At 59.3% G+C, this 115,343-nt stretch carries 99 protein-coding genes and 5 tRNA genes (2 of these 104 running past the window's edge); 54 read left to right on the plus strand and 50 right to left on the minus strand.

Annotated elements, in window-relative coordinates:
• Positions 1–746, plus strand: partial view of an isochorismate synthase gene (locus tag BN1724_RS04855; RefSeq protein ID WP_058234458.1) — the 3' portion only. The gene continues 511 nt to the left of window position 1, outside the view; 746 of the gene's 1,257 nt are visible here — the last part of the coding sequence; the start codon falls outside the window, past its left edge; its stop codon occupies positions 744–746.
• Between the two features lie 90 nt (positions 747–836).
• The gene (locus BN1724_RS04860; protein WP_058234459.1) at positions 837–1,481 is read left to right on the plus strand and encodes an isochorismatase family protein; all 645 of its coding nucleotides are present in this window, start codon (positions 837–839) and stop codon (positions 1,479–1,481) included.
• Here the strand turns inward: BN1724_RS04860 and BN1724_RS04865 are convergent.
• From BN1724_RS04865 to BN1724_RS04875, 3 genes are all read right to left on the minus strand, one after another.
• A complete protein-coding gene (locus BN1724_RS04865) occupies positions 1,478–1,804 on the minus strand; it encodes a hypothetical protein (protein ID WP_157085764.1) in 327 nt (108 codons plus the stop codon). The two genes, BN1724_RS04860 and BN1724_RS04865, sit on opposite strands and share 4 nt — an antisense overlap.
• 384 nt (positions 1,805–2,188) lie before the next feature.
• Positions 2,189–2,701 (minus strand): GNAT family N-acetyltransferase, encoded by a 513-nt coding sequence (locus BN1724_RS04870; RefSeq protein WP_058234461.1) that lies wholly within the window; start codon positions 2,699–2,701, stop codon positions 2,189–2,191.
• A 103-nt stretch (positions 2,702–2,804) separates the two neighbouring features.
• On the minus strand, positions 2,805–3,743 hold the full coding sequence (locus BN1724_RS04875) for a ketopantoate reductase family protein (RefSeq protein ID WP_058234462.1): 939 nt from the start codon (positions 3,741–3,743) through the stop codon (positions 2,805–2,807).
• Positions 3,744–4,123: 380 nt separating this feature from the next.
• On the opposite strand from BN1724_RS04875, the gene BN1724_RS04885 reads away from it, so the two are divergent.
• Together BN1724_RS04885 and BN1724_RS04890 are read left to right on the plus strand one after the other, a co-directional pair.
• Positions 4,124–4,711 carry a GNAT family N-acetyltransferase gene (locus BN1724_RS04885; RefSeq protein WP_084252763.1) on the plus strand — a complete coding sequence of 196 codons (588 nt, stop codon included), beginning with the start codon at positions 4,124–4,126 and terminating at the stop codon, positions 4,709–4,711.
• Positions 4,712–5,062: 351 nt separating this feature from the next.
• Positions 5,063–6,088 carry a superantigen-like protein SSL4 gene (locus tag BN1724_RS04890; protein ID WP_058234464.1) on the plus strand — a complete coding sequence of 342 codons (1,026 nt, stop codon included), beginning with the start codon at positions 5,063–5,065 and terminating at the stop codon, positions 6,086–6,088.
• Positions 6,089–6,146: 58 nt separating this feature from the next.
• Here BN1724_RS04890 and BN1724_RS04895 read toward each other — a convergent pair whose 3' ends face one another.
• On the minus strand, positions 6,147–7,955 hold the full coding sequence (locus BN1724_RS04895) for a S9 family peptidase (protein ID WP_197671758.1): 1,809 nt from the start codon (positions 7,953–7,955) through the stop codon (positions 6,147–6,149).
• A 213-nt stretch (positions 7,956–8,168) separates the two neighbouring features.
• Between BN1724_RS04895 and BN1724_RS04900 the strand changes: the two genes are divergently transcribed.
• The 3 genes from BN1724_RS04900 (at position 8,169) to BN1724_RS04910 (ending at position 11,277) form a co-directional block, all read left to right on the plus strand.
• Entirely contained in the window at positions 8,169–8,981 is an 813-nt protein-coding gene (locus BN1724_RS04900; RefSeq protein ID WP_058234465.1) for a DUF4184 family protein, read from the plus strand.
• An 80-nt stretch (positions 8,982–9,061) separates the two neighbouring features.
• Entirely contained in the window at positions 9,062–10,396 is a 1,335-nt protein-coding gene (locus BN1724_RS04905) for a glycosyltransferase (RefSeq protein ID WP_058234466.1), read from the plus strand.
• A complete protein-coding gene (locus tag BN1724_RS04910) occupies positions 10,393–11,277 on the plus strand; it encodes a PIG-L family deacetylase (protein ID WP_058234467.1) in 885 nt (294 codons plus the stop codon). Before BN1724_RS04905 ends, BN1724_RS04910 begins: the two co-directional genes overlap by 4 nt.
• On the opposite strand, the gene BN1724_RS04915 is transcribed toward BN1724_RS04910, so the two are convergent.
• The 4 genes from BN1724_RS04915 to BN1724_RS04930 form a co-directional block, all read right to left on the minus strand.
• Positions 11,274–12,893: a hypothetical protein gene (locus tag BN1724_RS04915; protein ID WP_058234468.1), complete on the minus strand. Its 1,620-nt coding sequence runs from the start codon at positions 12,891–12,893 to the stop codon at positions 11,274–11,276. The two genes, BN1724_RS04910 and BN1724_RS04915, sit on opposite strands and share 4 nt — an antisense overlap.
• Entirely contained in the window at positions 12,890–13,570 is a 681-nt protein-coding gene (locus BN1724_RS04920; protein ID WP_058234469.1) for an ABC transporter ATP-binding protein, read from the minus strand. The genes BN1724_RS04915 and BN1724_RS04920 overlap by 4 nt, the downstream gene beginning before the upstream one ends.
• Positions 13,571–13,667: 97 nt before the next feature.
• Positions 13,668–14,885: a PTS sugar transporter subunit IIC gene (locus BN1724_RS04925; RefSeq protein WP_084252764.1), complete on the minus strand. Its 1,218-nt coding sequence runs from the start codon at positions 14,883–14,885 to the stop codon at positions 13,668–13,670.
• A 252-nt stretch (positions 14,886–15,137) separates the two neighbouring features.
• The gene (locus BN1724_RS04930; protein WP_172797076.1) at positions 15,138–16,682 is read right to left on the minus strand and encodes an MFS transporter; all 1,545 of its coding nucleotides are present in this window, start codon (positions 16,680–16,682) and stop codon (positions 15,138–15,140) included.
• 294 nt (positions 16,683–16,976) lie between these two features.
• On the opposite strand from BN1724_RS04930, the gene BN1724_RS04935 reads away from it, so the two are divergent.
• The 3 genes from BN1724_RS04935 (at position 16,977) to BN1724_RS04945 (ending at position 19,012) form a co-directional block, all read left to right on the plus strand.
• A complete protein-coding gene (locus BN1724_RS04935; RefSeq protein WP_058234471.1) occupies positions 16,977–17,648 on the plus strand; it encodes a DedA family protein in 672 nt (223 codons plus the stop codon).
• 96 nt (positions 17,649–17,744) lie between these two features.
• Positions 17,745–18,407 carry a ClpP family protease gene (locus tag BN1724_RS04940; protein WP_058234472.1) on the plus strand — a complete coding sequence of 221 codons (663 nt, stop codon included), beginning with the start codon at positions 17,745–17,747 and terminating at the stop codon, positions 18,405–18,407.
• Complete coding sequence (locus BN1724_RS04945; protein ID WP_058234473.1) at positions 18,404–19,012, plus strand: ClpP family protease; 609 nt, start codon at positions 18,404–18,406, stop codon at positions 19,010–19,012. Before BN1724_RS04940 ends, BN1724_RS04945 begins: the two co-directional genes overlap by 4 nt.
• A 5-nt stretch (positions 19,013–19,017) precedes the next feature.
• On the opposite strand, the gene BN1724_RS12535 is transcribed toward BN1724_RS04945, so the two are convergent.
• Complete coding sequence (locus tag BN1724_RS12535; protein WP_084252766.1) at positions 19,018–19,440, minus strand: helix-turn-helix domain-containing protein; 423 nt, start codon at positions 19,438–19,440, stop codon at positions 19,018–19,020.
• Positions 19,441–19,700: 260 nt separating this feature from the next.
• On the opposite strand from BN1724_RS12535, the gene BN1724_RS04955 reads away from it, so the two are divergent.
• The 6 genes from BN1724_RS04955 (at position 19,701) to def (ending at position 27,074) form a co-directional block, all read left to right on the plus strand.
• Positions 19,701–20,513, plus strand: coding sequence for an HAD family hydrolase (locus tag BN1724_RS04955; protein WP_084253104.1), 813 nt, complete (start codon positions 19,701–19,703; stop codon positions 20,511–20,513).
• Complete coding sequence (locus tag BN1724_RS04960; protein WP_058234474.1) at positions 20,510–23,062, plus strand: glycoside hydrolase family 65 protein; 2,553 nt, start codon at positions 20,510–20,512, stop codon at positions 23,060–23,062. Before BN1724_RS04955 ends, BN1724_RS04960 begins: the two co-directional genes overlap by 4 nt.
• Positions 23,063–23,222: 160 nt before the next feature.
• Positions 23,223–24,536, plus strand: coding sequence for a YihY/virulence factor BrkB family protein (locus tag BN1724_RS04965; RefSeq protein ID WP_084252767.1), 1,314 nt, complete (start codon positions 23,223–23,225; stop codon positions 24,534–24,536).
• Positions 24,529–25,494: an alpha/beta fold hydrolase gene (locus tag BN1724_RS04970; protein ID WP_172797077.1), complete on the plus strand. Its 966-nt coding sequence runs from the start codon at positions 24,529–24,531 to the stop codon at positions 25,492–25,494. The genes BN1724_RS04965 and BN1724_RS04970 overlap by 8 nt, the downstream gene beginning before the upstream one ends.
• The gene (locus BN1724_RS04975) at positions 25,491–26,333 is read left to right on the plus strand and encodes a sulfite exporter TauE/SafE family protein (protein ID WP_058234476.1); all 843 of its coding nucleotides are present in this window, start codon (positions 25,491–25,493) and stop codon (positions 26,331–26,333) included. The genes BN1724_RS04970 and BN1724_RS04975 overlap by 4 nt, the downstream gene beginning before the upstream one ends.
• Before the next feature lie 174 nt (positions 26,334–26,507).
• Positions 26,508–27,074, plus strand: coding sequence for a peptide deformylase (def, locus tag BN1724_RS04980; RefSeq protein WP_058234477.1), 567 nt, complete (start codon positions 26,508–26,510; stop codon positions 27,072–27,074).
• 140 nt (positions 27,075–27,214) lie between these two features.
• Here def and BN1724_RS12865 read toward each other — a convergent pair whose 3' ends face one another.
• Positions 27,215–27,391 (minus strand): hypothetical protein, encoded by a 177-nt coding sequence (locus tag BN1724_RS12865; protein WP_157085766.1) that lies wholly within the window; start codon positions 27,389–27,391, stop codon positions 27,215–27,217.
• A gap of 853 nt (positions 27,392–28,244) precedes the next feature.
• Entirely contained in the window at positions 28,245–28,727 is a 483-nt protein-coding gene (locus BN1724_RS04985; RefSeq protein WP_058234478.1) for a hypothetical protein, read from the minus strand.
• Between the two features lie 1,771 nt (positions 28,728–30,498).
• On the opposite strand from BN1724_RS04985, the gene BN1724_RS04990 reads away from it, so the two are divergent.
• The 4 genes from BN1724_RS04990 to BN1724_RS05005 all read left to right on the plus strand — a co-directional run bounded on the left by BN1724_RS04990 (position 30,499) and on the right by BN1724_RS05005 (position 33,304).
• Positions 30,499–30,951, plus strand: coding sequence for a Rieske (2Fe-2S) protein (locus BN1724_RS04990; protein ID WP_084252769.1), 453 nt, complete (start codon positions 30,499–30,501; stop codon positions 30,949–30,951).
• Positions 30,944–31,747: a tRNA (guanosine(46)-N7)-methyltransferase TrmB gene (trmB, locus tag BN1724_RS04995; RefSeq protein ID WP_231928159.1), complete on the plus strand. Its 804-nt coding sequence runs from the start codon at positions 30,944–30,946 to the stop codon at positions 31,745–31,747. The genes BN1724_RS04990 and trmB overlap by 8 nt, the downstream gene beginning before the upstream one ends.
• Positions 31,748–31,786: 39 nt before the next feature.
• Complete coding sequence (locus BN1724_RS05000; RefSeq protein WP_058234480.1) at positions 31,787–32,821, plus strand: LCP family protein; 1,035 nt, start codon at positions 31,787–31,789, stop codon at positions 32,819–32,821.
• A gap of 129 nt (positions 32,822–32,950) precedes the next feature.
• Positions 32,951–33,304 carry a DUF4235 domain-containing protein gene (locus BN1724_RS05005; RefSeq protein ID WP_058234481.1) on the plus strand — a complete coding sequence of 118 codons (354 nt, stop codon included), beginning with the start codon at positions 32,951–32,953 and terminating at the stop codon, positions 33,302–33,304.
• A gap of 77 nt (positions 33,305–33,381) precedes the next feature.
• Here the strand turns inward: BN1724_RS05005 and phoU are convergent, their stop codons facing one another.
• The gene (gene phoU, locus BN1724_RS05010; RefSeq protein ID WP_058234482.1) at positions 33,382–34,059 is read right to left on the minus strand and encodes a phosphate signaling complex protein PhoU; all 678 of its coding nucleotides are present in this window, start codon (positions 34,057–34,059) and stop codon (positions 33,382–33,384) included.
• Positions 34,060–34,236: 177 nt separating this feature from the next.
• Between phoU and BN1724_RS05015 the strand changes: the two genes are divergently transcribed.
• Together BN1724_RS05015 and BN1724_RS05020 are read left to right on the plus strand one after the other, a co-directional pair.
• The gene (locus tag BN1724_RS05015; protein ID WP_331709449.1) at positions 34,237–35,466 is read left to right on the plus strand and encodes a sensor histidine kinase; all 1,230 of its coding nucleotides are present in this window, start codon (positions 34,237–34,239) and stop codon (positions 35,464–35,466) included.
• Entirely contained in the window at positions 35,463–36,170 is a 708-nt protein-coding gene (locus BN1724_RS05020; RefSeq protein ID WP_058234483.1) for a response regulator transcription factor, read from the plus strand. The genes BN1724_RS05015 and BN1724_RS05020 overlap by 4 nt, the downstream gene beginning before the upstream one ends.
• A gap of 118 nt (positions 36,171–36,288) precedes the next feature.
• On the opposite strand, the gene BN1724_RS05025 is transcribed toward BN1724_RS05020, so the two are convergent.
• Complete coding sequence (locus BN1724_RS05025; protein ID WP_058234484.1) at positions 36,289–36,849, minus strand: hypothetical protein; 561 nt, start codon at positions 36,847–36,849, stop codon at positions 36,289–36,291.
• Between the two features lie 249 nt (positions 36,850–37,098).
• Here BN1724_RS05025 and BN1724_RS05030 point away from each other — a divergent pair, with 249 nt between their 5' ends.
• Together BN1724_RS05030 and BN1724_RS05035 are read left to right on the plus strand one after the other, a co-directional pair.
• Positions 37,099–37,581, plus strand: coding sequence for a CarD family transcriptional regulator (locus BN1724_RS05030; protein WP_058234485.1), 483 nt, complete (start codon positions 37,099–37,101; stop codon positions 37,579–37,581).
• Positions 37,582–37,602: 21 nt separating this feature from the next.
• Positions 37,603–38,472: an IspD/TarI family cytidylyltransferase gene (locus BN1724_RS05035; protein ID WP_084252770.1), complete on the plus strand. Its 870-nt coding sequence runs from the start codon at positions 37,603–37,605 to the stop codon at positions 38,470–38,472.
• A gap of 29 nt (positions 38,473–38,501) precedes the next feature.
• Here BN1724_RS05035 and BN1724_RS05040 read toward each other — a convergent pair whose 3' ends face one another.
• The 4 genes from BN1724_RS05040 to BN1724_RS05055 are packed head-to-tail and all read right to left on the minus strand — an operon-like array spanning position 38,502 to position 43,901.
• The gene (locus tag BN1724_RS05040; RefSeq protein ID WP_058234487.1) at positions 38,502–40,760 is read right to left on the minus strand and encodes a beta-galactosidase; all 2,259 of its coding nucleotides are present in this window, start codon (positions 40,758–40,760) and stop codon (positions 38,502–38,504) included.
• Positions 40,761–40,803: 43 nt separating this feature from the next.
• Complete coding sequence (locus BN1724_RS05045; protein WP_058234488.1) at positions 40,804–41,670, minus strand: carbohydrate ABC transporter permease; 867 nt, start codon at positions 41,668–41,670, stop codon at positions 40,804–40,806.
• Complete coding sequence (locus BN1724_RS05050) at positions 41,663–42,595, minus strand: carbohydrate ABC transporter permease (RefSeq protein ID WP_058234489.1); 933 nt, start codon at positions 42,593–42,595, stop codon at positions 41,663–41,665. The genes BN1724_RS05045 and BN1724_RS05050 overlap by 8 nt, the downstream gene beginning before the upstream one ends.
• The gene (locus BN1724_RS05055; RefSeq protein ID WP_058234490.1) at positions 42,582–43,901 is read right to left on the minus strand and encodes an ABC transporter substrate-binding protein; all 1,320 of its coding nucleotides are present in this window, start codon (positions 43,899–43,901) and stop codon (positions 42,582–42,584) included. Before BN1724_RS05055 ends, BN1724_RS05050 begins: the two co-directional genes overlap by 14 nt.
• A 248-nt stretch (positions 43,902–44,149) precedes the next feature.
• Here BN1724_RS05055 and BN1724_RS05060 point away from each other — a divergent pair, with 248 nt between their 5' ends.
• Positions 44,150–45,880 (plus strand): hypothetical protein, encoded by a 1,731-nt coding sequence (locus BN1724_RS05060; RefSeq protein WP_058234491.1) that lies wholly within the window; start codon positions 44,150–44,152, stop codon positions 45,878–45,880.
• A 40-nt stretch (positions 45,881–45,920) separates the two neighbouring features.
• Here the strand turns inward: BN1724_RS05060 and BN1724_RS05065 are convergent, their stop codons facing one another.
• On the minus strand, positions 45,921–46,232 hold the full coding sequence (locus BN1724_RS05065; RefSeq protein ID WP_058234492.1) for a hypothetical protein: 312 nt from the start codon (positions 46,230–46,232) through the stop codon (positions 45,921–45,923).
• Between the two features lie 20 nt (positions 46,233–46,252).
• Positions 46,253–47,020: an IspD/TarI family cytidylyltransferase gene (locus tag BN1724_RS05070; RefSeq protein WP_058234493.1), complete on the minus strand. Its 768-nt coding sequence runs from the start codon at positions 47,018–47,020 to the stop codon at positions 46,253–46,255.
• 110 nt (positions 47,021–47,130) lie between these two features.
• Between BN1724_RS05070 and BN1724_RS05075 the strand changes: the two genes are divergently transcribed.
• From BN1724_RS05075 to ilvA, 3 genes are read left to right on the plus strand one after another with little or no spacing between them, the layout of a single operon-like run.
• Positions 47,131–47,421: a PTS sugar transporter subunit IIB gene (locus BN1724_RS05075; RefSeq protein ID WP_058234494.1), complete on the plus strand. Its 291-nt coding sequence runs from the start codon at positions 47,131–47,133 to the stop codon at positions 47,419–47,421.
• Complete coding sequence (gene ispF, locus BN1724_RS05080) at positions 47,418–48,002, plus strand: 2-C-methyl-D-erythritol 2,4-cyclodiphosphate synthase (protein WP_058234495.1); 585 nt, start codon at positions 47,418–47,420, stop codon at positions 48,000–48,002. Before BN1724_RS05075 ends, ispF begins: the two co-directional genes overlap by 4 nt.
• A 12-nt stretch (positions 48,003–48,014) precedes the next feature.
• Positions 48,015–49,307, plus strand: a complete 1,293-nt coding sequence (ilvA, locus tag BN1724_RS05085; protein WP_058234496.1) for a threonine ammonia-lyase IlvA — start codon at positions 48,015–48,017, stop codon at positions 49,305–49,307.
• A gap of 41 nt (positions 49,308–49,348) precedes the next feature.
• Here the strand turns inward: ilvA and galE are convergent, their stop codons facing one another.
• On the minus strand, positions 49,349–50,329 hold the full coding sequence (galE, locus tag BN1724_RS05090; protein ID WP_058234497.1) for a UDP-glucose 4-epimerase GalE: 981 nt from the start codon (positions 50,327–50,329) through the stop codon (positions 49,349–49,351).
• 98 nt (positions 50,330–50,427) lie between these two features.
• The gene (locus BN1724_RS05095; RefSeq protein ID WP_058234498.1) at positions 50,428–51,951 is read right to left on the minus strand and encodes a GuaB1 family IMP dehydrogenase-related protein; all 1,524 of its coding nucleotides are present in this window, start codon (positions 51,949–51,951) and stop codon (positions 50,428–50,430) included.
• A gap of 402 nt (positions 51,952–52,353) precedes the next feature.
• Here BN1724_RS05095 and BN1724_RS05100 point away from each other — a divergent pair, with 402 nt between their 5' ends.
• Positions 52,354–54,033, plus strand: coding sequence for an LCP family protein (locus BN1724_RS05100; protein WP_172797078.1), 1,680 nt, complete (start codon positions 52,354–52,356; stop codon positions 54,031–54,033).
• A 160-nt stretch (positions 54,034–54,193) separates the two neighbouring features.
• On the opposite strand, the gene BN1724_RS05105 is transcribed toward BN1724_RS05100, so the two are convergent.
• Genes BN1724_RS05105 through BN1724_RS05115 form a run of 3 tightly spaced genes read right to left on the minus strand, consistent with a single transcriptional unit; the run spans position 54,194 to position 59,407 of the window.
• Positions 54,194–55,609: a mycothione reductase gene (locus BN1724_RS05105; RefSeq protein ID WP_058234500.1), complete on the minus strand. Its 1,416-nt coding sequence runs from the start codon at positions 55,607–55,609 to the stop codon at positions 54,194–54,196.
• Between the two features lie 52 nt (positions 55,610–55,661).
• Entirely contained in the window at positions 55,662–57,557 is a 1,896-nt protein-coding gene (locus tag BN1724_RS05110; RefSeq protein WP_058234501.1) for an amino acid ABC transporter ATP-binding/permease protein, read from the minus strand.
• Positions 57,554–59,407: an ATP-binding cassette domain-containing protein gene (locus tag BN1724_RS05115; protein WP_058234502.1), complete on the minus strand. Its 1,854-nt coding sequence runs from the start codon at positions 59,405–59,407 to the stop codon at positions 57,554–57,556. The genes BN1724_RS05110 and BN1724_RS05115 overlap by 4 nt, the downstream gene beginning before the upstream one ends.
• A 148-nt stretch (positions 59,408–59,555) precedes the next feature.
• On the opposite strand from BN1724_RS05115, the gene BN1724_RS05120 reads away from it, so the two are divergent.
• The 4 genes from BN1724_RS05120 (at position 59,556) to BN1724_RS05135 (ending at position 63,873) form a co-directional block, all read left to right on the plus strand.
• Entirely contained in the window at positions 59,556–60,875 is a 1,320-nt protein-coding gene (locus BN1724_RS05120) for a sensor histidine kinase (RefSeq protein ID WP_157085767.1), read from the plus strand.
• Complete coding sequence (locus BN1724_RS05125) at positions 60,872–61,738, plus strand: response regulator transcription factor (RefSeq protein WP_058234504.1); 867 nt, start codon at positions 60,872–60,874, stop codon at positions 61,736–61,738. Before BN1724_RS05120 ends, BN1724_RS05125 begins: the two co-directional genes overlap by 4 nt.
• A gap of 105 nt (positions 61,739–61,843) precedes the next feature.
• Positions 61,844–62,725 (plus strand): ABC transporter ATP-binding protein, encoded by an 882-nt coding sequence (locus tag BN1724_RS05130; protein ID WP_058235775.1) that lies wholly within the window; start codon positions 61,844–61,846, stop codon positions 62,723–62,725.
• A complete protein-coding gene (locus tag BN1724_RS05135; RefSeq protein WP_084252775.1) occupies positions 62,722–63,873 on the plus strand; it encodes an ABC transporter permease in 1,152 nt (383 codons plus the stop codon). The genes BN1724_RS05130 and BN1724_RS05135 overlap by 4 nt, the downstream gene beginning before the upstream one ends.
• A 240-nt stretch (positions 63,874–64,113) precedes the next feature.
• Here the strand turns inward: BN1724_RS05135 and BN1724_RS05140 are convergent.
• Both BN1724_RS05140 and BN1724_RS05145 read right to left on the minus strand, forming a co-directional pair.
• A tRNA-Lys gene (locus BN1724_RS05140) sits at positions 64,114–64,186 on the minus strand.
• Positions 64,187–64,472: 286 nt separating this feature from the next.
• Positions 64,473–64,751 (minus strand): GlsB/YeaQ/YmgE family stress response membrane protein, encoded by a 279-nt coding sequence (locus BN1724_RS05145; RefSeq protein ID WP_058234505.1) that lies wholly within the window; start codon positions 64,749–64,751, stop codon positions 64,473–64,475.
• Positions 64,752–65,081: 330 nt separating this feature from the next.
• Between BN1724_RS05145 and BN1724_RS05150 the strand changes: the two genes are divergently transcribed.
• Positions 65,082–66,791, plus strand: coding sequence for an ABC-ATPase domain-containing protein (locus BN1724_RS05150; RefSeq protein WP_172797079.1), 1,710 nt, complete (start codon positions 65,082–65,084; stop codon positions 66,789–66,791).
• Between the two features lie 229 nt (positions 66,792–67,020).
• On the opposite strand, the gene nrdF is transcribed toward BN1724_RS05150, so the two are convergent.
• From nrdF to BN1724_RS05165, 3 genes are all read right to left on the minus strand, one after another.
• A complete protein-coding gene (gene nrdF / locus BN1724_RS05155; protein ID WP_058234507.1) occupies positions 67,021–67,989 on the minus strand; it encodes a class 1b ribonucleoside-diphosphate reductase subunit beta in 969 nt (322 codons plus the stop codon).
• Positions 67,990–68,248: 259 nt separating this feature from the next.
• The gene (locus BN1724_RS05160; RefSeq protein WP_058234508.1) at positions 68,249–69,010 is read right to left on the minus strand and encodes an anaerobic ribonucleoside-triphosphate reductase activating protein; all 762 of its coding nucleotides are present in this window, start codon (positions 69,008–69,010) and stop codon (positions 68,249–68,251) included.
• Positions 69,007–70,824: a ribonucleoside triphosphate reductase gene (locus tag BN1724_RS05165; RefSeq protein WP_058234509.1), complete on the minus strand. Its 1,818-nt coding sequence runs from the start codon at positions 70,822–70,824 to the stop codon at positions 69,007–69,009. The genes BN1724_RS05160 and BN1724_RS05165 overlap by 4 nt, the downstream gene beginning before the upstream one ends.
• 499 nt (positions 70,825–71,323) lie before the next feature.
• Between BN1724_RS05165 and BN1724_RS05170 the strand changes: the two genes are divergently transcribed.
• On the plus strand, positions 71,324–72,640 hold the full coding sequence (locus tag BN1724_RS05170; protein WP_058234510.1) for a sensor histidine kinase: 1,317 nt from the start codon (positions 71,324–71,326) through the stop codon (positions 72,638–72,640).
• 12 nt (positions 72,641–72,652) lie between these two features.
• Complete coding sequence (locus BN1724_RS05175) at positions 72,653–73,294, plus strand: response regulator (protein ID WP_058234511.1); 642 nt, start codon at positions 72,653–72,655, stop codon at positions 73,292–73,294.
• 171 nt (positions 73,295–73,465) lie between these two features.
• Here BN1724_RS05175 and nrdE read toward each other — a convergent pair whose 3' ends face one another.
• The 5 genes from nrdE to BN1724_RS05200 form a co-directional block, all read right to left on the minus strand.
• The gene (gene nrdE, locus BN1724_RS05180; protein ID WP_058235777.1) at positions 73,466–75,598 is read right to left on the minus strand and encodes a class 1b ribonucleoside-diphosphate reductase subunit alpha; all 2,133 of its coding nucleotides are present in this window, start codon (positions 75,596–75,598) and stop codon (positions 73,466–73,468) included.
• Positions 75,599–75,603: 5 nt separating this feature from the next.
• The gene (nrdI, locus tag BN1724_RS05185) at positions 75,604–76,002 is read right to left on the minus strand and encodes a class Ib ribonucleoside-diphosphate reductase assembly flavoprotein NrdI (RefSeq protein ID WP_058234512.1); all 399 of its coding nucleotides are present in this window, start codon (positions 76,000–76,002) and stop codon (positions 75,604–75,606) included.
• Between the two features lie 21 nt (positions 76,003–76,023).
• Positions 76,024–76,287, minus strand: coding sequence for a glutaredoxin-like protein NrdH (gene nrdH / locus BN1724_RS05190; RefSeq protein ID WP_058234513.1), 264 nt, complete (start codon positions 76,285–76,287; stop codon positions 76,024–76,026).
• Between the two features lie 428 nt (positions 76,288–76,715).
• Positions 76,716–78,152, minus strand: coding sequence for a Gfo/Idh/MocA family oxidoreductase (locus BN1724_RS05195; RefSeq protein ID WP_058234514.1), 1,437 nt, complete (start codon positions 78,150–78,152; stop codon positions 76,716–76,718).
• 25 nt (positions 78,153–78,177) lie between these two features.
• Positions 78,178–80,340: a hypothetical protein gene (locus tag BN1724_RS05200; protein ID WP_058234515.1), complete on the minus strand. Its 2,163-nt coding sequence runs from the start codon at positions 80,338–80,340 to the stop codon at positions 78,178–78,180.
• A gap of 110 nt (positions 80,341–80,450) precedes the next feature.
• Between BN1724_RS05200 and BN1724_RS05205 the strand changes: the two genes are divergently transcribed.
• The 3 genes from BN1724_RS05205 to BN1724_RS05215 are packed head-to-tail and all read left to right on the plus strand — an operon-like array spanning position 80,451 to position 82,773.
• Positions 80,451–81,215 carry a lysophospholipid acyltransferase family protein gene (locus BN1724_RS05205; RefSeq protein ID WP_231928160.1) on the plus strand — a complete coding sequence of 255 codons (765 nt, stop codon included), beginning with the start codon at positions 80,451–80,453 and terminating at the stop codon, positions 81,213–81,215.
• A gap of 54 nt (positions 81,216–81,269) precedes the next feature.
• Positions 81,270–81,653 carry a universal stress protein gene (locus BN1724_RS05210; RefSeq protein ID WP_058234516.1) on the plus strand — a complete coding sequence of 128 codons (384 nt, stop codon included), beginning with the start codon at positions 81,270–81,272 and terminating at the stop codon, positions 81,651–81,653.
• Positions 81,654–81,666: 13 nt separating this feature from the next.
• Entirely contained in the window at positions 81,667–82,773 is a 1,107-nt protein-coding gene (locus BN1724_RS05215) for an ROK family glucokinase (RefSeq protein WP_067635249.1), read from the plus strand.
• Here the strand turns inward: BN1724_RS05215 and BN1724_RS05220 are convergent.
• Positions 82,745–83,752: an LLM class flavin-dependent oxidoreductase gene (locus BN1724_RS05220; protein ID WP_058234517.1), complete on the minus strand. Its 1,008-nt coding sequence runs from the start codon at positions 83,750–83,752 to the stop codon at positions 82,745–82,747. The two genes, BN1724_RS05215 and BN1724_RS05220, sit on opposite strands and share 29 nt — an antisense overlap.
• A 364-nt stretch (positions 83,753–84,116) precedes the next feature.
• Between BN1724_RS05220 and BN1724_RS12540 the strand changes: the two genes are divergently transcribed.
• Entirely contained in the window at positions 84,117–84,659 is a 543-nt protein-coding gene (locus BN1724_RS12540; RefSeq protein WP_084252776.1) for a Fur family transcriptional regulator, read from the plus strand.
• Between the two features lie 65 nt (positions 84,660–84,724).
• The gene (locus BN1724_RS05225; protein ID WP_058235780.1) at positions 84,725–86,224 is read left to right on the plus strand and encodes a catalase; all 1,500 of its coding nucleotides are present in this window, start codon (positions 84,725–84,727) and stop codon (positions 86,222–86,224) included.
• Between the two features lie 378 nt (positions 86,225–86,602).
• On the opposite strand, the gene BN1724_RS13055 is transcribed toward BN1724_RS05225, so the two are convergent.
• Positions 86,603–86,842 carry a hypothetical protein gene (locus BN1724_RS13055; RefSeq protein WP_058234518.1) on the minus strand — a complete coding sequence of 80 codons (240 nt, stop codon included), beginning with the start codon at positions 86,840–86,842 and terminating at the stop codon, positions 86,603–86,605.
• A 245-nt stretch (positions 86,843–87,087) separates the two neighbouring features.
• Positions 87,088–87,312 (minus strand): hypothetical protein, encoded by a 225-nt coding sequence (locus tag BN1724_RS13060; RefSeq protein WP_058234519.1) that lies wholly within the window; start codon positions 87,310–87,312, stop codon positions 87,088–87,090.
• A gap of 52 nt (positions 87,313–87,364) precedes the next feature.
• Between BN1724_RS13060 and BN1724_RS13065 the strand changes: the two genes are divergently transcribed.
• The 4 genes from BN1724_RS13065 to BN1724_RS05255 all read left to right on the plus strand — a co-directional run bounded on the left by BN1724_RS13065 (position 87,365) and on the right by BN1724_RS05255 (position 91,878).
• Positions 87,365–88,117, plus strand: coding sequence for a sensor histidine kinase (locus tag BN1724_RS13065; RefSeq protein ID WP_172797080.1), 753 nt, complete (start codon positions 87,365–87,367; stop codon positions 88,115–88,117).
• 98 nt (positions 88,118–88,215) lie between these two features.
• A complete protein-coding gene (locus BN1724_RS05245; RefSeq protein WP_172797081.1) occupies positions 88,216–88,884 on the plus strand; it encodes a response regulator transcription factor in 669 nt (222 codons plus the stop codon).
• A 452-nt stretch (positions 88,885–89,336) separates the two neighbouring features.
• Entirely contained in the window at positions 89,337–90,584 is a 1,248-nt protein-coding gene (locus BN1724_RS05250; protein ID WP_058234522.1) for a S1 family peptidase, read from the plus strand.
• Between the two features lie 766 nt (positions 90,585–91,350).
• Entirely contained in the window at positions 91,351–91,878 is a 528-nt protein-coding gene (locus BN1724_RS05255; protein WP_058234523.1) for a hypothetical protein, read from the plus strand.
• A gap of 2,586 nt (positions 91,879–94,464) precedes the next feature.
• On the opposite strand, the gene BN1724_RS05265 is transcribed toward BN1724_RS05255, so the two are convergent.
• From BN1724_RS05265 to BN1724_RS05280, 4 genes are all read right to left on the minus strand, one after another.
• Positions 94,465–94,540, minus strand: a tRNA-Thr gene (locus BN1724_RS05265).
• A gap of 259 nt (positions 94,541–94,799) precedes the next feature.
• Positions 94,800–96,473: an alpha/beta hydrolase gene (locus tag BN1724_RS05270; RefSeq protein WP_231928161.1), complete on the minus strand. Its 1,674-nt coding sequence runs from the start codon at positions 96,471–96,473 to the stop codon at positions 94,800–94,802.
• 239 nt (positions 96,474–96,712) lie between these two features.
• Positions 96,713–97,555, minus strand: coding sequence for a hypothetical protein (locus BN1724_RS05275; RefSeq protein WP_157085769.1), 843 nt, complete (start codon positions 97,553–97,555; stop codon positions 96,713–96,715).
• 10 nt (positions 97,556–97,565) lie between these two features.
• Positions 97,566–98,495 (minus strand): ABC transporter ATP-binding protein, encoded by a 930-nt coding sequence (locus BN1724_RS05280; protein WP_058234526.1) that lies wholly within the window; start codon positions 98,493–98,495, stop codon positions 97,566–97,568.
• 372 nt (positions 98,496–98,867) lie between these two features.
• On the opposite strand from BN1724_RS05280, the gene BN1724_RS05285 reads away from it, so the two are divergent.
• A complete protein-coding gene (locus BN1724_RS05285) occupies positions 98,868–100,085 on the plus strand; it encodes a sensor histidine kinase (protein ID WP_231928162.1) in 1,218 nt (405 codons plus the stop codon).
• 35 nt (positions 100,086–100,120) lie between these two features.
• A complete protein-coding gene (locus BN1724_RS05290) occupies positions 100,121–100,735 on the plus strand; it encodes a response regulator (RefSeq protein ID WP_084253106.1) in 615 nt (204 codons plus the stop codon).
• On the opposite strand, the gene BN1724_RS12870 is transcribed toward BN1724_RS05290, so the two are convergent.
• Positions 100,732–100,869, minus strand: a complete 138-nt coding sequence (locus BN1724_RS12870) for a hypothetical protein (protein WP_172797082.1) — start codon at positions 100,867–100,869, stop codon at positions 100,732–100,734. The two genes, BN1724_RS05290 and BN1724_RS12870, sit on opposite strands and share 4 nt — an antisense overlap.
• Positions 100,870–100,991: 122 nt before the next feature.
• On the opposite strand from BN1724_RS12870, the gene BN1724_RS05295 reads away from it, so the two are divergent.
• Together BN1724_RS05295 and BN1724_RS05300 are read left to right on the plus strand one after the other, a co-directional pair.
• Positions 100,992–101,067: transfer RNA gene (locus BN1724_RS05295), tRNA-Glu, on the plus strand.
• A gap of 142 nt (positions 101,068–101,209) precedes the next feature.
• Positions 101,210–102,121, plus strand: coding sequence for a TrmH family RNA methyltransferase (locus BN1724_RS05300; RefSeq protein ID WP_058234527.1), 912 nt, complete (start codon positions 101,210–101,212; stop codon positions 102,119–102,121).
• 176 nt (positions 102,122–102,297) lie between these two features.
• Here the strand turns inward: BN1724_RS05300 and BN1724_RS05305 are convergent, their stop codons facing one another.
• Positions 102,298–103,218: an endo-beta-N-acetylglucosaminidase H gene (locus BN1724_RS05305; protein WP_231928163.1), complete on the minus strand. Its 921-nt coding sequence runs from the start codon at positions 103,216–103,218 to the stop codon at positions 102,298–102,300.
• A gap of 83 nt (positions 103,219–103,301) precedes the next feature.
• Positions 103,302–103,508 carry a hypothetical protein gene (locus tag BN1724_RS05310; protein WP_058234528.1) on the minus strand — a complete coding sequence of 69 codons (207 nt, stop codon included), beginning with the start codon at positions 103,506–103,508 and terminating at the stop codon, positions 103,302–103,304.
• Positions 103,509–103,774: 266 nt separating this feature from the next.
• On the opposite strand from BN1724_RS05310, the gene BN1724_RS05315 reads away from it, so the two are divergent.
• From BN1724_RS05315 to BN1724_RS05330, 4 genes are all read left to right on the plus strand, one after another.
• Positions 103,775–103,848: transfer RNA gene (locus tag BN1724_RS05315), tRNA-Asp, on the plus strand.
• A gap of 237 nt (positions 103,849–104,085) precedes the next feature.
• Positions 104,086–104,158, plus strand: a tRNA-Phe gene (locus BN1724_RS05320).
• Positions 104,159–104,377: 219 nt separating this feature from the next.
• Positions 104,378–105,463 (plus strand): acyltransferase family protein, encoded by a 1,086-nt coding sequence (locus BN1724_RS05325; RefSeq protein ID WP_058234529.1) that lies wholly within the window; start codon positions 104,378–104,380, stop codon positions 105,461–105,463.
• 224 nt (positions 105,464–105,687) lie between these two features.
• Positions 105,688–107,415, plus strand: a complete 1,728-nt coding sequence (locus BN1724_RS05330) for a formate--tetrahydrofolate ligase (RefSeq protein WP_058234530.1) — start codon at positions 105,688–105,690, stop codon at positions 107,413–107,415.
• Positions 107,416–107,457: 42 nt separating this feature from the next.
• Here BN1724_RS05330 and mnhG read toward each other — a convergent pair whose 3' ends face one another.
• Genes mnhG through BN1724_RS05360 form a run of 6 tightly spaced genes read right to left on the minus strand, consistent with a single transcriptional unit; the run spans position 107,458 to position 114,376 of the window.
• Positions 107,458–107,826, minus strand: a complete 369-nt coding sequence (gene mnhG / locus BN1724_RS05335; RefSeq protein WP_084252779.1) for a monovalent cation/H(+) antiporter subunit G — start codon at positions 107,824–107,826, stop codon at positions 107,458–107,460.
• On the minus strand, positions 107,823–108,209 hold the full coding sequence (locus BN1724_RS05340) for a monovalent cation/H+ antiporter complex subunit F (RefSeq protein WP_058234531.1): 387 nt from the start codon (positions 108,207–108,209) through the stop codon (positions 107,823–107,825). The genes mnhG and BN1724_RS05340 overlap by 4 nt, the downstream gene beginning before the upstream one ends.
• A complete protein-coding gene (locus BN1724_RS05345) occupies positions 108,206–108,778 on the minus strand; it encodes a Na+/H+ antiporter subunit E (protein ID WP_231928164.1) in 573 nt (190 codons plus the stop codon). The genes BN1724_RS05340 and BN1724_RS05345 overlap by 4 nt, the downstream gene beginning before the upstream one ends.
• Complete coding sequence (locus BN1724_RS05350) at positions 108,775–110,334, minus strand: Na+/H+ antiporter subunit D (RefSeq protein ID WP_058234532.1); 1,560 nt, start codon at positions 110,332–110,334, stop codon at positions 108,775–108,777. Before BN1724_RS05350 ends, BN1724_RS05345 begins: the two co-directional genes overlap by 4 nt.
• Entirely contained in the window at positions 110,331–111,227 is an 897-nt protein-coding gene (locus BN1724_RS12550) for a Na(+)/H(+) antiporter subunit C (RefSeq protein ID WP_084252780.1), read from the minus strand. Before BN1724_RS12550 ends, BN1724_RS05350 begins: the two co-directional genes overlap by 4 nt.
• The gene (locus tag BN1724_RS05360) at positions 111,224–114,376 is read right to left on the minus strand and encodes a Na+/H+ antiporter subunit A (protein ID WP_084252781.1); all 3,153 of its coding nucleotides are present in this window, start codon (positions 114,374–114,376) and stop codon (positions 111,224–111,226) included. Before BN1724_RS05360 ends, BN1724_RS12550 begins: the two co-directional genes overlap by 4 nt.
• A 270-nt stretch (positions 114,377–114,646) precedes the next feature.
• Between BN1724_RS05360 and BN1724_RS05365 the strand changes: the two genes are divergently transcribed.
• Positions 114,647–115,343, plus strand: partial view of an MFS transporter gene (locus BN1724_RS05365; protein WP_231928165.1) — the 5' portion only. 692 nt of this gene lie beyond the right edge of the window; 697 of the gene's 1,389 nt are visible here — the first part of the coding sequence; the start codon lies at positions 114,647–114,649; its stop codon lies off the right edge, out of view.

Genomic DNA, 115,343 nt, shown 5'->3' on the forward strand with positions numbered 1-115,343 from the left:
CCCGCTTAGATATGTCTGCGCAGCAAGAACTCGCCGACCGTATCGTCGATGACCTCATCTCCCTAGGGACCCAGGGCTTTCCCGTGCTCATGCCGCTACCGGGCGAGCGCACACTAGTTGGCCTGAGTCCCGAACTCCTGATTCGACGGCACGGTTTCAACGTCGAAGCTTTTCCACTGGCAGGATCTGCCCCACGCAGCGGACATGAGGACATTGATGCACCCCGGCGCCACGCGCTGATGAACTCTGCGAAAGATCGTAGCGAACACGCATTTGTGGTCGCCGATATCGTGCGGTCTTTAACCCCACTGTGCTCACACATTGATGCTCCCGAGGTGCCCGAAGTAGTCGAAGCCGCCACCATGTTGCACCTTGGCACTCATATTCGCGGCACGCTGCGCCCGCGAGAAGACGGCAGCATCCCCACTCTCATCGAGGTCGCGGAAGCACTTCACCCGACCCCGGCAGTGTGCGGCTCTCCCACCCCGGTAGCACAACGCATCATCGAGGACCTCGAAGAGCCACGGGGTCTGTTCACCGGGTACATCGCTGCACAGGATACCCACGGCGATGGTCAGGCAGTGATCGCCATCCGAATGGCATTGCTCGACCGCGACGGCATCACGCTGTATGCAGGGGCTGGCATCGTCGCTGATTCCGATCCCGACGCCGAAGCCGATGAAACCCACGGCAAGCTGCGCACCGTCCTAAACGCCATCGCTCACACCACCGGCTCAGGCGTCTAATGACCGCGGCGCGGTCCCCGGCGCTGACACATCTCTAGTGAGCCATCTCCCCCCTCCCTTTTGCGTCGGATACCCGGATAGGAGCATGTCGTGACCGACTGGACCTCGCACCGCCCCAACCACACCTATGCCATTCCCTCTCAGCTGCCGACTTCTCGTCTCACCTGGCCCGCAGCCCCCTCTCGGTCCATGCTCCTGGTTCACGATATGCAGGAGCATTTTGTGGCAAAGTATGCACACGATGCCGAACCGATCCGATCTGTCATCGACCGAATTTCTCAGCTTGTAGATTGCGCCCGACGAGTTGGGGTGCCGGTCGTCTTTAGCGCCCAGCCTGGTGATCAGGATCCAGATTCACGCGGCTTACTGACCGATCTGTGGGGCGCAGGGCCGTCCTCGTCGGCTATCGACATTATCGACGCTTTCACTCCGCAGCCAGGCGAACTTATGACGAAGCATCGATACAGCGCCTTCCAACGCACTGACCTGGATGAACGCATAGCCCAGGCAGGATGCGACACCCTCGTCTTAACGGGGATTTATGCAAACATCGGGGTGAAGGCCACGGCATTGGACGCATTCATGCGCGATATTCGTCCGATTGTAATCGGTGATGCCGTCGCGGATTTCGATCTAGACGAACACCGTGCGGCCCTGTCGTGGGTCGCCGGACGCTGCGGACGCATCGCCTCTACCCGCAGTGTGCTCGATCAGTGGGACGGCACCCGGGTCTAGCGCAGCGTGCCAACCCCGATCCCTAGGAGGAGCAGTGATAGCAGCACGCAGGCGACAGGGACGGTCCAGCACCATCGTGACGGCGGGCATTTGCGGAGGCTGTAAATACAGGTCACTAGCGCGAAGATGGTCACGAACACCATCCCGATAGCTAAGGCCAACATGCCGCCGTTCCAGGTCCCCGAGTCTGGATGTGCGCACACCACGTCGTCCACAGAGGTCACGCAGGGAAACCGAGCCTCCATAAAGAGCCCGAATGTTGCCATCCCGCTGACGACCAGAGCCACCAGGCATAGCGCCCGACGTATCCAATTGCTGACCATATCGACCTAACTTCAGCTTTTCCCCGCCGCCGCAGATCGGTGCGCGGTGGCAGCGTCCTTAAACCGCTAAGGGTAACGGGCAGATCTCGAAGTCGTCGGGGTTTTCGACGGGATCCAGAAAAGACAGACCAGAATCTATGGCAGCACTACGGTGCCGCCAGCACACTACCCGCCGATAACCTGCACACATACCATGGCGTCCGAGCAGCAGAGGATTAGCCATCCCTCGTGTTGACCTGCTCACGATCAGCCGCACCACTGCGGCCTACCGGCGCAACCCACCTGCTCTCAGTCCGCGTCACAGGAACACACAAGCCCCTTGCCATCACCATGAGACTCGCCCCCACCCCCGAGGTCCCTCGGACGTGGCCTGCGCAAGGCACATCACAGATCCTTAATCATGGCGATTCGCGGCGCCAGGTCGAGGCCATGAGCAATTTCCTGCTCTCTCACAGCTTTCAGGTGCGGACCCCATTGGGCTTCCGGGAACAGCCGATACCCCAGACGCTCATACCAGGGCCCGTTCCATGGAATATCACGGTAGGTAGTGAGAGTAATCCAATGCGATCCTTGTGCTCGCGCCCAGCTTTCAACAGCACTTACCAGCCGCCTGCCCAAACCCTTCCCCGCAGCGTCGGGATGCACGGAGACCTGTTCCACATGACCATGCCCATCGATATCCTCACCGCAGGCCCAACCGTCGATTCGGAACCCATTGCAGGATTGAGCGACCCACAGCTGGCCATGCGCAATGAGACAGGCAAGCACCTCAACTTCTGGGGGATCGTCATCGGCCACCCGTTCTAGCCCAACCTGCCGAAACCGTTGACCGGCTGCAACTTCGAGCGCCCGAATATCAGGGATATCTTCAGCCACAGCGGGTCTAATCTGCGCCATAGAATCATCCAATCGTTGAGATACATCAGCTTACTGATCGGCATTTCAGGTGTCGCACACATTGCGCCTCAGGCAGCTGCTTCGCAGACTTGCCAAGAACCCGTCACAACCGACACCGTCGAAGCACTTCCTCATAGTGGTCGAGCATGGGTGTCTTAAGCCGATGCGCTTTAGCCGACGAATGGATACTTCGGAAACCCGAGACCCACTCGGAGAGCCCGTGTTCTGCATGGGCCAAAATCATCGTTTTCACAACAGGATCAGCAAACATGCGCCGCATCACGAACGTTACGGTTCTGGCGGGAAGCTGAAACAACGGTGCAGGCCAGACCCACCTCGGATCTTCTCCGACAGCTTGACACACCTTAAGCCCCTCACGGAATGCGAGAACCATACTCTGCATCAGTAGCCGGTTGGCAATAAGCGCATCCAAACTCCCCGCCTCGATAAGCGGTGCAGCCGTTAAAGACTGTTGCAAACAATGCACCTTCAACCAGGTATGCATTGCGCTCTGCCTGGATACGTTGAGTCCCGCACGGGCGAAGGCGGTACGGATCGACTCAAGCAGTGGTCGGCGCTGCTGGTCACCTTTTTCGAGAATTGTTCCGGTTTTGAAAACAGTGGCCCTGAGCTCGTGGTCGTGCCGCGTTCCGCCAACTTGAGAGGGGAATCCGAGAAAGAATCGTTCTTGCGACAAATAGTTCTCGACGTCCTCGATTAGGGTCCACCGGTTCAGCATGAAGAGAATGGGAAGATCAGGGGGAAGGCTTACGAGACTGGGCAGCACCTCACAGAGGTGATCACCATCGACCATCACAAGGACGACATCGGCTTCGAGATCCTCGAGAGAGGAACAGACACGTGGGGTAAACCTTGCGCTCACCCGCCGGCGGACACGAAGATCAAGAAGGTGTAACCAAAATTCATCACGATAGAAAGGCATCCGAGACGGTCGGACGACAAAAGTCACCTGATAAAACTGGGATAAAAGGTATCCATAAGTCATCCCAATAGTGCCAGCCCCAATAATCGCAAATCTCATAGAGCACCTTTACCTAAAACTACCTGGCGCACAGTAGTTGCCATACGATCCGATGTTTCATGCCTCGAGTTCGACTGATCACCGGTGAGCGAATTCGCACCTGGGCATATTCGCTGAATGACTTTCGCAACCCACTTGGCAGTAGTGGCCGCCGCGACTGCTCCCATCAAAACCACACCGTCACCAAGCAGGACAGGGACCAACGCGGCGCACGCCAGAGGCCGGACCTCCCCTGGAACTGCCGCCGCCATGCGGCCCACCGCCTTCTCCTTTGTAGGTGCAACATCCTTGGTGCGGCGCATCTCCCCAGAAACTTGGGCTCAGGTGTCTGCACCGAAAACACTTTACGCCGATACCGTCCATCTCAATACACTCGATGTATGCATTGCGTCGTCACTGATCGACTAGTTTTGCGCCCCTTTAACTCTAAGGATGTGGAGTTCATCTATGAGCTCCATCAAAATCCTGACCTCATCCGCTTTATTCCCTCCGCCCTCACGCCCGACTTGGAGACGGCAGCGCGCACCCTCAACAGATTTCGGAAGTGTCACGGGGACAGCGGGCAGGGCTTTTGGTGCGTCACCCTCGCCGCGCAGTCGGGCTCGTCCAGCACGCCGCAAGCGGGTCAGCCGATTGGCCTCATCATGCTCAAACACATTCCCCCATCAGCAACCCACCAGGATCCAAACCGTCCCACCGAGTTTGAAATTGGCTGGCGGCAGCACGCCGACCACACCGGGAACGGCTATATCACCGAAGCTGCCCGCGCCGTTCTTCGGGAGGCGTTTGATACGGGGCTGACACACGTCGTGGCGGTCACAGATCCTGAGAACATCGCCTCGCAGGCAGTCTGCCGACGATTGGGTATGACCGATCTGGGATACACCGACGCCTACTATGACCATCCGAACGTACGGCTATTCCGCATCAATCGAGAGCCGGATCACACCCCAAATTATTGCGTCTGACCTGCATAAACACACACCTTCACGGGACCTCCTCAGTCCCTGCTGAGGTTCTTCTCGCCCGGCACCGCACACTGGAGACATGCAGTTTTTCTCGGACTACCCGGCATGCCACCGTCACAGGCAATGTTCGATCGCCAGACGCAGTCCAATACAGCACGCCGAAAACCGCCCGCTCGATCCAGCCTCCTGAATCACTTCCGCATGCGACATACTCCCTCACGCAATCAGCGCACCCGACGATCCGATACTTCTCATCACTCCACCTCAGCGGAGCCTTCCTACGGTCCAACCGATGGCAACGAGTTGAGACGGCCCGAGTCCCGAGTTCGAGGACTAACGGTCGGTGGTCTCGTGGCAGGTGGGGCCGCGGCCGCAACGGCATCCGTGATCGGCGGATCACTCGGCGTTGCAGGAACCGTGGTCGGATCGTTTTTAATGTCGGTGGTTTCGGCGCTTGCTCTCGCCTTGTTCTCCGATTCGGTGACCCATGGCCGACGCTTGCTGAAGCAGAAAGTTTTACCGGCGCGGCTAGCTGGCGACGGCGGCAGCGAGGACGACGCTTTGCCATTGCCGGGTGCCGACACGTCGGCGGGTACTGGCGGCTCGGCGAGCGTGAACACGGTGGCAGGTACGAGCGCACCGGCAGCCTCGTCCACCCGAATCGTGCGTACCAGCAGCGGCGTGGTGCCACTGTCATCCTCACCCGCACCGGGCAGGGAAGCGTCGCACGGCACCGCGTCGTCTCGCGACGGTTCCTCCTTGCGACGCTCCTCAGGGCGCACCACGTTCACCGCGAGCGCAGTAACCCGCCGACGCAAAATTGCGAGCGTTTGCGCGCTAGCCGCCACCATGGCTGTGGTGGGGCTGCTCGCAGTTTTCGGTGTTCAAGGAATTCTTGGTACGGAGTTGTCTCAGGGCACCGGCAGCATTCAACGTGCGGTAACCGGGTCACATATTCAGCAGCGCACGCCCTCGCCGCAGGAGCCCGACACCAAGACGCAGCGCCCGGACACCAAGGGCAAGCAGCCAACCACACAGGATCCGACGCCGACGGAAAAGAAGCCTGTCGTCCCGAACCGTGACGGCTCCCAGACGGGTAAAGACGACCCGCGGGAGGACACTCCGGCGTCACCGACCCCGAGCAGCGGCACGGGAGGAGAAAGCTCGCCTAAACCCTCACCGGGCGGTACTTCTGGCGACGGATCAAACTCTGGTGGAACGTCCTCGGATGGCTCGTCCTTTGGAGGATCCTCGTCCGGAGGAGCATCCAGCGGGAAAGCACCGTCTCACGCGAAAGCCTCCACGGTTTCGGGCACGAGTAATTCGGCGAGCGCTAACACCTCTCGCGAAACCGTGACCCGCACTGTCGGCGGGTAGCTACCCCATCGTCAGCAGCGTTCCGCACTGGGTTTACTCCATGGGCGCTCTGTCCTCTTCACTGCGAATCCAAGCCCAAACGTGTACGAAGGAATTCAATGGCGGCGGGGTACGCATCCAAACGGTTAGAGCGCTTAGCCAGGCCATGTCCCTCATCGTGATACACCCGCAATTCACACGGAATGCCTTTTGCACTCAACGCCGCGTGGATCTGCTCGGCCTCACTCAGAGGAACTCTGGGGTCATTGGCGCCGTGAATCACGAACAGCGGCGCCACGATGTCATCCAGATAGGTAATCGGAGATGCCTTTTCGAGCATGGCGCGATCAGTCGCGAGGTAACCGTACTCGCGCTCGCGATAGACCCGTCGGTAGTCCGAGGTGTTCTCCAAGAACGTCACCAGCGAACTCATCCCGACAATATCCACACCGGCTGCCCACAGCTCAGGCTGCATTGATACCCCGGCCAACACCATGTAGCCGCCATACGATCCGCCCCATAGGGCTGCGCGGTCGACCTGGAGTCCCTGGGAGGGCAGCCACCGGTGAATCGCACGCAGATCCCCCACTGAATCCAACCGAAGCGGGCCGTCGTCCAAACTGACCCAACGCTTGCCATACGTAGCTGACCCCCGAACATTTGGGACGACGACGGTGAATCCGCTGAGGACCAAGGCCTGGATCGTCGGGTTAAAAATCCGTGTGGCTGCGCTTTCCGGGCCGCCGTGAATGTGGATCACGCTCGCGCCGCTAGGTTCGGTAGGTTCATAAATGAAGGTGGGGATATGTTCGCCGTCATCGGTCGGAATCAGGTCAACCTGGCAGGAGCGCAGAGCATCTTCCAGTACCCCGAGTTCTGGAGCTATTACCAGCGTGGAGTGGCCGGTATGGACATCCACCCGGTAGATCGATGCTGGCCGGTTCGGTGTGGACCACGATATGACCAGGTCACGACCGTCAGGTGACCAGATTGGACTGCCGTTCCCCTCGGGCATATCTACGTCGGCGCGCCAGGTGCCGTCGGGCTCATGCAAACTCAGATGCAGCGCCCCATCCACCATTGTTCCCACAAGCAGGGTGGAACCGTCCGGCGACACATATCCACTGAGGTCGTGTTTGTCGTCGGATACAAGGGTGGTCCAAGTGCCTGTCGCGAGGTCAATCTCAACCAGGCAGCTCATGTCCCGGTCCCGGTTCGAGGAGATCACAAGGCGACGATCATCCGGACTGAAGCCGATGATCTGATGGTAGGAGTGTTCCTCGGGGTCGGTGAGGTCATACCCGGCGTGGTGGGCTACGCCACCATCACTACCGGTCATGGCGATGACGGTGCTGGCGGGTTGCTGCGACAAGCGAGAAAATGCAAGGGCAGTACCGGAGTGGTTCAGCAGACTGTGGTCGATATAGCCGCCGCCGTCATACATCACCCGTTCACTGCCGTCGTCGTGGCGGCGGACCACTAGGTCCATGTCAACGCCGTTGCGTCGCGTGGTCTGGTACACCAGCTCGGTGTCGGTAACATCCGTGAGCACATTGATCGCCGACGGATTGTGTATAAGCGGGCGTAGAGCTGGGATCTCCTGAGAGTCGTCGAGGTCGAGAATCGACAGCTGCATTTTTTCGTTCCCGCCTGCATCGTGTTGGACAATGACTTGGCGACGCCCCGGCACATACCGTCCAGTGCAGCGGGAGGGCAGATCGGTGATCCGTCGCTGGGTTCCGTCCGGGGCAATCTCCACCAATTGCAGACTCCCCGTCGCGTCGTTACCCGCGAGGATCCGACCCTCGGTATCGACATCGACAACCGTCCATGATTCAAGGTGGAACAGCTGGCTCACAAGCTCCGCGGTCATGGTCGTGGCGGACATACGCACTCCTTCGCAGACTAAAACGCAGTGCTATTCACTGTACGGTCACCATTGGTCCAGACCTCTCTAAACATGTAAAACCCCTGCATACAGCGCATGGCGCGATGAGTGCCCAGACCGCTCTCGCGAAGATCATGTGAAGTATTCGCGTCGGATGGGGAAAAATTGGGTTCCAGGAGGTGTAGAGACCTTCTTGACCCCTACTCTTCCCGTATGCCCTTGACGTTCGCCCACCCGCTCGCGGTTATTCCCCTGCGCCGCACCGCATTTCCGCTGTCCGCGCTCGTGATCGGGGCCATGATCCCGGACATCGCCTTATTCGTGCCGGGTCTGGTTCGTTATCCGTACACGCATTCGCTGCCGGGGTTAGTCACCGCGGACCTTCTGCTCGGCACCATCCTGTGGGTGCTGTGGGAAGCCGTGGTGCGCACGCCGGTGACAGATGCGAGCCCGCTCATTCTGCGTGAGCGCCTTCCTCAGCAGCGGCCAGGCCTGGTGGGGTGGCTTCTAGCGCCACTCGCGGTGCTTATCGGAGCGGCCACGCACATCGCATGGGATCAAATCACGCATGCCAACAGCTGGTTAGCGTCTCAGGTGCACGTGCTCAAACATATGCTCGGGCCGCTGTCTCTCGCTCAGTGGCTGCAAAACCTCAGCACTTTTACAGGTTTAGTCGGACTCGGATTGATCATCACGGTGGCGCTGCATCGAGCGCAGGCCGTTCCATCCCCTCGGCTCAAACCCGGTCTCGCTCCTATGATGTGGGTGCTACCGATCCTGTGTGCTCTGATCGCGGTGATTGCCGTGTTCCTGGGTACTGCGCCCGCCCGCGGTATGCGCGTCCTCGGCCTGTATCTGGTGACCCGTCCCACCTCACTTTTTGCTGTTGGTCTCGGTGTCGCAGCTGTGATTTGGTGGATTGTTCCTGCAGGTTGGGCAGGAAAAACGTCCGAAAATCATCCTGAGGATCGGTCTGCGGAACTCGCCCCGCAGCCACCGTTACAGTCCGTGGTCAGTGGGAGCTAAGCGAGCTCGGCCTACGATAGGGCCATGCGAGAGCCGTCCCCATCCCGGGCCCCCTCCCCGACCACACCACCACGGACGCGGTGAGCGGCGCCCCGTCGAACTCGCCCACCCCGCATGAGCATGGCGAATTCTCCGCGTGCCCGTTGCGACTGGCCTACATCTCTTTGCATACCTCACCCTTAGCTGCTCCCGGTCGAGCCGACGCGGGTGGCATGAATGTGGTCGAGCTTCAGCAGGCGCTGGCTCTCGCCCGCCGCGGCCACCAGGTTGACTTGATCACGAGGCGTTCGGATCAAGACTCCCCCGATGTCACCGATGTGGCGCCTGGGGTCCGGTTGATCCAGATCGAGGCGGGACCACCGGCACCGCTGGCTAAAAGTGACATGGAGCAGTGCATCCAGCCGTTCCGTGAGCGCCTCGCGAGCCTGATTGAGTCGGGTCCGCATCGCTACGACCTCGTGCACTCGCATCATTGGTTCAGCGGGGTCGCGGCGTTACCGGTCACTCGTGCAACCGGTATTGCCCATGTGCAGTCTTTCCATTCGGTCGCAGCTCCGGAACGTGCGGTCAGTTTGGCCGCGGGTGAACCGTCTGAGTCTCCTGGCCGAATCCCCGGGGAACGCGAAGCGGCCACGGCATCCGATCTGGTGGTGGCGGTCTCCGACGCAGAAGCCGCCACCATACGCGCCCGCTACGGGGTGTCGGCACGTCGCCTTGCCGTGGTCCGTCCGGGGGTTGATACGGACATGTTTCACCCCTCACCGTCCACATCAGGATGCGCCGCAGCGATTGCGGATCCGGGCACGTCGGCCGCATCAACCGACGGTGCCATCACCGAGGATGCTCCCGTTGATGCTCCGTCTCGCCGCCCATATGTGCTGTTCGCAGCGCGTTTGCAACCGCTTAAAGCCCCCGACCTAGCCCTTGACCTGTTATCCCGGCTCGATCCCGCCACGAGACCTAAGCTGGTCTTGGCCGGGGCTGCTTCCGACGATTTCGCCGACTACGATCATGAACTTCACCGTATGGTGCGAGAGCGGGGCCTAGAGGCAGACGTCGAGTTCGTCGGCGCGTGTTCTCGGGAACGGCTCGCCGAGTTGATGCGGGGCGCCTGCCTGTTCTTGTTGACCTCGTGGTCGGAGACGTTCGGCCTCGTCGCACTGGAAGCACAGGCCAGCGGAGTCCCGGTCATCGCCTGGCAAGGCGCGGGCGGGGTTGTGGAAGCCGTGGAGGCGGGCGGACTGGTCATGGCCTGCCGCGACGCGGATGTGTGGGCCGAAGCTATCGAGTCGTTGTTGGGCGACAGACCGCGCTGGCTGTCCCTGTCACGGCGGGCACGCGAGTTCGCCCTGGGCCGTACCTGGGGACACGTTGCGCACCAGCTGGAAGCGCTGTACACCGAGGTGGTCAGGTGAATATCTCTCCGAGCACATCCGCAGACATGTCTGATCCGTTGCACATACTCCGTAGTGCCAGACGCGTCATGTTCGCCCACGCCCACCCCGACGACGAAACTCTCGCGACTGGCGCTCTCATACGCGAGCTCACCAGCCTCGGTGTTCAATGCACGGTTCTTACCGCCACCAGGGGAGAACAGGGTGAAGTTGTCCCCGGCGCTATCGCTGAGAGTGACCAGCGCACCCTAGAAGAGGTGCGGGCAGGGGAAATCTCCTGTGCTCTTCATGCATTGGGGGTGGATGATCACCTCATGTTGGGAACGCCACCGGCGTGGGCAACAGACCATTCCCGACCTGACACCGCCCCTGAACAGGCGTTCCATAAGCAGAGGGGACGCCGTTACCGGGATTCGGGAATGCGCTGGATCCGTCCAGGAGTGGCGGGACCATCTGCATCAGCACCGGCTGATGCCTTCACCGTTCTACCGCTGGAGCAGGCGATCTGTGATCTCGTAGCGGCCCTTCACGATCGGTGTCCAGATGCCCTGGTGTCCTACGACGACGCTGGCACCTATGGTCATCCCGACCATGTGCGGATGCACCAGGTCGCGCGGGCCGCAGCAGACCGGGCCAGGATACCGTTTATCGAGGTCGCTTCGGAGGAAAACGTTGTGACCGGGTTAGATGCCGCCCCGGTCGCACCACCGCAAGAGGCCAGCTTTGACTGGTACGACTTCCCCGCCACTCTCGATGCGGTGGCTGCGGCGCTATCGTGCTATCGGACCCAGCTCACGGTGCGCGACACCTTCCTGATCAGCCCAGGAGTTGTCCGCGTGCAACATGTTGGCCAGCAGGTACAGGACGTGTGGTGCCGGGCGGGACTTCGGATCGCGCGTTAGCGGTCGCGTAGCCCCGCGAGACGGCGCCAAAGCATCAGCGAGGCCACTAATAGCGTCGCAGCGGTGCCGATCAGAAAACCGGTGACTCCGTATCCGGTGGCAACCACCATTATGAGACCGGTCAGAGCGCTCATAATGAGAGCGTCCGCCTGCCACATCATCACGCCGACGCCTTGCATATCGATACCTCCGGCGCTGGGAGCCGGAAGCAGGAGCTTTGCCGGAAGCGGACCTTTGGCTGTGCTTCCCATTCGGACCAGCATCAACACCACGGTTGTGGCCCCGATCAGCAGGAACGCCATGGGATGGTGAAGCCCGTTGCCGAGAAGCCCACCGACCCCAGCCGATATCAGCAAAACCACAGTCGGGAAAATCGAGTGCAGCGCGAGCCTGCTCGAGGTGGAGGTTCCATACAGAGGGGGTGCGCCGAGCGCTTCAACACTGTTTCGGATGCCATCAACTAGAGCGCCGAGCGCAACATAGCCCAGGGCACCGGCGACCAGCGCGGTCACCAGGTGCAACCGACCCGACATCGTGAGGGATTCGGTGAGAACAAAGCCGACTAAAATCCCGGTCAACAGGGCGAGTATGAATCGGCCTGGCGTGCGCACCGCACCGACAAGATCCCGCACGGGATGACGGACTATAGCTAGCTTCGTGAGCGCTCCGCCGGGCATTGCGCGCAGTTTTCTGCCCACGGTCGGGGTGGGCCTAAAGGTGCTGGCCGCCAGCGCAAGGTCACCCGACCCTGCAGCTTGGCTAGCAGCATCCCAACGCCGAGCCTGGTAAACCAGGTCAGGTCCTGCGAGGTTATCGAGTCGACGTGGCGCGATGATGAGCCCACCGAGCGCGGCGAGCGCGATCGCGACCGTGGTCACCACATGGCCTATCCCTCGCGGCAAAAACCACACAATGACAGCTAAGCCGAGTCCTGCCAGCACAGTGAGGCAGGCGGCGCTCCGGGCACGATGATCGCTCATACTTTGCCCTGCGAGCCACGCGGTTGCCATGAGAACGCCTGCGACCGTGCTGATGCCCACGATCCACACACCTGAAGCTGTTGGGCCGAGGCCTGTGGCGATGGCCCACGCCGGGGGAACAGAAAGAATCGCAACCGCAAGCGTCAGTAGGGCACCGGTCAACAAAACCGGCCGGTTGAAGGTACGGCGCCTGGGGAGCGGCGAGTCAGCCCACAGACTCGTCAGGAAGGGCGGGTGCATGGCGGGGCCGCGGGAGCGACCAAGCAGCACCATACCCGCGACCACAGCGGCGACTATTAGTGGTAGCAGCGCGCTGCTGAGGGGCTGGCGGAACACCTCAAGGGTTGAGGGGCCGCGAAGCGTGTGGGCCACCGAGATCAGAAGCGGAGTTCCCAGCACCACGAACGTTAAAACGACGGCATAGATGATGTACACGACGTCACCGGCACTGCGTCCATCGGCTCGGTAGCGCATGACGATTCTGGCTGCGGCAAGGCCTCGCGGCAGAGTCGAATTATCGGGGATGGACGGCGATGGCGGCGCAGTCGGTTGCTCCGGCGCAGAGGTTTTCTCCTGCTCGGACGTTTTCTTTGGAAGTGCCGCGGGGATCTTCCGAGTGTTGCGCGATCGGCTCATTGGGCATTCCGGCTTAAGTCGTGCACGCTGTTGGCCACGGCGTCGCGCAAGGACACCGAGTGGGTTGCAATCAGCAGTGCGGTTCCAGCCTCCACGCGAGCCCGCAGAACCTGCCCTACGGTCTCAAGGCGTCCTGGATCCAGTCGCTGCTCGGGCTCATCCAAAACCAGCAGATCGGAGGGCCGCGACAGCACCAAAGCGAGAGTCGTCAGCTGGGATTGTCCTGACGATAGTTCATGGGGGAAGCGGTGTTCGAGGTCTCTGATCTCAAGCAGGTCCAGCACCTCTCGCGCAGCTTCACGGGCCTCTGGGATGGTGTGTCCCCAGGTAGTTCCGATCATGATGAGGTGTTCGAGGATGGTCAGATCCCGTGCGATCGGAGGAGGGCCGACCAGACCCGCAACTGTTTTACGAAACTCCGGGTCGCGATCATTAGGTGCCCGTCCACCAATCTGAATCGTGCCGCTGGAAGGTTTAGTTAACCCTGTGATGACCCGTAACAGGGTGGTTTTTCCGGAACCGTTGACGCCGGTCAGCGCTAGGGAATCGCCCGCCTTGAGAGTGAGATCGGTGGGTGGCAGCAATACCGTCTTGTCTCGGGTGACCTCGACGCCGTCGGCCTGGACGAGAGGGGCGGTCTGAGGGCGCCCTGATGGACGAGACGATGCGGATTTCATAGGCACATCTCATCATGCTTAGCTCAGGAATCCCTCAGACCCCGTCAACATCACTCCGTAGGTGGGGCATGTTCTCCGGTAGAACGCGCCTTAAGCACTACTCGCGCGCGGATTGAGAGCTAGTCTTCGCTCCGCACTCGCAGGTACCCGCTGAGGCCAGCACCAGATCTGATTCAAGGGTGTGGGCGATGTTCGTACCCGCAGCATCTGCGCCGCCTACCCCTTCGGTACCAGAGGCACCTGCGACAGCCACACCCGCGACCCCGTGATCAGATGGAACACGCGCTGAGATCCGCTCGGCCCGAGCCATAAGTTGTTCTTTCGTGATGATCGGGAAGCGCCGGAACACGATGGACCCTGCGAGACCCGTGAGGCTGGAAAGTAAAATGCACAGGCCCGCAGTGATCAGCACCTTAGAGGCGTCGTTATAGGCAAACATCACCGCAAAACCGGCGATTGGGGTTGCGGTTCCCGAGGCGTCGTTGACCAGCCCCATGAGGGCAATCGCCACCCCGGATAGCGCCCCGCCGAGGAAGTTCGTGGCATAGACCGGGATCGGGTTCGCCGAGATGAGATCGGCTTGGGTGAGCGGCTCCACGGCCACCGAAATGGTTTCGCGCCGTCCACCAAACTTCATGCGCAGGAACAGAATAAAGTTCATAAATGAGGATCCGAACACAGAGAGAGCGCCGATTGCCATGGGGGCTCCCTGAAGACCCATCATGGCGGTCAGCGCCATGGAGGACAGCGGGGCCGTTGCCACGACGGTGATGACCCCACCCAGCACGATCCCCATCAGAACCGGGTTGCTGTTGGCCGCTTCTACCAGAATCTTTCCGATCTGCCCGAGCGTGGCTTCCACGACCGGACGCATCAAACTACCAACAGCGTGGGTGAGCGGCGGAATGGTCAGCAAAATAACAATTAAATCAACACCAGGTGGAATTTTTCGCTCCATCCATTTCACCACGAATGCCAGGCTGTAACCGGCGACAAATCCGGGAAGAATGCCGATCCCCGTACACGCCAAACCCATCATGACCGCATAAATAGGCGATACTCCCAGCGCAAGAGCCACTAAAGCTGCCGCCGCAACTCCGCCGCCATTGCCGTGAAAAAGCCCAATCTCCCCAAGACTGCTAATACCGAGCACCTTCCCGAAAAATGAGGAGTGAAAGGCTTCAACCAGAAAACTTGCACAGGCGGCTGCGGCAAGCGCACCCATGGCTTTCGTCCCATAAGGCGCCTTGTAATTAAATAGGGTGAACAGTGCGAGCACTACGAGCAGCAGAGCAGTGCCGAGAAGAATTGTCATAGCGGAGGGTCTCCGAAATCAGGTCGGGGGCGGTCCAATCATGAGATCGGCGTCCGCATCCCCTCGGTAAACGCCGCGGCGATGGGGCGAAGGGTGCCGCAACAGTGGGGCGAGGTCGCATCCGGAATCTAACGTGTTACTGCCCGGTGATCTCGGTCCCCATGTTCTCAGGAGCGCGGAGGGACCATGAAATCGCTGGTGCTAAATCACACTGCGGCGACAACCGTGGGCTCGCAAGGTTACGGAGTCGTTCTACTCCCGTTCGTCTCGTCGTCGAAATGGTCCAGCCTTCGGCGACGGGGTGACCTTCGGGATCACTTTCCACAGCCACACGCAACCACCCAGACACAAAATACCTGTGGCAAACGCAGAAAACGTAATGGTCAGCACGGCGGTCACACCACTAACTAAGGCAGGTCCTGCCAGCCGCCCTACCCCGAGAATCGTATTCCACCGCGCAAGGTGCATGGTGCGATGTCGCTCAGGCGAAACATCCACGCCGAGCGTCATCAAAACTCCCGCGCCGAAACCGTTACCAAAGGCAATTAACACCGCGGAGACCATGAGCGCGATAAATGCACCATGGTCAGACGAATGCCCTGGCCCCCAAGCGAGAATAGCCATCAGAATGTAGCCAGCCCCCATAAAAGCCAAACAGGGAACCACCACCGCTGTGCGCCCGTACCTGTCCATAAGCTTGCCCGCCGGTATAAACATGAGAATTTCTAGCGCGGCAGCGACCCCAAAAATTAAAGAGATGGCGGAAGGGAATAGCCCTAATGAAGCCCCAAGCAAAGGGAGAATGACCGGTCGGTTTTGTCGCCCCATGACCAGGGGTGTAATTCCGACACCGACAAGAAACATTGTATGTAAGGCGGGTTTTCCGGGCGCATGGGGAGAACTATCACTGAGTTCCGAACGATTAGCCGACAAACGCCCCGGATTATTTTTCGCACCTGGAGCCGACAGCACAGCCGAAGGATTATCTTGTTCACAAGCAAGTTCCTTAGACTGTGGCGCAGGTAAAGCAGCTTCAGGCTGCGCCGTAGTTTCCGCCTGCGTTTTTGCTAATCGCGCAGCAGCCCGTTCCCCACCGGGCACCATGCAGAAAGCAACCATCACCGTCGCAATTCCCATGGCCACAATATCTAATGCAAATATCCATGTCAGGTGGCCTGCATGCAGCACTAACGCGCCTAAGAGCGGGCCGATAATCTGCCCTATGCGCATCATGCCGCCGAACATCGACATCCCCTGAGCTCGCAGTTCAGCGGGCAACGCGGTACCGAGATAGGCTTGGCGGCCGAGCATCCAGACCTGTCCCCCGGCGCCCACCACAATCAGCACTGCAATAAATCCCAGCCGGCTCTTTATATCCGCGTTATTTGGATCAGCTCCCGAGACCAAAATCCATCCGAAAATGTTGGCCGCAATAATGAAAAGACCCGCGAGCACTAAACTGCGTCGTTCCCCAAATGCCGTCATAGCGCGACCGACCGGAATCGGCCCGAGAATGCAGATAATCCCTGCGATCAAACCGAGCGCAGCAGCCTCCGGGATTGAGAATCCAAGTTGGAGTGCCATCAATGGAATCACCGGGGTAATGGCTGTCATCCCCACCGAATCAATTAATGCGGGAATATAGACCGGCAATGCAAGGGAACCGAGAACCCTGCGCGCTTCAGCTTTTCCGGCCGTGGCACTCGGTACAGAGGAGTCACCGCGAGCGGAGGAATGGTGACGTCGTAGCACTGTGCCACCGTAACACCAGCGACGAATCCGATTCTTAAAACTCATCGTTATTGAGATGATGGCTGGCATTAGCGGCGCAGCGGCGCATGACGGTAACGCGTTGTACGGACTGTCCAGCGCGACTGTGCCCCCGCAGCAACCCGCAGCTTGGCCCCACCGTTTGAGGCGCGCTTCTTCTCAGGGACTATCCAGCCCGAGCGAGTTTCATGGGCAAGTTAGGAAGCGTTCATATCTCTGACCATGCCTCTCTCTGACCATGCCTCTAGTGGCCTGGCGCGTATTTGGCTTGGCATCTCTTTGACCTAGTCCGTCTTGACCTGGACCCTTGGAAGGAACAGCGTGAATTTACTTCACCTCCTCACTGACACTGGCCCCATCCTGTCCTCTCTCGGTGTGATCGGGCTGGTCGCCTTCGTGTTCGCGGAGTCAGGTCTTTTGATTGGATTTTTCCTGCCAGGCGATTCACTCCTGTTCATGGCTGGGATGATGACCACCTTTGAGCATCCGTTCGCGCCGCTGTGGCTGGTGTGCGTGGCGGCCCCCATCGCGGCGATCCTCGGGGACCAAGTCGGATACCAGATTGGGCGGAGTACAGGTCCGATGATTTTGCGTCGCCGCAGTGTGAAGTGGATGGGCCCAGGGGCAGTAGACCGTGCGGAAAAATTCTTCGCGACGTATGGCAATCGGACGGTCGTACTGGCTCGTTTTGTCCCGGTGGTGAGAACGCTGACGCCTGTGATCGCGGGGATCAGCCGCATGAATCGCCGCTCTTTCACCCTGTACAACATTGTCGGCGGTTTGCTGTGGGGCGTAGGGGTTGTGCTGCTGGGGTATTTCCTGGGAGGCGTCACCATTATCCGAGAACACATCGATCTGATCGCCGTTCTGATCGTGGTTGTCTCCGTGCTCCCCATCGTTCGACACGTTGTGAAAGTGCGCCGCGAGGCAAAGCGCGAAGCTGCCAAGGGTGATGTCGTGCTCGCTTCACACGCACCGGCTGACAAGCTGTAGGCGCGCTCTCGCTGCCTGGTTGCCGTGCTGCTAGGAGCAGATCCGCCGTAGGCAGCATTCGCATCGGAGCTGTCGCGGTCGGCGTTCTATGGATATATGACCAACGACGAACAACCGGCAGCGGCAACCCAGAGCCCCTTTGGCGCCCAGCTCAGTTCCCTCCTTTTCCACCGGCGCATCCTTCTGCTAGACCGAGAGCTTGATGAAAGCAACGGCGCCCAACTGTCAACCTCGCTCATACTGCTCGCAGCGGATGATCCTCGCACCGAGATCACGCTGCTGATCAATTCCCCGGGCGGTCAGGTACCGGCAATGCTCGGCATTGGCGACCTCATGTCGCTGATTCCCTGTGACGTGCGCACCGTCGCCCTCGGAATGGCTGCCAGCGCCGGTCAATATCTTCTGAGTGCGGGCACCAAAGGTAAACGCTATGCACTGCCGCATTCGCGGATTCTCATGCACCAGGGCTCAGCTGGTTTCGGAGGAACCGCTGTCGATATCGAAATTCAAGCTGAGGATTTGCGTCAGGGACGCGACACGATGATCGCGTTAACCGCCGCCGCAACCGGTCAACCCATTGCGAAGATCGCTCACGATTCGGAGCGAGACCGCTGGTGGGACGCCGAGGCGGCCCGGGACTACGGCTTTATCGACCACGTGGTGGCGTCTTTGGATGAGATTCTCCCCGGCGGTTTTTCTCATCCCACTGGCATGACCTCCCTCGGCCCAGCCTCAATCCATTCGGAGGATCAGCGATGAACAGTAGCTACACCATTCCCAGTGTCACCGAGCGACTGCCCTCGGGTTCCGAACGGGTGTCCGACGTGTTTTCGCGTTTGCTCAGTGATCGCATCGTGTACCTCGGTACCGGCATCGATGATGGGGTTGCCAATACAGTGATCGCTCAGTTACTGCACCTAGAAAATGCGTCTCCTGACAGCGTCATTGACATTATTTTGAATTCGGAAGGTGGTCATGCGGGTGCGGTACTCGCAATCGTGGACACCATGCGATACGTGAGATGTCCGGTGGCGGTCACCTGCGTGGGCCAAGCAGTTGCGGCCTCAGCATTGGTTCTTGCTGCCGGTGCGCGCGGGCGACGAGCTCTGCTGCCGCATGCCCAGGTGGTTCTTTCTCCGGTGTCGGCGCAGAGTCGCGGAGCCATCCCCGATCTGATTTTGCAGGCTGAAGAGGTTGAACGCATTCGGCACGACACTGAGTCCTTGCTCGCTGCATGTTCGGGCCGAACCTTACATGAGGTGCGAGCCGAGATTCAGCGTGACCGGGTGCTGACGGCGCAAGGTGCCGTCGAGTACGGTCTTGCCGATAGCGTGCTAGCGCCCAGGGATACCTGGTCGGGCTGATCGGGCTATGCCGCCATGAGCATGACGCCAGGTGATACCTGCCTGCTACTTTGCGCGAGTGTGTGGACACCGGATGATGTTTGAGGGTGTTCAGATGCCCTCGTCTCGTGAACGATCTGTTCCACGAGAGACAACACGGAGTATCCCAGCGCTCCGGCTACGGCTTCTATCAGCTCCGATGACGGGTCCTTCAGGCCTCGTTCGAGTTCGGAGAGATATTGGGGGCTCACGCCCGCATCCTCAGCGACGTCGATTAAGCGACGCCCTTGGCGACGGCGTTGCGCCCTCAGGGTGTGGCCTAGATGTTCTCTCCATAGCGTGGCGGGCCTCAGCTCAATGATTTTCTCGCTGTGGCGCGGGGTGTGGTCGGTATTTCCCGACCGGCGCTCACCGGGGTGCAGAAGCCTCGGAAAATTATGGGCATCCATGAATGGAGGCTACTGCTCCCCCGGTGCCAGCTCAGGTATCTCTGCTCTCAGCAGAACGACGCCCCCATAGCCTGGCGATGCCTCGGATCAAGAATCCAGGACACTGGCACAGCTCAGCTCCATAGCCGGACGTCTCCACTGATGTTTCGACCCGTTTTCAGCAACACCCATGCAGGTCTAGGTTTCTCAACGGTTCGGCTACTAGGCTCGTGATCGTGGATAACCCAACTCAGCATCCAGCGTCTTCGCATTCGGCCAGCATTCCTGCTGTCTCTGCGGGGTTTGATCCCGCAACCTTCAAGGCAGCCCTGTTCGATCTCGACGGGGTTCTCACGCCCACGGCTGAGGTGCACATGCGGGCATGGGCTGCCATGTTCTCGGCCGAATTGGCTAAGCGCAATAACTCTCGCGGGTACACGGATCAGGACTATTTTGACTATGTCGATGGCAAGCCACGCTATGACGGGGTTCGCGCGTTCCTAGCCTCGCGGGGCATCACGCTGCCTGAGGGGGACCCCTCCGATGCTCCTGACCAAGAAACAGTGTGTGGTCTCGGAAATCGAAAGAACGACCTGGTCCACCATCTCTTGCGCACCGAGGGCGTGCAGCCGTATCCCGGTTCGGTTGCATACCTGGATTTCCTGGGCGAAAACTATCCGGTTGCGGTGGTCTCATCGTCTCGCAATGCGCGAGACGTGCTGGAATCGGCCGGCCTCATCGACCGTTTTGAGATCATCGTGGATGGAACGCTCGCCCACGGCGAAGGGCTCCCTGGCAAACCAGCACCGGATACGTACCTATACGCAGCGAAACTGTTGGGTATCGCTCCCGAATACGCGGTGGTGTATGAGGATGCGGTCTCCGGTGTCCGCGCCGGAGCAGCGGGATCGTTTGGGGCCGTCGTGGGGGTCAATCGCGGGGTCGGTGCTGATTCACTGCTGGCCCAGGGCGCGAGCATTGTCGTCGATGATCTCGGCGATTTAGTTCCAGGAGCTGGTTCTGCTGGCGATGTGCATTCTGGGAACCACTTCGGGCCTGCCACCCATTCATCCTCATCGGAGGCCCAGTCATGAGGCGTATTACCACGGCCGATCCCATTGATCGCACCCACCTGCCCATCGATGAGTGGGGGCTGGCTGAATCTCGCCACGATGGTGGGGACCTCGGGGTTTTGGAGACGCTGTTTGCGCTAGGTAACGGTTACCTGGGGATGCGGGGAAACCCTGAAGAGGGCCGGGATAGCGCCGAACACGGCACCTATATCAATGGTTTGCACGAAACCTGGCCTATTAAGCACGCTGAAGAAGCCTACGGTTTTGCGCGCACCGGGCAGACGATCATTAATGCTCCCGATGCGAAGCTGATGAAAATCTATGTTGATGACGAGCCGCTGCTGCTGCAATTGGCTGATCTTCCTTCGTACAGGCGCAGCATCGACTTTCGCGAGGGGATCCTGCGTCGGGAGTTGATTTGGCGCACCCCCGCCGGCAAACGACTTAAAGTCACCAGTTCACGCATGGTCTCATTCACTGACCGTCATCTGACTCTGATGGAGTTAGAGATCGAACTGCTGCAAGGTGATGCCCCGATTGTGGTGTCGTCCCAGATCATCAACCGGCAGGACATCCGCGACGAATTCGCTGACCGCAATTCCCCCGGCGCCGGGTTTGATCCGCGCAAGGCCTCGAAATTTACCGGACGGGTTTTGCAGCCGCTTGCTGACTGGCACTCACAATCTCGCATGCTCCTGGGCTATCGCGCATCCCATTCGGGCATGACCCTGGCTGTTGGGGCCGACCACACGATTGAAACCGAGTGTGAATACCAGGAGCTGATTGATACCCAGCCCGATCAGGGGCGCAAAGTATTTCGTATTAAGGGCAGGGAAGGGGTGCCGATCCGCATCACTAAAGCGGTTGCTTATCACGCCTCCCGCGGGATTCCTCATCGCGAGTTATTTGATCGGTGCCGGCGCACCTTGGACCGGGTACGCGAAGAGGGCTTTGCACCATTCCATCAATCGCAGCGGGACTATCTCGCAGCGTTTTGGGACCGCTCGGATGTGCAGATCACGGGCCGTCCGGCGGAGCAGCAGGCGACCCGGTGGTGCCTGTTCCAACTAGCACAGGCCACGGCACGAGCCGACACTCAGGGCATCCCAGCCAAGGGCCTCACCGGCTCCGGGTACGAAGGGCATTATTTCTGGGACACCGATATTTACGTGGTCCCATTCCTGATTTTTACGTCGCCGGAATGGGCGCGCAACGCTCTGCGTTTCCGGGTGGGTTTACTGGATGCCGCCCGTGAGCGGGCACATGAGCTGGCTCAACGGGGCGCTTTATTCCCATGGCGCACTATTAATGGCGAAGAGGCATCCGCGTACTATGCGGCGGGAACTGCGCAGTACCACATTGATGCCGATATCGCGTTCGCGTTCGCAAAGTACCGCGATCTAACGGGAGACACCGAGTTCATTCACCGGGATTGCGCGGCGGTGCTGGTAGAGACCGCGCGTCTATGGGCGGACATGGGATTTTGGCGCTATAACGCCGGTAAAACATTCCATATTCACGGGGTGACAGGGCCCGACGAATACACGACGGTGGTCAATAACAACCTATTTACCAATGTCATGGCCCGACATAATCTTCGCCGGGCTGCCGCGCTCATGCGCGACCTCAAAGAGAACGAACCGGATACGTATGCGAAGGTTGCACACGATCTGAGCTTGCATGACGGTGAAATTGACGAGTGGGAAGACTGTGCGGATGGCATGGTGATTCCCTTCGACGAAACCTTCGGCATCCACCCGCAGGACGAGCATTTCTTGGACCGGGAAGTGTGGGATCTGGCTCGAACTCCGGACGATAAGCTACCGCTTTTGCTGCACTATCACCCGCTGGTGATTTACCGGTTCCAGGTGCTGAAGCAGGCAGATGTTGTGCTCGCACTGTTCTTGCGCAGCGAAGAGTTCACCGCTGAAGAAAAGCGCGCGGACTTTGAATACTACGACCCGATTACCACCGGCGATTCGACGCTGTCTGCGGTTGTGCAGTCGATTATTGCCGCGGAGGTGGGATACCGAAATCTCGCCAAACAGTATTTCCTATCGGGTCTGTATGTCGATCTTGCCGATTTGCACCGCAATACATCAGACGGGGTGCACATCGCCTCTGCGGGCGGGGTGTGGAACTGTTTGGTTTACGGGTTTGGCGGTATGCGCGATATTGATGGGGACCTGACGTTTGATCCTCGCCTGCCCGATGACTGGCCTGAACTGATTTTCCCGTTGACGGTGCGCGGATCTCGGATCCGGGTGACCGTGCGCCAGCACGAGTTCCGTGCGGTGCTCGAATCCGGTGATCCGCTAGAGATTTCCGTGCGGGGCGAGCGCGTACTGGTCACATCTGACGGGGTGCAGGTTGCCCTCGACGGCCAAGGCCCTGATCTGGGTGAGCTGAACGAGGATGTGCCGAGCGTCGGCGATCATCGCGCTGACGGCAGTCTGGTCACGTCCGATGTGCCTGACCCCGAATCCCCCTGGTCCTATACGGGCGAGTTTCCTATCCTCGACGAAAGCTGTCATTGCACCCACGAGGAGAATGACGACACCGATTATTGAGCGCACGGAGCTTGAACGCCAAGTGCGCTGAACGTTGCGCCGCGAGTACTGAGGGTCTGGAGTCCGTGAGCGCGGCAAGCTCGGTCAGATCGTTGACGAAGGCTGCTTACAAGGGCTGGGTTCTCACGCTGTGACCAGCGCATCGTGCGAGAATACGGAGGTGTCTTCACGTCGGCCCTGCCCGCAGGTCGTTCTGCTGCAACCCCGGTTGTCGATCTTTCAGGTGATCGGTCGCAGTGTGCGACGGCTTATCGACATCCAGGTGTGGGATGTGGCCGGGACCATGACGTTTTATTTCTTGCTGTCGCTGTTCCCGCTGGGCGTGGCCTTGGTGTCCACCGTCAGTGTGATCGGATTTGAAGACGAAATTGTGCGCACGATTGTGGGGCTGGCACGCGATATTTTCCCGACGCTGCACACCGACCCCTTAGTTGAGGGGATGTTGGCACTGTCGAGAAAAGGCGGCGGGGTGCCGGGCCTGGTGATCGGTACGATCGCCGCATTTATTTCGGCATCCAATGGTCTGGCCGCGTTCCACCGGGCGATGCACAGGGTCTACGACACCCGGGAAGGCCGGCCTTTTATCTGGTTCCGGGTCGTGGTGTTTGTTGAGACTGTTCTACTGATTGCAAGTACCGCCACCATGACCGCGCTGCTCGCCCTGAGCAGCCAGGTTGCTCGTCGCCTGGGTGAAGCGGTGGGGATTCCACGGACAGCTTTTGACGTGTGGGATATTGCGAAGTGGCCAGTGCTTCTGGTGATGCTGATTCTTGCGGTGTCGCTGGCCTACCACTGGTTCCCGAATGTGCGGATGCCGCGCTACCGGGTGATGAGTGTTGGTTCCATTGCGGCGGTGCTGGTGCTTTTCCTCGGCGCTTTAGTGTTCGGCCGTGCGCTGACGATGATGTCTGCTTTCAGCACGGTGCTCCCCACTTTGAATGTGACGATTGTGCTTTTGGTCATGGTGTGGGTTGCGAATATTGTTCTAGTGGCGGGCGCGGCTTTTGACGCTGAAATTTTACGAGCCCGGCAGCTTGCCCTTGGCCTGCCCGCTTGGCACTATATTCAGCTTCCGCCTCGACACTCCTATAGTTTGCGCCGTCTAGCCCGCGATGCACGTCATGCTGAGGAGCTGTCCCGGGTGGTGCATGATGCCGCGGCCAGCGGTATGCCGGCTACTTTCCGGAGCACATATGCCCTGGTCGAGGCTCGAAGCAAACTGGCGGTCAATCCGTCACCGGCGGTTCGTGCCCGCCTCGATGATGCCCGTGCACATGGCCGAAATCTGGAAGAGGAGATCATTCCCCCCGATTCAGTTGAGCTTCCGTCACCGCAACCTAGCACCATGCATCATGAACGCTTGGCCCATTTCCTGTCTCACTACGGGGTCCGTATCGGGCATGAACCGGCTCCCACAGACACCCCGGATTCTGCCGCCCGAGGTCAGCGGGATGTCCATGATGCCGATGACTGATCTCTTGTCCCATCCCACGACGTCTTTGCATCCTCTGTCCGATGGCCGCGTCCTGGAATGGACCGCGGTGGGTTCACCGCACGGCCTTCCCGTCGTGTACTGGCATGGGTGTCCCGGCAGCGCACTCGAGGTTCTTGTCTTCGCTGATGCAGCGCAGCGTCATGGACTACACATGATCTGTCTGTCGAGGCCCGGCTTCGGCCTTTCCTCTCCGATTCCAGGCCTCACAACCTCTCCTTTTACCCGGGCCGTCCCGGATGCGTTGGAGTTATTGGACCGGCTTGGGATGCGGCGCGCCGCCATGGTCGGATATTCCGGGGGCGCCCCCTATGCGCTGGCATGCGCTGCGCTCGCACCTGAACGGGTAGCGGGGTTAGCGTTAATCGCACCGGCAGAACGCGTACAGGTTCCGATGCGCCAGGCACCTCGAGGGCTTTCGCGGTTCGCATTGCGCATGCTGGCTAGGTTGAGCGCGGCCCCGGGCGCGGGCCTTGTCATGTCTATACGGTCCCACCTGCGCCAACGGAGTGTTCCGCTACCGATGCGCCGGGTATTGATTGCATCGCTGCGTCACGGCTGTGCACAGGGCGGCGCTGCCCTGCTGCGGGAGCTGGACTGGATCGACCGTGACGAGTGGGGCGTTCATGTGAACGAGGTTGCTGTGCCTTCTATTCGCTTGTGGCAGGGCGAACGGGATCAGACGGTTGACCCGCGCGCCACCTGTTGGCTTCATGACGCCTTGCCGCACAGTCAGCTCTCCCTTGATCTAGCCTCTGACCACATCACCATTGTGTCGCGTCATCTCGACGAGATCGCCAGCTATCTCGCCTCGCTGGAGCCGTCAAAGTCACAAGATCAACCACCTGATCGAATGCCGAGGCCTGCGCCCCGGCAGCCAGATACGTATCCGCAACCACAGTCGCAACCGACCGCACATCACCGACGGAGGACCCCATGATCGAAACGCTGTGGCCATATCTGGCGGCCGCCTTGGCGGGTGTGGGAGCAGGTGTGGTCAATGCCGTGGTCGGTTCCGGAACTCTCATCACATTTCCGGTGTTGCTGATGCTCGGGGTGCCTCCGGTGTCAGCAAATATGACCAGTTCGCTAGGGCTGCTCGCAGGAAATATTTCGGCTATACCGGGGTATCGCAGCGCGATTTCACAGTCTCGCCAACTCCTCCCCCTGCTCGCCCCCGCCTCTCTGATTGGAGGTGCCGTAGGCGCGGTCGCGCTCCTATTCCTTCCCTCATCGGTCTTCGACGCAATCGTGCCGATCCTGGTGATTGCAGCCCTGGTACTGGTCGCGCTCGGACCTCAGATTCAAAGGGCAATCCGGAAGCGAGTCGAGCGCCGCACTGGTCAACCAGGCCCCACCGGCCACACAAACTGCACCAGCCACACAGACGCTACGCCTGGTACCACGACCTCAATCGTGCTGGTCCCTGCGGCTGTGCTCGCCATACTGGTTGGGCTCACCGGTGTCTACGGCGGTTATTTTGGGGCGGCACAGGGTGTGTTGCTGCTCGGGCTACTCGGTATTGCCACTGCGGTGCCGCTCAGCACCGTCAACGGGCTCAAAGTCGTGCTGGTGATGCTAGTCAACCTGGTGTGCGCCTTGGTCTTTGTCCTGACGGCGAGCGACCGCATCGACTGGTGGTTCACACTAGCAATCGCCTGCGGCGCGATCATCGGTGGTGTCCTTGGGGCCCAGATCGGCCGGAATCTACCCAGCTCCGTGCTGCGAGCCGTGGTGATTGTTGTCGGTGTCATCGCGCTCGTAGTGCTCCTGACCTAGATCCGCGATTACCGCCATGCACCACCTACAACCAGCAAGCGACCGCTGTGTACCGTGTGATAAGCATTTACTGTTCAACCGCCTCAAACAATCGCGTCTCCGTGTGGCCGCTACGCTCGCGCTAAAAGCCACTACCAACCGCGCCCTACTCCCATCACCGACGAAAGGTTCCCGATGACCGTTCGCCCGATCACGATGATCGGCCACAAGGCCCTGCACCAGCGGACCAAAAAGATCCGCGAGATCACCCCAGAGCTGCGGACCCTCGTCGAGGACATGATCGAGACCAATGCGGCAGCCCAAGGCGCCGGACTTGCAGCCACCCAGGTGGGATCGCGGTGGCGACTGTTTGTGTACGCGTGCACCGACGGCAACGGCGTTCTCCAAGAAGGATATGTGCTCAACCCGGTACTGGAAAAAGGCCCGACCGTGCCGCTCGAGGAGGACATGTGGGAGGGCTGCCTCTCGGTCCCTGGGGAAGGATTCCCCACCGCACGCTCGGAATGGGCCCGCGTCACCGGAATCGACTTGGAGGGGCAACCGGTAACGGTGGAAGACACCGGCGGGGTGCTGGCCCGCTGTCTTCAGCATGAAGTCGATCATCTGGATGGCAAGCTATACCTAGACCGGTTGACTTCTGATTACCGTCGCCAAGCTCATGACGCGATCCGTCATCGCGGGTGGCGCGAGCGCGGCATTCTGTCCTGGGACCCTACCGCTACCGACGCCGAGAAAGTCTAAAACCTGCGGTTGTGCGCGTTTAAGACGGCGAGGAAATAGCAGCGGACCCCTGTGTTTCATGTCAATACCTCCGGCGTGGCTATGACGTTACCTTTTTGGGAATCTCCTCTGGTTGCGGTTGTCTCAGGCGTGGGTTACAGCTAGTTTCGTGTTGGGTACTTCTTGGCCTGACCCAGGACCTCTAGCCCGCTGGTCACGGCAAGAATCTGCCGGACGAGGGTGGCGGGCTTGGGTCGTTTGAACTTCGCGTTCATGGCGATCTTCGGCCGAGCCGGTACCTTCTCGCGGGCGATGACGCGCTGGTGCGGGGTCTGCACCTTGTCGTGTCACTTGGCGCAATATCGCTATGCCGCTATGCCGCTATGCCGCTATGCCGCTATGCCGAGGTTCTCAGCTGAGGCAACGTATCGAGTTACGCAGAGGGTTGCTGCACGTCAACGTAGGGCCTTGCCACGAAACTATCTTTCGAGTACGCTCACCACAAAGCGTGGTTGATATCACACCCACCCCGACCTAGAGTCCGATGTAAGCCCGACGTTAGGGCTTGCCAAAAATATAGTTTCTTTCAACGGGATACTAAGTATCTCTGGGTCGATTTGTTCAACTAAAAGGAAAACATCATGCTAAAGAAATTTCTTACGACAGGGATTATGACATTGGCTTTAACGTCCACATCTTTATCCCCAGCACTCGCATCTGGTACCGCAGTTAACAATGAAAGTAATTTTTCATATTCGTCCGAAGTGCTTCATCACGCTGAGACGGCTAGCAATTTCGCATCCTATCCTGCAGGAAGAGAAAAGAAATTTTCGCCGAGGGCCTCTTTTCAAGTCACCTCTGTCCAACCAAATACAAGGATGCCCCAGGTTCTTGTGTCTTGCAGGAATCCTGGGGGTACGTGCACTTTGTCGAAGACCGTGACCCAGGCAGCGACGATTAGTGGCGGCGGAGGTATTAGTTTTAGTGTATTAAATGCAAATCTTGGAGGCGGATTCTCCGCGTCGGTTGAATTGGGCGTCTCATGCGAATCACCCAAACTGGGTTATGGACAGGTTTTTAACGCTTACCCGATGGGAACATTTGTCATTTTCAAATATAATGGGCAGAGTGGAACTGCTTTCTTGCCCACCGGTGTTGCATGTCAGGTAGATGCAGGATGACCTAATGCACTCATCCATGCCGGGATGTGCTGGCACTAATGGCCCAAATGGCCTGCGTTGGCGCATCCTCGACTGTAATGAGGAGTCGAATCCCTTTTAACTCTAACGAGTCGGTGAGTTTTTGGGGCTCCCCATGCTCTGTGCAGATGATCGTAAATTTCTCTTTGTTGTCTAGGCGTACATCAGCCTTTCCTCGGGCATGTGTACATGAGCCAAAAATGCTGACTCCATCTCGTTGTAAAGGGAGTTCAATCTGCACGCTTCGTTCTTGCCCGCCTTTGCCGGCAGCGCTGCCGTAGACCGTGTGACCGTCATGCTCTAGCGATTTTTTTAATTCTCGCTGCGCTGAGACGAGCCGATTAGCATCAGATTCATGAGTATCAACTTCAGTCGTGCAGCCAGTAAAGCTGAGCGTACTCACAGCAATCACGATTGCACTCATCTTTATTTTCTTAAACAACCTCAAGGTTGAAGCATTTGGCATCTTACGCACCCTTTAGCCTTTCCTTGGAAGTGAACCGAGTGTGGCGACTCGAGATTTCTGTAAGCTTCGTCCACCCTCCAATAAATGTAACACAAGTCATGACTCCCGAGGTGCTGCTTGCCTGAAATTCTACCTGGATCAGCAGAGGTGGATCAGGGATTAATTTGAAATAGTTTCCCCTTGCTCGGATACATGTTCCTCGCGGCACCCGTGCCCAGATATAAAGATACGTAACTGCGACCGAAGTGGGAGGTGGCTGGGATCGAATCGGCGACATCTAAAGTCAGATAAATGTTACTCACCCCAAAATTAGCATACATGGCGCAGCGACAGCTGCCATGTCAATGTCGTCATCAACAGGATGCTTGCGTTATTCAGGCATAGGATTACTTGATCAATATATTTGACCTAAACACAGGAGATCTGTTTCAGGGGTAGCTAGAGACGGTAGAGTGGGATTGATTAAGAATATTTCATCAGTAAAGCACGGTCTAGCCCGGGAACGGATCGGCGCGAACAGCAACCGAATGCAATTCAGTGGGCGAACCATTTATTAATCATTTCTTCGCCGGCGCAGCGACTTACCTTAAAAGCCGAGAGATCTTTGTTATCGCCCCCACTCAGAGGCCACAGTTAGTGCAGCGTGTCGCATCGGTGACGATAACCAATTCGAGCAACAAAACCCGGGCCCCGAATATATATTCGGCGATCGGACACATCGCCGTGCCTCCAGACGCATATATAAAATATATATCTAAATCTTCATTTTCAACTGTCGGGAATAACACGATAGCACAAAGTGTGATTCCTGATCATGGATACCTGTTCACGCTCAATCACCGAGGTCATTAGTTCCGGGATTTTGGGCATCTTTGTTATCCCTTTTGTTTCCACTCATATGTAGTGGACGTACATAGGACGCTTTTCCGATGCCTGGCCAGTTCCTACAATAAGCGATTGATTTCAAAATTAATACTTTGGGGCTCACTGATCACAGTCGCGACCATCAGCGTCAAGATCCATACTGCAACGAGACCTCAAAGTTATTTCCTTGGACTGCGTCTCTCGCGGCGGTCATGCGCAACTCTCGAACGGCCACATCACCAATGCATCATGAAGACCAGGACGGAAAAACTATGCTCGCGAAGTGGCGAGACCCCAATTATCGGTATAGTCCCGCGGGATGACAGTTTGAGTCGCTGTAGGGGACAGTTAATCCTAATTCTTCGTGAACTTCACACACTCACCTTTAACGCTTTCATCGGCTTACTAGTGCGCTCCTACGGAGGTGTCCGCACAATCGGACGGGTTGAAGTTTTAACGGCCTGGGGCCTTCTTTTGCAGCAGCACCCGGCGGGTGGAGGGAATGATTGAACGCGCTGAGACCGACCAAGTCGATTTCGACGAACCCGCGCACCATCTCGTCCCAGTCAGCCAAGATCCTTAACGAGATCTACGATGTCAGCCGCAATCCGGATTTAGCCCGCAAGTGGCCTTGCGGTATCAGGTCAGCCCTCTCGCCAGCGAGTCTGCCTCTAGTACTTCTTTCTACTTCTTCGCACGATTAACGCGCGCGTCCGCGGTCGCTACTCGTCACGGCTTTGTGCCGGTTCATCGTCAAACCCATCTCGCAACCAGCGTCCGAACCAGCGTCCGAGCAGCAACTCCACACCGCCTTGTGAAGTTTCTCGGCAGAGGCAACGTATTGACCACACGGAAGTTTTTCAAGAGCCAACACGGGTCATGCACACCGACCTCAGATCCCGCCTATCCTTGAGGAATGGACGAACAGAACGTTTTCTCAACCGCTGATGACTCCTGTCCTCGTCGCCGCAGCGTTTTACGAGCGCTCGGCGTTGGCACCGTTGGGGTTAGTGGCCTCGGCGCTCTTGCCGCCTGCGGTCCCGACGACCAAGGATTTCCTCAGGCGAAAGCAGTGGCGACTGACGGCGGGATTCCCCTGTCGGAAATCCCCGAGAATTCAACTGTGATCGCTGACTTCGGTTCTGCGTTCGTCGCAATTATCCGAGGTCAAGGGCAAGATATCCGGGGAATGAGCGGGTACTGCACCCACCAGGGCTGCAAGCTGGCGCTGGACGATCAGCAGCTGCAATGCCCCTGCCACGGTTCCCGGTTCGACGAAAACACCGGCGCCCCCCTCGGCGGGCCCGCGAAAGAACCCTTAGCGAAGATCCCGCTTCAGATCCGCGATGGAAAGGTTTTCCGTGCCTGAACTTAAACAGTGCACGGGGTCGGACGAGACACGCCGGGAGGTGGTGTCATTTGTGCGTCGCGGCAGCAGGTTGTCACCCTCTCGACAAAAGGCGTGGGATGACCTCGCCGATAGCTACGTTCTCACGGTTCCGCGCGGCCATCGGGACACCCTGCCCGAGCCAGGCTTTCGGTTCGACCTTTCTCAAATTTTTGGCCGCACAGCGCCGCTCATCGTCGAAATCGGCAGCGGACTCGGTGACAACATTGCACTGGCCGCCTCTAAAAATCCTGACCGCGACCACCTTGCGTTCGAGGTATATCGCCCAGGAATAGCGCAGACGCTCAGCCGGATCGAGCGCGAGGGTAGCCCCCGGAATATCCGCATGGTGGAACTGGACGCCCAGCATTCCGTACGATCCCTGCTTCCAGCGCACAGCGTGAGCGAGTTCTGGGTGTTTTTCCCCGACCCGTGGCACAAAACTCGGCATCATAAGCGCAGGATTATTCAGGCATCGTTCCTCAATGATGTCGCTGAGCTCCTTAAGCCGGGTGGCGTGCTGCGATTAGCCACCGACTGGGCTGACTACGCAGCACATATGCGCTCAGCTCTCGACCGACATCCTCACTTTGAGCCCGTTGACCCGACCGGACCAGCCCCAAGCCCCATTCCCGAGGATGCTCCTGAGGATTTCCCACACGTGGGATGGTCACCGCGGTTTACCGAACGCACTTTGACGAGTTTTGAACGCAAGGCGATCACCGCGGGCCGCTTAGTATGGGATCTGACATACCGTTGTGCCCCTCGCACACCGTGACCGCCCTTTTTCGTTCCACGCGCTTCCAGAGGTGACGCAATGCCCAGCAATGACACCCCCCTCCCCGAGACGCCGGAATCTGCCCCACCCCGCGGACGGCGTCGCCGTCGCCGGGGCCTACGCATCGCAATCTGGACGATCTGCTCACTGCTCGTGGTTGCCGGCATCGCAGCGGGCATTTACGTCATCGGATTTTCGCGCTCTTTAAGTGAGATAAAGCGGGTGGACATTGCCGGCCAGAGTCAGTCTGATCGCCCCGCTAAGGATGCAGGTAAAGGCACCAACTTTTTAATCCTCGGATCGGACCGGCGCGACCCAGAAGAGGCTAAGGCCTCGCATGTGACCGGTCAGCGCTCGGACACGATCATGCTCGTTCACGTCAGCGCCGATAAAAAGAGCGCCTACGTTATCTCTTTCCCCCGTGACCTGTGGATCGATATTCCAGGCCGTAACAAAGAACGCATTAACGCGGCGCTCGCTTTTGGTGGGGTTCCGCTGGCAGTGCAGACCGTTGAGAATTATGCTGGGGTCCCCATCGATCACGTCGCCATGATCGATTTCAACGGGGTCAAGGGCCTGGTCGATAAGCTCGGTGGGGTGGATGTGAACTCCTCAAAGGCGTTCACCATCAACGGAGATTCATTCCACCAGGGCATCAACCATCTCAACGGTGAACAGGCATTGAGTTTCGTGCGCGCCCGCAAGCAGTTTGCCGAAGGCGACTTCCAGCGCAATACGAATCAGCGTGAGTTACTTAAAGCGGTCCTGAACAAGGTGATTTCCGCTGACACGCTCACGGACCCGATGAAGATTCAGGGTGTCGTCGCAACCATCGCTCCGTATCTGACCGTGGATTCCGACCTTACCAACACCGCCATGGTGCAGCTGGGATATTCTCTGCGAGATCTTCGCACCAGCAATATCTACTATTTATCCGCCCCCCACGGGGAACCCTTTATGACCAGCGGTGGCGCCAGTGTGGTTGCCGAAAATCCGGCCGCAATGGATCAGCTACGCAAGGCTCTCAAGGACGACGACATGGCAGCCTACTATTCGTCTACCACGAAACAATAACTAATCATGCCAAACAATAACTGCTAATGCCATTTAATAACTTCCCATGCCATTCAATGGCTTCCCAATACTAGGCGCCACCTACACAAAGCCAGCCGCTAACCGCTCCATTAATCAGGGAGGAATAAGATGCCCAACCCCGCTGTGAAGCTCGCCATGACCGGAGCCGCTGCCGGTGCATCGCTGCTCGCTAAAAAAGCTCTGCACACTGGCTGGGGCGCCGCGTTTGGCGAAGACGCGCCCACCGCTAAAACCCAGAAGCAGGCCAAGAAAGACACCAAAGCTCTGCGCAAGCAGGCTAAGAAAAACGGCGCCTCCAAGGAAGATATAGCTGCCATCCGCAATCCAGCCGACCAAGTCCCGGTATGGAAAACACTGCTGTGGACAGCTCTGTCAGGCATCGCTATTCAGGGTGTGCGCCACCTCGCGCGACGCGGTACCCAACGCGTGCTCTCCCGTCGGCCTCGCGCTAATCGCGGCTGATACCTGGCGGCACATTATTGTCGTTCCGACTGGAAGGTATCAGCCGCGCAGCGAGTAGCGCCGTCGTTGACCTGAGGTTAAAAAGGTGTGACGTCGATGGCGCTGGCATGCGGGTCCAGCGACACACCGGTCACTAGGAACCCGACTCGACGTACCAATGACACCGCGTGGTCGCCTAGGCGCTCATAAAAGCGCGCGACCAGCGTCATATCCACCGCGTGAGTCACGCCCGAGGTGTACTCCTTGGCGTAGGTGGCGCGAAAGACCTCCTGCTGTAGCGCATCAATCTCCTGGTCGTTCTTCTCGACCTTCGCAGCCAGCGCAAGATTGCGCGTTTCAATCACCGTCGCCGCATCCAAAATTGCAGCGATCGTGAGGTCAGCCATCCGACGGAAGGTCTCCTCCGCCCCCTCGGGCAACGCCTTTTCGGGGTATCGACGGCGCGCAGTGAGTGCGATGTGCTCCCCCAGGTCACCCATCCTCTCCAGGGTTGAACTCATCCGCAGGGCCGCCACCACAGACCGTAAATCCGTAGCCACGGGTTGCTGCCGAGCCAACATGTCGATAGCTCGTTCATCAATGGCCACCTGCATTTCGTCGATCGCATGATCTGCCGCGATGACCCGCTCGGCCCGTTCCAAATCCGCCGCGAAAAGCGCTTCGGAGGCATCCTTCACCTGATCCGACACGCGACGGCACATCTGGACGAGGTTCTCACGCATGTCAGACAGCTCAGACTGGAAAACCTGGCGCATAGAACTATGTCTCTTTCTGCTGTACCACAAGATGGACCGGAAAGGGCCGGCCCGGCGGCGATCATCCCAAGACTTGGTGAACTTCGGAAGGATGCCGTATGAACTCCTGCTGACCATACCAGCGCATTTGGTCTCAGTGGTCCTCACCATCCCAGGTGAGGACCTAGGCTCTTACCTGTGCTGCCTACGGTTTATCTGATCCTGGCCCTGCTCGCGGGCCTCGTCGTCGGCGCGGTCTCCGTGGCATCGTTTGTGTGGTCCGAGCATCGTCGCCGTCCTCAAGAGTCCGAGCATCTTCCCGCGGTTCCGGAGCCAGCGGCGGAAGTCCTCCAGGTCCTGCGCAGTGCCTATGTGGTGCTCGATGCGTCCGGTGACGTGGTGCGGGCTTCTCCGCTGTCGTACTCATACGGGTTGGTGCGGGCGCGCAGCGGTGAGTATCCGCGGCTGGCAACCCCTGAGCTGATGACCCTTGTCTCTCAAGTGGGTCGCGACGGCGGTTTTCGCGATCAGCGGATGCACCTGCGCCGTTCTAACCATGAAGATGGCGAAGCCGTGATGGACGTCCGGGTGGGAGCCCTGGGGGCAGACCAGGTGCTCATGCTTGCCGACGATGTCACGCGCGCGGTCCGGGTGGAAAAAACCCGTCGTGACTTCGTTGCCAATGTGTCGCACGAGCTGAAAACACCGGTGGGGGCGCTCACCCTGCTGGCAGAGACAATGGAAGATGCCGCAGAGGACCCACAGGCTGTTCGCCGGTTCGCGGAACGGATGCAAACGGAATCTCGGCGTCTATCAAAACTCGTCCAGGAAATCATTGAGCTGTCCCGGGTCCAGGGTGCGTCGGCACTTCCGGACGCGTCACCGGTAGAGATCGATGAGGTGGTCGACGCTGCGGTAGGGGCCAACCGCACAATAGCTAGTGCCTCCGATATCGAGATGACGGTTGGTGGCACCCCGGGGCTATGCGGTTTCGGATCCCACGACATGCTTGTGACGGCGCTGTCGAATCTCGTGTCCAATGCCGTCGCGTATTCCCCGCCGCATACCCACATCGGGGTCTCGACGCGGTCCGTTTCCGGAATGATCGAGATCGTCGTGAAAGACGAAGGCATCGGTATTTCCCCGGAGAATTTGAACCGAGTCTTTGAGCGTTTCTTCCGCGTAGATAAAGCTCGTTCCCGACAAACCGGTGGCACGGGCCTCGGTTTGGCTATCGTCAAGCACATTGCCTCCGATCACGGTGGCGAAGTCGTAGCGTGGAGCCAAGAAGGTAACGGTTCCACATTTACGTTGAGGCTTCCGGAAATGGGGCAGACCGATAGCATGTCCCCGACAAGCAGTTCCGAGACTTCTGCCCACCTAGATTCCCCCGAAAATCCCCCGGCATCTGGAAGAGTAAGAGCATGACGCGCATCTTGATCGTCGAAGACGAGGAATCGTTTTCGGACCCGCTGTCCTACACCTTGCGTAAGGAAGGGTTTGACGTGGCGGTCGCCGATAACGGCACTGATGGTCTGCGCATGTTTTCCGCTCACGGAGCGGACCTGGTGCTGCTCGATTTAATGCTGCCGGGAATGAGCGGAACCGATGTTTGTCGGGAGATCCGACGCCTGTCCAGCACACCGGTCATTATGCTCACGGCAAAGGATGATGAAATCGATAAGGTGCTCGGGCTTGAACTCGGAGCCGACGACTATGTCACCAAACCGTATTCGTCGCGGGAACTTCTCGCGCGTATTAAAGCCGTTTTGCGGCGGGCACAGGACACTGGTGGGCATCCAGATGAACCAGAGCTCACCGTCGGCGATATCTCTATGGATGTTGAACGCCATGTGGTGACTGTGCGGGGGCAGGCCGTTGCGCTGCCGCTCAAAGAGTTTGAGCTGCTAGAAATTCTGCTGCGCAATGCGGACCGGGTCCTCACCCGAGGACAGTTAATTGACCGGGTGTGGGGGTCGAACTATGTTGGCGACACCAAAACGCTCGACGTGCACGTTAAACGTCTGCGCGCAAAGATCGAACACAATCCAAAACACCCGGTCTACTTGGTGACCGTACGGGGCCTGGGCTACAAATTCGAGTCGCCCCGTCCCGCAACAGAAGTCCGCTGAGGACTCTCGGGATTCTCGTCCGGCATCCGAGTTGACGCAGTCTTCCGTAAGCCTGAACCGACCGACCGTTGACGCTTTACAACGTCCGAGAGCGGCACGAGTTGAAGCGATCAGCCTTTTACGGGGTGGGCGCTGTGGTCGGTGCCGTAGTCGGCGCTATGGTCGGCGCCACAGACGGTGTCGCCGATGGTGACGGCGAGGGCTCTAGATCCTTGAAGTAGGCCAGCGACCCGTCCATCACCGGCATGCTGAGGCTCTGCTCCACATCGTTGGCTTTGACGACCAGCTTCATCATGGCTCCGGGCGCGGCCGGAGTTTCGGTGAGGCTCACCACTTCACCGTCTTTTCCGCCAATCTTCACCAGTTGGCCTGGAGCCACCTGCACGCTACTGGTAAACGCCACAGAACCGTCAACTTTGCCCTGCAGCGTCACCGAGGTTGGCTGCTGCCCCTTGTTATATACAGCACCGATGAGCGCACCGGGCTTGCCCTGGTCAGAGGTCAGAACCAGCATGTTTCGCACATCCACGGTCCCCACGGTGGCATTGCTGCCTTCAGCCTGCTGATAAACCGCTTCGGTCTGGACTGGATTCAGATAACCGCAGGCACTGGTGGCGGCAACGGCCACGCCCAGCGACGCGACGGCCATGAGACGACGGATACGGGGGGCGGCGTTCACGTTCTCTCCGTTTCGGCGTGTAACCAGCCGGATCGCATCAGACGCACGACCGCGGGCGGTTATGAGGGGTTCAGGATGCGACCAGCATAACCGAGCAGACCCGGCAAGCGCCCTGGAATCACTAAAACCAAGCTGATGCGCACGAGCGAGGTACTCACGCGCACGCTGGCGGTGTCCATTTATCGAAGCGGCGAACTGTACCACATCTCATCAATGCTAGAATGCACTGGACGAAAGGGGACCATCCACATGTCATTTTCCGTCGGAGAGACCGTCGTCTACCCGCACCACGGCGCTGCCCTTATCGAGGAGGTCAAGGTCCGCAAGATTAAAGGAGAGGACCGCACCTATCTCAAACTCAAAGTGGCACAGGGTGACCTGACCATCGAGGTCCCGGCGGACAACGTCGATATGGTCGGCGTTCGCGATGTCGTCGATGAAGAAGGCCTATCCAAGGTCTTCGATGTATTGCGCCAGCCGTACACCGAAGAGCCCACGAACTGGTCGCGCCGCTACAAAGCAAACGTTGAAAAGCTCGCGTCAGGCGATGTCATTAAGGTCGCTGAAGTTGTTCGCGATCTGTGGCGCCGAGATCAGGATCGCGGATTGTCCGCCGGTGAGAAGCGGATGCTCTCTAAAGCGCGTCAGATTCTCGTATCTGAGCTTGCGTTGGCTGAGCAGACAGACGAAACCAAAGCCGAGACAATCCTCGACGACGTTCTCGCGTCCTAAAACCGCCTCAACCATCTCGCGGTGTCCCGCTCCACCTGTAACCCGCCACGCCTCGTGGTCCTCGCGCACACTCGTGCGCAGGACCTCGGGGATGAGCACCCTCTGGCGATGCTTGTCCTCGGCGGAGCGTGCCTGCTGACCCGGCTCTTTGATGCGCTTCCTTTCACCTGTGCGGCAACCGACGCGGTTGTGGTGTGCCGTGAGGACGACGCGCCGCCCATCGCTCAGCTGGTGAGGGGCCGTGCGCTGGTAGTCACCATTGCCTCCGACGCGGGACGGCTCACCGCCCTGCGCACGGGCCTGCGCGCCTTGCCGCAGGATCATCGCCCGGTTTTACTCCATGCAGTTGAGCGCGCCCTCGCCCCCTCGGAGCTCATATCCTCTGTGCTCACCGCCGGAGCTCATACATCCGATACAGGCGACACTCCCTACGACGCCGTGGTCCCGGTTCTCGATGTCACCGACTCGGTCAAAGCAACCGGGGGACCCATCTGCGTTGAAGGCGCCACCGGCACAGCACCCTCGCATCGTTTTTCGCCCTCGCAGCAGACGGCAGAAACTCTCCGCGGGTCGGATCGAACCGTTCAGCTCGTGAATGTTGATCGAGCAGGCCTTGCCGTCCCCCAAGGTCCGCGACTGCTGTCAGCGCAGGCAGCCGAGCGGATTGCTAACCGTTCCGCTGATGATACTGACGGTCTTCGCGGGGAAAGCTTCGACGAGATCCGGGAGATCCTGCGAACCGGTGGCCGCGTCGTTCGAGTTCCTGGCAGTTACCGCGCTTTTGCCGTGCGGGACCAGCTCACTTTATGGCAGGCGCAAATCTCATTGGGGCTCGCCCGCGACACCTCCGGCCGACCCGGTCTTCTGCGCAGGCTCCGCCCCCACGGTTAGCAGACGAGCTCATGCCGAAGCAGGCTAGCTCATGCCGACAGCACCAGCACTGCCGAGTCCACGGCGGGCTGATCAGCCTGAGCATCCTGCCCATGTGCCGGGGCGATCTCCACATCCAAGACAAACTCTGCCGGGGAATCCCCCTCCCGATGCTGCGCCGAACACGCCTCCCGCAGCGCCGCGAGCGAGATGGCGATCGTGCCGCGAGCATCGTGAAACTGATCAGCCACCAGTTCATCCAGGCCAATGGGGCGGTGGGGAGCGTCGGCGGGACGCACTGCGCAGCGCAGCACGTCACCCTTCCACCCCAGCACAATTCGAGACGGTACCGGGGCCAATAGCTGCTCCCGCGTCAGTGGACCGACCCTGACGCGATAGGCAGGCTCCAATGTGCGCGGTGCACTCGCCCTGCCACCCCGGTAGGAAGCCACCGATGCCACCGGAATTTCGGCACTCTGATGCTGATCCAAATGGCCTGGGTCAAGGTGAACCTCACGGAGGCCAAGGGGAAGGTCGTGTTCTCCCGGTTCGAGGCAGTGCTCTGCCAGACCGAGCTCTGCGTCAGCACCGGGACGGGGCCATACCTCGAAGCCATGTCCGCACAGCTGAACTCGCGTGCCGCCGGGCTCAATGTTGATACGATGCACCGTGCGCCCATCCTTACCGCGCAGGGCCATCACCGCTTGGGTTTGGTGGCTGGACAGAGCCATCAGCACCAGTGTTCCATCCTCGCGGCGTTCAATTGGTTGAGCATCGATGCTCTCGATTACTAGACCCTCGGTCAGCGGCATCATGATCGGCATCGCGCCACATGCACCGGGATGAATCGTCACGGGTTCTGCGGGAACCATGATCTCTTCGCCGCCGATTATCACAGGCAACTGAACCCGATCATGTCGCGGCATCTTGGCATGAGGCTGATGGTTTTGGATAAAGACCGCGCCGCAGGCTCGCGCACCGTCATACACCCGGGCGCTCCACCGCAACGTGGTGGTGTCGTCGAGAGAAGTGGGGCCGTCCTCAGGGAACACGGTGCGAGAAAGTGGCAGCCAATCTTCCCAAAGCTTCCAGGTTGCATGCTGGTAGGCCAGCAGCCTTCCGTGAAGACGAATCTGGCCCGCAGAGCCAATGGGGGCTTGGAAGTCATAGTCGCGCAACGGCATGTCGTTGGGATACCCGGTGCGATGCGACTCCTGTCCGCCCACCAGATGCTCTGTGTCCCGGTCATCGCCTGCGGGTATGTGCAGCGGACGGGTCAAGCCGCCGTGGGCCATGTAATACCCCTGCATGACACTCCCGCTACCCACCTTAGACAGGGCTAGCGCCGCCACATCCTCGGGGTTAACTACCGGGCGGCGGTGATAGGCGGTTGCGATCCCTCCACCCAATTCGCAGGTCAGGTATGGAGTGCCGTCATCACAGGTGAGGTCGGGGCTACGTAATGCATCGTCTAATTCGTTCTGAGTATCTGAGTGCTCTTGCCTCAGCGTCTCCCTCAGGTCCGTGCCCAGACAGGTGTCGTCACGCACCGACGTGAATACAAAATGCTTAGCGCAGTCGGTATCCCAGCCCGCGGTACGATCAATCCAAAACGTGTCTGCATATCCCCCGTAGACCGGCAAGAAGCGGGCCCGATCAAAACGTGCCTGCATCCACGCGGTCGCGGTCCACAGGGGTGCTCGCATCCCCACTTCCCGTGCAATATCTTGTAACGCGGCGAGATGATCGGGCCCATCAACTAGCTCATTATCGACCTGCACGCCGATGACCGGTTCCTCCCAGAGCCCGCTCAACGCAGTGGCTATCGCCTGATACCAGGTCCGCACATGCCGCAGATACTCCGGGTCGTTGCTTCGGACCTGCCAGGGCCCGGTGGCAATCCAGTCGGGCAGACCGCCAAACCGAGCTTCACCGTGGACCCATGGCCCCACCCGCAGGATCACTGACAGCCCTTCACGATCAGCGAGCTCCACAAAGTGGCGGATGTCTAGGTGGGCAGCGCCTCCCGTCAAATCTATGGGCCCTGGCACGGGTTGGTGATGCTGCCAGAACAGATAGGTAGAGACCGTGTCCATACCTAATCTGCGCAATGTGCGTAGACCGTGTTCCCACTGCTCCACCGGAATGCGTGCATGGTGCATCTCCCCCACGATGGGGAACCATGCTCGTCCATCGCGCCGCAGATGGGTGCCTGTCACGTCTATCGTGCCCCGCCGGGTGGGCGGTGGCGTAGGCAGAGCAAGCCGCGACGACACAGCCTTGGGCGAGGACGGGGCCAACGGTGACATGGGTATCAAACCTCCGAAATATCCGCCGACAACGGAACCTGCCCTACCCCTTCACACCGCCCGCGGTCATACCGCGGATGATGTAACGCTGCGCGAAGAGATACAGCACGAGCACAGGGATCAAAGAAATCACTAGATTGGCCGCCACCAGGTTGTATTCATACGTGAACTTCCCCTGGAACTGGAAGAACGACATCGGCACCGTCGCCTTCATCTGATCCGGCAACAGATACAAGATCGTGGCGAACTCATTCCACCCGGCGGTAAACAACAGCACCACATTCGTGGCAACCACCGGGCGCAACAGCGGCAAGATCACGGTGAAGAAGGTACGCACCGGGCCGGCGCCATCCATCTCTGCGGCTTCATCGAGCTCCCGAGGAATCCCCTGAATAAACCCGGCAAACAGCAACGTCGTGAATGGGACCTGAATTGCGGCATTGACCAGGATCACCGACAGGTAGGAGTCGTAGATTCCGATAAAACGCAGCAACGCAATGGCTGGCACAAACGCGTACGGCACGATCAATCCGAGCAGAAGGTAGGTGTAGGCCACCCGTGGCGCTGGATCAGTCCGCCGGGCGATCACGTAGCCAGCCATGGACGCCACCAAAATGGTCAACACCGTAATTCCCGTGGCAATCAACAAACCGTTGATCATGCCCCGCAGAACAGCTTTTTCCGACAGCACAGTTAAGTAATTCGACCACTGCGCGACGCTGGGCAGAGCAAAACCGAAACTTTTGGCCTCGGCTTCGCTTTTCAGTGAGGTGATTAAGACCAGTATTGATGGCACGGCGTACACCGTAACCAAAACAGCGATTAAGAGAAGTCGAACCGAGGCCTCAAGTGGCCTGCCCAGACCTTTGCGTTCACCGCTCGCATAGCGAACCCGACGTCCTTTAGCCACGCAGTTTCGCCTCCCTCCGACGCAAGACAAGGTTCACCAGCAGAGCAACCACGGTAATGATGACGACCTGCGTCATCTGAGTTGCCAAGGCATACCCGATGTTTCCGGTGCCCAGCGCTTTCACGACGAAGGTTGACATCACCTCGGTGGCACCGCCTGGTCCGCCACCGGTCATCGCATAAATCAGGTCAAAGACTTTCAACCCCGAGATCAGCGTCAGCAACAGGGCGATATTGACCGCCGGGAGAATATGGGGCAGACGGACCACCGTGAAAACTCTCCAGCGACCGGCACCGTCAACCTGAGCCGCCTCCACTAGCTCAGAGGGCACGCTCTGAAGCGCCGCCAGTACAATCACCACGGTCCACCCGATGTATAGCCAGGTGTCGGAGGCTGCCACCGCTGCAAGGGCGGTATGCGGATTGGCCAGCCAGTCGCGGGTGAGGGCATCCAAGCCCACCAGGCGCAGAGCACCGTTGATGGGGCCGTCTTCACGCAGTAAGAACTGGAATACTTTCGCCATCACGATGCCCGAGAACATCATGGGTAAAAACACCATTGCGCGCAGCACGTCCCGCCCGCGAAATGCCCTGTCCAGCAGCAGCGCAATACCGACCCCGATCGCCGTTTTCGCGATGGTCACGATGATGGCGTACACGAACTGATGGACAATCGCGCGGGCAAAATCCACGCCGTACACAGTCCACAGCAGGTGATAGTTATCCAGTCCCTTCCAGTGGATGCTGGTGCTGGTCGTGGAATAGTCCGTAAGAGACAATGCCAAACCCACCGCGGCAGGGCCGACGAAAAAGACGGTAAACAGGAGCAGGGCGGGCAGCAGGAACCACAGCGGGTAACGACGAGCGGCGCGGGAGGACCGGCGGCGTTTGACCACCGGTGCCCCCGCGGGGTTAGAAGCCGCCAAGGCCTTTAACCTTTGCAGACTTCACGTAGGCATCCTGCCATCCCTTAATGAACTGCGCTGCGTTGCGACGACCGGCCAGAAGGTCCTGGTAGAGGCCTTTCAGATCGGATTCGGGAGCGGGCACAGCGTAGGCGTTCTCGCCCTTGTCGGTCGTGGGTGAGCTTCCGATCAGCGCGGTAATGTCTTTCAGCACTGCCGGTGCACTGTCAGGCAAAGTCACATCGGTGAAGGCGGGGATGGCCGGGGTAGCCTCCAGCGCCTTGCGTACCTGATCGGGCTGGATCATGAACTGCAAGAGGTCTTCGGCAGCGTCGCCCACTTTCGAGGACTTTGCAATGTGCACACCGCCGTCCCCAGCGGAAATACCGAGGGTGGCAGGCCCGTGGGTGGTGGGCAGGGGGAAGAATCCGAGCTCTGCCTTCGGGTCGAGCTTCAGCACTTCACCGACGATCCAGTCGCCCTGGATCACCATGCCGGCGGTTCCGGTGGCGAGGGCTTTTTGAGCGTCGGAATAGTTAGCCGTTCCAGCGTTCTTATTGATGAACGAGGCACCAACCCACTGGGCGAGGGCCTGGATCTGCGAGGTGAACAGGGGAACGTCAGCCCATGAGGTGCGGTTGCTGCTCAGCTCAGCCCAGGTGTTGGGCGCATTACCGCCGATGTCGAAGTAGACGGCGTTGCGATGCTGCAAAAGAGTCCAGGCATCGTCGCCAGCCCCCGAGAAGAACAGCGGGGTCACACCGGCATCGGCTAGTTTCTTGCACACGGCCCCCATCTCGTCGAGGGTTTTGGGGGCAGCCTCAACGCCTGCTTTGGCAAACGCTGCCTTGGAGTAGAACACACCCATCGTGTTCACACCGGTGGGTACCGGCACGCCGTACACGGTGCCGTCGTGGGCCATGGAATCTGCTAGCGGCTTCAGGGTGCGCTGCAAGAACGCCGTGTCCTTGATCGGACGCATTTGGTTCTTCACGTCAAACGTCTCGTATTTGCCGCGGAACAGGTCGATGCCGGTGCCGGACTGTAGGCGGGTATTGACCACGGACTCGTACTGTTCGCCGACGCCCTGAACATCAACCCGGTGCCCGGTTTTGTCCTGCCAGGCTTTGACGATCTCTTCAAACTTCCCGAGGGCGATCTGACTTTGAGGAATCACATAGGTGATCTGCGTGCCGTCACCGCCACCACCATCGTCGTAGAGCCCGCACCCGGTGAGCAGAGCGCCTGCTCCCACTCCGAGAGCTGCGATCAGAGTTCTGCGGCTGAGGGGGGATAGCCCGGTAGCTGGGTTGTGGGCAATGTTCATGTCACACCTGCTTCACTGCTCGTGCGGCACGGGAACTCCGTGCGTTGAGGACCGCCGATGGCCCTGTATCTCCTGGTCAGGGACAGTCTAGAAACACTAAATAATGCGTGTCGATGCCGAACGTCCCGGAACAGACCCGTAATGAAAACGCGTTTTCATCAGATGCTGGCTCTCTCTTCCCAACGCGCTTATGATGCGGCCACGCGACGGAGTCGTCGCACCCAGAGGACCCAGAGAAGGACCCATCGATGAAGCGCCGCAGCTTTCTCACCGCTACCGCCACTGCTCCCCTCGCGACCCCCGCGCTCGCGCACGCCGCCGAGCCCCCGTCACAGCCCACGACAACGAATCCTGGTATCGACATCGACTTCACCTCCGTCACCCACCCCATCTCTCCGCACCTCTTCGGGGTCGTTCACTACCCAAGCTGCGATCCCCATGACCCCGACATTGGCGAACACCTCGAGGTGTGGGACCAGATGGTCAAAACCCTCGGGGTCCGGTTCCTACGAGCCGACGCCCGACTCCACGAAATCCTGCCCCTGACTGTAAAACGGCCGGGAACAGGATGGAACAATCAGCGTGACCCCTACGTCGTGACCGGTCCCGACGGAGTTAAACGCCCCTTCACCCTCGCGGGCTACCGGGAGGATATGGAGCACCACGCCCGCACCGGACGCTATCTCACCGGTCTGAGCAACCCCGCCAACTGGAATACCGACCGGCTTTTACGCTGGATCCGTACCGCCCGCGACCACGGTTTCGACGTGATGGTGATGACCTTCCAGGTACCCGAATGGCTCGGGGCTGACGTCGATGGTATCGATGCCTGGGGTAAACCCCGCACGTCAGCGAACTCTGCGCCGCGGGACTGGAAGATCTTCCGTGACATCATGGGCAAGCTCTACACGCTGGTGCGGCCCTACGCCTTCGCCTATGAGCTGCTGAATGAACCCCACGGTTTCGTCTTCCCCGGAAATGGCGAACGCCCGGGAGGCGGACGCTACTCCTCCATTGACCAGTTCGCAGCCGACTATTTCTACCAGGCTATCGACGCCATGTATGCGGCGGAGCGAGCTTTGACCGGACGCCCCGATGCGCGGCCTGCGATGCTGCTCGGTGGCGGTGGCGACGACCAGTGGTCACCCACGTACGGCGTCCTCGGGGAAATCCTGTCTCCGGAACGAGCCGAGCAGGCCCGGCGGATCGACTTCCTGTCCATTCACAACTACAGCTGGCGCCCGGTCAACCCGGCCGAAGCCGATGGTCGCGTCGACGGGGAACCATCCGGGACCATGCGGGCTCTGCGCCGATTCGTCACCCAGCGCGCTGGACGAGACATCCCGCTGTATCTCAACGAATGGAACCTCAGCCCGGGCAACCCCGTCCCAGCACTCCCCCAGGTTCGCGCCCGAGAGGGCGTGCCTTACCACGCCCGAACCTTCCTCGATGCCTTACACGAACGGGTCAATGGCATGGCCTACTACACGTTCTACCCCGGAGACGTTCCCATGGACGACTATCAGGCGTCCATGGGCTGGATCGAGAAGGGCCACGGCGGCTACCTGTGGAACAACGGGTCTCCGCAGCTGCGGCCTTTCGCCCAGGTATGGAATCTGCTCTCTCACCGTCTGGCGATGGGAAGTGGAACCGGACATGCCGTTGCGACGCAGATTAGCGGTCTACCCGCCGGAATCGACAGTGCCCAAGGCGTGCTGGCACCGGACGGCACGCCCGAGGCGATCGTGCTGAACTGGTCCTCAGCTAAGGCCTCAATTCCCGTGCGGTTGAGCGGGCTGAAACTTAAGGACGGCGAGGCCATCCTGGAAGTTTCGATCATTGATGGGACCGTGCACGGCGCAGTGGGCGACATTCCCGCTCCGACCCGTCACCGCGTAGCCATCGCAGATGGGAAGATCCAGTCCGAGCTCACCATTCCCGCCGCAGCGGTGGCGGGGGTACGGATTTTGAAGCCGTAGCACGCCCGGGCATCCTGGAGCGGGCGGCGTGCAGCCGATATTACCGGCGGCGTCGCCCGCGCCAGACCGCCCAGAACTCCCCCACCATGCGCCAAGGTTTAGACAGGGTTCGGCGCGGAAGAGACGTTGCCAGCTCCCCGGGGTCCCGACGCAATCTGCGCCATAGCCTGCGCGGCTTGGTACGGATCCGGTCGCCGAGATCCGGCAGATATTCCTCGCTAACATCCAGCCTGGTGATCGCACCGCACCCCGTGCACTTGATCTCCGTGACCAGCCGGCCTGCATAAATCACGACGTGGTCAGCGACGCGGTCGCACACCGTGCACCGCAGAAAGCTCTCTTCGATGGACATCGCCGACCTCCTCGCCGCCCCTAGTCCCTAACCCTCAACTTTAGCGAGGTGACCACGTCTTGGGCGAGTAAAAGATCCTGGGCGTAGGTGATCTTGAAGTTCGTTTCCTCGCCTCGGACCCACACCACATCCAAATCCGTGTATTCCTCGGCGCAGGAGGCTGTATCAGTTCCGACAAACCCGTCCCGGGCTGCGGCCTCATAGGCATCCAGGATGGTCGGGGCGTCAAACCCCTGTGGCGTTTGCACCCGCACCAAACCCTCGTGCTGGAGTAAACCCAGACCATCATGACCGAGATGAGCGAGCAATTCAGGGGCGGGAAGCGCAGGTACGGCTCCCCCGTGCTCCATCGCCGCATGTAACACGGCGCCGACCAGACCGCGGGAAACCAAAGGCCGGGCAGCATCATGGATCAGCACATGGGTAACGTCCCCCGCGTCAATGCGATCAGCCAGATGCCTAAGCGCGAGCAGTTCACTTTCCTGGCGGGTTTTACCGCCGTGAATGATTTCGACGTCGCGGCCCAGCACCTCGCGCTCAGCCACGAATTCCGCGTGCGCACGATCTTCTGGACGCACCACAAAAACCAGCGGGTCAATAGCGCGAATAGAAGCCATCGTCGACAGCCCCCAGCTCGCAATAGTGCGGCCAGACAGCGGCAAAAACGCTTTATTGAGCGCCGCACCCACCCGAGATCCCGTGCCACCAGCCAGGACAATTCCCGCGGCAGTCGGTCCCTGAGGAGACCGACGTCCACGATGCCAAGGGGGTCGACGCCTGCTATTCACGATGTCATCCTAAAGCGGGCATGGACGGTAGCTGACACCAGCTACCGTCATGGGACAATGAGACATCGCACCGGTCCTGTTCGAGGCGGTGCAGGGTGCCTGGAGGTGTGATGAAAACGGTGTTTGTCGTGTGTGGCGCAGGGATGGCAACGTCCGCTGTGCTCGCGGGTCGGTTGCGGGAGAATCTTCGCCGGTGCGGTCTCAATGCGGCGGTGCGTCACGGGAACGTCATGGATATTCTCTCGGCTGATTTTAAGGCCGACCTCATCGTCTCCACCGTTCCGCTGCCCCAAGACTTCGATATCCCGGTTGTGCCCGGGCTCCCCATGCTGAGCGGCAAAAATCCAGCCGAAACTCTCGAGGCCGTGCGATGGCATCTGACCGGGGGAGGCTCCGCATGACCTCCCCTGGCTCTTCGCCTTGCGGCTATCCTCTGCCCCGGGTCGGCATCGGCACTGATGTGCATGCGAACGCACCGGAGGATGACCAGCGCACCCTGTGCGTAGCGGGCCTCACCTGGCCGGGAGAACACGGACTAGCGGGCTTTTCCGACGCCGACGTTGCCTGCCACGCGGCCTGCGACGCATTATTCTCCGCCGCCGGCATCGGTGATCTCGGAACCCATTTCGGCACCTCAAGGCCAGAGTATGCCGGTGCCAGCGGGGCGAGTTTGCTCGCTGAGGCAGCTCATCTGGTGCGGGGAGCCGGTTTTGAGATCGGAAACATTGGGGTGCAAGTAATTGGCAACCGCCCCAAGATGGCTCCGCGCCGATCCGAAGCTGAAGCGGCGATGTCCCGGGCTGCCGGTGCGCCGGTGTCGGTGTCGGCGACCACCACCGATGGTTTAGGGCTCACAGGCAGGGGCGAAGGAATCGCCGCCATCGCCACCGCTATGGTTTTTCCCTCGGCTACGGACACACCTGATGCCCAGGCCGTTTCCACCGCTGCGGATATGCCTGTCAGCGCCGATTCACCGTCGTAGGAGCGCACCGTCATGAACGCGTCCACCTCGTTCCCTGCGCCGGATGAGCTCGTCAATGCCACTGATGTTGAGGCTGCTGCGCGCAAGCTCCAAGGGATCGTCACGCATACCCCGCTACAGCTGTGTCCGCGCTTATCCGAGCTCACCGGGGCGCGGATCTGGCTCAAACGTGAAGATCTACAACCCGTCAGGTCCTATAAGTTGCGAGGGGCATACCATTTTCTGTCCGCGTTAGACGAGAGCGCTCGGCAACGCGCGGTCGTAGCGGCGAGCGCGGGTAACCACGCCCAAGGCGTCGCTTACGCATGCCGTCTTCTCGGTTTAACCGGACGAATCTACGTTCCATCCACCACACCCCGGCAAAAACGTGATCGAATCCGGACCCTGGGATCAGACCGCATCGAGCTTGTCGTGGTTGGGGAAACCTTTGATGATGCGGCTGAAGCGGCTCATGCCGACGCGCAACAGACCGCGGCGGTGCTGGTACCGCCCTTCGACCACGATTTGGTGATCGCCGGACAGGGCACGGTCGCGATGGAGGCGGTGGAGGATCTGCGCCGTGAGCACGGCCGGGAAGCGCACACTTTCGTCGTTCCAGTGGGCGGAGGTGGACTCCTCGCCGGGTGCGGGGCATGGCTTAGAGAACGCATGCCGTCGGCCCGGATCGTCGCAGTTGAACCGAGCGGCGCGGTCTCCATGGCAGCGGCCTTGCGCGCTGATCGACCCGTCACGCTGCACGATATTGATCGTTTCGTCGATGGAGCTGCGGTGCGGCGGGTAGGCGAGCGCACTTTCGCCTCGGCCAAAGCCATCACCCCGGACATGGTGTCGGTCGACGAGGGGGCGGTGTGCACGCAGATGCTGCAGCTGTATCAGGTGGAAGGGGTTATTGCGGAACCGGCGGGGGCATTGGCGGCAGCAGCGGTTGCCACCGGGGCCGCTCGCATCGAACCGGACACCGACGTGATTGTCGTGGTGACCGGTGGGAATAACGATGTCTCGCGATATTCCGAGGTGCTAGAACGGTCCCTGGTACACGAAGGGTTAAAACATTATTTTTTGGTGACCTTCCCGCAAGAACCCGGCGCGCTGCGTAGGTTCCTGGATCAGGTTCTCGGCCCGGACGATGACATAGTCCTGTTCGACTACATCAAGCGCAACAACCGGGAAACGGGTCCGGCCTTAGTCGGGTTGGAGATTTCCCGGAAAGAAGACCTGGACCCGTTACTGACCCGGATGCTCGCTGTCAATATGGATATCGAACGGATCGACCCTACAGACCCGATCTACCGTTACCTCACCTAGTGAACCCCGTGAGGTTCGTGAGTTCGGTGCGGTCCGTCAGCTCATCGAGCCTGACTGGCAAGCGCTTCGCGGGCGCTCACCGCTGACTGCACAATATCGTCTAGGGTTTTCTCGCTCTGCCACCCCAGGGCGGTGCGAATCCGCTCAGTAGAGCACACCAGCCGCGCCGGGTCGCCCGCTCGCCGCTCACCGATCTCAGGGGTGATCTCGATGCCCTTTGCCCGCGCTACCGCCTCGATCACTTCGAGCACGCTGGATCCCGTTCCGGTTCCCACGTTAAAGACACGGTGTTCGCGCTCGTCCCGGTCGAGATATCCCAGGGCCGCCAAATGGGCTTCTGCCAGGTCTAGAACATGGACGTAGTCGCGGATGCAAGTGCCGTCCGGGGTGTTGTAGTCGTTGCCGAAAACGAGCGGGGCTTTCCCCTGGTCCAGAGCGTTCAAAATAATCGGGACCAGGTTCATCACCAGCGTGTCTGACAGCTCAGGCCAACCAGCGCCCGCCACGTTGAAATACCGCAGGGCTACGGTGCGCATGTCGTGCGCGCGTTCAGCATCCGCCAGCATCCATTCGCCGACGTATTTAGTGGCCCCATACGGGTTGATTGGTTGCGGTCGCAGATTCTCATCGACCAGGTCGACATCAGGCATTCCATAGACCGCAGCCGAGGACGAGAACACAACCTTTTTCACCCCGGATCGTGCGCACGCTGAGATCACGTTCGCCAGGCCCGCAATGTTGTCGTGCCAATACAGCATCGGCTTAGCTACGCTTTCGCCGACCTGCTTGTGCGCAGCGAAGTGGATCACCGCATCGGCGCCGGACTTGGTCATGGCGAACGCCATTTTGTCGGCCGCATCAGGAGAGGTGACGTCGAGTTTCAAAAGTTCCGCGCCCTCAACCCGATGAGCAAAACCAGTGGATAGGTCATCGACCACGATGACTTCTTCACCGCGTTCGAGCAGGAGCCTCACCACGTGCGATCCGATATATCCGGCGCCGCCGATCACAAGAGTCGTCATGGGGCTAGCGTACCGTCCGCGCATGGGAAGGGCAGACCTGCCCTATGACTGCCTCGGAATCCATGCGCCGACCGCAATACCCATCCGCGATCCAAGTGTTAGGTCCAGGACCGATCCACCGGGCGGCCTTCGGCGTACCCCGACGCACTCTGCAAACCAATCACCGCCCGATCGCGGAATTGGGCCAGGGTCCGGGCTCCGGCGTAGGTGAAGGAGGAACGCACTCCCGCTGTGATCGCATCGATCAGGTCTTCCACCCCACCGTTGCCCGTTAGGTACATGCGGGAGGTCGAAATACCCTCTTCAAACAGGGCCTTACGGGCCCGAGCGAACGCGTCTTCGCCCGCGGTACGGTGGCTAACCGCCCGTTTCGAGGCCATCCCGAAACTTTCCTTGTAAGCGCGGCCATGCTCGTCGATGTATAGGTCCCCCGGGGATTCATAGGTTCCGGCGAACCAGGAACCGACCATCACATTGGATGCTCCGGCGGCGAGCGCCAACGCCACATCGCGCGGGTGACGCACTCCGCCGTCAGCCCAAACATGCGCGCCCAGTTCCCGGGCGGCACTTGCACATTCCAGCACCGCGGAGAACTGGGGGCGCCCGACTCCGGTCATCATGCGGGTGGTGCACATCGCGCCCGGGCCCACCCCAACTTTGACAATATCCGCGCCCGCTTCCACCAGGTCGCGCACCCCGTCGGCGGTGACAACATTGCCTGCAACCAGACGAATCGGCGAGTCCGCACCAAGCACTGCACGCGCGGTGCGCAGCGCCTCGATCATTTTCTCCTGATGCCCGTGCGCCGTATCGAGCACCAGCACATCGACCCCAGCCGCCTGCATTTCCTCGGTTCTCGCGGCCACATCGGCATTGATACCGATCGCCGCCCCGATCCGTAACCGTCCCTGGCCATCCAGTGCTGGACGATAAATTGTCGAGCGCACTACCCCGGTGGCGCTCAGGATGCCGAGCAGTTCACCCTGTCCCTCGTCCGTTTTCTTGCCCTGGCCACGCTCCCCGGTCGTTTCTGCGCAGGGGCGGGTCACCACGGCTAGTCCGTGATGAGTTGCTGCTATCCGGGCGTGGAGGTCTGCCTGTCCTTCACCGCCGTGCTGTGACGCCGCCTCAACATCCGCGCAGCCCACCACCAGCATGTCCGTGGTCATCACGTCGGCAACGTCGGTGAAGGCGTCCCGTCCGCTGAGGTGTTCATCCGCAACCAGCCCCAGAGGGCGGTTATGCGCATCGATCACCACGACGACGCCGTGCGGACGCTTGCCCAGCAGCGAGCGCGTCTGCCCGATGGTCCCGCCGGGGCGGATCGTGAGCGCCCGGTCCACCACCAGATCCCGTTCTTTCACTGAGGCGATGACCGACAGCACGCGCTCTCGCGGTAAATCCTGGGGCAGCACGGCCAAACCTCCGCGCCGCGCCATCACCTCGGCCATGCGGCGACCGGTCACCGCAGTCATGTTCGCGGCCACTAGAGGAATGGTGGTGCCGCTGCCGTCATCGCTGGCGAGATCGACATCGAATCGCGAGGTGATATCTGAACGCGACGGCACGAAGAAACAGTCGTCGTAGGTGAGGTCAAGGGACGGTGTCGAAAGGAAGCGCATGCCCCCACCCTACGGAATAAACGGAAGACAGTTGAGCGCGGCCGCTGCTTGGTGCTGTGACCTTTGGATGTTGCGGCCCGGTGCCGTGGTGGTGCGATACCAACATCTGGGTCAGCGACGCGGAGTTGCGATACCAAGTCCGGGCCACCCAACGTATCGAGGTATCGAGCCGCACAACGTAACGGGCCGCTCAACAAATCGACTACACAACGAACCGGCCATCCGAAGAACCGGCCACCCAACGACTACACCGCTTAAACACGACGCGCACACGGCACACACACCGCGTGCACACCAATCCCACACAGGTTGAAGGTGCTGGCCGAAGCTGTTTCGGTTATCACGCCGATCTAAGACCTTCACCTACTGACCTGAATGGACTCACTCCGTAGGATGGCGGTTATGACCGAACCGAGGCCTCGCCGTCCCCGCCATGAGTCACGGGGACGCCATGTGGCGCCGACGCGCCGTTCCGCCCCAGCTCGCCAGTCCAGCACGGGTCCTCAACCAGCCCGCCATTCATCGACGGCATCCAATACTTCAGCCTCGCATGGGCGTCGTGCCCACTGCCCCCAGGAGGAGGGGTCGCTCCCCCGGGCCGCCGGCTGGACAGTGCTCGGCTGGTTAATTCCGGGCCTCGGGCTGTTACCAACCAAGCTGCGCGCCCTAGGTTGGGTACTGATCGGCCTGGAAGTGCTCGCCGTGCTTGCGGTCAGCGGCTTAATCCTGTTTGGAGATCCGGCCCAGTTCGCACTGGCCTACGGCACTCGGCGCAGCGTTTTGCTCGCCGGATTCGCCTTGGTGATCGTGCTCGGTCTGGTGTGGATTGTTCAGCTTTTACTGACCAACCGGATCCACAATGTCCGCCAGCATTTGCGCGGTTCGCGAATGGCACTGTCGGTCGCCTTAGCGCTGGTGTTGGTGGCCGCTTCCCTGTTCCCCATCGGCAAATCCGCCCAGTACCTATGGGCGGCACAGCATTTGGTCTCCAGCAGCAAGATCTGGCAGTCCAACACGAATAACAGTGCTATTGGCAACGGCGCTGATCCGTGGAAAAACATCCCTCGTCTCAATATTTTGATGCTCGGGCAGGATGCGGGCGCCGACCGAACCGGTACCAGACCTGACACCATCATGGTCGCCTCAATCGATACCAAGTCCGGTCGCACAGCGCTGTTCTCTATTCCGCGTAACCTCGAACATGTCCGTTTCCCTCCCGGTACAGCCGCAGCGAAGCGTTTCCCCAACGGTTTTAGGTATTACGGCCCCCAGCAGGACCTCATCAATGCGGTGTGGTCGTGGGCAGAGGACCAAAAGGAGCTCTTTCCCGGCGATCCCAACCCTGGGCTCACAGCGACCCGTTGGGCGGTTGAACAGACCTTGGGGCTGAAACTCGACTACTACGCGATGGTGAACCTCAAGGGCTTTGAAGACTTGGTCAATGCCATTGGGGGCGTCGATATTCAAGTGGAACGACGTATTCCAATCGGCGGTGGCAAGGATCCCGGGGCGACTCGCAGGCACCCGATTACCGGGTGGATCGAGCCCGGTTGGCAGCACCTAGATGGATATCACGCATTGTGGTACGCCCGGTCCCGTGAAGGCTCTGATGACTTCAACCGGATTTGCCGTCAGCAGCGCATGATCCGGATTGTGACCGAAGAAGCCGATCCGCTCACCCTGGCTGCGGCATTCCCGAAGCTCGTTACGGCAACGGAAAACAATATCGTCACCGATATTCCACCGGATCGTTTGGAAGCCTTCGCAAATCTCGCTCTGAAGGTCAAAAAGGCTGGTTTCCTGAGTTTGCCGCTGAACCAATCTGTGACCCCGTCGAACAAGGCCAACTGGTCGAAGATTCGCACCTGGGCCAATGAAGGTATCGAGGCTTCGCTTAAGGTCCCCGAAAACACCTCGGCCAAGGGTGGCAGTTCGTCCCCGACCCCCGGCTCGCAACCGTCTGGTTCTCCGTCGGGCTCGCCCTCGAAGAAACCGTCTGAGCCCACGTCGTCCTCTGGCACCGGTTCCTCGGCAACCCCGCAGATTGACCCCGATCCTTTGCAGTCCTGCATGCCTCAGTAAAACGGTAGAACGGGGCCTACGACGCGGCCACGGCTGACCTTGGGCTCATCTCACGTTGAGCTCATCACGAAGCGGGAGGGCTGGGATCGTCACGATCCCAGCCCTCCCGCTTAATCTTGGTGAAGCGTCGAGTTACTTTTGTTAGCCGACGATTTTTTCGTTAGTCCACTAATTGCAACAGGGCGTTCTCAATGAGCTCGGGCATTGCCGGGTGAATCCAATACTGGGTGCGCACAATATCCTGCACTCGCTGCCCGGTGCTCATGGCCTGAATCAGGATTTGAATCAGTGTCGGCGCCTCGGGGCCGATAATGTGGGCGCCGACAATGCGTCCTGTGCCGCGCTCAGCGATGATTTTCGCAAAGCCAGTGGTGTCTTCCAGCGCCCAGCCGTACGCCACCGACGAATAATCCTGATGCGCGACGACGATATCAATCCGCTGGTCACGGGCTTGTTTTTCGGTGAGGCCGACTGCCCCGATGGGCGGGTGACCGAACACAGCATGCGGCACAAACCGATGATCCGAGGTCTTGAGCGCTTCTGGATGCACCAGGTTGTGTTTGACGGTACGCAGCTCGTGGTTGGCAACATGCTTGAGCTGATAGTCACTAGAAATATCACCTAGGGCCCACACTCCTGCCACCGGTTGTCCATTCTTGAGCACCCGCTGGTATTCATCGACCGCGATCCGGCCATCTGCGTGCTGATCAAAACCAGCCTGTGGCACATCGAGAAGGTCGCTGTTGGGAATACGTCCTGTCGCCACTAGCAGCTCGTCCACGGTCACGGTGCGGGAGCCCTCTTTGGTGCTGCCCACAATCTCTATTCCCTCATCAGTGCGGCGCACAGACTGGGTCGCGAAGCCAAATTCCACCGTGTACCGGTCGACGGCGAGTTCGCTGTACCGCGCGGAAATATCGGCGTCCTCAGCGCGCAAAAGTGCCTGAGACCGAGCAATCAGCGTGACATCGACCCCGAGTGAGGCGAAGACATGGGCGAATTCAGCGGCGATGAACCCCGAGCCCAAAATCGCCATGGATCGCGGTAGGGATTCAAGGCGCATCACGGAATCGGACGTGTGCGGTTCGACCTCTGCCAGGCCCTCAACCGGCGGCATCGCTGGCCGGGATCCCGCGGCAATCACGATGGTGTCGGCACTGATCTCGTGGGAGCCTTCCTCACTCTCCACCACGAGGGTCTTTTCACCGGTGAACCGGGCGAGCCCGTGGATGAGCGTGAGGTTGTCGTTGTCGGCGTTGTGATCGCGGTATTCCTGCCCTCCCTCGGAGATTGGGTCGATGCGTCCGAAAACGCGGTCGCGGATAGCGGGCCAGTCCACTTCGTTGAGAGTTTCGCTGAGACCGAACCGGGAGGATTCCTCGGGGACCCGGGCCAGATCAGCAGTATGTACGAACATTTTGGTGGGTATACACCCGACGTTTAAGCAGGTGCCGCCGAAGGAGTCCTCCGATCCCACCCCCTTGTCGATAAAGACGATGGATTTATCTGCGAACTCCGGACCAGGCAGCGAATTCCCTGAACCGCTGCCAATCACGGCGATGTCGTAATGCGTCATGCTCCTAGCGTAGACGGATGCACCTGAACCCACGCCGACGGTCCGAGGTGGCCTATTCGGCTGAGGATGACCTGGCAGAGGTCGGTGAATACAGCGATGCAAAGGAGCCACCAGCCGAGACCAAGTCGTCCCAGGTTCCGGATTCCACCACTCGCCCGCGTTCAATCACCAGGATGTTATCGGCGTTGCGCAGTGTCTCCAAGCGGTGCGCGACCAACACAATAGTGGCCCCGACCTCTTTGAGTTTTTCCACCATCCGTGCCTGAGTCATCGGGTCTTGGTGGCTGGTGGCTTCGTCCAAAACTAGAACCGACGCGGCGATCCCAGCTGGATTCGAGGCGGCCCTCACCAGAGTGCGTGCCAACGCAAGCCGCTGCCGCTGGCCTCCACTCAGCAAACAACCACGCCGCCCAACGGGCGCATCGAGGTCTAGGTCGAGATCGGCAATACGAAGCGCTTCGCGCATTCCGACAGGCTGGATATGCGGATCCCCCAGCTTGAGGTTATCGGCGACCGTTCCGTCGAGCAGAAATGGGTCCTGGTCTGCGACGGCGACGATCTGATGCACCCGCTGAGACCCCATGACCCGCAGCGATGAACCGTTGACCTGTACGTTTCCGTGCTTGGGGTCCCAGTGGCGCTGTAGGAGCCGAGCAATAGTGGACTTCCCCGATCCGGTGGCGCCCACCACCCCGATAACGCTGCCTGTCAGAGCTGTCAAAGACAGGTGGTCCAACGCTGGTTGTTCGCGCCCCGGATAAGCAAAACTGACCGCCGAGAACTCTGCTGCCGGCGGCGCGACTGAGGGCGGGGTGGCTGAGGGTAGTGTGGGCGAGAGCGGTTGAGATCCGCCCACAGCCGGCTGAGATGAATCAGTTGGCGCGAGAGACACAACTGCGGTCGGTTCCTCGATCTGCGATTCAGGGGCCGGACCGTGCGCAACCCGGCCACCAGATGGTTCATAAGTAACCGGTTCATCGACGGCTGGGGCGCGTGCAGCCAATTCCCGGATGCGTCGGGTTGCATCCAGCCCTGCGGGAAGCGACCCGGCCAAGCGTTCAATCGTGTCCAAGCACGAAGCGGTACCGGCCACTAATGCCGCCGCCGCAAGCAGTCCCGGAAGCGAGTCCGCGCTGTGAGAAAGCGTGACTACCCCCGACAGCAGCACGGCGAGGGTCCCCACCCACAGTCGGGCAGCGTTGGCAGCGTGACGACGCCCGGCCCTGCGCCCTCGCCGCTCCAGTTCCGTTGCTAACCGTGTATCCAGGTCCCCCATGTGCCGAACCCGCAGCGGCACCGCTTCCGCCGATAAAATGTCATCGCGCAACCGAACCGAGTCAGCCAGATGATGCGCAATATCCAGCCGGGCCGCCGCCACAGTGCGCGCACCTTCGCGTCCCCCTTTAGCCCCGACCAGGGGGATGATCACCCCGATAGCCAGCACCAACGCTAAAACTACGGCTGGGGCCCATCCGGCGAGCACCCAGGCAGCGCACACACTCGCACCTGGAATCAACACCGCGGAAATGGCGGGTGCAATGGTGTGGGCAAAGAACACCTCTACCCGATCAACGTCTTGCACGGCAGTTGTGTGTAAACGCGCGGCGCTTTCACCATCGGTCAATGCGGGAGCCTGCGGGATGAGTCGGTCGATCATCCACACTCGAATTTCGCCCATGAGCCCGAACGCTGCCAGGTGCCCGAGCAATTGTTCAGCGTAGCGGCAGGCTGCCTTCACCACCGCCAACACGACGACAACTGCCGTCACCTTGACAGCGAACCCTGTTCCATGGGCCTGCCCGGTAGCCAGCATTCCAATGGCCCAGGCTGGAAGCGCAAGCATCGCCGCCCCGATTGCATGCCCGAGCAACCGGGCGAGGACCGAACCGAGCAACCGCCTCGTGGCCGGTTTCGCCACGCCGAGCAGCCATCTCACGTGGGATGTCATGACCCCTCCCCTCGTCCGGGGTGTTTGGCAGGTTGCGGTGTGAAATCGTCGCGATTCTCGGACTCGGCCAACAATGCCTGCGCGTAATATCCCGGGCGGCTGGCGAGCTCGGCTGGGGTCCCCCACGCCGTGAGGTGACCGTCCTCAATCACCGCAATGAGATCGGCATCGCGCGTCGTGCTCAAACGATGTGCAACCGTGATAACGGTGCGTCCACGCGAGACATCCCCAAGGCTTTCGCGTACCCGATGCTCCGTGGCCCGGTCTAGGTCCGCAGTTGGCTCGTCCAGCAACAGAACTGGTCGATCACGTAAAAACGCTCGTGCGATAGCGAGTCTGCGCCGCTGACCGCCGGATAGATATGATCCCTGCTGTCCAACCGGGGAGTTGAGCCCCTCCGGCATTGCCAAGATTTCATCCCACAGGTGGGCCTTGGACAGAGCAGCACGCAGCTCATCATCGGTGGCCTGCGGCGCCACCAACCGCAGATTGTCGGCGACGGTGGTGCCTAGAATCCCCGGATGCTGATCGACCCGACTGTCCAGTGAACGAAGCGCTGTGGGGTGAACAGGTTGTCCGTTCGCGAGGATCTCGCCCGAGACGGTGTGCAGACCTGCGAGCGCGCGCAACAGCGTGGTTTTACCTGCACCGCTCGGCCCGACGATCACCAGGCGGCTTCCAGCGGGAATGCGCAGGTTAATCTCTCGCAGAATCTCCCTGCCACCGCGTTGGACACTCAGGTTGCGCAGTTCGAGGTCAGGCGCATCAGTGTCTACGTCTCCGGCCATCGCAACGGGCTTCGGTGACGACAGGTCCTCTGACGCGCTGGGGTGTACGAGGTGATCGAGCTGGTCACGGCGAGCTCTCCCCGCAAGGCCCACATAAAAGGTGCGCCCCACCCGGTCAATCGGCTCTGCCAGCAGAACAGTCATGAGGAGGCCAGCTATAGCTCCCCCCGGGCTCATTGCACCGTCCGCAAGGCGCAGCAAAATCAGCAGGCACGCGACCCCGCTCATCAGCAAACCGAAAACCGCATCGTTGACGATAATCATGCGCTGATTGCGCGCGAGCAGAGTGCCCAGTTCCTGCATGGCAGAGCGAGCTGATTCAGCAAACGCTTCCCGCATCCTGCCCACGGCTCCCAGCACTTTCATGGTGCCGAGCCCCTCAAGCATTTCCATATACCGACTGGCCGCCGACGCCTCGCGCCGACGATACTCATGGTTGGGGCGCCTCAGTCTTTTACCAGCGACGACGATCACTATCGGCACCAGCGCCACGAATCCGGTGAGCACCGCGGCACTCACGATATCGATGCCGATTGCCCACATCACGAGGACAATTAGTGGCGCGGTGAACGCAGCGAGGGTCGGTCCGAGAAAACCTGCGCGGTAGGCCGCAGTTTTTTCGACACCGACGGTGGCCGCGTCGATGATCTGGCCCTCGCCACTTTGGTCTCCATGACGTCCTTGCCCAGCATGATGGCCTTGCGCTGCATGACCACCTTGCCCAGCATGGTGGCCTTGCCCAGCGCCGTGCCGCGCGGGAGTGGATTGGATTCCCTGTTCGGATAGGGCAGCTTCGAGCACGCGTCGCCGCCACTGCTGTTCTTGATGTCCTTGAATACGCAGTGGCACCGCTTCCGCGACGCCCCCGCACAGAGCACCCAATATGGCCGCAACGAGTGTGAGAAGCGCAGGTGCAAGCAGAGAGCGTCCAGCCAGGGCAGCATCGACGGTGGCACCCACCCCGAGTCCAGCCAGGGCGAGCAGGCCGGTACGCAACCAGCCCAGTGCTACGCCCAGCCGCGCACCTGGGGGCGGGTCGAGAAGAGCCTCACGAATCCACATCGTCCCGAGCCTAACGCCCTGCCCGGTTTCACACGAGTAGCGCTATGACTGCGCGAGGATGACATGGAATACAGCGTCAGGACCGCCCGCGCCTAAGCATCTGCGAGAAGTGGACAGACGCGATCAACGCAACCGATAGAGTCACAGAGTGCACGAGAACCGCGAACTGCCGGCGAACTGGTTTCGCAAGGACCTAAGGATCATGCTGCTCATACTGGCATGTTCCCTCGTCTTCCAGGTCCTCATGGCTTATGCCCAACCGGGGGCTATTAAGCTCCCCGTGTGGTCCACGGTGCTGGTGGTGGCCATGATGGTTCCACTTCTTGTCCGTCGCCGCTGGCCAGAAGCGTGTTCTCTTATTCAAACCTGCGTATATTTTGTGCTCGGTACCGTCACCGGAGTAGAAATCTTCGCGACCCAGGTGGCGCTTTTCCTCGGCTTCTATTCCGTTGGTGCGTGGTCAGCTCATCGACGCCGGGCTTTTTTCACCCGATTTTTCATCGTCATCGCCATGGCTGTTTGGCTTTGGGTCACCTTCCTGATTGAGTTTCAAAACGTCCTTGCACAGCATCTCAGTATCAGCAAATATATTTCCGTTGTCGCCATCTTTACGCTCACAAATGTCGCGTATTTTGGCACTGCCTGGTATTTCGGAAACCGTTCCTGGGTGGTCTATCTTCAGGCACGAAAAATTCGTCTCGCACATGAAAAAATCGAAGCTCAGCAAGAGGAGTTGGCAGCACACGCGGTGGCGCTGGAAAGAATGCGTATCGCGCGTGAACTGCACGATGTGGTTGCCCATCACGTCACAGCTATGGGCGTGCAAGCGGGTGCGGCACGCCGGATCCTCATGAGAGATCCTCAGACCGCAGAAAAAGCTTTGCAAGCCGTCGAACAATCGTCCCGCAGCGCCATTTCCGAGCTGCACACCATGCTGCGGACTTTACGTGAAGACAACACTGATACTCAGCCACTTCCGACTCTCGCACAGATCGATGATCTGATTGATTTCACTCGACAGCTGGGCCACGACGTCACCTTGAATATCGTGGACACACTACCTGCGCTTTCGCCCGGGGTTGAACTCACCCTGTATCGCGTCGCTCAAGAAGCGTTGACCAACTCCCGTAAACATGCGGGTCTACGCACCAGCATGACGGTACGTTTGCGTCCCGTTGAGCAGGGAGTAGAACTCGAAGTGAGCGATAGCGGCGGTCGGTCAACCGCCCACGCCGCAGGAACCGGAACCGGCGTGCTAGGTATGCGTGAACGGGTACTCGCTGTCGGCGGCACATTGCAGGTCGGACCTAAACGACACGGAGGCTGGATGGTGCGGGCCTTCGTCCCGGTTGACAACACACCCACCGAGCCAACCCAGGCAACTTCGACCTCACAGGTCACCCAGGACACGAAGGAAACGCAGGACCCGCAATTCACGAAAGTAACGCAGCTGGAGACGACACCGTGACCCGAGTACTCCTGGTGGATGATCAACCGGTAATCCGGGTCGGGTTCCGCACGATTTTGGAGTCAGAGCCGGGAATTGACGTGATCGGTGAAGCATCTAATGGTCAGGATGCCGTCGATTTCGTAGCGAACCATCACGTGGATGTGGTCTGCATGGACGTGCAGATGCCGGGCATGGACGGCATCGAGGCAACCCGTCTCATTACCGCCGCCGGAGGCAGAGAAGCCGTCCTGATCCTCACCACATTCGATAATGATGACTTTCTCTTTTCTGCCCTCAACGCGGGTGCCAGCGGATTTCTGTTAAAAACTGCGGGGGCCGATGAACTCATTCATGCAGTTCTCACGCTGGCAAACGGCGAGGCCCTGCTCTCCCCGCAGGTCACCCGGCGCGTCATTGAGCGGTCGATGAGTAGCGGCGCACATGGTGCATGCGCCCTGGGCCGTGACGATACACGTGGGGCACGCGCTCTAGACGATGGTGGGAGGGCGCCCGTCCGGATTACGGATCATCTCGCGCCATCACGAGCTGACCAGCCCAGCATCGCTCAGCCAGTCTTCTCGCCGCATCAGTTTTCATCCCTTCCCGCGACAGCATCAACGCAAGTCAACTCTGGCGGTGATCCAGGATCCCGCCCCGCCATCGGCTCGGCTCAGGATCTCCTGGCGCAGCTCACGACCCGCGAGCGTGAAACTCTGCTGGGGATCGCGCGTGGCCTCAGCAATTCAGAAATCGCGGCGGAAATGTTCGTGGGTGAAGCGACCGTCAAAACACATGTCTCGAATGTGCTGATGAAACTGGGGACTCGAGACCGTATCCACACTGTCATCTGGGCCTACGAACACGGAGTGGTGGGGGATTAAATAGCTGCCACGGGGAGATAAAGCCGCTTCTCCCCCGTGCGGCGGAGCTACGCAATCCCCCGTATGCCGGATGTTATCGCGGCGCATTATTTCTACGCTGGGGTCATGTTGACCGTACATAATCTGAACCGCAGTTTCGGTTCGGCACACGTCCTCAAAGACGTCGGATTCTCCATTCGCCCCGGTCTCATGACGGGGTTCGTCGGAGGAAATGGCGCAGGGAAAACCACCACCATGCGTATCATTCTCGGGGTTTTAAGCGCTGACTCCGGCACCGTCGAGGTCGACGGCGCGCCCATCACAGCAGACTACCGGGCTGGTATCGGCTACATGCCGGAAGAGCGGGGTCTATACCCCAAAATGAAAATTATTGATCAGCTGATATACCTGGCCCAGTTACATGGGATGGACGCACCCACCGCGAAGGCACGTGGGGTCGACATTCTGGAGCGCCTTGGGCTCGGCGAACGCATGAAAGACAATTTGGAGACGTTGTCCCTAGGTAATCAGCAACGCGCCCAGATCGCGGCAGCCCTGGTGCATGATCCGGTCGCGCTCATTCTCGATGAACCGTTTTCCGGCCTCGATCCCATCGCGGTTGATACCACGATCGAGGTTTTGCGCGATGTCGCCGCTACCGGGGCACCTGTGCTGTTCTCTTCCCATCAGCTCGACCTGGTGGAGCGACTTTGCGACGAACTGGTGATTATTGCCAACGGCGAAATCCGAGCGCATGGCACCCGTGAATCCATTCTTAATGCCGCGACTATCCCCGAGTGGGAACTGCACACTAACTCGGATACCGGATGGATACGAGGGATGAACGTACAGGTCACGGAGTTTGACGGCGGCTATGCGCGGTTTTCCGCTGAGTCCCCCGAAAAAGCCGAGACGGTACTTCGCGAAGCCCTTAACCGAGGCACCGTGACAAAGTTTTCCCCTGTCACACGCTCCCTGCACGAAATCTTCCAGGAAGTTGTCCGATGAACAAGTCAGCCGTATCGTTCCCGTCACCAACGTCAGTGCCGGCTCAGCGCGTTCCTCATGCGAAGGTATCGTTTTGGAGTGCGGCCGGGATCGTCGCCAAGCGCGAGATCATTATCAAACTGACCTCAAAGTCCTACATCATCAGCACCGCGATTATGTTCCTCATTCTGCTCGCGGTGGTCGTGGTGGGTCCCTCGTTAATTTCAGCTATGAGTTCCGATAACACGGTGGCAGTGACCAGCCAGACGCAAGCGGCTGCGAAGTCACTCGGCGACGAGGTCACAGTGTTGGATGTTCCGGACGACGCCGCCGCTCGAGCCGCGGTTAAAGATGGGCGTGCTGATGCCGCAATCCTGCCCTCGAGCACTTCTCCCACTAAAGTAAAGCTGGTCGGCGAGCGGGATGTGCCATCGTCGCTTGTGCAAGGTTTCTCCGTTGCGCCGGAAGTTCAGCTTCTCGATCCCGATGCACCCGATCCTTCCGCGACCTTAATCGTCGGATTTGGTTTCGCGATCGTGTTTTATATGGCTGCTCTGGTATTCGGAATCGCTATTGCAAATTCTGTGGTGGAGGAAAAGCAGACCCGCATTGTTGAAATCCTGCTCGCGACGGTCTCAGCCCGCGCCATTTTGACGGGCAAAGTCATCGGTAACTCAGTGATGGCGATGGCACAGATTCTGTTGTACGTGGTGATCTCGTGCGCGGGGATGTTCCAAAGCGGAGGCTTTATCAGCTTTGATCGTCTGGGGGTTCCCATCGCATGGTTCGTGGTGCTATTCGCCATCGGTTTCGTAATGCTGGCGTCCCTCTACGCAGCCGCAGCGTCACTAGTTTCGCGTACTGAAGATCTATCGACTGCGATAAGCCCAATTTTATACCTTATCATGATACCGTACTTTGGCGTTATCTTCTTTAGCGGAAACCCCACCGTTATGCAAGTACTGTCATATATTCCATTCGCCGCACCCGTCGCCGTTCCGGTGCGCATATTCCAGCAACAAACGTCATGGTGGGAAAGCGGCCTCTCCGTGGCCATCCTCATTGCCTCGACTGTGGGAGTGATCTGGTTTGCGGCCCGGGTTTACGAACGTTCCATCTTGCGCATGGGTAAGCGCCTGCGTTGGCGAGACGCGTTGAAAAGCAGCTGAGGGTCGTAGGGGTCATAAACAGACAACGACGCAGGAGCGTGCACTGTAACCGCAACCCCTACCCGAGAGTCTGATTCACTGGGCGGCGCCGGATAGACGGCGTCGCCCAGTGCTGTGTTTCATCAAAACGATCCTGCAAGGGACGGGGCCGCGGCCTGCGCCAAGTCTGAGGCATGGATAGTGGGGTGACATACGTCTGCATTCAGCAGAGACGATGGCAGCGGCGCGAATACGTGACGGTGGGCCCCGTGGGGATCGAACCCACGACCTGCGGATTAAAAGTCCGATGCTCTACCGACTGAGCTAGAGGCCCTCACTGCCACATGGCAGCTACACCAGTGTACGGCCCCAACGGGCCTCTCGGCGACCTGAGCAGGTTGTGCTCGCTCACAGTATTGCGAACTTGGCTTCGCCGCGCTGCCTTCCTGAGGCCTTGACCCCTGATCATCATAGATCCCCGCCGTGAGCTCAGTTCGACTGGCCTCATTGAGGTGAACACCCCGCGATACGTCCCCAAAACAAAGCGGCACCCGCCGAGATGGCGGGTGCCGCTTAGATCAGGCTGAGAGCCTAAGGGAACTCAGCTGAAATAACGCATGTCAGGAGCCAGACCTCTTCGTGAGGAAGCCATACACGACCAGGAACACCAAGGCGCCAATAACAGACGTAAACAGCGTGCCAAGGCTCCACGGATTCGCGAAGATCTTGCCGATGCCACCGTCCGTGAACAGTCCACCGAGGAAGCCTCCGACGAGAGCGCCAACCACACCAAGAATGATGGTGGCAATGATGCCCCCACCCTGCTTACCGGGCATAATCGCCTTGGCAATAGCCCCTGCGATCAGGCCGACGATGATCCAGGAAATAAAGCTCCACATGGGGATGTTCCTTTCTCTAGGGATGCGGGATTTACGATGACGCTGCTGTCGTAGCCAACATCCGCGTACTGCCATTATGCGCCCTAGCCGATCAAATCAGCTCATCCACCATCGGAATTACCCTAATCGCGATCAGAAAATAGCCTTATGTGCGGTGCTGTCACACCTCAAGCAGCACCACGATTCAAAGAAACGGCCTTTATCTCCCCGCCTTACTTGACTGCTCTCGCCCGACGCGTCTGCTCGAGGTAATAGTCTGATAACAATTCGGCACCGCCTCCCCGGCCCGACTGCCACAGCACCACGACAGCACCGATCATGAGGATGACTATGCGTGACCACACAAGCCTTGAACGCATCCTCAGCCAGATTGATGGCCGAGGATACGCCTCGTATAAACAACTCGTCGGCACCTACGACTTGGGCCCCTTCCAGCTGGCCATCGACCACGTTCAGGTAGACCCTTTCGCGCCGCCATCTCGTATGCGGATTATCGTTCATCCCGATGATGCACAGTTGCCCGCTGATCTGACCACCGACAGGCTCGGGCAGCGCGCTGTAGCAGATGTCCTCACCCGTCGTTTCGTTGACGCCACCCACCGTTTCACGCCGAAACCATCTGGCACGGGCAATAGCGGGCTGGTCAGTATTGGACAGGTGGGCCAGCAGATCCTTGAGCGTACTAGCGTCATCGTCGCTCGCGATCGCATCGAAGCACGAGTTGATGTGGGGCTACCCGCCGCTGGACGTAGAGTCCGAGGGCGCGAGGCATATAAACTCCTGGTCAGCGTCCTACCAAGGATTGCTGACGCCTCGCTCGTATACGCAAATCTTGACCTTCAAGCCCTATCCGATCACGTGACCCTACTCCGCGATCAGGAGTGGCTGCGCAGCCAACTACGCGGTCGAGGCCTCATTGCATTTGTGGGCGATGGCGCGATTCTCCCGCGACGGTCAGGGAACTCGGATCTCCCTTTGGCACGCGATGCGGCAGTTGAGTGGCACAGCCCGGATACTTTGCGGGTAGATTTTCAACTGCCTAGTGGGCGTTCGATATCGGGCATGGGCATTCCCGAGGGGGTTACCGTCATTGTCGGCGGTGGTTATCACGGCAAATCAACTCTTCTGCGGGCTATTGAACGCGGGGTGTATCCACATATCGGCGGTGACGGTCGAGAGTGGGTTATTACTCGCGCGGACGCAGTGTCCATTAGGGCGGAAGATGGTCGTGCAGTCACCGGTGTCGACATCTCAGCTTTGATTACGAATCTCCCATCGGGTACCGACACTCGGTCATTCAGCACTACGAATGCCAGCGGATCAACCTCACAGGCCGCAAACTTGGTGGAGGCTATTGAGGCTGGCGCGTCTGCGTTACTCATTGACGAAGACACCTCCGCGACGAATTTCATGATCCGCGATGAGCGTATGCGCGCGCTGGTCCCTTCTAGTAAGGAGCCCATTACACCGTTCGTAGATCGCGTTCGCCCGCTTTTTACGGAGCGCAGCGTCTCCACCATTTTGGTGGCGGGAGGATCAGGGGCCTTCTTCGATGTTGCTGACCGGGTGATTGCGCTCGACCACTACGCCCCGCACGATGTCACGCAGCAGGCCCGTCTGCTATCGGCGCCGCGTGACAATAACACCTCGATGACGTCTGCGGTCTTTACTGATCAGCGCACGTCGCGAATTCCAAAGCCAAACTCGTTCTCGGGATCAGCGAACCGGAAACCCTCAAAAGCCGGCGAGGCCACAATCCAGTGTGCCAGTGAGACGATCGATCTGAATGCGGTTGGGCAACTGATTGATCCAGCGCAGACCCAAGCCATTGCGCATTCACTAGATCGGATTGCTGAGATCATCGACGGCGAGTTATCTATCACCGAGCTCGTGCGTGCGGTTCAGGATCGCATTGACCGCGAGGGACTGGACTGGCTATCACCTTTCCAGGGCCATCCTGGACATCTGGCTAGGCCTCGAACGCACGAGCTTCATGCCGCGATCAACCGTTATCGGGGGCTGACGCTTAAGGGGACGTGACTTGCAACCGTACTCGTCGTTGTTTTGTGCTGACATCGTAAGATCGCGCGGACCGAGCGTGCCATCGACCGGAAAGCAGCTTGAGACCAGCAGAACTCCGGGTATCTCCGACGTTCACCTCCGACCTCCTCTATCCACCTGAAGACGGCATGAAAAGAGGCCCGGACCTGCTGAAAATCTGCAAATCCGAGCCTCCCCAGCCCTCGCCAGACCAGGCTAAGTTAGCGACTCAGAAGTCCCAGTCCTCGTCTTCAGTCTCAACGGCTTTACCCATCACATAGGACGAGCCGGAGCCGGAGAAGAAGTCATGGTTCTCGTCGGCGTTGGGTGACAGCGACGCGAGGATCGCGGGGTTCACCTCGCATGCCTCAGCCGGGAACAGCCCTTCGTAGCCGAGGTTCATCAGCGCTTTGTTGGCGTTATAGCGCAGGAACATCTTGACGTCTTCAGTCCACCCCACCGGATCGTAGAGGTCTTCGGTGTATTCCTCTTCGTTGTCGTAAAGCTCAAGAAGCAGAGACATGGTGTAGTCCTTGAGCTCTTGCTGGCGCTGCGGATCGGATTTTTCGACAGCTTTTTGGTACTTGTATCCGATGTAGTAACCGTGAACGGCTTCGTCGCGGATAATTAGGCGAATCACGTCAGCGGTATTGGTCAGTTCACCGTGACTGGACCAGTACATCGGCAAGTAGAAACCGGAGTAAAACAGGAAGGACTCCAGCAGCGTAGAGGCCACCTTGCGCTTTTCCGGATCGTCACCCTCGTAGTACGACATCACGATTTTAGCCTTTTTCTGCAAAGGCTCATTATGCTCAGACCAACGGAACGCTTCGTCGATCTGTTTGGTGGAGCAAAGGGTGGAGAAGATCGAGCTGTAGGATTTCGCGTGCACGCTCTCCATGAATGCGATGTTGGTGTACACGGCCTCTTCATGCGGGGTGATCGCGTCGGGGATGAGGGACACAGCCCCGACGGTTCCCTGCACCGTATCCAGCAAGGTGAGGCCCGTAAAGACTCGCATTGTCAGGGTCTGTTCCAGTTCGGTGAGACGTCCCCATGACGGGATGTCGTTGGATACCGGGACTTTTTCGGGAAGCCAGAAGTTACCGGTGAGCCGGTCCCAGACTTCGTCATCCTTCGGGTCAATGAGACGGTTCCAGTTAATGGCCTGGACGCTGTGCTTGAGGTGGTCGTTCACCGTATCCTCGCGTTCCTTCCGAAAGTCGTGTGGGGCTCCTCAGTCTAGAACGGCCCCATGGTCAGGTTGAGAAATGGTCGTCTGTGAAACGTATCGGCGTCGGCATAAGTCAGTGGTCTCGCCGGGGCCAACATCACGTCGCGCGCCATAAGGCCAACATCACGTCGCGCGCATGCGAGCAGCATCCAATCGTGCAGTAAGGCCAGCATCAACCGCGTGTCCGTGGGCTGTCATTAGGCCAGGCGACATACAACCAGCCTCAGGCAGCACGGCACTCGATCCGCACCCCGAGCTCAGATCCCACCTCCTTGGCCGCGTTGACGGTCTCCTCAAAGGCTGCATTCCACCGCGCATAGCTCGCTAGTTGGGCCGCGAACTCAGCAGGCGCACCGTCAGATCGCGCTTGCTGCAAGACCAGCTGGTGCACACCTGCGTCAGCGGCACATCGCAGCACGTCGTGCACCTGACCCGTGAGGGCCGGGGTGACGGTCATCCGCGCCTCATAGTCAATTCCTGACGTAACGAGGTATCCCAACGATTCCCGTACCCGTTGCCATGCACCGGGCCGCCCCACGGTCGAGGTGTAGCCGGATGGGCTGGCCTTGAGGTCAAAGCCCACCCAGTCCACGACGACAGGCATATCCTCGCGTCCGCATCCTACGAGGTCAGCGAGTCGAGCCGGATAGGCTCCACCGGTGTGCAACCCCACCGCGAATCCCATCTGTTTCACCGCGGCGGCTGCACCGTACACGGCGTGCTGCATAGTTGCTTCTCCACCGCTAAAAACCATGCCATCCAGCAGACCTCGCCGACTGTTCATAAAGCTCAGCACCTGGTCCCAGGGCAGTACGCCAGCGGTCTTAGGATCGAGAATCGAGGTATTGTGGCAGTAGCCGCACCGCCAAGGGCATCCCTGGCAAAAAACGGTCGCAACCAGCTGTCCCGGCCAATCCACGGTGGACAAAGCGGTGATCCCCGCGATCCGCAGGGTGCGGGGATCACTACTCGCCGCACGATTCACACCCTGGCTCCCGCTGCCGCTTCGCTGAAGAACGTCCGCTGCGCGAACTCGGCCTTCTTCCCGATGTTGAAGCTTTTGACGGGACGGTGGTAGCCCATGACACGAGTCCACACTTCACACTGCACCGGTTCGGCACTCGGACGTTCGGTGGCACAGCGGGTGCACACGGGCTGTTCTCCGGCGAGGTAACCGTGATTCGGACAGATTGAGAACGTCGGGGTGATGGTGAGGTACGGCAAGCGGAAGCGGCTGAGCGCCCGACGCACGAGGGTTCGGCAGGCATCCGCAGAGCTCATCTTCTCCCCCATGTACAAGTGCAAAACGGTGCCACCGGTGTACCGGGTTTGCAGATCATCTTGCTGCTCAAGGGCGGCAAAGGGATCCTCGGTGGCATCGACCGGAAGCTGAGAAGAATTCGTGTAGTACGGGCTTTCCGTGGTGCCCGCTTGCAGAATGTCGGTAAAGCGGGCTCGGTCTTCTTTGGCGAACCGATACGTCGCTCCTTCGGCGGGGGTGGCTTCTAGGTTGTATAGGTTGCCGGTCTCTTCTTGGAACTCGACCATGCGTGTGCGCACATGGTCCAAAATCCGCACACACATGGCGTGCCCGTCAGGATGGGTGAGGTCATGCTGCTCGCGGGTGAAGTTGCGAACCATTTCGTTCATGCCGTTCACACCGAGGGTTGAAAAATGGTTGGCGAGCGTACCCATGTAGCGCTTGGTGTACGGGTATAGGCCCTGGTCAATTAGTTGCTGCACTACCGCGCGGCGCCGTTCCAAAGTGTCTTTGCCGACCTCAAGCAGACGATCAAGCTCCCTCACCAGGGCCTTTTCATCCCCCGCGTAGAGGTAGCCGAGCCGGGCCATATTCACGGTCACGACGCCGACCGACCCGGTGAGTTCAGCGGATCCGAATAGTCCGTTACCTCGTTTGAGGAGCTCACGCAGGTCCAGTTGCAGTCGGCAGCACATGGAGCGGATCATTCCCGGGTCCAGGTCAGAGTTGATGAAGTTCTGGAAGTAGGGGAGCCCGTATTTCGCGGTCATGGCGAACAGACGGGTCGCGTTGTCGCTGTCCCAGTCGAAGTCGGCCGTGATGTTGTAGGTGGGAATGGGGAAGGTGAATACTCGGCCGTCGGCATCGCCCGCGGTCATCACCTCGATATAGGCCCGATTGATCATGTCCATTTCGACCTGCAGGTCGCCGTAGCTGAAATCGCATACTTCGCCGCCGACCAGCGGATATTGATCCTTCAGATCATCCGGGCACACCCAGTCGAAGGTGAGATTAGTAAACGGGCACTGACTTCCCCAGCGGGAGGGCACATTGAGGTTGTAGATCAGCTCCTGCATGCACTGCAACACCTGGGAGTAGTCCATGTCATCCAGGCGCACAAACGGCGCCATATAGGTGTCGAAGGAGCTGAAGGCTTGCGCCCCCGCCCATTCGTTTTGCAGCGTTCCGAGGAAGTTTACGATCTGGCCGCAGGCAGAAGAAAAGTGTTTGGGCGCACCAGCCGCAATGGCGCCGCTCACGCCGTTAAATCCTTCCTCCAGCAGGCGGCGCAGCGACCAGCCCGCGCAATAGCCGGTGAGCATATCGAGATCGTGGATGTGTAGATCTCCGTCCCGGTGTGCGCGCGCCGCCTCCGAGCTGAACACCTCATCCAGCCAGTAGGTGGCGATAGCTTTGCCAGCCGCGTTCAGCACCAGTCCGCCGACAGAGTAGTCCTGGTTCGCATTCGCGTTGACTCTCCAGTCGGAGCGATCCAAATATTCGCGCACGGTGGCCACTGCGTCGTAGGGAGTTGGCATTGCCTCAGTCCTTCACTGGTTTTATGGCGCGACAAATAGACCTGCGCAGGGACGTCGCCTCACCGGCCTTGGGCCGCGGCATCGGTCACCCGCGCGAGGTCATATCGCGATCATCGGGTTGAGATGGTCCTACCAAAAGTCACGCGGCTCTCGTGGGCGCAGGCCATAAATAACACTCCGCTTCTCGTCGAGCCGCATCACCTACTGTACGGAGGCGACCACAACATATTGCGTCTGCGACACGCCGATGACACAACACATAGTGGTTGACCGCGTTCTTCCGCGGGGTTTGAGGACGTAAGTCCCCCGGGAGTTAAGTGCCCGTCTCGGCCACCACCTACCACCCATGTCTGGCCACCTACCCACGTGCACAGACACCACCCGCCACTCATACAGATGCCGCCTGCCACCTCCACGGGCCTCACCCACCACTCACCGGGGCATCACCGCGGCACACGCAAAGTACCGATCCACTCTCGCGGTCAGCGACACTAGAGATATGGCATCCGTATCCGCACCCGACACCGTGCGCCCAGCTAAGCCACCCTCGGCTCTGCGGCGATGGTTGCGCGAAGTCGGACGCGGACTCGGCTACCAGCTCGCGAATTTTCCCTTAGCTCTGATCGGCTTCACCCTCACGATCATCCTGTTTTCTCTAGGCTTTGCCACCACCTTGATCTGGATAGGGTTTCCGCTCCTGATTGCTGGCGCCTACACAGCCCGAGGTTTCGCAGGTGTTGAACGCGCTCTGCTGCGCGGCCTCCTACGGCGCGAGGCACCCACCCCCCTATACCGTCAACTTGACCGCAGGTCCACCAGGTTCCGGCGCGCCCTCACCCCGCTTGCCGACCCTCAAACCTGGATGGACGCGCTGTGGACCCTCATCCACTTCCTGCTCATGATGATCACCTTGCCCGTTGCGCTGCTGTGGGCGTTGGGCGCGGCGATCACGGTGCTCGGCCCCGTCTCAATCATGCTGACCCGTCGAGTAATTCCCCCAACTGACTACCACAGTCTGGGTCTGCTTCTGGGCTATAAGGGAACCGCCGCGTTCATCACAGATATTGCCGTGCCCGGTCTGATAGGGCTGTTCTTCCTGCTCACCATCGCTCCTATGATGCGCCTGCTGAGCCTGGTGCATTCAGCTGTCAGCTATGGCTTGCTGTGTTCTCGCCATGACGAGCAGCAACGACTGGCCCAAACACAGCGGTCCCGTGATGCCGGTCGCGCAGCCGAAGCCGAATCGCTGCGCCGACTGGAACGAGATCTGCACGACGGCCCCCAGCAGGGCCTGGTGCGCGCCACTATGGACCTCGCCCGGGCTGAACGGCTCGCTGCCATCGACCCGGAACGATCCCTGAGTATTGTGCGAGATACCCGGGCCAGACTGAGTGAAACTCTCGCGGAACTGCGACGGCTCTCCCGCGGCATTGCCCCGCCGATCCTCATTGATCGCGGTCTGCTGGCGGCGCTCACGGAGCTCACGGCCCGCTCTTCTATCCCGACTACCGTCACGTGCCCTCATGACCGTCTCCCCGCCCATATCGAAACGGGCATTTACTACGTTGCATCCGAGGCGCTCGCCAATGCGAATAAGCACTCCCAGGCTCGTACGGTGACCGTATGCGTGCAGATTGATAGTGAACGAGCTCAGGTGCGTATCGAGGATGATGGGGTGGGCGGCGCTGCTTTTTCTAAAGGACACGGATTGGTTGGGCTCACCGAACGCGTTGCCGCATTAGAGGGCACACTTCGTTTGGAATCTCCGCGGGGCGGACCAACTGCGCTCGAAGCTGTTATTCCTATCGGCTCATGAAAGGTTGACCCGGTGCGTATCGTGATTGCCGACGATTCGGCTCTGCTTCGCGAAGGACTCCGCTTGCTGTTGGAAGAAGCGGGTCATGACGTTGTCGATGTTGCCGACGACGGACCCGGTTTAGTTAACGCCGCGCTGCACCATCGACCCGATCTCGTGGTGACCGACATCCGCATGCCTCCGACGCACACCGATGAAGGTCTGCGCAGCGCTCAGGCGATCCGTGCCGCCTGGCCTGAAGCCCCGATTATTCTACTCAGCCAGTACGTGATTATCTCCTACGCTGCCGACCTCTTGGCCTCTGGGCACGGCGCAACGGGCTACCTGCTGAAAGACCGCGTCAGCGATATTGGATCGTTCCTGGATGCTGTGGAACGCGTCGCCGAGGGCGGGTTCGTCATGGACCCGGAAATTGTCGGCCAGGTCATCGCATCTAAACGGCATTCCCCGCTGGATGACCTCACTCCCCGGGAGCGTGAAGTTCTCGAGCTCATGGCTGAGGGCCTGACCAACGCTCGGATCGCCGAACGGCTTGTGATTACCGAAGGCACGGTGGAGAAATACTCGCAGAGGCTGTTCGCGAAGCTCGGCCTCTCAGACGAAACCACCGTTCACCGTCGGGTCAAAGCCGTGCTCACACTGTTGCAGGGTTAGCACAGCGCCCACCTATAGGGCACTGCCGCCGGACTAGGGCGCCGCCTGAAGGGTGAGGCACCGACCAGGGCAAGACATCAACCATGGGTAAGACATCGACCACGGGTAAGGCCCCGCCATACAGTATCCACTGTCAGCGATCGCTCCCTGCACCAGCGTGAGCTCTCGACGTTACAGCATGCAGCTAACGCAGCCCTCAACCTCCGTGCCTTCAATGGCCATCTGCCTCAAGCGAATGTAGTAGATGGTTTTAATACCTTTGCGCCAGGCGTAGATCTGTGCCTTATTGACATCGCGCGTCGTCGCGGTATCAGGGAAGAACAGCGTCAGGCTGAGACCCTGATCCACGTGCTGAGTGGCTTCCGCGTAGGTGTCGATGATCTTTTCGGGACCGATTTCGTAGGCGTCACGGTAGTACTCCAGATTGTCGTTCGTCATGAACGGCGCCGGGTAATACACGCGACCAATCTTGCCTTCCTTACGGATCTCAATTTTCGACACAATCGGGTGGATTGATGAGGTCGAGTTATTGATGTAAGAAATTGACCCGGTGGGAGGAACGGCCTGCAAATACGCGTTGTACATGCCGTGTTCCATGACGTCTGCCCGCAACTTTTTCCAGTCGTCCTGGGTGGGTAGATGGGCACTGGATGCGGCGAAGAGATCACGAACCTTTTGCGTCTTCGGCTCCCACACCCGATCGATGTATTTGTCGAAGTATTCGCCGGTTCCGTACTGGGAGTCGGCAAAGTCGTGGAAGGTTTCGCCGCGCTCACGAGCAATTTTGTTCGACGCCTTGATGCACTGATACACCACGGCGTAGAAGTACATGTTGGTGAAGTCCAGACCCTCTTCGGACCCGTAATGGATCTCCTCACGCGCGAGGAAGCCGTGCAGGTTCATCTGTCCGAGTCCAATAGCGTGCGACTTGCTGTTGCCGTGGGCAATCGTAGGCACACTCTGAATGTCCGAGTGATCAGACACACTGGTCAGAGCCCGAATCGCAGTCTCAATGGTGCTCTCAAAATCAGGGGAATCCATCGCCGTGGCAATGTTGAGGGACCCCAGGTTGCACGAGATATCCCGACCTAGATGCTTATAGGAGAGATCAACATTCAGGTCGCTCGGCGTGGAGATCTGCAGGATCTCCGAGCAGAGATTTGAATGGGTCACCTTACCTGGAATCGGGTTCGACCGATTGACCGTATCCTCAAACATGATGTACGGGTACCCGGATTCAAACTGAATCTCCGCAAGCACCTGGAAAAAGTCGCGGGCCCGGATCTTTTTCTTTGAGATGCGGGCATCGTCAACCATCTCCCGATAATGCTCGGAGATATTCACATCCGCGAAGGGCTTACCGTATACCCGCTCGACGTCATACGGCGAGAACAGGTACATCGGCTCATTATTACGGGCTAGCTCAAAGGTAATATCGGGAACGACCACTCCCAGAGAGAGGGTTTTGATCCGGATCTTCTCGTCCGCGTTCTCACGCTTCGTATCCAGGAACCGCAAGATATCCGGGTGATGGGCGTGCAGATACACCGCACCGGCCCCCTGCCGAGCACCCAGCTGGTTCGCGTACGAAAATGAGTCCTCCAAAAGCTTCATCACCGGGATGACGCCGCTGGATTGGTTTTCGATCTGCTTAATCGGCGCACCGTATTCGCGCAGGTTAGACAGCAGCAGGGCGACCCCACCGCCGCGCTTGGACAGCTGCAGCGCCGAGGTAATCCCCCTCCCAATGGACTCCATATTGTCTTCTAGCCGCAGCAGGAAGCATGACACGAGTTCACCGCGCTGTTTCTTGCCAGCGTTGAGGAAGGTGGGAGTGGCCGGCTGGAAGCGACCGGTCATAATCTCGGTCATGAGATTTTCGGCGAGCGCAGTGTCACCGTCACCGAGCGCCAGAGCCACCATGCAGACTCGATCCTCAAAGCGCTCAAGGTACCTCTTACCGTCGAACGTCTTAAGCGTGTACGAGGTGTAGTACTTAAAGGCGCCGAGGAAGGTGGGGAACCGGAACTTGAAAGCGTAGGCGCGCTTGTACAGCTGCTTCACGAACGCGAAGTCGTATTTGTCGAGGATCTCAGCCTCGTAGTAGTCGTTTTCCACGAGGTAGTCGAGCTTTTCCTGCAACGAGTGGAAGAACACCGTGTTCTGGTTGACGTGCTGCAGGAAATACTCGCGCGCTGCGAGGCGATCCTTGTCGAACTGGATTTTGCCGTCTGCGCCGTACAGGTTCAGCATCGCATTCAGTGCGTGGTAATCCAGCGCCCTGTGATGCTCGTGAGCTGGCATCTCCGTCACTGTCGCCAAAATCGTTCCAATCCATCCTGGACCTTCTCAACATCCTGCCTGGAGCCGAGAAGCTCGAATTTGTAGAGATGAGGGACTTTGCACTTAGCGGAAATAATGTCGCCCGCTATGCAGTACGCCGTCCCGAAGTTGGTGTTCCCTCCAGAGATCACACCCCGGATAAGGGATCGGTTGTGCTCGTCATTTAAAAATCGGATGACCTGTTTGGGGACCGCGCCCCGATCGTTACCGCCCCCGTAGGTCGGCACGATCAGAACGTACTCCTCGTCGATGCGCAGCGGTTCATCGCGCGGATATAGCGGGATCCTGTGCGCTGGCAGGCCGAGCTTCTCAACAAACCGGTGGGTATTGCCGGAGACGGAGGAGAAGTAGACGATGGTGCCCATGGCGACGCCTCCGCCTCCGGTTCAGATCGCGATGGCGTGACGCTGGCCCTGCTGGGCAGCGGCGGCGGTCATGGCCTTGATCTTGTCCGGGCGGAATCCGGACCAGTGGTCAGTGGAGGTGATGACAACGGGAGCCTGCATGTAGCCCATGCCCTTGATCTTGGCGAGAGCTTCGGCGTCCTCGGTGACATCCACGACGACGTAGTCGAGCCCAGCCTTATTCAGCGCACGCTTGGTGGCATCGCACTGAACGCACATGGGCTTGGAGTACACGGTGATTTCCATGGGAGGCGAAGCCTTTCTCGCATCAGTCTTCAATCGGGGCAGTCAGTCTGTATGGGGGACTTCAGGGATCCTGGGCACTTAGACGCACGTTGGCATAGGTCAACGTGCGCACTTCAGGTGCTGTTTCCCTTGCCTTCCCTGCTTCTGGCGGGCCAGGTCCTGACCCACTTCCCAGGGTTTATCGCCCCGTTCGGAGCGACAGCGATAACACTACACCTAGTGGCCCCTGCGATGGGACACCACAAGATGTACTGAATTACACGCGTGTATGTTGATGAATTGTGGAGACGGTTGTGGATGGATGGGGACGTCGAAGCCTAGGCGCCCACCTCCTGCGCAAACGACTGTGGACAGTCAACACACAAGGGCCCCACACCCGGTGGATGACGGGATGTGGGGCCCTCAAAAAAGTTGTGGGGTGGGTCAGCTCACGGCGTGTCGCGTCGGTGTGTCTCCGCCGCAGGGTGCGCATCGGCTTGACCGTGCGCACTGGTGTCAGCGAGCTCCCCAGCGCCAGGATGTGACTCGTTCTCTGGGCTGGATCCGACCTCGAAGCGGTGTGCATCCTCGGAGCTGGATCTCGCCCCCGCGCCAGTTTCAAAGTCAGCCTGAGACACCTCGTCGGACTGGGCTTGCAAATCGGCCTCCGACACCGACCCGGATTCAGGTTCGGACTCAGACCCGGACTCACTAGACCCCTCGGCAGCAGCCTCAGGTACCGGCTCAGGCTCCGGTTCCAATGTGCGCCCCTCAGCCGTGACGATCTCGGCCAAGATCTGCCGTGCAAGCTCGATATCGGCCAATGCCTCTGCGGACCCGGTGTGCGGAGCTTTCCCATGGGTGACCATGTCGTGGAAGGCATCCCACATCATGTCTGCGCACGGGGTGGGGAACTCTCGGACGATTTCTTGCACCCCGGCAGTACCATCTTTCTCGCGGGAAATCAGCCGCGATGGACGGTCCCCAAGAGATGGCGCACGCAGATCAGCTCGCACCCGTCGGCGGGTGGACAAAACAGAGATGGTGTCGGAGTGCTCGGGGGCGAACGGGAGGTAGTGCCATACCGCCCGGAGCGGCGTGTCAGCGCGCAGTGTCGCCAGAATCTCGATGGACCCAGGAATCACCCCGTCGGGCCATTGACGAACCCAGCGGACCTCTTCAAGCGGACCGTATGCGGTACGCAACGCCGCCAGCTGATGCATGAGACCGGTGAGCAAACCCTTGACGAAGATATCGCGGTCGCGAGCGGTGGTGGCCCGCCCAGCCCCTTTCTCCACGGCATCATCCAGTGCCTCCCGTCGCTGGTTGCGCACCTCCAGCGGAAGGTCATACGCCGACGGAGTGACATTGTGCTGCCTAAACAACGGGGTCGAGGCGGGCATGATCGTCTCAGCTTCCACCATGCGGGCATCGGTTACCGGCAGGGCGTCGGCGAGTGCTGCGAGCGCCTCGTCGTACTGGTTCGGATACGCGAGCATCAGGAGCGGACGACCGCACATCCGTTCAAAGTTCCGCACCCGTTCGATGTCCTCGCGGGCGTATCCCAGCGGCGGCTCAACCAGCATCGGGATTCCGCGCCGCATGGCGCTAAGCACGTCCTCGCTGTGCAGACCGTCCGAGGCGAGCACGATAGCGTCAATGCTCAGCTCCCGGGCTCGCACCGCATCGAGTATCCCCGCGAGGTCTTCGTAGCGCCGGTCCTGCGGGATCCCAAAGACATCGCCGGCCTCACGTCGACGGCGCTCTGATATATCCGCGAGTGCAGCAATCTCATAAAGATCCCATCGCCTGCGCAAAACGGGCAGGTGGACGGATTGCGCCATGGTGCCGGCGCCGACCACCGCGATCCGGATGCGTTCAGTCATGTGCGTTCCTACTTTCCCGGGCCGGTCACATTTCGCCGGACGCCTCAACGTCCGGCCTGGTCACATCAGTGACACCGCTGTTGTACCACACAGGCTCGTGCTTTCCTTCACCGTGGACGAGTAACACCACTCCGTCGGGCACCTCGATCCGACCATTTCTGCCGTCCCAATTCACCACGATGCTCCCCCGGCGATGCGGTAATCGCAGGTGCACATGAGTCACTGCCAGGGTGGGGGTCTGTAGGTGCAGACGGTCGCCCACCACGGTCAATCCCGTAACGGCTCGCACTGAAGCGTCAAGAAGCTCCGGCGGCACGTCTTGGATAGAGCGCACCTGTTCTAGGGAGTCATGGCCGGCTCCGCAGCGCAGCATAGCGGCAGCGATCAGTCCCTGTTCATGCTCGGTCAGCGTTTCGTGGGCGGCTGCGGTGCGCATCCTGATCGCGGTGTGGGCACGCATATCGTCTTCAACTAATCCAGCTAGCACCGCTTCTGCCGTGGTCACCGTATCGGGCCCGGCCCCGCCGTGATCCGACAGCCAGGTGCCGCGGGCGCCATGCACTCGATGCGCGCGCAGATCGCGCCGCGCCACCTGCACCAGTTGCTCACGCATGGCCGTGGTGCCGACCGGGTCCAGGCAGTTTTCTCCGAGCAGCTTGCCCATCCGCGCGATGGCCCCGAGAGCGCTGGTCGCAGCGAACGTCACAGCGGTGGAGTCTGCCGGAAGCTGGGTACCCTCAGCGCTGCGATGTCGAATCGCGTTTAACTGTCCGGTCAGCACGGACAGGCTGCGCAGGGCTAGGTCGAATTCTCCGCTGGTCTCCACGTGGGTGAGCAGCCAGGTGGGCAGTGACCACGAATGCTCTTCTAAGACCACGTCCGACAAAACCCCGGGCGCGAGGGCGCTCACGGTTCCTTTGCCGGGTGGAAATCTTTTGGCACTTGCGAGAAAACGTCCCAGCGCGATGCGTGAGCGATGAATGTCTCCGCCGAGCCATAGCGCTGTGCGTGCCGTCCTGGCAGCCCGCGCCAGCAGCTGGGTGTCGCCCTCCCCCAGATAGTTTTCCTGGCACAGGCGTTTCAACGTCAGCCAGCCCGCCCATATAAGGCGGGCAACGTGATCGTCAGATACCTCAATGTCCAGCTCATGGGGGAAGATCGCAACGCGTTCCATCCCGCCGACCTGTGCCGTTGGCAGATCGGCCGCACCGTGAACGTGCACGTAGCGTCCATCGATTCCACCGTGAGCCAGCACTACCCCCGGATCCTGGCCCGGATCAATGACTAAGGCGCCGCCGTCGGGAGGAGCACCCAGGCGATCACCGCTCCATACCGTGATTTTGCGGTGTCGCTCACCAGGCACTGTTAACCGGGGACGCAACCGCATGGGTCGATCAAAATCAAATACCTGCACTCCGCCGCGAAGCAGGTGGCGCGTGACACTCCACACCGGCTGTTCAGTCACCAGTGGACCGACCGGCTGAATCGGTGGCACCTCGAGGGTGGGGTGCCGGCCAACGACGTCCACCGGAATAAATGACGCTCCGTCACGGTGCGGCGCACCCCATTGCGCGTAGCGATCCCATGCCGGGGGGATTGTGCCTTCAGGAAGTTTTGTGAGGGGGCGCTGCAGTTCGCGGGGACGCTGCCAGGCGTCGCTGCCTGTTTCCAGCTCGAACGGAGCCACCGCCGCATACCAGGATCTGCCGCTGCCAATGACAACCGGCTGGTCCTGTCCCTGAAGGGTCAGGACCAGGGCGATGAGGGCGACCGGTGGCACGGGGTCACGGTCACTACCCTCTCCCCAGAAGACATGTAGGGCGTTCATACTCAGGTGGTCTCGCCGGACGGGGCTTTCCTGAATGAGGTCGGTAATGTCGGCTTGGGTCGCCAGTGTGACATCGTCGCCACCTGCTGAGCGCATATCGAGCACTTCGTCGTGATCAATAAAAACGGTGAGGTCGTGATGCCCTGCGACGATTATCTGCGCGCTGAGGATGGTTGCCGTGGCTGGGATCCCGGCGGTTCCTAGGTCAATGTCTGTATGCAGCCACCATGCTCCAACTCCTTTGGCATCGGGGTGGCGAATCCATGCCGCACGGTTATTCACATGGGTCAGCAGATCCGCGCTCGGCATCCGGGCGCGATCAAAGGCGCGACGTCGAGAGTGGTGAGCGGAGTGTGTCATGAGGTCTCTACTGTCTCATGCGAGCCGGTATTGCGACTGGCAAGCGTATTGGGAGACTTTTAGGTCTCAGGTACCTATCTGGCACCTGGGATTGCGTCCTGTGAGTTATCGTGGTCAAGCCCGTCGGAGACGATGGGTACGTCACCTGTTCATCGTGCCGCTGCCCCGAGGTTCCCGTGCCACTGCCCCCGTTTTACGAGACCACTCACAAAATCGTTGCACCCTTGATCAAGGTGATATGGCGGCCGCGCGTTGAGGGTATCGAGAACATTCCCCGCACCGGACGTTTCATCGTGGCGTCCAACCACCTCGCGTTCTTAGATAGTTTCGTTATTCCGGTGACGGCCCCGCGCAAGGTCCGTTTCTTGGTCAAGTCGGATTACTGGAAGAGAAAAGGTCTGATTGGCCTGCTCCAACGTTCTTTCTTCGTTCTGGTGGGATCTGTTCCGGTCGACCGCGGCACGTTGAAATCGGCCCAAGGGTCGTTGGATGTGATGCTGAAAATCCTCGAGCAAGAAGACGGGATTGGCATCTACCCCGAAGGTACGCGCTCGCGCGATGGCCGGCTCTACAGGGGGCGCAGCGGGGCCGCTTGGCTTGCCATGGCCTCTGGAGCTCCGGTGATTCCGGTGGGGCTCCACGGGACCGAGAAGATTATGCCGAAGGGTGCATGGCTGCCTCGGCTGGTGAAGGTCACGGTCCGTTTCGGCTCACCCGTCACCTTTGAGGACATTGATCCTTCGCTTCCGGTGTCGGCCCGACGGCAACTGATGACCACGCGCATTATGGATGCTATTGCCGAGCTCAGCGGTCAAGAGCGTGCAGACTCGTTAAATAAGCCACTGCCCAGCCCAACCTCCGAGCCGGAGAACTAGAATTATCCGAGGTGTCCTGGCCTTCCCTGGGCATTTGGAGAGTGAGGGGGAGAGATGACTGTCCTCGTAGGTTTCATTCCGACGCAAGTCGGTTATGCCGCGCTGGACGCCGCGATTGCGGAAGCTGACCGCCGCACCACGTCCCTGCTCATTTTGAATGTGGTGCACGAGGGGCACGAAGGGGATCCGCGCCATGCTCGGCCTCAGGACCTCACCTACGCGGAGGAGAAGGCGCGCGAGGCCCGGGTACGGTACGAAATTCGTCAAGTGACCTCGTCAGATAATTTTGCGCAGGTCCTTATTGACACTGCTGAGCGCGACGATATCGAGTTAGTGGTGATCGGTTTGCGCCGTGACCGGGAGGTCGCGCGGCATCTGTTGGGAGCTACCGCGCAGCGTGTGCTGCTATCCGCTCCATGTGATGTCCTCGCCGTCTGATTCGGGGAGTGCCATGTCGACGCATCGCACCAGCGCTCGACGGTTGCGCTATGGCCGACAACGGTCCCAGACGCATGCGGGCTGGCGGGATCGATTGGATTACAAGCTTGCCGGACGCGCCCTGTCTGTGGGTGTGGACATCGGCGGAACGCATGTTAAAGCGGGCGTGGTGGATCACACCGGGCATGTGGTCGAACGGCTCACCGAACCGACTCCCACCCGCTCCCCTCAGGCGACGGAAGAGGCCATCTGTCGGATCGTCTCTGTGCTGACTTCGCGCCACGATGTGCGATCGCTGGGGGTGGGTGCGGCCGGTTTCGTCGATGAACATCGCGCCACTGTTTTATTTTCACCGCATTTGGCGTGGCGGCGTGAGCCGTTGCGAGACCGCTTACAGGAGCGGCTCGGTTTGCGCGTGGTGGTGGAAAATGATGCCAATGCCGCAGCCTGGGCTGAAACCCAATTTGGTGCCGCCCAAGGTGAGGACAGCGTAGTGCTGGTGACCCTTGGAACCGGGATTGGCGGCGGGATTGTCACCCACGGCCAGCTGGAGCGGGGGCGCTTCGGTATGGCGGGCGAGTTCGGACATATGGTTCTGGTTCCCCAGGGCACCCGCTGCGAGTGCGGTAACCGCGGCTGTTGGGAGCAGTATGCCGGCGGGAGCGCGCTGATCCGTGAGGGGCGCGAGCTAGCGGCATCGGCATCGCCTCGGGCGCAAGCGCTGGTGGATGCTGTCGGCGGGGATCTCAATGCGATAACCGGGCAGGTGATTGCCTCGTGTGCCCAGGATGGGGATCCGGCTTGCACCGATCTTTTACGTGAGACTGGCAATTGGCTCGGCATCGGCCTGGCTAATCTAGCGGCTGCTCTAGATCCCGGGGTGATCGTTGTAGGGGGAGGTGTTGCAGCGGCGGGACGTCTGCTTCTGGGGCCTGCCCAGGACGCGTTTAACCACACGCTGACCGGGCGGGGATTTCGCCCTTCGCCCAGGATCGTCGCTGCCAGGTTAGGCAACGATGCGGGATTTATCGGGGCCGCTGATCTCTCGCGGTATCAGCGTGCCCGTTTTCCGCGCCGGGAGGCGCGTTTGCTTACGACCAGGCAGCGGCGATCAAGCTGAGCGTTCTAACCTGGACCTGGGGATCGTGCACCGTTGCGGTGAGCATAATTTCGTCGGCTTCCGTCTGATCACGCAGCTGCTTAATTCCCTGAACGACCTCATCGGCGGTTCCCCGCAGCTGAGCGCCGGCTGAGTGCCGGTACAGATCCGCAACCTGCGCGGGAAGATCAGCCTCGATAATGTCCTGCGGAGCGCGCAGCGGTTCCAGGCGTCCGGTGCGCAAGGCGACAAACTGCAGCCTCCCGGTTCGGTTTAGCACCTCGGCTTCTTCCCGGGTTGGTGCGGCAATCGCCGAGGCCGTCACCATCACGTATGGCTGGGCAAGGTAGGGCGAGGCCCGGAAATGGGATCGATAGGCGTGCACCGCATCGGTTACGTCTGTTCCCGCACGGAAATGGTGGGCGAACACGTAGGGTAATCCGAGCTCAGCCGCCAGATGAGCACCGTAAAGGCTGGATCCCAGGATCCACACCTGGGCGACACTGCGTGGCGCTGGGGTGGCGCGTAAGCCCGGTTCCCCGGTCGCTGTCTGCTCTTGATCGCGGCGTAAAAACGCGAGAATCTCGCGGACATGGTCGGGGAATGCTTCGAGCGGGCCGTAGACATCGGTTCCGCGCAGACTTCTGGCCGTGGTGGGATCGGTGCCGGGTGCACGGCCTAACCCGAGGTCAATCCGGTGCGGGGCTAGTGCTTCGAGCAGTGAGAATTGTTCTGCTACCACGAAGGGGGCGTGGTTTGGCAGCATGACCCCGCCGGAGCCAAGCCGAATCCGCCGGGTGTGGGCGGCGAGGTGAGCGATCATGACGGCTGGAGAGGTTGCAGCGACCATTGGCATGTTGTGGTGTTCGGCCGTCCATAGACGCTTATAGCCGAGCTCATCTGCTGCGCGAGCGACCTCGATCGTGCCGTGTACGGCATCTTCGCTGCTGCACCCGCGGGTCACGGTGGATAAGTCCAAGACAGATAGAGGAAGCTCCATCTCGCCACTGTAAAGGAGTCCGCCTTGGAAGGTGCGGGTTCAGCTCCTTGAGCTTCTCGAGTAGCTTCTTGAGGTTTTTACTCTCTGGTTTTTCTCTTTGCGATTACAGATCCGCACTGGTTGTGCTTGCCCAGGTAGGGGTCAACCTGAAGGAGTAGCCTCTTGGACACTAGCGGTACCAGCGTTAATAGCCAGGTTTCGATCTGGATCCTCAGGGTCTGGCCACGAAAGCTCCGAGGCTCGCACACCAGTCGCCTCACTGGAGCAATCAAGGCTTTCTGGGAGCTGCCTAAACCCCACCTGACACTAAATCTGTATCAACTCTAATTCTTGACTTTATCCAATCTACTGTTATGCTGACATCATGTCCGAAAAACTCAGAGCCCTGCCAGCCGCGGAGGTCCACGACCTGCCGCCAGCTGATGCTCTGCGCGCCGTCGGACTTCGCGTGACCGCGCCTCGTACGGCCACCTTGGAGGCCCTCGCCACTCAGCCCCACAGCGACGCCGACGACCTCGCAGCAACCGTGCGAAATCGGCTGGGTTCGGTATCCAGACAAGCCGTTTATGACGTCTTGCACGCCCTAGAGGATGCCCACCTGGTGCGATCGATCCGCTTGGAGGGTCGCAGTGCCCGCTACGAACTCAACCGGCACGATAATCACCACCACCTGGTGTGCAAACGGTGCGATGCGATTGTCGATATCCCCTGCGCCGTCGGCCATGCCCCCTGCCTGGTTCCCCCGGACCACCTCGGCTACGACATTGAAATAGCGGAGGTTCTCTTCCGCGGCCTGTGCCCGTCATGCCAGGGCGTTTCTGGCCCCCCAACCTGCCCGCTCAGCGATCACAGCGTTGGCTCACCGAGCACAACTCAATCGTCCCGGACCAGCGCACCGCCTGCCTGAGCCCGGGTATCCCATCCCCCCAAACCACGACCGATCACCACCCACACAATGAACAGGAGATCACCGTGACTGTTTCGCAGCACCAAAACCTGCCGAACGGCTCCACCACCCTCACTGGGGCGCCCGCCCAGTCTGACCGCAACTCTCTCACTGCGGGTCCAGACGGGCCGATTATGCTGCACGACGTCCACTTCGTGGAGCAGATGGCACACTTCGACCGGGAACGAGTTCCGGAACGTGTTGTGCACGCGAAAGGCTCCGGCGCCTTTGGCACGTTTGAATGCACCGAAGATGTCTCGCAGTACACCAAGGCTGCGGTATTCCAAAAGGGCACCAGCACCGAGATGCTAGCCCGTTTCTCGACCGTGGCCGGCGAGATGGGCTCCCCCGACACCTGGCGCGACCCGCGCGGATTTGCTTTGAAGTTCTACACCACTGAAGGCAACTACGACCTGGTGGGTAATAACACCCCCATCTTCTTTGTCCGCGACGCCATCAAGTTCCCCCACTTCATCCGGTCCCAGAAGCGTCGCGGCGCTTCCGGTCTGCGCGATGGCAATATGCAGTGGGACTTCTGGACCCTCAATCACGAGTCTGTCCACCAGGTGACCTATCTGATGGGTGACCGTGGCATCCCGAAGAGCTTCCGTCATATGAACGGCTATGGTTCACACACTTACATGTGGATTAATGAGGCCGGCGAGAAATTCTGGGTGAAGTACCACTTCATTTCCCAGCAGGGCGTGGAGGGCCTCAGCAACGATGAGGCTGAGCGTCTGGCTGGGGTCGATGCTGACGCCCATCGTCGCGACCTGTTCGAGTCCATCGAGCGTGGCGACTTCCCCAAGTGGGACCTATACGTTCAGGTCATCCCGTTTGAGGAGGGCTTCACGTACCGCTACAACATCTTCGATGTCACCAAGACGGTCTCGCAGAAGGATTACCCGCGGATCAAGGTCGGCACGATGACCTTGAACCGCAATCCAATCAATCACTTCGCCGAGATCGAGCAGGCCGCCTTTGACCCCAGCGCCCTAGTCCCGGGCATTGGCCTGTCCCCCGACAAGATGCTGCTCGGCCGCGTATTTTCCTACGCCGACACCCATCGCCACCGCATCGGTGCGAACTACCTGCAGCTGCCGGTAAACCGTCCGAAGAATGTCGCTCAGCCGAACTCCTACGTCGCTGATGGCCCCATGGCGTACGACCACAACGGAGACCTTCCCCCGTATGCGCCGAACAGCCGTGGCCGTTCCTACGCCGACGAGCTCGGCCCGGTGGAAGACGGCTGGAATGTTTCGGGCGATCTGGTTCGCCAGGTAGCCACCGTCCGTTCCGCGGAAGACGATGACTACTCGCAGGCCCGCGATCTGATGTTGAATGTCTGGGACGATGAACAGCGCGAACAGTTCGCTCAGACCATTGCCGGCACGCTGGACAGCGTGGACGCCGATATCGTCGAACGCGTGTGGCAGTACTGGGGCGCGGTCGATGAGAACGTCACCAAGCGCATTCAGGAGATCTACCGTTCCAACAACGGTGACGACGTCCCCGGTCTGAACTGAGGCAATCTCGGCTGAGGCCGCTAGTCTGACAGCCTCGCCTTAGCAGCGACAGTGGGGCGCACCCTTAACGGGTGCGCCCCACGTATGTTGTGCCATGTCGGCCATGTTGTGCCGTGTCGGCTAGGCCGAATCAATGATCACTCAAGACCGAATCACTAGTCGCCGTTCTCCGTCAGGGCTGTTCTCCGTCGGTGTCGGGCAGATTAATAGGTCTGGGCATCGGGCAGCTTGCTGGCCGGACGATCGGCCGCCGCGCAAGATCTACTCACAAACAGCGGCAACCTCAAAGCGGCGGAGGCAAACTCTCTTATTGCCGTCAGCCGAAACCGCTTTCCCAGACATTTACACGCGAGGCCCAACCCCACCCAAGGGCAGGAGTTACTTACGGGTGCCAGGCTTGCAGATTCCCCAGGCATAGGCCTGACGGCAGAATACACCGACGTAACTGACTTTATTCTCGACCGTAGACCCGAGGTCTACCACAGAGCTGTGCGCATCACCCACAGTCCCCACGATTACTCTCTCTGGCTCAGACGCGGCACTAGCGGGGGCTATGCCCGCCGCAAGAGCTCCAGCCACGGCAACGACGCCCACCAAAGCCTTGAAAAGATTCTTCATAATAGCTCCTATTTGCTAGAAGAAATTTTATTTATTCTCATTCTTGAGGCAGATTATATGGCTCCGTCGAGATTCATGCCACCCCTAGCACCTCTCGGTTCGGCCTCAAAATTCAGCACAGGCCACCAAACCCCGTACGCTATGAAGGTGAGCTCGCGTTTGAAAAGTTACCGCATAGTCGCATCTATCCTGTTAGCGGCTGTTTTCGTCGTCGTCACAGGGTTGACAGCCGAGGACCCATTCGGTCACCCCATGACACTGGCCGTCTCCTTAGGCCTTGCCCTGAGCGTAGGGCTAACCATCATCTCCCCAATTGTCGCTGCAATTGCGATATCTTTACTTTTATGCATGTTCCCATTCATTAATCCAGGAACAGTTGGCTTAGCGGTTACAGCTCCCATCATATCTATTTTTAGCATAGCTTTCACTAGAAGCCGACGAGACACCATTATTTTTTCGAGCCTGTTCATCGGAGAAACAACACTATTTACAGTATTAGAGACTCAAAACATAATTGAGGTAGTGTCAAGTTTCACTTTCTGGGCTTTCCTTATTTGCTCACCCGCAATCAGTGGAAGAATAGTTCGACACCTATCCAATCAAGCAATTGAAGCCCAATTAGCTAAAGCGGAAGCCCTAGCCCGGCAACGACGCATGGTCGCCCGGGAACTGCACGACACCGCGGTTCACGCCACCACCACCATCGCCATGCGTGCCGAGAACGCTCGACATCGCCCAGGCTTAGATGAGCAGACTCGTCAGGACCTGATGATGATGGCCTCCGCTGCACGGTCGGCCACCCAGGACCTTCGCGCTATCCTTAACGTTTTGCGCAAAGATGCAGATATCTCCACAATCGCACCCACACCCTCGCTTTCCGCGGTCCTGCAGCAGCAAGTGCGAAGGCTCCAGGACAACAACTTCGCGGTTCGATGCAATGTCATTGGAACCGAAGATCACATACCAGCTCCCATCACGAATGCCATCGGGCGCTCTCTCGGCGAAGCCACATCTAATATCCTTCGCCATGGAGACCCCGAACGTGAGGTCAAACTCCTCCTAAATATCGACGAGCATCTCGTCGAAGCCGTTCAAATAAACGCGATTCACCCGAGTCCATCACCCGTAGTCGGCGGATTCGGACTTATCGGTATCCAAGAACGGCTCGAGGCCCACGGCGGGACCCTGGAGGTCGTCGAGGACTCCGACACCTGGATAACTAGGATGAGTGTCCCCCTCGCACGGGAGCATCACGTATCAGAAAGCGGTGAGTGAGAAGCATGAAGAGTTCGGAAACGTGGCATGACCACACGAGCGGTTATGGAAACGGAAGCGTTCACGACCACAGAAACAGTGACAGCGACATAATCCGCGTGGCCGTGGTGGACGACGACTCCATCGTCCGCGATGCTTTGACATCCTTCTTGGCTCCCGCCGACGACATTGAAGTTGTTGGCACCTGCGAAAACGGTAGAGAAGCCGTTGACCTATCAGCCTCAGGTGCCGTTGATCTTGTCCTGATGGATGTCCAGATGCCTGTTATGGACGGCATCGAAGCCACATCGCGAATTAAAGATATTGCTCCGCAAGTCACCGTTGTCATCCTGACCACCTTTGACACTGACGCAGGTATGCTCACGGCACTCGAGGCGGGGGCTTCCGGCTTTTTACTCAAAGACACCCGGCCTGAGGCGCTTATCGACGTGCTGCGCACCGCCCATTGTGGGGCTGCCACCGTTGTAACACCCCGCATGGCAAAGAGGCTGGTGCGGCATTCACACCCCGAGCCAGTAGCTGAGGCGTGCGCGACCCCAGAGGAGGTTGCGAAGAGTCTCGGTCTAACGACGCGCGAATGTCAGATTATCCATGAGTTATGTGATGCGGCCAGCAACTCTGAGATTGGCACTCGCCTATGCCTGTCGGAATCGACAGTGAAGAGTTATGTCTCGTCCATCATGATGAAACTCGGCTGCACGTCACGACTGAAGGTTGTGATTCGCGCGTTTGAGCTTGGCCTCGCCCGACCTCCGCATCAGCGCTAACTTCTGCCACCGATGCCACCCGCCTACCATGCGCTATTATCACTCACCGCATCAAATGGGCCGAACAGGGTGCCGGTCAGGGTGAAAATGAAAATGCGCGCGATGGGGTCAAACTATCCAGTCCCTCGTGAAGCGAGATCCGAGCTGACTGCGGGCGGGAGCGCCACAACCTGAGCGGATGTGCCAAAGTCAGTGAGATATGCCAACCCACCATCGGAAGGTAGGTTCGGCACATCTTTCGCTCATCACGCCGCCCTGTCAACCGTCTATCTGCCGGCACCAAAGTGCCCACTTTTCCGAACCTAAGAGGGTTTATTGGGGTCATTACGAACCGTAGGCTCGAGACACGTCTCTCGTATGGATCATGCATTTTCAGGTGGTCCGTGTCCCCCGGCGAGACTGCGACCCGGTCCCCCTCAATCGCGTCGCCACTGTTTAACAGGAGGTTTTCCATGAAGATGATGAAGTCCATGGCGGTTGTAGCTGGTGCTGCAGCGTTATCAATGTTCGCGGCTCCCGCAATGGCGTCACCCGGCGATGACGCCCCCTCACCGACCCCTTCCTCTTCTGCCCCTGAGGCAAAAGTGGTAGATTCCGCGTTCTCCCCAGCTGAAATTCAAGTGATGGCCCAGAGCTCTGGCCGTAGCGTGGAACAGCAGACCGAGCATGTGCAGTCACAAACCCAGCAGAACAACACCTATGTCCGTCTAGCTTCGTCCGGGCACAAGTTCGATGGTGCGTTCTTCAACGATCAGAATCAGCTGGTCGTGCAAGCAGCGCCAGGCTCCTCCGATGCTACAGCCGCCAAGGATGCAGGCCTGTCTGTTCGCCATGCCGCCTACGGCGAGGCCAAGCTAGATCAGATCGCGAACACGCTATCGGCCGTGCCTTCTGACCGTTCCGGTGTCGCCTCGATCGCTCCAGACATCGTGAAGGATCGCGTTGTCGTGACCGTCTTTACCGATGATGCCGACCCTGTTTTGCTGAAGAAGGCGGCAGAGTACGGCGATGCCGTTGAGGTCGTCAAAGGCCAGGCAAATGAGTCTCGAGCGTCTGTTAGGGGCGGCGATAAGCTCCTCACCTCGGAAGGCAAGAGCTACTGCTCGGCAGGCTTCCCGGCAACCACCCGCGACGGACAGGCAGCGATGGTGTGGGTTGGACACTGCCTTGAAGGCCAAGAATCGATCTACGATGCACGCGGATCATTTGTCGGACAGTTCGGAGCTACCGGTTTCCACTCCTACGATGGTAGGACCGACCGTGACTACGGCTACATGCTGATGGCCGATGGGACCACGATGTCTAGCGAGCTCAATTCCTGGGGCTCGCGAGGCGAGCGTGCGACTAATGCCTCACGCGGCGCTTGGAAGGCTCCCGTTGGCACCGAAATGTGCAAGTCTGGCGCTACCACGGGAATCACCTGTGGTCAGGTGAAGGGATACAACGCATCAGTCACCTACAGCGACAAACATGGCCGTCCAGTAGCCCAGGTAACCGGTCTCGGCACGTCAGATGTGTGCTCCGAGCCCGGTGATTCTGGTGGCGCATTCACCTCGAACGGTTACGCGGTAGGCATGACCTCCGGAGGCCCGTCGAATGGGCCAAGCTGCGGTTTCAATGCCGGTTATACGGAAGGTTTCAGCTACTTCCAGCCGGTCACCGATGCGTTAAACGCGTACGGCCTCACCTATGCCGGCTAAGGCACTGGAGCAAGACTAAAGTAACTTATCTTAAACTAAGCTACCTTACGGCTAAATGGTTTCTTAGGAGGTTTGAGAGGAATGATGATGCGTTTCGCACTTCGCAGCGCAGTGCATTATCGCTATATCCCATAGAGAACTCTCGAATAGTTCCTCGCGACCTGTGATCTTTATGTCGTAAACTGGAGGGCCCCGGGTTATACACCCGGGGCCCTTAGCACATACCAGAACATATAGCTGAAGCCCTCACATGCGCAGTCATGATGCGACGAACAAGACTGTCACAAATATAACAGATATAGATACAGACGTAGATCCTGATCGGCGCCGGACTTGCCTCGTAAGGCCTCATCTCAGACACCCAGCTTCATACCGGTCACGAGTCAACCGCATATGACCTCGTATCAATCAGACATCGATTAACACTGAGACTCATACCGATCATGAGGGCCAGTCTTTAACGTCAATTAACGAACCATAAATTCGGTAGGTCTACATTTGGAACACAGCATGAACATCTAATGTCCCTGGACCATATTTGTTATGACCGAAAATTTCACTGACCCATGCTATTTCTGGAAGAAAACCGCCACTTTTGTAGACCTGAGCTACGCTTCAGCGACTCCGACCTATCTTTTGTATATAGCTCACCACTCTCCTGGATAGTTACACGTTCTCGCTGCGTATTCTCATTTATCCTGCTGTCAGGCGAGCTCCTCCATACCTCGTCAGACCGTTACAACAGTCGACCGCAAAGGAACATCTCATGCATCGTCGCTCGTTCTTCCAGACCGCTGGTATCTGCGGTCTCGCACTCGCCGTCCCCTCCGTCGCGAACGCAGCGGACACCCCGATTAGCCTCGGCTTCGCCAATGCCACTCAGGATCCTGAGGAACAGCTCCGCACCATTGTGGGCCGTCTCGACGCTCTACCCGCAGAGCTGAAAAAAGCCGATCCGAAGTCCTACCCCGACTACGAGAAGAAGCTGCGTGCGCACCTCGGTGACCTCAAGGCCGTATCTGTGCCGCAGACCGAACCTGCTGTCTACGGTAGTGTCATGATGATGAACCCGATCAAGTGCGCGGCGTCTGTCGTCTCCATCGTGATCAAGCTGGGTACCTCGGTGGTTCAGATCATTAAGTGGATCGTTGCCTCCTTTAAGAAGTACGGTGGCATCAAGGGCGTGTGGAATGCCCTGATCTCCGGCCAGCTTCTCAAGGACTTCGGCAAGGAAGCTGCCGACGCTCTCAAGGCCATCCTCGGCATCAAGGATGTTGTGGAAGCCTGCATCTAAGACTCACAGTTTGAGCTCACGAGGAGGGCTCAGATCCTATAAAACCTCATAGGACACCTGAGGGTGATGCGCCCGGACATTAGTCCGGGCGCATTGTCTTTGTGTCGAGAGTGTCTATGGAGGCTCTCGCATAGATCGCGGACGCTAACACGGCAATGAGCGAACTCACCTGGATACCGTCCGGCATCTTAAGCACCGAAATGCTTTTCATTATCATCCCGCCCCATCAACGACCAGAGAGGCAAGAAATATAGGGGATGTCTCCCTTTCCTAGCAGAGCAATCGCGTGACCAATTGAATCTACCCCGCGGATGTAGATGACAGCTCGAGAAGAGCTCGGCATGACCCGCAACCACCTAGTGCGCAGTATCGGGGCGTGAAGACGCATCTCACGAGTAAAGAGTTTAGAATCCGCGGCTTCGCGGGAACTCACCATGAAAACCGCCATGCTCTCCCCAGCAAAAGACAACGCGATATGAACAGGGGGAACGCGAGGCGGCCTTGCAGGCACACGCACCACCAAGACATTTCAAGGCGCTCACAGCATCCTCTTAGATCACGTTTACGTCACAAAATCGGGCTTCCACGCCCATAGGTGTAGATAGGTGCAATAATGAACAAAAGAGTCTCGCGGTCCGAGTATCCCTGAACTAATAAGCGCCAGTTTCTCTGCTCCACTCGGACCAGCACACTCATCGGCTAACAGCCGGAATACGCAACCAAGGCGCCACCTTAGAGGTTCCCTTGTCGATTTTCACCACCACCGCCGCCACTCTTACCGTAGCGGCCTGCAGTCTCACAGTCGGTCCGATGCCCACACATGCGTCCGGTACCCTCAGGTCATTCCCGGCCCAGAATGCGATATCCGCCTCAAATCAACCGATCCAACCCAAAGTTACACCTCAACAATTTAAGACCGGACTAGCCGATCTGGTGCGTCAAGGTAAGCTGAAGCAACTATCGTCTGCCGAAACTCCGTACTCAACTACATCCACCTACGGTGTCATCGATCCTAAAAGTGGCACCACGCTTATAACCTTTGCGACTGAAATCCCAAAGTACCAAGATCGGATTTGGGGAGCGATGTGGGGGTGGGAGCCCTCACTCACTTTCAACCCTACCGATCAGGAAGCCATTTCGGCAGGAGGTGCAGCCGCGGTCACGGCTATGGCTGCCGCTGCAGCCGTAGCTCTCTCCGAAACGGTCGTGGGTAGCGTCATCTCTGCTGGAGTCATCGCCTTCGTAGGTGGGGCAGCGACAGTATATCTTGCAAAATACGGTAAATGTCCGTCGTCAAATCCCACGCTTTGGGTGGGTGTACTAACAAAGAAAACAGCCTGTCGATGAACCGGAACATTGCGAAGTGCATATTATTATACGGAGCACTGAGTTTCATTACTGTAACCGCAGCGGTCTATGTATCGAACTATATTTTTCACCTCAGCGAACAAGCCGTCACATCAGTGCTCATCGTAGCGATAGTGGGCATAGTTATCGCACCTTTCGTATGGCACTCATGTCGAAAGCATTAGCTAGCTAGATAATGCGAGGTGGTCTACATATTTACATGTAGACCACCTCGTTACACAACATGTATTCGGTCATCCATGACGGTATGGCATAGAAATTAACTGCATGCGGGGCCAAAAAGCTCAAGGACCAATTATCATTAATCATCTGCTTTTAAGCATGTCTACTGACAACAAATCAACTATGTCGCACACGCACCATAAATTTGGCTTCTAAAATTTGCGTCAGATTGATCAAGCAACGATATGTCAGAGACCTTGACGGAATACTGCTATACCCGTAGACCCGCCCCTTAGCCGAGCATATTTATTGATCTGCGCTTGATTTTGACATCAACAGCAAAGATATCGTCCACGCTAATTACCATTCCCGTTAGCTAACTACGGAACAAATATGCTCCCAAGAAAAATGAGTAGTGACCAACGACATCTTTAAAGCATAAGCCCAGCATTCATTAGCTCCCGATAACCAAACTAGCCGCAACTAAATATATGCGTCACCACGCTAGATGAATTCGTTCGGCGTAACAATGAACCCTTTGAACATTCTTGCCATGAGACAATTAATCAGCTCACTCAAAAAGCAGCGCCTTCAAGCGTGACCGAACACAAAGAGTGCATGTGGAATCATAAAGAAGACTGCTGGGGACATTTCTTTGCTTCATTAAAATACACATAATCAATACTAAGGTGCGCAAACTCAACAATCCCTGAGCCTAGAGGTGGGATGCAAATTACTACAATGGCTCACCCATCATGGACACCCTCGCGGAGATCGCAACCTATACCGCCACCTCCTGAACACCGCAGCGATGTAGGCCTACGCGGCAGTTGCGGATTGGGCCCGCTCATACTTTCTTACTCCTGAAGCCGGCGTAAACTCTTGTGCCTTCGGTTCGCGTGTCCGACATACGATGCCACCGATCAACCCGAATCGCCGCCCTCTAAAGGCCATGGCATTGGCCACGGTGCCGCCGACGGGGTCTACAGGCATTGTGGTTATTGGGGAAACAAAAAGTTGCCCACCCGGATACCTTGTCCCGCGTGAGCCACCTAATGGAGCCACCTGGGGGAATCGAACCCCCGACCTATTCATTACGAGTGAATCGCTCTACCGACTGAGCTAAGGTGGCATGCCCGCAAAGTTTCGGACCCCGCTACTGTACTCACTGCATAGCCGTTGACGCAAAACGGTGTGAGCGCCTCCACTTCACGCAGTTGCCACAGAGAGTAGCGGGGCATACTGGGCATGGTTCCGTCGTGGAGAGATAACGCCTCGCCAGCTCACTGCATCAGTTCCACCGAGGTGCCCCGGATCTCGACTCATCAAGCGCCGGGACTTTCCCCATGCCTCGACGGGCTCGTGCGGAGCCCGAAAGCCCATCCGTTCCGCTACCCGCACTGCAAGTTAGCTTCGGGCTGTGTGCCGTGAACGAGGTACGCATCTACCGCCTCTTCGACACAGCCACCGGAGCGGCCATATGCGGTGTGTCCGAAGCCTTTGTAGGTGATCAGAGTCGAATTATCCAGTTGTTTGTGTAACGCCTGAGCCCATGCATAGGGGGTCGCAGGGTCTCCGGTGGTCCCTACGACCACAATCGGTGCACTCCCCTTAGCATGGATCGGGGCAGGGGTTCTCACCGGCTTAGCCGGCCATGCCCCGCACATCACCCCACCGTAGGCAAGGCCCAGCCCAAAGGTCGGAGAAATCTTGTCGAGCTTTTTCGCTTCGGCATCCATCGCAGCTTTATCGATCGCATACGGATGATCGAGGCAGTTCACCGCGAGAATCGCGAAGTTTGCGTTCGAGGCGTAGTGACCAGTTTTATCCCGCTCGTTCATCTGATCGGATATTTGCAGCAAGATACTTCCATCGCCGTTCATGGCAGCACCTAATGCAACCGCTAACACCGGCCAGCTGCTGTTGTTATACATCGGCATTAACACGGCTCCTGCCGCGAGGCTCCCAGTGAGCTTGCGCGAGGTCCCGGTGTCGAGAGGCTTTTTGTCGATCTTCGCGAGGAGTTCCCGGATCTGCTGTAAGGCGTGGTCAGCATCGCCAGCAAATGGGCAATTCGTTTTTCCGGAGGTCACACACCATTTGGCAAACGCGTGGATAGAGTTCTCAAAGCCTTGCGCCTGTCCTTCGATGAGCTGGTTCTCGGTAAGGGTTGGATCCATCGCCCCGTCCAGGACCATCCGCCCTACCCGGCTTGGGTAGAGCTCCGCGTAAGACGCTCCAAGGTAGGTTCCGTAACTAAAGCCGAGATAATCCAGGGTTTTGGACCCGACGACTGCCCGGAGAACATCAAGGTCTCGGGCAGCGGACCAGGTATCGACGTACGGCAAGAGGTCACCCGAATGCTTCTTGCATGATTGCGTGATCTTCTGGGCCCACGTCTGGCTGTCTTTGAAACCTGCCTCGGTAGTCATATCGGGGGATGAGGACAGCCATTCATCAGTGTCACGGTCATCTAGACAGGTGATTGGCTCCGACTTGCCGACGCCACGAGGATCGAACCCCACGATGTCATACGCGGATCGCACCGCAGGTGTCACGACGTTCTTATATCCCTCACCCACGAATGAGGTACCTGAGCCGCCCGGTCCACCAGGGTTCATGAAGAGCGTGCCTTTTTTATCGCCGGTCGCTTTAAACCTTAAAAGCGCAATCTTCACCACGCCCTGTGCAGGGTCATTCCACACCTTGGGGACTTCCACCGTGGCGCACTCTGCCCCGGGGCGATCTGCGCAGCGCGACCACTCAGCGTGTTGCGAGTAGAACTTCGCGTATTGCGGCAGCGATGCGGTGTCGCCGTTAATCCCCATGGCAGCTGACGTGACAACCGATTCAGTTGCCTGCACAGTGGGGGGAATGGCGGAGCTAGCCGAGGGCGCCGCCTGCTCGGCTTGAACACCGCATCCGGCCAGAACTAGCGCAGAAACCGCAGCGAGACTCGCCCCTCGCGTTCGGAAAGATGCCGTCCGCCCCGATGCCCTGCTACCCCGAATAGCATCGCGGGATGTCATCATCTTCAGGAGGTTTCGCAGAGTCTTTTGTGTCACTATCCGTGCTCCCGCCGTCGCCTACCGAGCGTCACCGTAACGCCCCGTCTCGGTTTTGATTGCCATCCTACGGGGTGCCCTCGCGAGTCCATCGGGCTAGCTGTGAGGGCACCCCCTTCGCCTGGATTCTCTGACCACTTCAGCTTTATCGCGTGAGGTGCATGTGAGAGTTGACTTCTCGACGTTCAGCGTTGCTGAGCGGTCGAGGTTACACCTAGCTCATGTACACCATGCGGCCTCTACGAAGCCTCACGACGCAGCCAGCGCATACTCCCCAAGGCAATGGGGAGCACGATCAACACCAGGATGCAGACGCATGCTTCCAAGACAAAGTCCGTCTTGCCAAGACCGAACACTGCACGCATGTTTTGCATGTCAACATAACGCATGACATCAACGAGCCAGGTGACGTTGAATGCCATTGCCGTCCCCTGAATACTTGCGAGAACCGTGGGCACCACGTAATTCAGAACGATTGATAGGGCCGTGTTGCCGAGCAACGTCGCCAAAGCCACCGCAAAGAACACATTGAAGAACGCCATAACAATCTGGTCGCGCAACATGCTCAACAAGTCCGGATATACAGGATCGACACCGGTCAGCAACCCAATCAGTTCGGTGGTTGCGGCTGCAAGCACAAGCGCAAGGGCCAAAAGAATCAGCGTATATACCACAACCGATGTGAGTTTTGCCCAGAGAATCGCTACGCGACGGGGCACAGCCGTCAGTGTCACGAGCATGCTGCGATTACCCCATTCACTAGACATCACGATGATGCCAATGACGGGAAATAGAACCGAAACTGACCATTGCGTTCCCAACGCAACATCACTATAACTGACTGGCCCTTCGGGATCACCCAAATAAGCATTTACGACGACGAACCCGATGAGAATCAGAAGCATTAGCCCGATAATCACGCTGAAGAGAACAATGCCCGCGCGCGTATCAAAGACTTTGCGCATCTCCAAGCCAACCAAGCGCGGAAATGAGACCCTTTTCAACGACGTCGGGGCGGGGCTTTCTGCCCGGTGCCGAGGAGAACGTGGGCTAGCCGAGGAAGTAAGCATGTTTTCAGTCATCTCAAGTCTCCTACTTCGTTGGGGCTGCGGGTTGGGAAGCCGGAGCGCTATGTGGGAGCGCCGTGTCGGCGTCAGTGAGCGCGAAGAACAATTCCTCCAAGCCCGTGCGGGCATCAGATTGCAGCGAGGTCAGGACCAGCGATTCCCGCAGCGCGAGGCGACCGACGTCTTCCGCAGCAAGAGCCGTGCGCGCAGTGCCCTCAAGATCCATGGTGAACGAGGCTCCTGCCCGTTCCAGGGCCTCACGCAACCGGTCAGGTTCAGTCGCCCGCACGGTGACGCCATTGCCTTCGAGCAAATCGTCGATATTTCCTTGACGGATCATGCGTCCACCATTGATCACGACCAACCGGTCAACCGTCGCTTCAACCTCGCGCAAAAGGTGCGAGGACAAAAGAACCGTTCCACCGGCGTCGGCGAAACCCCGCAGAAGATGACGCATCCACCGAATACCTTCTGGATCGAGCCCGTTAGCAGGCTCATCGAGGATCAACACCTGCGGATCACCCATGAGCGCAATTCCGATCCCCAAACGCTGGCGCATACCGAGCGAATACTTGCGGACCCGTTTGCGTCCAGCTTCTTCGCTGAGCCCGACCCGTTCCAAAACCTTAGGCGCAATAGCCGAATCGACGCCGGCATACCTCGCCGCCAGGCGAAGGGTCTCAATGCCGGTGCGTCCGGGATGAATGGCTGAAGCATCGAGCATCACTCCCACCACGCGCGGAGGATTCGGCAAATCGTGGTAAGGCTGGCCCGCGACCGTAGTGAGCCCGCTAGACGGGCGGGTGAGGCCGGTTAACGCCCGCAGTGTGGTCGACTTTCCCGCACCGTTAGGACCGAGGAACCCCGTCACCGTTCCGGGCTCACAGGCAAAGGTCAGATCATCAATGACCGTTTGTGAGCCGTACCTTTTCACAAGGTGTTCGATAGTTATCATTGCCCCATCATGTCCTGTATAAGGAGAGCCCACTATCCGCATTAGGGCGAGATCGGGGCAGACCTTCGTTGACCCTAGGAGCGTTTAATACGCACCTCGGACAGCCTTGGGGCAGGCATCCATCCACTACCGAAGTCATACTCCCGCTGATGCCCCACGCATTCTGTCCCTCCTGACCGAGCACGAAAATGCCCTAGATCGTAGGCTAGAGCTGTGACTCCTCCCCCAGCCTCGGCAGGGACTAGCCCTTTCACACCCCCGGGCAGTTCAGCGCGGCCACCTTCACACGGCCACCGCGCCTCACACGTCCACCGCGCGTCCCATGGCCACAACACATTGCGGCCGCCGCAGCCCAGGTGCGAGGCTGAAGTCTTGGCGGAACCCACCCACCGGATTCCACTCGAGATCCTGATGGTGATCGTCGGGCTATTCGAGATTTTGTACCGCACCCTTTTATCCCCTGAAGCCCGGATGATCCTTGACGGATACCAGTCAAACCGCGCCAAGTTGGCCCCGTTCGGCGTGGTGTGGGATATCGGGTCAAAACCCTTGTGGTACATCTCCGGTCTCATAGGAGTCATCTGCCTCATCGCTCTGCTGTTCAGGCATCGCACGTGGCGTTGGCTGGCACCACTAGTCGTCGTCCTGAATGTGCTGCCGATGTCAGCAACACTAGGCATCGTGGCACTGTACAGTTACGCCACGCGGTCCCGTCGCCGAAGCCCCACTGTTGTGGTTTTGCTGATCGCTATCGTCACCATGTTGATCAATTGCCTTCCGCTTCACCCTCTGGGCGACCGCGTCGTTGTCACGGCCGCGATCTGCCTAGGCCTGACCTGCGTCACCATCCTCGGGATGTATACGGAAACCCGACGCTTGCTCCTGGCCCAGCTGCGCAGCCGGGTGGCCGCTGCCGAAACTGATCAGAGAATCTACGAGGAACAGGCGCGCCGCTCCGAACGCACTCGGATCGCCCGCGAAATGCATGACATCGTCGCACACAAGATCTCTCTGGTGGCGCTACAGGCCGGAGGCCTCGAAATGAACCCCGGGATCGGCCGGGATCAAGTCGAAAATACGGCCGGTTTGATCCGCTCCACTGCCACCGAAGCCCTGCATGAACTGCGCCAGGTCCTAGGGGTACTGCGACAAGAAGGCGACGAAAAACCACTCGCACCCCAACCAACCTGGGAAGATGTTCGGCGACTGGTGGATGGCAGCAAAGAAGCAGGCATCCACGTCGAACTTTTTGATTTCGTCGACTCCCCCGTTCCTAACGCTCTGGCGCGCACCGTCTACCGCGTCGTCCAAGAGTCATTGACCAATATTCATAAACATGCCCGCCATACAGCCGCCCGGGTTGCCCTACTCGGAGAGCCTGGCGAGGATTTAGTGGTGGAAGTCAGTAATGTTCTTCCTACCGGGTATCACAGTGAACTGCCCGGCGCGAGGATGGGCCTCTCGGGAATCGAAGCGCGGGTGGCCCATGCCGGCGGCACTATGACGTCTGGCCCTACTGATGACGGACGCTTCGAAGTGAAGGCGGTGATCCCGTGGACGAAACCAACCGCGTCATCCGAATCGGACTAATTGATGACGATGCACTTGTGCGCGCCGGTTTAGCGATGATTCTGGGGGCAGACCCCCTGATCGATGTCGTGTGCGAAGGAAGCGATGGCAACCAAGCCGTCCCCCTCGTGCACGCACATCGCCCCGATGTGTTGCTCATGGACGTTCGCATGCCATCCATGGATGGCATCCAGGCGACCGGCGCCGTCACTGCGCTACCCAACGCACCCCGCATCATCATGCTGACCACATTTGATATGGATGAATATGTGTTCTCAGCCCTACAGGCAGGCGCCAGCGGGTTCCTTCTCAAAGACACCCCTCCCAAAGACCTTATTCACGCGGTCAAAGTAGTTGCCCGTGGCGATGCGATGCTGTCCCCCGGGGTGACTCGCCGCATGCTCTCCCACTTTTCCGAGGCAAACCCCCAGGTGAAAACCGATGATCATCCCGGCCTCGGTGCGCTCACCGACCGTGAACGCGAGGTCCTCGGATGCGTTGGGGCTGGACTATCCAATGCACAGATAGGTGGACGTCTCTATATGAGTGAGGCCACCGTGAAAGCCCACGTGTCGAAGATCTTTTCCAAGCTCGACTGCACAAATCGGGTTCAGATTGCGATCATCGCCCACGAAGCAGGACTCACGGACATCGACGAGCTTCCCGACTAAAGGCCGTCCTCATCCGTCGGGAAGAAGCTCGCCTGCTGGCAGGCAACCCGTTCAGGCAGTGGGAAGCCAACGCCATGCAGCGTTGCATGCCGAACTTTTGTTGCGCTGTTCGCATTTTCAGTGGTTGCGGCCACGCTCGTCGGCTCAATATACGGGGAGTTCGCCACCAATGAGTGCGAGGTCCGTCACGACCGCGCATTTTGAGTTCGCAGTTCGCGCTGAGACGACTATGCTGGCAAAGTCCGCCTCGCGGCTCGCCCCCATCGTCTAGCGGCCTAGGACACCGGCCTTTCACGCCGGCAGCACGGGTTCGAATCCCGTTGGGGGTACCAGTTTGATTATGGAAGCTCTCATAAATATCGCAGGCGAATGGTTTGCGTTCGCACGCCGATGTTCACGGCACAAGCAACTTCATGATCATCAATCGATGCGTTTGATGGCTGGGCATCGCAGACTAGCCAGTAGGAGGACGATATGACGCAGAACCTACAGACGCAGCATAGTACGGTGATCGACGACCGCGGCGATGAACGACTTCGCAAAGTGGTTGAGCTACTGCGAGGAAAAAATCGGCGTTCACGGGCAATGATTGTGGACGACGAAGAAAATATCGCTGAGGCTATCCGGCAAGACATCGCCCTGTTTACCCTGTTCGTCTCTGAAGGCTCTGAGGTGTCCGAAGAGCTGGCAGCTATGCTGCCCCACGGCATCGACATTCAATATCTGTCCACTCGTCTATCCAAAGAACTGTTCGGGGTTGAACGCCGCTCTCGTATCTTCGCTTTGGCTCGCAAGCCGCGCCCATGGGGAGTGGAGGAGCTGCTGGATCTGCCCGGTGACGTTGTCATTTTGGATGGGGTCCGCCTGATGGGGAATATCGGCGCTATTGCGCGGACCAGCCGGGCCCTTGGTGCGTCGGGGATCATCCTGATGGATAGCCAACTCGACACTGTCATGGATCGACGTTTAGTGCGGGCCAGCCGCGGCGGAGTGTTTTCCCTGCCGATCGCTTTATCGGATGCTGAGACCGTAATTCCTGCTCTGCGCGCGCGAGGAATTCGCATCGTGGCTCTCGAACCTCGGGCTGAGCAAGAGCTTTCCCACATTGCCACTATTCCGCAGCGAGTGGCGTTACTTCTTGGCAGCGAAAAAGATGGTCCCTCTGAAGCCATGAATGAAGCAGCTGACCTAGCTGTGCGGATTGACATCCATCCCGGGGTGGAATCCCTTAACGTCTCAGTCAGCGCCGCTTTAGGCCTGTACGAACGTCGCACATCCGCGCCGCCGTTCACTTCACTACCGACCGGTGAACAACCCTCAGCGATTCTGACCGACAGGTTATGCATCACTATCAACGCCGATACGCTGAACCACCCCCGATGGTGAAAATCCTGATGTCGAACACGCTCGAACAGCGACAGCAGAGGGCACCGCTGGCCGAAACTCCACCCACAACGTCAAGGACGTCCTGTTTAAAGGCCCTTAGGCGGCTGGGGTAACCACGGCATCTATCAACGTGGCCACCCCAGACCAATTGCATATGAGATTAAAAATCTCCCCGGCTAGCTCGTGGTTTTGTGCGTGGCCTTCCCATGCAGCGCTTTAGTGCATGAAGACAACAATCCACTAGAGTCCTTTGCGGTCAGGTTATACGTCAGGAACACCCCGTACCCCTCGCGCTTTGTGCGTTCAGCCATCGATGCGGCGTCCGTGGCAGATGTTTCCATAATGTTGACGGCCGCCGGGGAAAGCTGAGACTTGTCCATACCGGGAATCTGCGGAACAGACCACCGTCCATACCATGGGTTCCAGGCGTAGTTGATCAGGTCACCGGCACGTTTTCCGTCGTAGACGGTGCGCTCAGACGATGGGCCGATCGCATAAAACGTGATCAATTTGCCCTTTCCGAGTTTCTCGCGCAGTGCTGTGACCAGGTGAACAAAGGAGCTCTCATTGGGCTGAGCCGTGCCGTTGGCCCCGTAGTTCGCGTACTCATCGTCGAAATCAATGCCGTCCAGGCCATACTTGTTGACCACATCGGCAAGTTCCTGCGCGAAGTCGGAGGCCGCTGCCTGTGACGGGAAATTGGCGAATCCGGCGCCCTGATGGTTGCCGAGAATGGAGAGCAGCACCTTAATGCCCTTGGCCTGAATTGGTCGGATCTGTGTTGCCACATTCTCGAGCGTCTCTTTCACCCGGTCATTCAGGAACAGCTTCGCTGATGAATTCTCGTAGTTAATATTTGCAGCAAAAATAACGGCGATATCGAACACCGGGGTGGAGGTCCCCTCTAGAACGTAGTCGCCAACATTTTTCATATCGTTGCTATTGACTTCGACATAAACCACCGACACCACTTTGGAGTCGGAGGCATGAGCCACGGACGGCCCATACGCAGCAAGTCCCGCGACAGCCGGAAGAGCCGCCAGCATCGCACGCCGACTAAATCCGTGGCGCTCACATCCTGTTTTTTCTGAACTCATAACCAGATCTCCTTCGACCGCTTCAACACGTCGAGTCACCCGGCAAGGCGACTCCTTATATATGGCTACCCTAACCCGTATTCTCAGGCGGATCCGCACCGTCCCAAGGGACCGATGCGTGCATCCGCATATCCGAGGACACACAGAACAATGACCTTAACCTCGGATGTCTGCACCCATAGCGGGCCCGAGGAAGTCCACCACCCAAGCAGATCCGCCCATTCCGCGGCAGTCTCACCAGCAGCTCTGGATCCCGCCCCGGCAATGCCCCGACAATCAGCTCCGTTCACCTTCCCAACCATCCTGGCGCCAACACGTCGGCGGAGCCTACGACATAGACCAGATCGCGAACTTGGATGCCGACACCTCACGCTCCTCAACCGTGCACACCAGCAGACCCCAGTCCCATCGCAGCCCAAAAACTTCAGCCCACTCAGCGGAACCCTCCCCGACCTGCGCAAACAATGAATGCGAGCAGGCTCACAGCCCCGAGAGGCAGTTTTGGTCGCGAGCACCCCTCACGGCCTGTAGTATTTACTGAGTCAGAACGACGCAAGGCCCTGTAGCTCAGTTGGTTAGAGTGCCGCCCTGTCACGGCGGAGGTCGCCGGTTCAAGCCCGGTCAGGGTCGCTCTGGCAAAAACCTCGGATTCCGATCCGAGGTTTTTTTATGCCCACATATCGATCACAAGCATCAGACCATTAACCCGGCCAGCTCCTGCCGGCACTTAAAGCCCCGCAAGGCGAATGTTCACAGCATGTAGCACACCCACAGTGTCTTCCATCTCATCTCATGACGGCCAGGGCTTTGGTTCCATACTTGCGACATTCAGGTGCTACGCTAAACACTGTTCGTCTTGGCGAGCACGGCTCTGTAGCTCAGTTGGTAGAGCGTTCGACTGAAAATCGAAAGGTCACCGGATCGATGCCGGTCGGAGCCACTGGTCCCCCGCGTAGCTTCTACATCGCGGGGGTCCACTTTTTGTCAACCGCTTCCAGTTTTGGCGTACACGAGCACAGACCCAGCGGCGCAGGCGACTCGCTATTTCGACGAGCTCAGTGAAGATCGGATAGGATCCACAGATACCCGGGTATACCTGAGTAACCGACCCCAAGGAACAAGCTGCACGAATCTTGGTTTGTCAGGGTATTCTTGCCCAATGCGGACTCTTGGTTCCACATTCGACCCCCGATGGAACAGCCTCAACGCGCTGCGCCTTGCATTCGCTACTGCGGTGATCGTGGCACACTCGTGGCCGCTATCAGGTCATGAAACTCTCGGCACTACAGGCCCTCCCTACAACGATCTCGGCTCGTGGGCAGTCGCAGGATTCTTCGCAATTTCCGGCTACCTCATCACAAGCAGCCGTGACCACGTCCCACTCGGTAGCTTCCTGTGGCGACGGTTCCTCCGAATCTATCCGGCATTCATCGTTGTTCTCCTCATGACGGCCCTCGTCTTCGCCCCGCTGTCAACGATATTCATGGGCGAGTACTCAATCACCGCCGCACTGACGTACGTGGTGAAAAACCTCGCGCTTTACCCATTTACATATGATATTTCCGGCACCCTCACAGCAGTGCCGTACGCCAGCACCTGGAACGGTTCACTATGGACCCTGTTCTTTGAAGCTGTCGGCTACGTCGCGATCGGTATAGGGATGAGCTTGTTGCCGCGCAAATGGCTCGGCCCGACACTAATCATTGTCGTAATCGGCGGTATGTCAGTGACCGCAGCACATGATTTCGCTGGGGTGATTAGCACCAACCTCTACCTGCACACGGTGAGGCTTGGGACGTACTTCGCGGCAGGCAGTCTCATCTTTGTCTATCGCGAGCGTATTGCGATGCACTGGGCAATTGCAGCATGCTCGGTCGCCGTACTAGCTGGAGCCTGGGTCACCGAGACCTTCGACATCATCGGAGCCCTACCGATTGCGTATCTTTGCATGTGGCTCGGCGTAAACCTGCCACTGTACCGAGTTGGATCCAAGAACGACATCTCATACGGGATGTACATTTATGCCTTTCCCGTTCAGCAGCTGCTCGCGATTATCATCGTCCCCCATGCGTCGGCGGTGGTTTTCATGTTCGCTTCGATAGCATGCACGATCCCGTTCGCTTGGGCCAGCTGGCTGGCTGTTGAACGACCCGCGATGCGGCTGCGGTCTATTGGTCAACGATCCACCCGGGCGCTTCCTGGCGCCGCGGCGCCTACCGCGCCCACCACAGCAAGGCTCCCATAGGTAGCGCCGGATCTCATTCCTCGCGGATGCTCATACAGCGGTATGTCATGTCAGTTCGGAGGACATGACAACCCGCCGTTCCCGGGCGGCGTGAGCCACCGCAAGATCCCTAGGAACACCTCCAACGTCAGCGATGGATGTTTGAATGGAGATAAGCCCATACCCCGGGCTACCCATGCGATTCCCGCTACCCGCGGATCCTCAACCATCCCAGGAGGACGTCGTTGTCCGAGAACACCAACCCTGATCTCGCCATCGCCCAAAAGGCCGTCGCTAAGCCCCTGACGGATATCGCTGCACGTGCCGGAATCCCGGCCGAGGCGCTGATTCCTTACGGGCGTCATGCTGCAAAAATCGAGGTCGAGCACATCCCGCAGGCAGATGACAAATCTCCCGGACGTCTCATTCTTGTATCGGCTATCTCCCCCACCCCGGCAGGCGAAGGCAAATCGACGGTGACGGTCGGTCTGGCCGATGCCTTCACCTTGCTCGGACACCGCACAATGGTCGCTCTGCGCGAACCATCCCTCGGCCCAGTGATGGGTGTGAAGGGAGGCGCTACCGGTGGCGGCTATGCCCAGGTAATCCCCATGGAAGAAATCAACCTGCATTTCACCGGGGATCTGCACGCAATCACGTGCGCACACAACACCCTGTCCGCGCTGATCGACAACCATATCCAGCAAGGCAACGAGCTAGAAATCGATCCACGGCGACTCCAATGGAAACGAGTTCTGGACATTAATGACCGGGCCCTGCGCAACGTGGTGGTGGGTCTAGGAGGTCCAGTGCAGGGGGTACCTCGTGAAGACGGTTTCGACATCACGGTCGCTTCAGAGATTATGGCTGTTTTATGCCTCGCCACAGACCTCCAAGACCTTCGGCATCGGCTAGGAGAGATGCTGATCGGCTACCGGTACGACCGTTCACCTGTTCAGGTGAAGGACCTAAAGGTCGAGGGGGCCCTTACGCTTCTGCTGAAAAACGCGATCCATCCGAACCTGGTGCAAACCCTTGGAGGCACGCCCGCCCTTGTGCACGGCGGCCCCTTCGCCAATATTGCGCACGGCTGCAACAGCCTGCGCGCAACCTCGCTGGCGAGGCGGCTATCCGACATCGTGATCACGGAAGCTGGATTTGGCTCAGATCTCGGAGCTGAAAAGTTCTTTGATATTAAGGGTCGGACCGCTGGCTTCCTTCCCGACGCTGTGGTGCTGGTCGCAACGGTTCGTGCGCTCAAACGTCACGGTGGCCAAGCACTAGCTGATCTGAACACTGAAGATCTCGAGGCGTTGCGCGCTGGAACGGTAAACCTCGCCCGGCACGTCAAGAACATCCGCCGCTTCGGGGTAGAGCCTGTGGTCGCCGTCAATCGGTTCGGTTCGGACACGCAAGCCGAGCTCGATGCTCTGCTCGGTTGGTGCCGCGACCACGGCGTGCGTGCCGCGCTCACCGAGGTGTGGGCGTTCGGCGGCGAGGGCGGAAAAGAGCTTGCGCACACAGTGCTCGCTGCCATGGACTCCCCTGTTGGCGCTGAAAAACCCGATGTAGACGTGACGTCGGGGCGCGCCGCGGAGACTGCCCGCACGCTATACGACCCCGAGGATGGGATCGACGCGAGCCTGCGCACCATCGCCACCGAAATCTACGGCGCTGATGACGTGCGTTTCACTGATCGGGCACCTGCACGCTTGAAAGTGCTCGCCGCGAACGGCTGGGACAAGCTACCGGTATGCGTTGCGAAAACCCAGTACTCGTTCTCTGACGACGCCACTGCGCTGGGCGCGCCCACCGGTCATACCTTGCATGTGCGTGACCTGATCCCCAAGCTCGGGGCGGGATTCGTCGTCGCGCTCACCGGATCGGTGATGACGATGCCGGGCCTTCCGAAGTCCCCGGCTGCGCTCAAGATGGACGTGGATGAGAACGGCCAGGCGGTTGGGCTGTTCTGATAGCTCGTACGACGTGCTGGTTAGGCGGGTTGTTTGGCCCGCCTAACCAGCTTGATCGTCTGCGTCGTCTTGGCCGTCCTGGGCCAAAAGGGGTGACAGTTCGTCCACCGCGTATCCTTCTGGGTGCACGAGTCCACGGCGGAAGGCGGCACGGCCCACCATGGCACTGGCAACCGGCACCGTGACCAGTTGGGCGATTGCGATGAGCAAGACCATCCCAAGGTCTCGCCATGCTGACAGTCCAACCGCCAGCCCCACCAGAACCAAAATCATGCCGAGGCTTTGGGGTTTAGAACTGGCGTGCATGCGTGCAAGCACATCGGGAAATCGCAGGAGGCCAATACTGGCAACCATCGCCAGCACAACACCCAGGCTGAGCAAAATCACGACGACAATCTCAAGGCTTGTCATCGCTGATCTCCTTCGGGGCGCGGTGCGGGCGTTTGATCTAGCCGTTGGGGAGTCAGGTTGTGCCCTTGGGCTCCAGCCGTTGTTGATGGCCCGCTGACCAGCTGTGACCCATCAGGACCGCGCTCTCGGCCTGTAAACCGGGCCACGGCGATACTACCGATGAAGGCGAAACCGGTTAACCCGAGCATCACTGGCAGCGCGTAGGCAGTTCGCGTCCACAAGCTATATAGGGCGAGACCCATGACAAGGCAGGTGATGAACATATCCATGGCCACCACTCGGTCCAAAATCGTCGGGCCCACCACCATTCGCCAGAGCGCAGGCAGGCAGGCCAAGGCTAGTGCAATCGCAAGCACCATGAGAACCAGCGCGAATGTGTTCATGAGCGTTCGACCTGTTCTCGGACGTGACGGGCACCGAACGCCTTGACCAGCCGCTCTTCTTGCGCCTGCACAATGCGCCGGGCCGTATCGACCCGCTCGTCGGTGTGGGCACCTAGCACGTGCAAAAAGATCGTCCCAGTGGTGCGCCGCACTTCGACAACCACGCTGCCGGGAATCAGAGTCGTCAAAATAGCCGTGAGGGTCAGAAAAAGATCCGAGTGCGAGCGCAGTTGCACCGCGACCACGCTATTGACCGGTGGTGGAGCGGGTCGGACCGCGTACCAGCTCACCTGAGCCGCGGACACCAGCAGGTCGCGGGCAAATACGACGAGTAAGGTGAGGCACGCAATCGGTCGCACACTGAGTTCCGACCCGATGGAGGGCATAGGAAACAGCATCAGCATCACCACCCCGATGAGCAGCCCATTGACGATATTGCCGATACTGAACTGCCCCCACAGCAGGCACCAGGCGACGGCACAGCCGAGCAGGGTGAGCCGGTGCCTGCCCAGGGCGACCACCCGAGCCCGAAACGATAGTGACCAGGTCGGTTCGGTAGCGTGCGTCATGGCGTACCTCCTACTTTCGACCCGTCATCCCCGATCCGGTACACGAGCTGGTGTGCAGCATTCGGTCCAAGAACTTGTTCGACATACGGGGTGCGGCTGAGCGCAGCCTCCGCGGCTGAGTCTGCATAGGCCATGAGGGGACCAGCTCCCACGGTGAGCAGCAGCGAACAGGCCACTAGGCTTCCGGTCGAAATCATCATGACCGCTGGGGTATGCGCAGGGCTGGCGAGAACAGCAGGCGAGGGCTCTTGCCAAAACGCTCTGCTCCAAATCTTCGCCACTGCGTAAAGGGTCAGCAGGCTAGTGATCACGCCCGCCACGACCACAATCCAGGGCATCACACCGCCGTCTTCAATACCCGCGTCAATCAATGCCACCTTCCCAATAAAACCGGAAAGCGGTGGGATCCCACCGAGATTCATCGCCGGGATGAAGAACAAGATGGCAATCACCGGGGCGACTTTGGCAAGTCCCCCGAGTTTGGCCAGGTTGGTGCTACCACCTCGATGTTCGATGAGGCCGGCCGCTAAAAACAGGGTGGTCTGAACAGTGATGTGGTGGGCAACGTAGTAGATCGTGCCGGTCATACCGAGCCGGGTTCCTAAACCGATCCCCAGCATCATGAAACCCATATGGGAGACCAGGGTAAAGGAGAGCATTCTTTTCAGGTCGGTCTGGGCTACTGCACCGAGAATACCGACGATTAGGGTTAACGCGGCTGCCGCTAATAAAAGGTTAGAGATATCAGATTCTGGGAAGAGAAGGGTCTCGGTGCGGATGATCGCGTAAATACCCACTTTGGTGAGCAGACCAGCAAAGACCGCGGTTACCGGGGCGGGTGCGGTCGGATACGAGTCAGGCAGCCACGATGACAACGGGAAAATAGCGGCTTTAATCCCGAACGCGACCAGCAGTAACATTTCTAGGGTCACCCGGGCCGTGGATGGGACTTGGTCGAGCCGAATCGCTAGCTCTGCCATGTTGACGGTGCCGGTCGCAGCATAGATCGCAGCGACACCCGCGAGGAAAATCATGGAAGATAGCAGCGAGACGATCACATAGGTAGTGGCTGCGCGCACGCGCGATGAGGAGCCGCCGAGCGTGAGCAACACAAAGCTTGCCGCGAGTAAAATTTCAAATGCCACATAAAGATTGAAAAGGTCTCCGGCGAGGAATGCGTCGCTAACCCCGGCCACCAGGATCAAATATGCCGGGTGATAGATAGCCACCGGGGTGCGTTCGACATTTTCCGCCACCGCCTGAGCACTCGAATACAACAACACCGCGAGGGTCACGACCGCCGAAACCACTAGCATCAGCGCCGAGAGTCGGTCGGCCACGAGCACAATCCCCAGGTCAGGGCCCCATCGTCCGAGGACAAGAGTCAATGGTGCATGTCCGCCAACATAGATCACCAAAACGATGGCGATCACGAGCACGGCAACTAGGGTCGCGATGGTCATTGCCAGTTGAAGCCGAAGACGATGGCGCAACAGCAGCGCGACGCCGGCGCCGAGCAGGGGAAGCATCACCGGTAGTGCGAGCAAGAGACTCACCGGCCTACCTCCTGCTCGTCTTCGGGGGTTTCATCTGACTCGGTGGGATCCTGCACAACATCGTCATCCGAGTAGAGATCTATACCTATTTCTTCGCCGAGGTCGTCATCGGAATCTGTGCCGTCCGCGTCCTCGTCGGCACTGTCCGGCTCGATCTCGGGCCTGTCCGCACCGGTCTCGCAGCCGTCGTGGTCCTCGTCGGTCGTATCCGATGTGGTATCGGTTCGAGTCGACTCGCTATCGGGCGTATCCGGTTCGCGACCAGCCTCGCCCTTAATGGAATCGGTTTTATCGGGTCGGTTCGTGCGCTCCGGGTCACCGTGTCTATCCGCTGTGTCGCCGCGGGGGCTCGGCCCGTCGCCTCGATCTGGAGACATCTGAGGATCTGCGTCGAGGGGCGTTTTGGCGGAGGACCCTTCGATACCCAGGGGTGAGGGTGAATCCGCACTGCCGGTATCAGACGGGGCAGCTGTGGCCCTGCTTGACTGCCGTGTCGGCTGAGCGGAGATTGCGCGGTGTGCAGCTCGTCGCAGACGGCGCAAACGTCGAGCTACCCGCCGGTCTTCCACGTCGTCTTGCACTTCGTCGTGACCAAACAACTGCCAGGCCCGATGCGCAAGCGCGACCCCGAATGCCGTCAGCCCCATGGTGATAACGATTGCGGTGAGGACCATCGCAAAAGGCAGCGGATCCGAGGTGTGATCAGCGGACTGCGGGTCGTAAAACGCCGGACGCCCCGGGGGGCCCGCCGCGATAACAAACAGTAGATTCACTCCGTTCCCTGCCAGCACAAACCCGATCACGATACGGGTCAGTGTGCGCTCGAGCATCAGATAAATACCGCAGGCAATCAAGATAATCGCGGTAAGCACCACGGTGAAGTCCACAGTCATGACGTCCTCCTCCCATCGGCACCGGAATCCGCATCCGCTGGAGTGCAGGCGTTGCCTCCGGCAGGGGTCTTTGGGGACGTCGCAGGCTCAAGGGGGTTCTGGCCAGCCACGTGTTCAGACAGATTCTGGCCAGTCTCGGGCTCAGACATGCTCTGGGTAGCTGCATCATCGGCGGCTGAGCGCTCGCGCGACGGGTTTGGCCCCTCAATTTCGCGATCCAGCTGAGCCCCAAGACTGCGAAGGAAGTCCACCACCACGCCGATGACCACGAGGAAAACGCCGATATCGAAAAACAGCGTGGTTACGAGCTTGACATGCCCGTACACCGGCATATCCCATTCCAGGATTAACGAGTCGAACACTCCCCCACCCCAGGCCAGTGGGGCCAGCCCCGCGAGCACGGCGAGCGCAAGACCCGTGCCAAGCAAAAGCCCAGCCTGTACCGGCATCGCTTCTGAAAGTTCAATGCGACCGCCCGCGAAATAGCGCAGTGTGAGCGCGAGCCCGACCACTAAACCAGCTGCAAACCCACCTCCGGGTCGGTTATGGCCGGCAAAAAGCAGGTAGAGGCTGAACACGATCATCAGCGGATACGCCAGACGAGTAACCACTTCAAGCATCACCATGCGCCGTTCAGGAGCTAGGGTTCTGCTGGCCACGAGCCACGGCTTCCACCGTCCTCCCTCCGGCTCTCGTCCACGAACATCGAATGTCGTCAACGCGCTATGGGCAGCGGACTGACCGGCTGGGCGGAACACACGCGGTGCTGAACCCGCGTGACCGTTTTTAATCCGGCGAGCCACATCGACCATGCGGGTTAGGCTCTGCTCACGGCGGGTGACGTAGATCAGCGAGGCAACCCCGGTAGCCACGACGACGAGAACCGACAGTTCCCCCATCGTGTCCCACACCCGGGAGTCGACCAGCGTCACATTCACGGCGTTTTTGCCGCCGCCGATTGTGTATCCGGCGTCGATCAGCGCCGGACCGACCGGCGCCACGGCACGCACACTCGCCGCAATCAGAGCCGCGCCGGTAAGGGTGACGGCAGCTCCGATCGCAATCGCCCATCGGACGAGCCGGTCAACTGTGTAGGGACGCACCGAAAAGTGCACCGGCAGCCGCCTGAGTGCCAGCATGCACACCACCGTGACCAGGGTTTCCACCAGCACCTGGGTGAGTGCAACATCGGGTGAGCCTGCGAGGAGGAACACCACCGCGGTCATGTACCCGGTCAGTCCCACGAGCAGGATGGCCCGCAGGCGTCTGCGGGCACGGGTAGCGCCAATCGCCGCCGCACCGGCCAGTACCAGCACCACTGGCCCCATGGGCGAATGGAAGGCGACCAGTTTGACCTCGGATATCCCACCGGAAAGCGCAAAAAACCAAACCAGCACCACCAGCGTGACCAAGGCGGTACCCAGGGCAAAGGGGAGCGAGCCGCGCTGGATACGGGCTGTTATGCGTAGAGCGATCTCGTCGATAGCACGCAGCGAGGACCGGAAAACCCGGTCGGCGTCGAGCCAGCCGAGAACGGGTCGATGCGAGGGACTCACGGCTGTTTGAACCTGCTCGACCCGTCGGGCAGCCACACACAGCGCAATGCCCAGCCCGATGGTCAGCACGGTCAATCCGAGCGGCACCCCCACCCCTGGCCACAGCGCAAGGTGTCCGCTGGTGTGCATCGTGGGTAGCGCGTGCGCAATCGGGGCGAGAGCATGTTCGAGCGGGGAGGGCGACAAACCGATCATGGTTGTCAGGAGGCAGAGCACACCCGGGGGCACCAGAATCCAGAGCCCGGCGGCGCTCGCGCGGGGGCAAGTGTCACAGACACCGGGGGCATCGCCGAGAAGACCGCTCACAAAACGCCAGGCGTAGGCACATGTGAAAGCGCTTCCTATCACGATCACCGCGAGAACTATCCGGTGCCATCCACCGTCGTACCATAGCGCGCTATAGATCCCCTCTTTGGCGACGAAGCCGAGGAGCGGAGGAAGCCCGGCCATGGAGGCCGCAGCGATCACCGCGAAAACTGCGAGAACTGGTTGTCGTCGCCGTACCCCGCTAAGTTGACGCAGATCGCGGGTTCCATATTTCTTATCGACGATGCCGACCAGCATAAACAGCGGGGCTTTAAACAGCGCGTGCGCAACAATCAGTGCACTGGCACCGAGCGTTGCCGCCTGGGTGCCAAGGCCCGCGACCATCGCGATCAGACCGAGCTGGGAGACGGTGCCGTGGGCGAGGAGCAGTTTCAGATCGGTTTGGCGAAGTGCGCGCCAGCCTCCGACCAGTAGCGTTGCCCCGCCGAGAGCTACCAGCAGACCGGTAAATCCCGGCACCTGATGCGCTGCCGGTGCCATGCGCACGATGAGGTAGATCCCGGCTTTCACCATCGCCGCGGCATGCAGGTACGCGGAGACGGGGGTGGGTGCCGCCATTGCACCTGGCAACCAAAAATGGCTCGGAACCAGCGCTGATTTACTCATGGCCCCGGCGAGAATCAGCACGACGGAGGTGGTAAGCACACCCGATGGTTCGTGCCAGATCGGCGAGCTCACGATCTCGCTCAGCCGCATCGAACCGGACAGGTGCGCTAAAAGCAGCAGCCCAACCAGCATGGCAAGGCCGCCGACCGTGGTGACAATCAGCGCCGACATAGCAGCGCGTCGGGAGGCTTGTTTTTCGGGGTAGTGGCCGATCAAAAGATAGGAAAAGACAGTGGTCAGTTCCCAGAACACGAACATGACCATGACGTCATCGGCCAGAACAAGTCCGAGCATTGCTCCGGCAAATGCGGTCAGCACGGCGGCAAAGCGTCTCAGCCCGGGTTCAGTGTTTTTGAAATAGAAGGCGCAGTACAGGAACACGAGGGCGCCGATGCCGGTAACAATCATCGCCATCAGCCATGACAGAGGGTCCAGACTCAGTGCCAGGGATATTCCGAGCTGCGGTATCCATTGCATGTGCTCGATCACAGAGCCCGATGTCGCGTTTCCAGTGAAGACCCTCGTGGCGCTCGACGCAATCCACACGCAGCTCGACGCGGGCACGAGTGCGAGCAGGAGAAAAGCTCGACGCCCGAGAGCTCGCACGATCAGCGGGGCTGCGAGGGCAGCGATCAGGTGAGCGCACAGGGCTAAGAACAAGGAGCAACTCCGTCCTGAGGATTCGGGCGGATATGGGGGAAGCTATAGTTTACCGGCTGGCCAGTTTTCATCACATCCCGTGATCAGTGGGAACGCTTACAGTTCGTCGAATCAGACCTCATACTGAATACTGATTCATGGACTGATTCCCGCACTGACCATCGGGCTACGGTCCGTGGCCGTGCCGTGGCGCGCGCATTTCATGCGACGCATCTCATGCGGACTTCGGCATGCAGTATCAACTAGATAGCCTCGGATTACAGTGAGATTATGACACCCCAGACCGCGCAGATATCGCGGATGAGATTTCATCACCCAGCGCGCAACCCTCGCCGCGACGTCGTGGCTTTCGGCTTATGGGACTGGGGCACCTCCGCCTTCAGCTCCGTCATTTTGACCTTTGTATTCTCCGCGTACATCACCAGCGGAGTCGGCGCCGCTGGGGTGACGGGTGAGGCCGCTGTGAAAGCAGCAACCGACAGTGCGGCAGCGACGTTATCGTTCACGCAGATGTGGGGTGCGATAGCAATCGCGCTGCTCGCGCCCCTGCTCGGTGGCCTCGCTGATAAGGGTGGGCACCGCAACACGTTCTTGCGCCTGTTCACCATTCTCATGGTGGTGACGGTCGCGCTCATGCCGCTGGTGGCCCCTGATCGGTCTCACTTGCTGTTCGGCTGTGTTTTGATCGCCGTTGCGCTGGTGTTTTCCGAGCTTGCCGGGGTTTTCGTCAATTCGGTTCTGCCCCAGATTTCAGATGAGTCCAATCGCGGGCGGGTTTCTGGCACCGCGTGGGCACTCGGGTATTGGGGATCGATTCTCTGCTTAGTAATTGTGCTGTTCGGGTTTGTGATGCCAGGAAATGGACTCTTTGGGCTACCGGCGCACGACGCTATTAACATCCGGTCTATTCCAGTTTTTGTGGCTATCTGGATGCTTGTGTTCAGCCTGCCGCTGATGATTTTCACGC

The organism is Devriesea agamarum (genome assembly GCF_900070355.1).
Classification (GTDB): Bacteria; Actinomycetota; Actinomycetes; order Actinomycetales; family Dermabacteraceae; genus Devriesea; species Devriesea agamarum.

Coding starts and splice junctions, on each gene's coding strand:
- BN1724_RS04865 (WP_157085764.1), bottom strand. CDS start 1,804: ATGGTCAGCAATTGGATACGTCGGGCGCTATGCCTGGTGGCTCTGGTC.
- BN1724_RS04870 (WP_058234461.1), bottom strand. CDS start 2,701: ATGGCGCAGATTAGACCCGCTGTGGCTGAAGATATCCCTGATATTCGG.
- BN1724_RS04875 (WP_058234462.1), bottom strand. CDS start 3,743: ATGAGATTTGCGATTATTGGGGCTGGCACTATTGGGATGACTTATGGA.
- BN1724_RS04885 (WP_084252763.1), top strand. CDS start 4,124: ATGCATTGCGTCGTCACTGATCGACTAGTTTTGCGCCCCTTTAACTCT.
- BN1724_RS04895 (WP_197671758.1), bottom strand. CDS start 7,955: ATGTCCGCCACGACCATGACCGCGGAGCTTGTGAGCCAGCTGTTCCAC.
- BN1724_RS04900 (WP_058234465.1), top strand. CDS start 8,169: ATGCCCTTGACGTTCGCCCACCCGCTCGCGGTTATTCCCCTGCGCCGC.
- BN1724_RS04915 (WP_058234468.1), bottom strand. CDS start 12,893: ATGAGCCGATCGCGCAACACTCGGAAGATCCCCGCGGCACTTCCAAAG.
- BN1724_RS04920 (WP_058234469.1), bottom strand. CDS start 13,570: ATGAAATCCGCATCGTCTCGTCCATCAGGGCGCCCTCAGACCGCCCCT.
- BN1724_RS04925 (WP_084252764.1), bottom strand. CDS start 14,885: ATGACAATTCTTCTCGGCACTGCTCTGCTGCTCGTAGTGCTCGCACTG.
- BN1724_RS04930 (WP_172797076.1), bottom strand. CDS start 16,682: ATGAGTTTTAAGAATCGGATTCGTCGCTGGTGTTACGGTGGCACAGTG.
- BN1724_RS04940 (WP_058234472.1), top strand. CDS start 17,745: ATGACCAACGACGAACAACCGGCAGCGGCAACCCAGAGCCCCTTTGGC.
- BN1724_RS04945 (WP_058234473.1), top strand. CDS start 18,404: ATGAACAGTAGCTACACCATTCCCAGTGTCACCGAGCGACTGCCCTCG.
- BN1724_RS12535 (WP_084252766.1), bottom strand. CDS start 19,440: ATGGATGCCCATAATTTTCCGAGGCTTCTGCACCCCGGTGAGCGCCGG.
- BN1724_RS04960 (WP_058234474.1), top strand. CDS start 20,510: ATGAGGCGTATTACCACGGCCGATCCCATTGATCGCACCCACCTGCCC.
- BN1724_RS04970 (WP_172797077.1), top strand. CDS start 24,529: ATGACTGATCTCTTGTCCCATCCCACGACGTCTTTGCATCCTCTGTCC.
- BN1724_RS04975 (WP_058234476.1), top strand. CDS start 25,491: ATGATCGAAACGCTGTGGCCATATCTGGCGGCCGCCTTGGCGGGTGTG.
- def (WP_058234477.1), top strand. CDS start 26,508: ATGACCGTTCGCCCGATCACGATGATCGGCCACAAGGCCCTGCACCAG.
- BN1724_RS04990 (WP_084252769.1), top strand. CDS start 30,499: ATGGACGAACAGAACGTTTTCTCAACCGCTGATGACTCCTGTCCTCGT.
- BN1724_RS05000 (WP_058234480.1), top strand. CDS start 31,787: ATGCCCAGCAATGACACCCCCCTCCCCGAGACGCCGGAATCTGCCCCA.
- BN1724_RS05005 (WP_058234481.1), top strand. CDS start 32,951: ATGCCCAACCCCGCTGTGAAGCTCGCCATGACCGGAGCCGCTGCCGGT.
- phoU (WP_058234482.1), bottom strand. CDS start 34,059: ATGCGCCAGGTTTTCCAGTCTGAGCTGTCTGACATGCGTGAGAACCTC.
- BN1724_RS05020 (WP_058234483.1), top strand. CDS start 35,463: ATGACGCGCATCTTGATCGTCGAAGACGAGGAATCGTTTTCGGACCCG.
- BN1724_RS05030 (WP_058234485.1), top strand. CDS start 37,099: ATGTCATTTTCCGTCGGAGAGACCGTCGTCTACCCGCACCACGGCGCT.
- BN1724_RS05040 (WP_058234487.1), bottom strand. CDS start 40,760: ATGTCACCGTTGGCCCCGTCCTCGCCCAAGGCTGTGTCGTCGCGGCTT.
- BN1724_RS05055 (WP_058234490.1), bottom strand. CDS start 43,901: ATGAACATTGCCCACAACCCAGCTACCGGGCTATCCCCCCTCAGCCGC.
- BN1724_RS05060 (WP_058234491.1), top strand. CDS start 44,150: ATGAAGCGCCGCAGCTTTCTCACCGCTACCGCCACTGCTCCCCTCGCG.
- BN1724_RS05065 (WP_058234492.1), bottom strand. CDS start 46,232: ATGTCCATCGAAGAGAGCTTTCTGCGGTGCACGGTGTGCGACCGCGTC.
- BN1724_RS05075 (WP_058234494.1), top strand. CDS start 47,131: ATGAAAACGGTGTTTGTCGTGTGTGGCGCAGGGATGGCAACGTCCGCT.
- ispF (WP_058234495.1), top strand. CDS start 47,418: ATGACCTCCCCTGGCTCTTCGCCTTGCGGCTATCCTCTGCCCCGGGTC.
- ilvA (WP_058234496.1), top strand. CDS start 48,015: ATGAACGCGTCCACCTCGTTCCCTGCGCCGGATGAGCTCGTCAATGCC.
- galE (WP_058234497.1), bottom strand. CDS start 50,329: ATGACGACTCTTGTGATCGGCGGCGCCGGATATATCGGATCGCACGTG.
- BN1724_RS05095 (WP_058234498.1), bottom strand. CDS start 51,951: ATGCGCTTCCTTTCGACACCGTCCCTTGACCTCACCTACGACGACTGT.
- BN1724_RS05100 (WP_172797078.1), top strand. CDS start 52,354: ATGACCGAACCGAGGCCTCGCCGTCCCCGCCATGAGTCACGGGGACGC.
- BN1724_RS05105 (WP_058234500.1), bottom strand. CDS start 55,609: ATGACGCATTACGACATCGCCGTGATTGGCAGCGGTTCAGGGAATTCG.
- BN1724_RS05110 (WP_058234501.1), bottom strand. CDS start 57,557: ATGACATCCCACGTGAGATGGCTGCTCGGCGTGGCGAAACCGGCCACG.
- BN1724_RS05115 (WP_058234502.1), bottom strand. CDS start 59,407: ATGTGGATTCGTGAGGCTCTTCTCGACCCGCCCCCAGGTGCGCGGCTG.
- BN1724_RS05130 (WP_058235775.1), top strand. CDS start 61,844: ATGTTGACCGTACATAATCTGAACCGCAGTTTCGGTTCGGCACACGTC.
- BN1724_RS05135 (WP_084252775.1), top strand. CDS start 62,722: ATGAACAAGTCAGCCGTATCGTTCCCGTCACCAACGTCAGTGCCGGCT.
- BN1724_RS05145 (WP_058234505.1), bottom strand. CDS start 64,751: ATGTGGAGCTTTATTTCCTGGATCATCGTCGGCCTGATCGCAGGGGCT.
- BN1724_RS05150 (WP_172797079.1), top strand. CDS start 65,082: ATGCGTGACCACACAAGCCTTGAACGCATCCTCAGCCAGATTGATGGC.
- BN1724_RS05165 (WP_058234509.1), bottom strand. CDS start 70,824: ATGCCAACTCCCTACGACGCAGTGGCCACCGTGCGCGAATATTTGGAT.
- BN1724_RS05170 (WP_058234510.1), top strand. CDS start 71,324: ATGGCATCCGTATCCGCACCCGACACCGTGCGCCCAGCTAAGCCACCC.
- nrdE (WP_058235777.1), bottom strand. CDS start 75,598: ATGCCAGCTCACGAGCATCACAGGGCGCTGGATTACCACGCACTGAAT.
- nrdI (WP_058234512.1), bottom strand. CDS start 76,002: ATGGGCACCATCGTCTACTTCTCCTCCGTCTCCGGCAATACCCACCGG.
- nrdH (WP_058234513.1), bottom strand. CDS start 76,287: ATGGAAATCACCGTGTACTCCAAGCCCATGTGCGTTCAGTGCGATGCC.
- BN1724_RS05195 (WP_058234514.1), bottom strand. CDS start 78,152: ATGACTGAACGCATCCGGATCGCGGTGGTCGGCGCCGGCACCATGGCG.
- BN1724_RS05200 (WP_058234515.1), bottom strand. CDS start 80,340: ATGACACACTCCGCTCACCACTCTCGACGTCGCGCCTTTGATCGCGCC.
- BN1724_RS05210 (WP_058234516.1), top strand. CDS start 81,270: ATGACTGTCCTCGTAGGTTTCATTCCGACGCAAGTCGGTTATGCCGCG.
- BN1724_RS05215 (WP_067635249.1), top strand. CDS start 81,667: ATGTCGACGCATCGCACCAGCGCTCGACGGTTGCGCTATGGCCGACAA.
- BN1724_RS05220 (WP_058234517.1), bottom strand. CDS start 83,752: ATGGAGCTTCCTCTATCTGTCTTGGACTTATCCACCGTGACCCGCGGG.
- BN1724_RS12540 (WP_084252776.1), top strand. CDS start 84,117: ATGTCCGAAAAACTCAGAGCCCTGCCAGCCGCGGAGGTCCACGACCTG.
- BN1724_RS13055 (WP_058234518.1), bottom strand. CDS start 86,842: ATGAAGAATCTTTTCAAGGCTTTGGTGGGCGTCGTTGCCGTGGCTGGA.
- BN1724_RS13060 (WP_058234519.1), bottom strand. CDS start 87,312: ATGAACAGGCTCGAAAAAATAATGGTGTCTCGTCGGCTTCTAGTGAAA.
- BN1724_RS05250 (WP_058234522.1), top strand. CDS start 89,337: ATGAAGATGATGAAGTCCATGGCGGTTGTAGCTGGTGCTGCAGCGTTA.
- BN1724_RS05255 (WP_058234523.1), top strand. CDS start 91,351: ATGCATCGTCGCTCGTTCTTCCAGACCGCTGGTATCTGCGGTCTCGCA.
- BN1724_RS05275 (WP_157085769.1), bottom strand. CDS start 97,555: ATGACTGAAAACATGCTTACTTCCTCGGCTAGCCCACGTTCTCCTCGG.
- BN1724_RS05280 (WP_058234526.1), bottom strand. CDS start 98,495: ATGATAACTATCGAACACCTTGTGAAAAGGTACGGCTCACAAACGGTC.
- BN1724_RS05290 (WP_084253106.1), top strand. CDS start 100,121: ATGATTCTGGGGGCAGACCCCCTGATCGATGTCGTGTGCGAAGGAAGC.
- BN1724_RS05300 (WP_058234527.1), top strand. CDS start 101,210: ATGACGCAGAACCTACAGACGCAGCATAGTACGGTGATCGACGACCGC.
- BN1724_RS05305 (WP_231928163.1), bottom strand. CDS start 103,218: ATGAGTTCAGAAAAAACAGGATGTGAGCGCCACGGATTTAGTCGGCGT.
- BN1724_RS05325 (WP_058234529.1), top strand. CDS start 104,378: ATGCGGACTCTTGGTTCCACATTCGACCCCCGATGGAACAGCCTCAAC.
- mnhG (WP_084252779.1), bottom strand. CDS start 107,826: ATGACAAGCCTTGAGATTGTCGTCGTGATTTTGCTCAGCCTGGGTGTT.
- BN1724_RS05340 (WP_058234531.1), bottom strand. CDS start 108,209: ATGAACACATTCGCGCTGGTTCTCATGGTGCTTGCGATTGCACTAGCC.
- BN1724_RS05345 (WP_231928164.1), bottom strand. CDS start 108,778: ATGACGCACGCTACCGAACCGACCTGGTCACTATCGTTTCGGGCTCGG.
- BN1724_RS12550 (WP_084252780.1), bottom strand. CDS start 111,227: ATGACTGTGGACTTCACCGTGGTGCTTACCGCGATTATCTTGATTGCC.